This is a genomic window from Blattabacterium cuenoti, assembly GCF_014252015.1.
Classification (GTDB): Bacteria; Bacteroidota; Bacteroidia; order Flavobacteriales; family Blattabacteriaceae; genus Blattabacterium; species Blattabacterium cuenoti_U.
In genome coordinates this window covers 288,358-403,700 of record NZ_CP059206.1, presented here as the reverse complement: position 1 = coordinate 403,700, position 115,343 = coordinate 288,358, and the positions used below count along the sequence as shown (strand labels likewise).

108 protein-coding genes, 8 tRNA genes, 3 rRNA genes and 1 pseudogene (2 of these 120 only partly in view) are annotated in these 115,343 nt (G+C 27.1%); 80 read left to right on the top strand and 40 right to left on the bottom strand.

The features are described 5' to 3' along the window. The 25 genes from rpsS to H0H50_RS01835 form a co-directional block, all read left to right on the top strand. Positions 1-105, top strand: partial view of a 30S ribosomal protein S19 gene (gene rpsS / locus H0H50_RS01955; RefSeq protein ID WP_185866957.1) — the end only. It extends 180 nt beyond the left edge of the window; 105 of the gene's 285 nt are visible here — the last part of the coding sequence; the start codon falls outside the window, past its left edge; its stop codon occupies positions 103-105. A gap of 6 nt (positions 106-111) precedes the next feature. Next, complete coding sequence (locus tag H0H50_RS01950; protein ID WP_185866956.1) at positions 112-492, top strand: large ribosomal subunit protein uL22; 381 nt, start codon at positions 112-114, stop codon at positions 490-492. 6 nt (positions 493-498) lie between these two features. Continuing rightward, positions 499-1,203 carry a 30S ribosomal protein S3 gene (gene rpsC / locus H0H50_RS01945; RefSeq protein WP_185866955.1) on the top strand — a complete coding sequence of 235 codons (705 nt, stop codon included), beginning with the start codon at positions 499-501 and terminating at the stop codon, positions 1,201-1,203. 27 nt (positions 1,204-1,230) lie between these two features. Then, the gene (gene rplP / locus H0H50_RS01940; protein ID WP_185866954.1) at positions 1,231-1,650 is read left to right on the top strand and encodes a 50S ribosomal protein L16; all 420 of its coding nucleotides are present in this window, start codon (positions 1,231-1,233) and stop codon (positions 1,648-1,650) included. Beyond that, entirely contained in the window at positions 1,647-1,847 is a 201-nt protein-coding gene (rpmC, locus tag H0H50_RS01935) for a 50S ribosomal protein L29 (protein WP_185866953.1), read from the top strand. Before rplP ends, rpmC begins: the two co-directional genes overlap by 4 nt. After that, the gene (gene rpsQ / locus H0H50_RS01930) at positions 1,831-2,115 is read left to right on the top strand and encodes a 30S ribosomal protein S17 (RefSeq protein ID WP_185866952.1); all 285 of its coding nucleotides are present in this window, start codon (positions 1,831-1,833) and stop codon (positions 2,113-2,115) included. The genes rpmC and rpsQ overlap by 17 nt, the downstream gene beginning before the upstream one ends. Beyond that, a complete protein-coding gene (gene rplN, locus H0H50_RS01925; protein WP_185866951.1) occupies positions 2,115-2,486 on the top strand; it encodes a 50S ribosomal protein L14 in 372 nt (123 codons plus the stop codon). The genes rpsQ and rplN overlap by 1 nt, the downstream gene beginning before the upstream one ends. Positions 2,487-2,501: 15 nt before the next feature. Beyond that, positions 2,502-2,723, top strand: a complete 222-nt coding sequence (gene rplX / locus H0H50_RS01920; protein ID WP_185866950.1) for a 50S ribosomal protein L24 — start codon at positions 2,502-2,504, stop codon at positions 2,721-2,723. A gap of 8 nt (positions 2,724-2,731) precedes the next feature. After that, positions 2,732-3,292, top strand: coding sequence for a 50S ribosomal protein L5 (gene rplE, locus H0H50_RS01915; protein ID WP_185866949.1), 561 nt, complete (start codon positions 2,732-2,734; stop codon positions 3,290-3,292). Beyond that, positions 3,285-3,554 (top strand): 30S ribosomal protein S14, encoded by a 270-nt coding sequence (rpsN, locus tag H0H50_RS01910; RefSeq protein ID WP_185866948.1) that lies wholly within the window; start codon positions 3,285-3,287, stop codon positions 3,552-3,554. Before rplE ends, rpsN begins: the two co-directional genes overlap by 8 nt. Before the next feature lie 11 nt (positions 3,555-3,565). Continuing rightward, positions 3,566-3,949, top strand: coding sequence for a 30S ribosomal protein S8 (gene rpsH, locus H0H50_RS01905; RefSeq protein WP_317168417.1), 384 nt, complete (start codon positions 3,566-3,568; stop codon positions 3,947-3,949). Between the two features lie 15 nt (positions 3,950-3,964). Further along, positions 3,965-4,510, top strand: coding sequence for a 50S ribosomal protein L6 (gene rplF / locus H0H50_RS01900; protein ID WP_185866946.1), 546 nt, complete (start codon positions 3,965-3,967; stop codon positions 4,508-4,510). 12 nt (positions 4,511-4,522) lie between these two features. Next, positions 4,523-4,846 (top strand): 50S ribosomal protein L18, encoded by a 324-nt coding sequence (rplR, locus tag H0H50_RS01895; RefSeq protein WP_185866945.1) that lies wholly within the window; start codon positions 4,523-4,525, stop codon positions 4,844-4,846. A gap of 7 nt (positions 4,847-4,853) precedes the next feature. After that, the gene (rpsE, locus tag H0H50_RS01890) at positions 4,854-5,363 is read left to right on the top strand and encodes a 30S ribosomal protein S5 (RefSeq protein ID WP_185866944.1); all 510 of its coding nucleotides are present in this window, start codon (positions 4,854-4,856) and stop codon (positions 5,361-5,363) included. Next, positions 5,356-5,844, top strand: a complete 489-nt coding sequence (gene rplO / locus H0H50_RS01885; RefSeq protein ID WP_185866943.1) for a 50S ribosomal protein L15 — start codon at positions 5,356-5,358, stop codon at positions 5,842-5,844. The genes rpsE and rplO overlap by 8 nt, the downstream gene beginning before the upstream one ends. Before the next feature lie 13 nt (positions 5,845-5,857). Further along, positions 5,858-7,240 carry a preprotein translocase subunit SecY gene (secY, locus tag H0H50_RS01880; protein WP_185866942.1) on the top strand — a complete coding sequence of 461 codons (1,383 nt, stop codon included), beginning with the start codon at positions 5,858-5,860 and terminating at the stop codon, positions 7,238-7,240. 65 nt (positions 7,241-7,305) lie between these two features. Next, positions 7,306-7,521 (top strand): translation initiation factor IF-1, encoded by a 216-nt coding sequence (gene infA, locus H0H50_RS01875; RefSeq protein ID WP_185866941.1) that lies wholly within the window; start codon positions 7,306-7,308, stop codon positions 7,519-7,521. 12 nt (positions 7,522-7,533) lie between these two features. After that, a complete protein-coding gene (gene rpmJ, locus H0H50_RS01870; RefSeq protein WP_185866940.1) occupies positions 7,534-7,650 on the top strand; it encodes a 50S ribosomal protein L36 in 117 nt (38 codons plus the stop codon). Positions 7,651-7,659: 9 nt separating this feature from the next. Beyond that, on the top strand, positions 7,660-8,040 hold the full coding sequence (rpsM, locus tag H0H50_RS01865) for a 30S ribosomal protein S13 (RefSeq protein WP_185866939.1): 381 nt from the start codon (positions 7,660-7,662) through the stop codon (positions 8,038-8,040). A 3-nt stretch (positions 8,041-8,043) separates the two neighbouring features. Further along, on the top strand, positions 8,044-8,430 hold the full coding sequence (gene rpsK, locus H0H50_RS01860) for a 30S ribosomal protein S11 (RefSeq protein WP_185866938.1): 387 nt from the start codon (positions 8,044-8,046) through the stop codon (positions 8,428-8,430). A 27-nt stretch (positions 8,431-8,457) separates the two neighbouring features. Continuing rightward, a complete protein-coding gene (rpsD, locus tag H0H50_RS01855) occupies positions 8,458-9,066 on the top strand; it encodes a 30S ribosomal protein S4 (RefSeq protein ID WP_185866937.1) in 609 nt (202 codons plus the stop codon). Positions 9,067-9,086: 20 nt separating this feature from the next. Beyond that, positions 9,087-10,088 (top strand): DNA-directed RNA polymerase subunit alpha, encoded by a 1,002-nt coding sequence (locus H0H50_RS01850; protein WP_185866936.1) that lies wholly within the window; start codon positions 9,087-9,089, stop codon positions 10,086-10,088. A 17-nt stretch (positions 10,089-10,105) separates the two neighbouring features. Further along, positions 10,106-10,552, top strand: coding sequence for a 50S ribosomal protein L17 (gene rplQ, locus H0H50_RS01845; RefSeq protein WP_185866935.1), 447 nt, complete (start codon positions 10,106-10,108; stop codon positions 10,550-10,552). Next, positions 10,539-11,828, top strand: coding sequence for a phosphopyruvate hydratase (gene eno / locus H0H50_RS01840; protein ID WP_185866934.1), 1,290 nt, complete (start codon positions 10,539-10,541; stop codon positions 11,826-11,828). Before rplQ ends, eno begins: the two co-directional genes overlap by 14 nt. A gap of 41 nt (positions 11,829-11,869) precedes the next feature. After that, positions 11,870-13,135: an SLC13 family permease gene (locus H0H50_RS01835; protein ID WP_185866933.1), complete on the top strand. Its 1,266-nt coding sequence runs from the start codon at positions 11,870-11,872 to the stop codon at positions 13,133-13,135. On the opposite strand, the gene H0H50_RS01830 is transcribed toward H0H50_RS01835, so the two are convergent. Beyond that, a complete protein-coding gene (locus tag H0H50_RS01830; RefSeq protein ID WP_185866932.1) occupies positions 13,109-13,519 on the bottom strand; it encodes a hypothetical protein in 411 nt (136 codons plus the stop codon). The genes H0H50_RS01835 and H0H50_RS01830 overlap by 27 nt on opposite strands. Before the next feature lie 54 nt (positions 13,520-13,573). Here H0H50_RS01830 and menB point away from each other — a divergent pair, with 54 nt between their 5' ends. The 5 genes from menB to H0H50_RS01805 are packed head-to-tail and all read left to right on the top strand — an operon-like array spanning position 13,574 to position 18,140. Then, positions 13,574-14,398 carry a 1,4-dihydroxy-2-naphthoyl-CoA synthase gene (gene menB / locus H0H50_RS01825; protein ID WP_185866931.1) on the top strand — a complete coding sequence of 275 codons (825 nt, stop codon included), beginning with the start codon at positions 13,574-13,576 and terminating at the stop codon, positions 14,396-14,398. Beyond that, positions 14,395-15,294 (top strand): 1,4-dihydroxy-2-naphthoate octaprenyltransferase, encoded by a 900-nt coding sequence (menA, locus tag H0H50_RS01820; RefSeq protein ID WP_185866930.1) that lies wholly within the window; start codon positions 14,395-14,397, stop codon positions 15,292-15,294. Before menB ends, menA begins: the two co-directional genes overlap by 4 nt. A gap of 9 nt (positions 15,295-15,303) precedes the next feature. Further along, the gene (locus H0H50_RS01815) at positions 15,304-15,990 is read left to right on the top strand and encodes a metal-dependent hydrolase (RefSeq protein ID WP_185866929.1); all 687 of its coding nucleotides are present in this window, start codon (positions 15,304-15,306) and stop codon (positions 15,988-15,990) included. 3 nt (positions 15,991-15,993) lie between these two features. Beyond that, a complete protein-coding gene (locus H0H50_RS01810; RefSeq protein WP_185866928.1) occupies positions 15,994-17,100 on the top strand; it encodes an enolase C-terminal domain-like protein in 1,107 nt (368 codons plus the stop codon). Further along, the gene (locus H0H50_RS01805; RefSeq protein WP_238784189.1) at positions 17,055-18,140 is read left to right on the top strand and encodes an AMP-binding protein; all 1,086 of its coding nucleotides are present in this window, start codon (positions 17,055-17,057) and stop codon (positions 18,138-18,140) included. Before H0H50_RS01810 ends, H0H50_RS01805 begins: the two co-directional genes overlap by 46 nt. A gap of 7 nt (positions 18,141-18,147) precedes the next feature. Here H0H50_RS01805 and H0H50_RS01800 read toward each other — a convergent pair whose 3' ends face one another. Next, entirely contained in the window at positions 18,148-19,377 is a 1,230-nt protein-coding gene (locus H0H50_RS01800) for an NADP-dependent isocitrate dehydrogenase (RefSeq protein WP_185866927.1), read from the bottom strand. 449 nt (positions 19,378-19,826) lie between these two features. Between H0H50_RS01800 and H0H50_RS01795 the strand changes: the two genes are divergently transcribed. The 4 genes from H0H50_RS01795 (at position 19,827) to H0H50_RS01785 (ending at position 23,300) form a co-directional block, all read left to right on the top strand. Beyond that, entirely contained in the window at positions 19,827-20,651 is an 825-nt protein-coding gene (locus H0H50_RS01795) for a serine O-acetyltransferase (RefSeq protein ID WP_185866926.1), read from the top strand. Positions 20,652-20,661: 10 nt separating this feature from the next. Continuing rightward, on the top strand, positions 20,662-21,573 hold the full coding sequence (cysK, locus tag H0H50_RS01790) for a cysteine synthase A (protein WP_185866925.1): 912 nt from the start codon (positions 20,662-20,664) through the stop codon (positions 21,571-21,573). A gap of 63 nt (positions 21,574-21,636) precedes the next feature. Next, positions 21,637-22,260, top strand: coding sequence for a flavodoxin domain-containing protein (locus H0H50_RS03085; RefSeq protein WP_238784188.1), 624 nt, complete (start codon positions 21,637-21,639; stop codon positions 22,258-22,260). Further along, positions 22,182-23,300, top strand: a complete 1,119-nt coding sequence (locus H0H50_RS01785; protein WP_238784187.1) for a flavodoxin domain-containing protein — start codon at positions 22,182-22,184, stop codon at positions 23,298-23,300. The genes H0H50_RS03085 and H0H50_RS01785 overlap by 79 nt, the downstream gene beginning before the upstream one ends. A 35-nt stretch (positions 23,301-23,335) precedes the next feature. Here H0H50_RS01785 and H0H50_RS01780 read toward each other — a convergent pair whose 3' ends face one another. The 3 genes from H0H50_RS01780 to H0H50_RS01770 are packed head-to-tail and all read right to left on the bottom strand — an operon-like array spanning position 23,336 to position 27,696. Continuing rightward, on the bottom strand, positions 23,336-24,292 hold the full coding sequence (locus H0H50_RS01780) for an NAD(P)-dependent oxidoreductase (RefSeq protein ID WP_185867432.1): 957 nt from the start codon (positions 24,290-24,292) through the stop codon (positions 23,336-23,338). Position 24,293: 1 nt separating this feature from the next. Beyond that, positions 24,294-26,615, bottom strand: coding sequence for a transglycosylase domain-containing protein (locus tag H0H50_RS01775; RefSeq protein ID WP_185866924.1), 2,322 nt, complete (start codon positions 26,613-26,615; stop codon positions 24,294-24,296). Positions 26,616-26,652: 37 nt separating this feature from the next. Then, positions 26,653-27,696 (bottom strand): PSP1 domain-containing protein, encoded by a 1,044-nt coding sequence (locus tag H0H50_RS01770; RefSeq protein WP_185866923.1) that lies wholly within the window; start codon positions 27,694-27,696, stop codon positions 26,653-26,655. Between the two features lie 79 nt (positions 27,697-27,775). Here H0H50_RS01770 and coaD point away from each other — a divergent pair, with 79 nt between their 5' ends. Then, entirely contained in the window at positions 27,776-28,246 is a 471-nt protein-coding gene (gene coaD / locus H0H50_RS01765) for a pantetheine-phosphate adenylyltransferase (protein WP_185866922.1), read from the top strand. Between the two features lie 56 nt (positions 28,247-28,302). Here coaD and rnr read toward each other — a convergent pair whose 3' ends face one another. Then, positions 28,303-30,261 carry a ribonuclease R gene (gene rnr, locus H0H50_RS01760; protein ID WP_185866921.1) on the bottom strand — a complete coding sequence of 653 codons (1,959 nt, stop codon included), beginning with the start codon at positions 30,259-30,261 and terminating at the stop codon, positions 28,303-28,305. Between the two features lie 151 nt (positions 30,262-30,412). On the opposite strand from rnr, the gene H0H50_RS01755 reads away from it, so the two are divergent. Together H0H50_RS01755 and glmS are read left to right on the top strand one after the other, a co-directional pair. Next, entirely contained in the window at positions 30,413-31,231 is an 819-nt protein-coding gene (locus H0H50_RS01755) for a glycogen/starch synthase (RefSeq protein WP_185866920.1), read from the top strand. 34 nt (positions 31,232-31,265) lie between these two features. Beyond that, the gene (gene glmS, locus H0H50_RS01750; protein WP_185866919.1) at positions 31,266-33,116 is read left to right on the top strand and encodes a glutamine--fructose-6-phosphate transaminase (isomerizing); all 1,851 of its coding nucleotides are present in this window, start codon (positions 31,266-31,268) and stop codon (positions 33,114-33,116) included. A 52-nt stretch (positions 33,117-33,168) separates the two neighbouring features. Here glmS and H0H50_RS01745 read toward each other — a convergent pair whose 3' ends face one another. The 5 genes from H0H50_RS01745 to H0H50_RS01725 form a co-directional block, all read right to left on the bottom strand. After that, positions 33,169-33,921, bottom strand: coding sequence for a uroporphyrinogen-III synthase (locus H0H50_RS01745; protein ID WP_185866918.1), 753 nt, complete (start codon positions 33,919-33,921; stop codon positions 33,169-33,171). Between the two features lie 69 nt (positions 33,922-33,990). After that, positions 33,991-34,061: transfer RNA gene (locus H0H50_RS01740), tRNA-Cys, on the bottom strand. A 4-nt stretch (positions 34,062-34,065) separates the two neighbouring features. Continuing rightward, positions 34,066-34,419, bottom strand: a complete 354-nt coding sequence (gene folB / locus H0H50_RS01735; RefSeq protein WP_185866917.1) for a dihydroneopterin aldolase — start codon at positions 34,417-34,419, stop codon at positions 34,066-34,068. Between the two features lie 10 nt (positions 34,420-34,429). Beyond that, positions 34,430-35,044 (bottom strand): superoxide dismutase, encoded by a 615-nt coding sequence (locus tag H0H50_RS01730; protein ID WP_185866916.1) that lies wholly within the window; start codon positions 35,042-35,044, stop codon positions 34,430-34,432. 71 nt (positions 35,045-35,115) lie between these two features. Beyond that, positions 35,116-36,333 (bottom strand): phosphoglycerate kinase, encoded by a 1,218-nt coding sequence (locus H0H50_RS01725; protein WP_185867431.1) that lies wholly within the window; start codon positions 36,331-36,333, stop codon positions 35,116-35,118. A 110-nt stretch (positions 36,334-36,443) separates the two neighbouring features. Between H0H50_RS01725 and H0H50_RS01720 the strand changes: the two genes are divergently transcribed. Together H0H50_RS01720 and H0H50_RS01715 are read left to right on the top strand one after the other, a co-directional pair. Next, positions 36,444-36,884, top strand: coding sequence for an RpiB/LacA/LacB family sugar-phosphate isomerase (locus H0H50_RS01720; protein WP_185866915.1), 441 nt, complete (start codon positions 36,444-36,446; stop codon positions 36,882-36,884). Next, positions 36,875-36,948: transfer RNA gene (locus H0H50_RS01715), tRNA-Asn, on the top strand. The genes H0H50_RS01720 and H0H50_RS01715 overlap by 10 nt, the downstream gene beginning before the upstream one ends. Positions 36,949-37,002: 54 nt before the next feature. Here H0H50_RS01715 and gmk read toward each other — a convergent pair. Then, complete coding sequence (gene gmk, locus H0H50_RS01710) at positions 37,003-37,587, bottom strand: guanylate kinase (RefSeq protein WP_185866914.1); 585 nt, start codon at positions 37,585-37,587, stop codon at positions 37,003-37,005. A gap of 66 nt (positions 37,588-37,653) precedes the next feature. Here gmk and H0H50_RS01705 point away from each other — a divergent pair, with 66 nt between their 5' ends. Further along, positions 37,654-38,643 (top strand): aspartate-semialdehyde dehydrogenase, encoded by a 990-nt coding sequence (locus H0H50_RS01705; protein WP_185866913.1) that lies wholly within the window; start codon positions 37,654-37,656, stop codon positions 38,641-38,643. Here the strand turns inward: H0H50_RS01705 and rsmI are convergent, their stop codons facing one another. Next, the gene (gene rsmI, locus H0H50_RS01700; protein ID WP_185866912.1) at positions 38,644-39,315 is read right to left on the bottom strand and encodes a 16S rRNA (cytidine(1402)-2'-O)-methyltransferase; all 672 of its coding nucleotides are present in this window, start codon (positions 39,313-39,315) and stop codon (positions 38,644-38,646) included. It lies immediately after the preceding gene. Positions 39,316-39,600: 285 nt separating this feature from the next. Here rsmI and H0H50_RS01695 point away from each other — a divergent pair, with 285 nt between their 5' ends. Then, positions 39,601-40,023: a hypothetical protein gene (locus H0H50_RS01695; RefSeq protein ID WP_185867430.1), complete on the top strand. Its 423-nt coding sequence runs from the start codon at positions 39,601-39,603 to the stop codon at positions 40,021-40,023. Here H0H50_RS01695 and H0H50_RS03130 read toward each other — a convergent pair whose 3' ends face one another. From H0H50_RS03130 to queA, 4 genes are read right to left on the bottom strand one after another with little or no spacing between them, the layout of a single operon-like run. Further along, positions 40,024-41,913 (bottom strand): type IA DNA topoisomerase, encoded by a 1,890-nt coding sequence (locus H0H50_RS03130; RefSeq protein WP_394798968.1) that lies wholly within the window; start codon positions 41,911-41,913, stop codon positions 40,024-40,026. It lies immediately after the preceding gene. A gap of 17 nt (positions 41,914-41,930) precedes the next feature. Continuing rightward, positions 41,931-42,140, bottom strand: coding sequence for a toprim domain-containing protein (locus H0H50_RS03125; protein ID WP_394798956.1), 210 nt, complete (start codon positions 42,138-42,140; stop codon positions 41,931-41,933). 12 nt (positions 42,141-42,152) lie between these two features. Next, complete coding sequence (locus H0H50_RS01685; protein WP_185866911.1) at positions 42,153-43,130, bottom strand: polyprenyl synthetase family protein; 978 nt, start codon at positions 43,128-43,130, stop codon at positions 42,153-42,155. Positions 43,131-43,159: 29 nt separating this feature from the next. Beyond that, entirely contained in the window at positions 43,160-44,203 is a 1,044-nt protein-coding gene (queA, locus tag H0H50_RS01680; protein WP_185867429.1) for a tRNA preQ1(34) S-adenosylmethionine ribosyltransferase-isomerase QueA, read from the bottom strand. 250 nt (positions 44,204-44,453) lie between these two features. Here queA and H0H50_RS01675 point away from each other — a divergent pair. The 5 genes from H0H50_RS01675 to rrf all read left to right on the top strand — a co-directional run bounded on the left by H0H50_RS01675 (position 44,454) and on the right by rrf (position 49,377). Further along, positions 44,454-45,986: ribosomal RNA gene (locus H0H50_RS01675) — 16S ribosomal RNA — on the top strand. A 136-nt stretch (positions 45,987-46,122) separates the two neighbouring features. Beyond that, a tRNA-Ile gene (locus H0H50_RS01670) sits at positions 46,123-46,196 on the top strand. 4 nt (positions 46,197-46,200) lie between these two features. Continuing rightward, a tRNA-Ala gene (locus tag H0H50_RS01665) sits at positions 46,201-46,275 on the top strand. A 49-nt stretch (positions 46,276-46,324) separates the two neighbouring features. Next, a 23S ribosomal RNA gene (locus H0H50_RS01660) occupies positions 46,325-49,221 on the top strand. Between the two features lie 45 nt (positions 49,222-49,266). Further along, positions 49,267-49,377 (top strand): 5S ribosomal RNA (gene rrf / locus H0H50_RS01655). The 16S, 23S and 5S rRNA genes sit together here with 2 tRNA genes alongside, the layout of an rRNA operon. A 9-nt stretch (positions 49,378-49,386) precedes the next feature. Here rrf and H0H50_RS01650 read toward each other — a convergent pair. Both H0H50_RS01650 and rpsA read right to left on the bottom strand, forming a co-directional pair. After that, positions 49,387-51,105 carry a ribonucleoside-diphosphate reductase subunit alpha gene (locus tag H0H50_RS01650; RefSeq protein ID WP_185866910.1) on the bottom strand — a complete coding sequence of 573 codons (1,719 nt, stop codon included), beginning with the start codon at positions 51,103-51,105 and terminating at the stop codon, positions 49,387-49,389. A 10-nt stretch (positions 51,106-51,115) separates the two neighbouring features. Further along, on the bottom strand, positions 51,116-52,927 hold the full coding sequence (gene rpsA, locus H0H50_RS01645; protein WP_185866909.1) for a 30S ribosomal protein S1: 1,812 nt from the start codon (positions 52,925-52,927) through the stop codon (positions 51,116-51,118). A gap of 172 nt (positions 52,928-53,099) precedes the next feature. On the opposite strand from rpsA, the gene dnaE reads away from it, so the two are divergent. The 11 genes from dnaE to H0H50_RS01590 all read left to right on the top strand — a co-directional run bounded on the left by dnaE (position 53,100) and on the right by H0H50_RS01590 (position 69,123). Continuing rightward, the gene (dnaE, locus tag H0H50_RS01640) at positions 53,100-57,404 is read left to right on the top strand and encodes a DNA polymerase III subunit alpha (protein WP_185866908.1); all 4,305 of its coding nucleotides are present in this window, start codon (positions 53,100-53,102) and stop codon (positions 57,402-57,404) included. A 188-nt stretch (positions 57,405-57,592) separates the two neighbouring features. Then, positions 57,593-59,377, top strand: a complete 1,785-nt coding sequence (locus H0H50_RS01635; protein WP_185866907.1) for an argininosuccinate synthase domain-containing protein — start codon at positions 57,593-57,595, stop codon at positions 59,375-59,377. Then, the gene (argC, locus tag H0H50_RS01630; RefSeq protein ID WP_185866906.1) at positions 59,370-60,350 is read left to right on the top strand and encodes an N-acetyl-gamma-glutamyl-phosphate reductase; all 981 of its coding nucleotides are present in this window, start codon (positions 59,370-59,372) and stop codon (positions 60,348-60,350) included. The genes H0H50_RS01635 and argC overlap by 8 nt, the downstream gene beginning before the upstream one ends. Positions 60,351-60,353: 3 nt before the next feature. Beyond that, positions 60,354-61,505, top strand: a complete 1,152-nt coding sequence (locus H0H50_RS01625; protein WP_185866905.1) for an aspartate aminotransferase family protein — start codon at positions 60,354-60,356, stop codon at positions 61,503-61,505. Further along, positions 61,495-62,592 carry a glutamine-hydrolyzing carbamoyl-phosphate synthase small subunit gene (carA, locus tag H0H50_RS01620; protein WP_185866904.1) on the top strand — a complete coding sequence of 366 codons (1,098 nt, stop codon included), beginning with the start codon at positions 61,495-61,497 and terminating at the stop codon, positions 62,590-62,592. The genes H0H50_RS01625 and carA overlap by 11 nt, the downstream gene beginning before the upstream one ends. 19 nt (positions 62,593-62,611) lie before the next feature. Further along, a complete protein-coding gene (gene carB, locus H0H50_RS01615; RefSeq protein WP_185866903.1) occupies positions 62,612-65,845 on the top strand; it encodes a carbamoyl-phosphate synthase (glutamine-hydrolyzing) large subunit in 3,234 nt (1,077 codons plus the stop codon). Between the two features lie 8 nt (positions 65,846-65,853). Continuing rightward, the gene (locus tag H0H50_RS01610) at positions 65,854-66,810 is read left to right on the top strand and encodes a Rossmann-fold NAD(P)-binding domain-containing protein (protein ID WP_185866902.1); all 957 of its coding nucleotides are present in this window, start codon (positions 65,854-65,856) and stop codon (positions 66,808-66,810) included. Then, entirely contained in the window at positions 66,807-67,589 is a 783-nt protein-coding gene (gene argB / locus H0H50_RS01605; RefSeq protein ID WP_185866901.1) for an acetylglutamate kinase, read from the top strand. Before H0H50_RS01610 ends, argB begins: the two co-directional genes overlap by 4 nt. Beyond that, entirely contained in the window at positions 67,580-68,659 is a 1,080-nt protein-coding gene (locus H0H50_RS01600) for a M20 family metallo-hydrolase (protein WP_185866900.1), read from the top strand. Before argB ends, H0H50_RS01600 begins: the two co-directional genes overlap by 10 nt. Positions 68,660-68,716: 57 nt before the next feature. Then, on the top strand, positions 68,717-69,040 hold the full coding sequence (gene trxA / locus H0H50_RS01595; protein ID WP_185866899.1) for a thioredoxin: 324 nt from the start codon (positions 68,717-68,719) through the stop codon (positions 69,038-69,040). A gap of 9 nt (positions 69,041-69,049) precedes the next feature. Beyond that, positions 69,050-69,123: transfer RNA gene (locus tag H0H50_RS01590), tRNA-Asp, on the top strand. Positions 69,124-69,125: 2 nt separating this feature from the next. On the opposite strand, the gene ribB is transcribed toward H0H50_RS01590, so the two are convergent. The 3 genes from ribB to H0H50_RS01575 are packed head-to-tail and all read right to left on the bottom strand — an operon-like array spanning position 69,126 to position 72,833. Beyond that, positions 69,126-69,758, bottom strand: a complete 633-nt coding sequence (ribB, locus tag H0H50_RS01585) for a 3,4-dihydroxy-2-butanone-4-phosphate synthase (RefSeq protein ID WP_185866898.1) — start codon at positions 69,756-69,758, stop codon at positions 69,126-69,128. A gap of 19 nt (positions 69,759-69,777) precedes the next feature. Continuing rightward, complete coding sequence (locus H0H50_RS01580) at positions 69,778-70,938, bottom strand: LptF/LptG family permease (protein WP_185866897.1); 1,161 nt, start codon at positions 70,936-70,938, stop codon at positions 69,778-69,780. A gap of 8 nt (positions 70,939-70,946) precedes the next feature. Continuing rightward, complete coding sequence (locus tag H0H50_RS01575; RefSeq protein WP_185866896.1) at positions 70,947-72,833, bottom strand: FtsK/SpoIIIE family DNA translocase; 1,887 nt, start codon at positions 72,831-72,833, stop codon at positions 70,947-70,949. 106 nt (positions 72,834-72,939) lie between these two features. On the opposite strand from H0H50_RS01575, the gene H0H50_RS01570 reads away from it, so the two are divergent. Continuing rightward, positions 72,940-74,058, top strand: coding sequence for a porin (locus tag H0H50_RS01570; protein WP_185866895.1), 1,119 nt, complete (start codon positions 72,940-72,942; stop codon positions 74,056-74,058). 76 nt (positions 74,059-74,134) lie between these two features. Next, positions 74,135-74,709, top strand: a pseudogene (gene nadD, locus H0H50_RS01565) (nicotinate (nicotinamide) nucleotide adenylyltransferase). Positions 74,710-74,724: 15 nt separating this feature from the next. Here the strand turns inward: nadD and H0H50_RS01560 are convergent. Further along, entirely contained in the window at positions 74,725-75,627 is a 903-nt protein-coding gene (locus H0H50_RS01560; protein ID WP_185866894.1) for a 5'-3' exonuclease, read from the bottom strand. A 29-nt stretch (positions 75,628-75,656) separates the two neighbouring features. Here H0H50_RS01560 and metG point away from each other — a divergent pair, with 29 nt between their 5' ends. Beyond that, the gene (metG, locus tag H0H50_RS01555) at positions 75,657-77,333 is read left to right on the top strand and encodes a methionine--tRNA ligase (RefSeq protein WP_185866893.1); all 1,677 of its coding nucleotides are present in this window, start codon (positions 75,657-75,659) and stop codon (positions 77,331-77,333) included. Between the two features lie 15 nt (positions 77,334-77,348). Here the strand turns inward: metG and H0H50_RS01550 are convergent. The 5 genes from H0H50_RS01550 to H0H50_RS01530 form a co-directional block, all read right to left on the bottom strand. Then, positions 77,349-77,433: transfer RNA gene (locus tag H0H50_RS01550), tRNA-Ser, on the bottom strand. 10 nt (positions 77,434-77,443) lie between these two features. Beyond that, entirely contained in the window at positions 77,444-78,688 is a 1,245-nt protein-coding gene (lysA, locus tag H0H50_RS01545) for a diaminopimelate decarboxylase (protein WP_394798955.1), read from the bottom strand. A gap of 3 nt (positions 78,689-78,691) precedes the next feature. Continuing rightward, positions 78,692-81,094, bottom strand: coding sequence for an endopeptidase La (gene lon, locus H0H50_RS01540; RefSeq protein WP_185866892.1), 2,403 nt, complete (start codon positions 81,092-81,094; stop codon positions 78,692-78,694). A gap of 142 nt (positions 81,095-81,236) precedes the next feature. Beyond that, positions 81,237-83,246 carry an NAD-dependent DNA ligase LigA gene (ligA, locus tag H0H50_RS01535; protein ID WP_185866891.1) on the bottom strand — a complete coding sequence of 670 codons (2,010 nt, stop codon included), beginning with the start codon at positions 83,244-83,246 and terminating at the stop codon, positions 81,237-81,239. A 14-nt stretch (positions 83,247-83,260) separates the two neighbouring features. Then, a complete protein-coding gene (locus tag H0H50_RS01530) occupies positions 83,261-84,163 on the bottom strand; it encodes a N5-glutamine methyltransferase family protein (protein WP_185866890.1) in 903 nt (300 codons plus the stop codon). Positions 84,164-84,241: 78 nt separating this feature from the next. Between H0H50_RS01530 and mnmE the strand changes: the two genes are divergently transcribed. The 5 genes from mnmE to rplI are packed head-to-tail and all read left to right on the top strand — an operon-like array spanning position 84,242 to position 88,313. Continuing rightward, positions 84,242-85,633 carry a tRNA uridine-5-carboxymethylaminomethyl(34) synthesis GTPase MnmE gene (gene mnmE, locus H0H50_RS01525; protein WP_185866889.1) on the top strand — a complete coding sequence of 464 codons (1,392 nt, stop codon included), beginning with the start codon at positions 84,242-84,244 and terminating at the stop codon, positions 85,631-85,633. A gap of 12 nt (positions 85,634-85,645) precedes the next feature. Further along, on the top strand, positions 85,646-87,148 hold the full coding sequence (gene gltX, locus H0H50_RS01520) for a glutamate--tRNA ligase (RefSeq protein ID WP_185866888.1): 1,503 nt from the start codon (positions 85,646-85,648) through the stop codon (positions 87,146-87,148). 57 nt (positions 87,149-87,205) lie between these two features. Next, positions 87,206-87,556 carry a 30S ribosomal protein S6 gene (gene rpsF, locus H0H50_RS01515; protein WP_185866887.1) on the top strand — a complete coding sequence of 117 codons (351 nt, stop codon included), beginning with the start codon at positions 87,206-87,208 and terminating at the stop codon, positions 87,554-87,556. Beyond that, a complete protein-coding gene (gene rpsR / locus H0H50_RS01510) occupies positions 87,553-87,855 on the top strand; it encodes a 30S ribosomal protein S18 (RefSeq protein ID WP_185866886.1) in 303 nt (100 codons plus the stop codon). The genes rpsF and rpsR overlap by 4 nt, the downstream gene beginning before the upstream one ends. Before the next feature lie 2 nt (positions 87,856-87,857). Beyond that, a complete protein-coding gene (rplI, locus tag H0H50_RS01505) occupies positions 87,858-88,313 on the top strand; it encodes a 50S ribosomal protein L9 (RefSeq protein WP_185866885.1) in 456 nt (151 codons plus the stop codon). On the opposite strand, the gene H0H50_RS01500 is transcribed toward rplI, so the two are convergent. Continuing rightward, positions 88,296-89,633: an Nramp family divalent metal transporter gene (locus tag H0H50_RS01500; RefSeq protein ID WP_185867404.1), complete on the bottom strand. Its 1,338-nt coding sequence runs from the start codon at positions 89,631-89,633 to the stop codon at positions 88,296-88,298. The two genes, rplI and H0H50_RS01500, sit on opposite strands and share 18 nt — an antisense overlap. Positions 89,634-89,792: 159 nt before the next feature. Here H0H50_RS01500 and H0H50_RS01495 point away from each other — a divergent pair, with 159 nt between their 5' ends. The 10 genes from H0H50_RS01495 (at position 89,793) to mtaB (ending at position 100,477) form a co-directional block, all read left to right on the top strand. Next, positions 89,793-90,629 carry a prephenate dehydratase gene (locus tag H0H50_RS01495; RefSeq protein ID WP_185867427.1) on the top strand — a complete coding sequence of 279 codons (837 nt, stop codon included), beginning with the start codon at positions 89,793-89,795 and terminating at the stop codon, positions 90,627-90,629. After that, complete coding sequence (locus H0H50_RS01490) at positions 90,629-91,780, top strand: pyridoxal phosphate-dependent aminotransferase (RefSeq protein ID WP_185867403.1); 1,152 nt, start codon at positions 90,629-90,631, stop codon at positions 91,778-91,780. Before H0H50_RS01495 ends, H0H50_RS01490 begins: the two co-directional genes overlap by 1 nt. Then, entirely contained in the window at positions 91,777-92,619 is an 843-nt protein-coding gene (locus H0H50_RS01485) for a prephenate dehydrogenase (protein ID WP_185867402.1), read from the top strand. The genes H0H50_RS01490 and H0H50_RS01485 overlap by 4 nt, the downstream gene beginning before the upstream one ends. A gap of 28 nt (positions 92,620-92,647) precedes the next feature. Further along, positions 92,648-93,718 carry a bifunctional 3-deoxy-7-phosphoheptulonate synthase/chorismate mutase type II gene (locus tag H0H50_RS01480; protein WP_185867401.1) on the top strand — a complete coding sequence of 357 codons (1,071 nt, stop codon included), beginning with the start codon at positions 92,648-92,650 and terminating at the stop codon, positions 93,716-93,718. A 46-nt stretch (positions 93,719-93,764) separates the two neighbouring features. After that, positions 93,765-95,033, top strand: coding sequence for a methionine adenosyltransferase (gene metK, locus H0H50_RS01475; protein WP_185867400.1), 1,269 nt, complete (start codon positions 93,765-93,767; stop codon positions 95,031-95,033). A gap of 15 nt (positions 95,034-95,048) precedes the next feature. Then, entirely contained in the window at positions 95,049-95,849 is an 801-nt protein-coding gene (locus H0H50_RS01470; RefSeq protein WP_185867399.1) for an enoyl-ACP reductase FabI, read from the top strand. Positions 95,850-95,905: 56 nt separating this feature from the next. Next, positions 95,906-96,559, top strand: coding sequence for a ribulose-phosphate 3-epimerase (gene rpe, locus H0H50_RS01465; protein ID WP_185867398.1), 654 nt, complete (start codon positions 95,906-95,908; stop codon positions 96,557-96,559). A gap of 8 nt (positions 96,560-96,567) precedes the next feature. After that, positions 96,568-98,400, top strand: coding sequence for a DNA primase (dnaG, locus tag H0H50_RS01460; protein WP_185867397.1), 1,833 nt, complete (start codon positions 96,568-96,570; stop codon positions 98,398-98,400). Between the two features lie 85 nt (positions 98,401-98,485). Further along, positions 98,486-99,112, top strand: coding sequence for a peroxiredoxin (locus H0H50_RS01455; protein WP_185867396.1), 627 nt, complete (start codon positions 98,486-98,488; stop codon positions 99,110-99,112). Positions 99,113-99,166: 54 nt separating this feature from the next. After that, complete coding sequence (mtaB, locus tag H0H50_RS01450) at positions 99,167-100,477, top strand: tRNA (N(6)-L-threonylcarbamoyladenosine(37)-C(2))-methylthiotransferase MtaB (protein ID WP_185867395.1); 1,311 nt, start codon at positions 99,167-99,169, stop codon at positions 100,475-100,477. Here mtaB and lipB read toward each other — a convergent pair. Continuing rightward, a complete protein-coding gene (gene lipB, locus H0H50_RS01445; RefSeq protein ID WP_185867394.1) occupies positions 100,474-101,196 on the bottom strand; it encodes a lipoyl(octanoyl) transferase LipB in 723 nt (240 codons plus the stop codon). The genes mtaB and lipB overlap by 4 nt on opposite strands. Before the next feature lie 104 nt (positions 101,197-101,300). On the opposite strand from lipB, the gene lysS reads away from it, so the two are divergent. Continuing rightward, the gene (gene lysS / locus H0H50_RS01440) at positions 101,301-102,815 is read left to right on the top strand and encodes a lysine--tRNA ligase (RefSeq protein ID WP_185867393.1); all 1,515 of its coding nucleotides are present in this window, start codon (positions 101,301-101,303) and stop codon (positions 102,813-102,815) included. Between the two features lie 12 nt (positions 102,816-102,827). On the opposite strand, the gene H0H50_RS01435 is transcribed toward lysS, so the two are convergent. Together H0H50_RS01435 and rsmG are read right to left on the bottom strand one after the other, a co-directional pair. Continuing rightward, positions 102,828-103,787: an amidohydrolase family protein gene (locus H0H50_RS01435; RefSeq protein WP_185867392.1), complete on the bottom strand. Its 960-nt coding sequence runs from the start codon at positions 103,785-103,787 to the stop codon at positions 102,828-102,830. A gap of 20 nt (positions 103,788-103,807) precedes the next feature. Further along, on the bottom strand, positions 103,808-104,428 hold the full coding sequence (rsmG, locus tag H0H50_RS01430) for a 16S rRNA (guanine(527)-N(7))-methyltransferase RsmG (protein WP_185867391.1): 621 nt from the start codon (positions 104,426-104,428) through the stop codon (positions 103,808-103,810). A 74-nt stretch (positions 104,429-104,502) separates the two neighbouring features. On the opposite strand from rsmG, the gene H0H50_RS01425 reads away from it, so the two are divergent. Beyond that, a complete protein-coding gene (locus H0H50_RS01425; protein WP_185867426.1) occupies positions 104,503-105,693 on the top strand; it encodes a pyridoxal phosphate-dependent aminotransferase in 1,191 nt (396 codons plus the stop codon). Between the two features lie 15 nt (positions 105,694-105,708). Here the strand turns inward: H0H50_RS01425 and H0H50_RS01420 are convergent. From H0H50_RS01420 to H0H50_RS01405, 4 genes are all read right to left on the bottom strand, one after another. After that, positions 105,709-105,783 (bottom strand) — tRNA-His (locus H0H50_RS01420). A gap of 36 nt (positions 105,784-105,819) precedes the next feature. After that, a complete protein-coding gene (locus H0H50_RS01415; RefSeq protein WP_185867390.1) occupies positions 105,820-106,869 on the bottom strand; it encodes a diphosphomevalonate/mevalonate 3,5-bisphosphate decarboxylase family protein in 1,050 nt (349 codons plus the stop codon). A gap of 18 nt (positions 106,870-106,887) precedes the next feature. After that, positions 106,888-108,291 (bottom strand): dicarboxylate/amino acid:cation symporter, encoded by a 1,404-nt coding sequence (locus H0H50_RS01410; protein WP_185867389.1) that lies wholly within the window; start codon positions 108,289-108,291, stop codon positions 106,888-106,890. A 53-nt stretch (positions 108,292-108,344) separates the two neighbouring features. After that, positions 108,345-108,415, bottom strand: a tRNA-Gln gene (locus H0H50_RS01405). Positions 108,416-108,539: 124 nt separating this feature from the next. Here H0H50_RS01405 and rpsP point away from each other — a divergent pair. After that, complete coding sequence (rpsP, locus tag H0H50_RS01400) at positions 108,540-108,878, top strand: 30S ribosomal protein S16 (RefSeq protein ID WP_185867388.1); 339 nt, start codon at positions 108,540-108,542, stop codon at positions 108,876-108,878. Here the strand turns inward: rpsP and truB are convergent. The 3 genes from truB to gyrB are packed head-to-tail and all read right to left on the bottom strand — an operon-like array spanning position 108,875 to position 112,337. Then, positions 108,875-109,606: a tRNA pseudouridine(55) synthase TruB gene (truB, locus tag H0H50_RS01395; protein ID WP_185867387.1), complete on the bottom strand. Its 732-nt coding sequence runs from the start codon at positions 109,604-109,606 to the stop codon at positions 108,875-108,877. The two genes, rpsP and truB, sit on opposite strands and share 4 nt — an antisense overlap. Then, a complete protein-coding gene (locus H0H50_RS01390) occupies positions 109,593-110,384 on the bottom strand; it encodes an undecaprenyl-diphosphate phosphatase (RefSeq protein ID WP_185867386.1) in 792 nt (263 codons plus the stop codon). Before H0H50_RS01390 ends, truB begins: the two co-directional genes overlap by 14 nt. A gap of 27 nt (positions 110,385-110,411) precedes the next feature. After that, positions 110,412-112,337, bottom strand: a complete 1,926-nt coding sequence (gene gyrB, locus H0H50_RS01385) for a DNA topoisomerase (ATP-hydrolyzing) subunit B (RefSeq protein ID WP_185867385.1) — start codon at positions 112,335-112,337, stop codon at positions 110,412-110,414. A 97-nt stretch (positions 112,338-112,434) separates the two neighbouring features. On the opposite strand from gyrB, the gene argH reads away from it, so the two are divergent. After that, a complete protein-coding gene (argH, locus tag H0H50_RS01380; protein WP_185867384.1) occupies positions 112,435-113,823 on the top strand; it encodes an argininosuccinate lyase in 1,389 nt (462 codons plus the stop codon). On the opposite strand, the gene trmD is transcribed toward argH, so the two are convergent. Further along, positions 113,801-114,466: a tRNA (guanosine(37)-N1)-methyltransferase TrmD gene (gene trmD / locus H0H50_RS01375; RefSeq protein WP_185867425.1), complete on the bottom strand. Its 666-nt coding sequence runs from the start codon at positions 114,464-114,466 to the stop codon at positions 113,801-113,803. The genes argH and trmD overlap by 23 nt on opposite strands. A 92-nt stretch (positions 114,467-114,558) precedes the next feature. On the opposite strand from trmD, the gene der reads away from it, so the two are divergent. After that, positions 114,559-115,343: the 5' portion of a ribosome biogenesis GTPase Der gene (gene der / locus H0H50_RS01370; protein WP_185867383.1), read on the top strand. 544 nt of this gene lie beyond the right edge of the window; only the first 785 of its 1,329 coding nucleotides appear in the window; its start codon is at positions 114,559-114,561; its stop codon lies off the right edge, out of view.

The following is a 115,343-nucleotide window of genomic DNA, read 5'->3' as shown; positions in this document are numbered from 1 at the left end:
TATATAACAGAAAATATGATTGGCCATAAACTTGGAGAATTTGCTCCTACTCGTGTTTTTAGAGGACATGCTGGTTCTAAGAGCAAATTGAAAATAAAAAATTAGGAATATATGAAACAGGAAACTAATATGGTTTCAGCTTCTTTGAATGGAATAAGAAATTCTCCTAGAAAAATGAGATTGATAGCAAATTTAATTAGAAATAAGGAAATATATAGCGCTTTAGATATATTAACTTATAGTAGAAAAAAAAGAATTTCTTTTGTTTTCAAAAAGTTACTTCTTTCTTTATTATCTAACTGGAAAAATAAATATGATCAATTATATTCTGAAAAATCTGAAAAAAAAGAATTTTTATACATAAAAGAAGTTAGAGTGAATCAAGGGAAAACCTTAAAAAGATTACGTCCTGTTCCTCAAGGAAGAGGACATAGAATAAGAAAAAGATCAAGCAATATTATAATTTTTTTAGATAAAAAAAAAGAAATGTAATTTTTTATGGGACAAAAAACAAATCCGATTGTTAATCGTCTTGGTATTATAACAGGATGGCAATCTAGTTGGTGTAATAATTATAAAGATAGAATACAAGAAGATTTTAAAGTAAGAAGATATATAGAAGCTAGACTTCCGAAGGGAATAGTTTCTCGTATTTTTATAGAAAGAACATTAAAATTTATAACAATTACTATTAAAACGTCAAGACCGGCTCTGGTTATAGGAAAAAGAGGAGATGAAGTAGATACAATAAGAAAAGAGTTAAAAAAACTTACTAAAAAAGAAGTTCAGATTAATATTTTTGAAGTCAAACGTCCTGAATTAGATGCTCCATTAGTAGCTAAAGGATTAGTTAGACAATTAGAAAATCGTATTTCTTATAAAAAAGTAATTAAATTATCTATTCTTTCTGCTATCAGAATGAATGCTCAAGGTATAAGAATTCAAATTTCTGGTAGACTTAATGGATCAGAGATGGCAAGATGTGAAACATATAAAGAAGGAAGAATTTCTCTTGGAACTTTTCGCGCTGATGTAGATTATCATATGGCAGTAGCTCATACAGTTTATGGTAGTATAGGAATTAAAGTATGGATAATGAAAGGAGAGATATACGGAAAAAGAGAATTATCTCCATTATTGGGGATTCAAAGAAAACAAAGAAGTCATAAATCCCATTATTTTAATAGAAAAAAGAATAAATAAATTTATTAAGATTATTTTTTTTATTATATGTTACAACCGAAAAAAACAAAATATAAAAAAAAACAAAAAGGAAGAATTCGTGGAAAAGCCAAAAAAGGATTTCTTCTTTCTAGAGGATTATATGGTATTAAAGCTTTAGAAGGAGCTTGGATTACTTCTAGACAGTTAGAAGCTGCAAGAATCGCTGCTACAAGATACATGAAAAGAGAAGGAAAATTATGGATTAATATTTTTCCTGATAAACCTGCTACAAGAAAACCACAAGAAGTACGTATGGGAAAAGGAAAAGGTCCTGTTGAATTTTGGGTTTCTGTAGTAAAACCTGGTAGAATTTTATTTGAAATAGATGGAGTAGAGATGAATGTAGCTAAGGAAGCATTAAGGTTAGCAGCTCAAAAACTTCCTATAAAAATGAAATTTATTTCTTCTAATGAAATAAAATTATGAATAATTTAGATATAAAAAATTTATCAATTCATGATTTGATAAAACAAATTGATAAAGATCAAAAAGATTACCATAATATAAAATTTAATCATCATATTAAAATCATAAAAAATCCTATGAAAATTAGATTTCTTAGGAGAAGAATTGCTAGATTGAAAACTGAATATAATAAAAAGATAAATGATAAAAGAATATAAACCTGTAAAGAAAACTCGAAATATTCGTAAACAAAGACAAGGAGTAGTAGTAAGTGATAAAATGGACAAGACTATTATTGTATCTGAAATCAAGAAAGTGAAACATAAATATTATGGAAAAAGTATCAAGAAAAATAAAAAATATATGGTTCATGATGAAAAAAATATATCAAAAAATGGAGATAGAGTAAAGATTATGGAAATACGTCCTGTAAGTAAGAAAAAATGTTGGAGATTAGTTAGTGTATTAGAAAAATATAATGGATAATGTTACAGCAAGAATCTAGATGTAAAGTATCAGATAATACAGGAGCAAAAGAAGTTTTAATTATTAGAGTTTTAGGAGGTACTAAAAAGAGATATGCTTCATTGGGAGATACAATAGTAGTTACTGTAAAAATAGCTGTTCCTGGAGGAAGTACAGTTAAAAAGGGGCAAGTTTGTAAAGCTGTAGTGATTAGAACGAAAAATAGAACCAGAAGAAAAGATGGATCTTATATTAGTTTTGATGATAATGCTTGCGTATTAATTAATACTTCTGGAGAAATAATGGGAACAAGAGTTTTTGGACCAGTAGCAAGAGAATTAAGAGAAAAAGAATATATGAAAATTATTTCTTTAGCACAAGAAGTTTTATAAAAAATATTTTATGATATGACAAAAATAAAAAAAGAAGATAGAGTATTAATTTTATCAGGAAATCATAAAGGAATTGAAGGAATAATCATGAAAATTTTTCCTAAAAAAAATAAAGCTATTGTACGTGGAGTAAATATAATAAAAAGACATACTAAAGGAACTCCAAAAAATCCAAAAGGTGGAATTATAGAAAAAGAAGCCCCTATACATCTATCTAATATGATAAAAATTAAATAAAAATGTAAATGATTTATCAATCTAGATTACAAAAACTTTATAAAGAAAAAATAGTTCCTAATTTAATGGAAAAATTCGGATATAGTTCTATTATGAAAGTTCCAAAACTAAAAAAAATAGTAATTCATCAGGGAATAGGCTCTTCTATTTTAGATAAAAAAATAATAGATTATTCTATCAATGAAATAACAGATATTACAGGACAAAAAGCTATTTTATGTTATTCTAAACATGATGAATCAGGATTTAAACTGAGAAAAGGAATGCCTATAGGAGTTAAAGTTACTTTAAGGAGAATAAGAATGTACGAATTTTTGGAAAGACTTATTGTGATCTCTTTACCAAGAGTAAGAGATTTTAATGGAGTAAAAGAAAGTAGTTTTGATGGTCATGGAAATTATAATATGGGTATTATAGAGCAAGTGATTTATCCTGAAATAAATATTGATAAAATTAAGAAAAATATGGGTATGAATATTACATTTGTTACTTCTACAAAAAAAAATGAGGAGGCCAAAATTCTTTTATCTTTATTTGGATTACCTTTTAAAAAAAATAAAAATGGCTAAAGAATCTGTTAAAGCAAGGCAAAGAAAAAGAGAAAGAATGGTTTTAAAATATGCAAATAAAAGAAAAATTTTGAAAAAATCTGGAAATTATGAATTATTGCAAAAATTGCCTAGAGATGCATCTCCCGTTCGTTTAAGAAATAGATGTTCTATCACTGGTAGGTGCAGGGGATATATGCGGCAATTTGGAGTATCTCGTATTGTTTTTAGAAGTTTAGTTTCTCAAGGTCTTATTCCTGGAGTAAAAAAGGCTAGTTGGTAACTATACAAAAAATTTTTATGGATATAATAGCTGACTTCTTAACTAGAATTCGAAATGCTAGTTTAGCGAAACATAAAATTCTTGAAGTTTCATTTACTAAAATGAAAAAAGAAATTGTCCGTGTTTTATTAGAAAATGGATATATTTTAGATTATAAAATAGAAAAAAAAGTAATTAAAATAGCTTTGAAATATTATAAGAAAAAAACTTCTGTTATTCAAAAAATAATTAGAATTAGTAAACCGGGGTTAAGAAAATATTGTAAGCATAAGAATATTCCTAGAGTATTAAATGGATTAGGAATTGCTATAATTTCGACTTCTCATGGAATTATCACAGATAAACAAGCAAGAAATAGGAAAATAGGAGGGGAAATATTATGTTATGTTTTTTAATAAAATGATTAAAAAATGTCTAGAATTGCAAAAAAACCTATTTTCATTCCTAAAGATGTAAGTATAAAAATTATTAATAACGAAATTTTAGTCAAAGGACCTTTAGGAAATTTGATTCAAAAAATTTCAAAAGGATTTCAATTTAATTTAAATGAAAATCATTTATCAATTATTAGAAATCAAGAAGATAAAAAATCTAGGTCTTTACATGGATTATATTATATTTTAATTAAAAATATGATTACAGGTGTTACAAAAGGATTTGAAAAAAAATTAGAGTTAGTAGGAGTTGGATACAGAGCTTTTTATAATGAAAAAATTTTAGACTTGAATTTAGGTTTCTCTCATAATATTATGATACAACTTCCTGAAGAAATTAATATAGAGATACAATCTGAAAAAGGAAGAAATCCTATTATTATCTTAAAATCTTATGATAAACAACTATTAGGTCTAATAGCAGCTAAAATTAGGTCTTTTAGAGTTCCAGAACCTTATAAAGGAAAAGGAATAAGATATTTAGGAGAAGAAGTTAGAAAAAAAGCAGGAAAATCTGCTTAAATAATTTAAAAGATGAAAAATAAAAAATCAAAAAAAATTTTTGGAGATCCAAAGAAACCTAGAATTTCTGTTTTTAGAAGTAATAAAGAAATATATGCACAAATAATAGATGATTTATCTAGAAAAACTTTAGTTTCATCTTCTTCAAAAGATAAAGAATTACAAAAATATAAAAAAAATAAAACAGAATTGGCTAATGAAGTTGGTAAATTATTAGGAAACAGAGCAAAAAAATTGAAAATAAAAAAATTAGTATTTGATAAAGGAAAATATTTATATCATGGTAGAGTAAAATCTTTAGCTGAAGGAATTAGAGAAGTAGGATTAGAATTTTAAGTAAAGTATGTCTGAAAAAAAAATAAAATATACAGGATTAGAATTAAAAGAAAAATTGGTTGGTGTGACAAGAGTATGTAAAGTTACTAAAGGAAGAAGATATTTCAGTTTTAGTGCTATTGTTATTAAAGGAAATGAAAACGGAATAGTAGGTTATGGTTTTGGAAAATCTAAAGAAGCTCCTGATGCTATTCATAAAGCAGGAGAACAAGCGAAAAGAAATCTTTGTAAAGTATGTATTTTCAATGGGACTATTCCTCATGAACAAGAAGCTAAATATGGAGGAGCACATGTTCTTGTTAAACCAGCTTCTGATGGAACAGGAATAATTGCTGGTGGACCTATAAGAGCTGTTCTTGAAGCTGCAGGTCTGAGAAATGTTTTATCTAAATCTAAAGGTTCTTCTAATCATCATAATGTTATAAAAGCTACTATAAAAGCTTTAAGCAATATGAGAGATGTTTACATTATAGCAAAACAAAGAGGAATTACTATAAAAAAAGTATATAATGGATGAAAGTTATTCAAATATTAACATTAATTGTTTACGTCCAAATAATGGATCTAAAAAAGAAAAATTAAGATTAGGAAGAGGACAAGGTTCAGGAAAAGGAGGAACTTGTGGTAGAGGACATAAAGGAGCAAAATCTAGATCTGGTTTTTCTAAAAAAAAAGGATTTGAAGGAGGGCAAATGCCTCTTCAAAGAAGAATACCTAAATTTGGATTTAAAAGTAAAACTTTAAGAAAAAATATTATTATAATTAATTTAGATACGATTCAAAATCATTTCACTAAAATTAGTGAAAGACAAGAAAAAGAAAACTATGTTGTCGATAATAAATTTTTTTTGAAAAACAATTTAGCTAGAAAAAATGATTTTATAAAAATCTTAGGGAGAGGAGAACTTCATATTCCACTGAAGATATATGCATATAAATTTAGTAAAAAAGCATTATCTTCTATAAAAAAAATAGGTGGGGAAGCAATATTTATATGAATAAATAATTGTCATGAATAATTTTATAATAACTTTTTATAAAATTTGGAATGTAAAAGAATTGCGAAAAAAAATAACAATTACTTTATCTTTATTGTTAATATATCGTTTTGGTGCTTATATCCCTATTCCAGGTATTAATCCTTTAGGGATTCGAGATTTTATAGAGAAATTTAATTCAGGATCTAAAGGATTAATGCAAATTTTATCCTCTTTTACAGGAGGAGCTTTTAATCGTGCATCTGTTTTAGCTTTGGGTATAATGCCTTACATTTCCGCATCTATTATAATACAACTAATGTGTATAATTATTCCTTATTTGCAAAGATTACAAAGGGATGGAGAAAGCGGAAGAAGGCAAATTAGTTTTATAACCAGATGGTTAACTGTAGGAATATGTTTAATTCAAGCTCCTGTATATCTAATTTCTTTAACTCAACAGTTTATTCCTTTTTCTTCTTCTAAAGCTGCTTATTTAATTGATTTAAATAGTTTTCAGGGAAAAAGTATATTTTGGATTATAGGAATAATGATTTTAACTTCTGGAACTTTGTTTACTATGTGGTTAGGTGATAAAATAACAGACAAAGGAATAGGTAATGGAATTTCTTTAATCATTATGTCTGGAATCATAGCACGTTTTCCAGATGCTATAACTAAAGAAATTTTTAGCAAATTAGAAACAGGTAATGGTGGTTTGATTGTCTTATTTTTTGAATTTTTATTGTGGTTGTTAGTTATTTTATTCTCTGTAATAATTATTCAAGCTATTAGGAAAATCCCAGTACAATATGTTTCTCATTATAGATCCTTAGGATTAGATTCTCAATTAATTCATAAAAAACATCAATATATTCCATTAAAAATGACTGCAGCTGGTGTCATGCCTATTATATTTTCACAAGCTATAATGTTATTTCCACTGACTTTCTCTGATTATGTAAAAAACATAAAAATTAAAAATTTTTTTCATATATTTCAAAACATTTATGGATTTTGGTATAATTTTACTATTTTTATATTAGTTATAGTTTTTACTTTTTTTTATACAGCTATTGCTATTCCAGTAAATCAAATGGCTGATGATTTAAAAAGAAATGGAGGACATATTCCAAGAATTAAACCTGGAAAAGAAACTGCTGAATATATAGATCATATTTTATCAAGGATAACATTACCTGGAGCGGTTCTACTAGCAATAATAGCTATACTCCCTTCTATTGTTTATCGTATGGGTTTTACTCAGAATTTTGCGTTATTTTATGGAGGTACTTCATTATTAATTGTAGTAGGAGTAATTTTGGATATTTCACAACAAGTAAATATATATTTGTTAAATTATCACTACGATGGATTAATGATGATGAAGTATCGCAGTAGCAGATATACTAGATAATAATTTTTTATGTATATTATGTTATATGTGTTGTGTAAATGAATAATAAATTATATAATTAGTATATGGCTAAACAAAAGCATATTGAAGTTGATGGTACGATTATTGATTCATCACCAAATGCAATGTTTCGTGTTCAATTAGAAAATGGATGCATTGTTAAAGCTCATATATCAGGAAAAATGAGAATGCATTATATAAAAATATTACCAGGAGATAAAGTTAGATTAGAAATGTCCTCTTATGATTTAGAAAGAGGAAGAATAACTTATAGATATTAAATCAAATTTTTTATGAAAGTAAAAGCATCTTTGAAAAAAAGAACTGAAAATTGTAAAATTGTTAGTAGAAAAGGACGTCTTCGTATTATTAATAAAAAAAATCCTAGATTTAAACAAAAACAGGGTTAAATATATTTTATGTCTGCAAGAATTTCAGGTGTAGATCTTCCAAGATCTAAAAGAGGTGTTGTTGCACTTACTTATTTATATGGAATTGGTAAAAGTTTATCAAAAAAAATACTTTGTTACGTCGGAATAAATGAAAATAAAAAAGTAGAAAATTGGTCTGATGATGATATTAGTAAAATTAGAAAGTATATATCTGATTATGTTAAAATTGAAGGAGAATTAAGATCTGAAATACAATTCAATATTAAACGATTGATGGATATAGGTTGTTATATAGGAACCAGACATAGAAAAGGTTTACCATTGAGAGGACAAAAAACAAAAAATAATTGTAGAACCAGAAAAGGAAGAAAAAAAACTGTAGCGAACAAGAAAAAAGTTACAAAATAAAATATGGTAAAATCATCATTGGGTAAAAAAAAATCAGTAGTTGTAGATTCTGTTGGAGAAGCACATATTCAAGCTACTTTTAATAATATTATTATCACCTTAACAAATAAAAAAGGAGATGTTGTAGCATGGTCTTCCGCTGGAAAAATGAATTTTAAAGGATCTAAAAAAAATACACCGTATGCAGCTCAAATAGTAGCGGAAAATGTAGCAAAAGAAGGACTCAATGCTGGAATAAAAAAAGTGGAAGTAAAAGTAAAAGGACCTGGAGCAGGAAGAGATGCAGCTATACGAGCATTAAGTAATTCTGGAATAGTAGTAACGATGATAAAAGATATTACTCCATTACCACATAATGGTTGTCGTCCTCCTAAAAGAAGAAGAGTTTGATATTTATTTTTATCATATCAAAAAATTATGGCAAAATATATAGGACCTAAAACTAAAATTTCTAGAAGATTTGGAGAATGCATTTATGGAGAAGACAAATATTTTGAAAGAAGAAAATATCCATCTGGTCAGCATGGAAGCAATCGTCGTAGAGGAAAACGTTCGGAATATTTTATTCAGCTAATAGAAAAACAAAAAGCAAGATATACTTATGGAATATTAGAACGACAATTTGAGGGTTTATTTTTTGAAGCTGCAAGAAAAAAAGGAATAACTGGAGAGTTATTATTACAAGCATGTGAAAGTCGTTTGGATAACATAGTTTTTAGATTAAAATTTGCTCCATCTAGATCTTCTGCTCGTCAAATTGTTTCTCATAGACATATTATTGTTAATAATAAAATGGTAAACATTCCATCTTTTAGATTAAAACCGGGAGATAAAATAGAAGTAAAAGAAAAATCTAAAAAACATCCTGTAATATTAAATTCTATACATAAAAAAACAGGCCCATTGGTAGAATGGTTAATTTTGGATGAGAGAAATATGTTTGGTATATTTAGAATGATGCCAAAAAGAACACAAATACCTGAAAATATTAAAGAACAATTAATTGTTGAATTATATTCAAAATAAAATAGTAGTAAATTAATTATATGGCTATTCTGGATTTTGTAAAACCCGATAGAATTGCAATATCCGAATTTTCGGATAATAATGGTGTTTTTCATTTAAAACCTTTAGAACCTGGATATGGAATTACATTAGGAAATGCGTTAAGAAGAGTTTTATTAGGATCTTTAAAAGGATTCTCTGTTACTTCTATTAGAATAAAGGGAGTTAAATATGAATTTTCGACTATAAAAGGAGTAGTTGAGGATGTTACTGAAATCATTTTAAATTTTAAGAAAATTCGTTTTAAACAAAAAGTACCAGGAACTTGTCAAGAAACAGTAAATGCTTATATAAATCATGGGAAACTAGTCACAGGAAAAATTTTAAATAAATTTATTTCTGGATTTCAAATTTTAAACGATGATTTAATTATTTGTAATAAAGATGAATTAACACCTTTAGAAATAAGTTTTACGATTGAAGAGGGAAGAGGTTATGTTCCTGCAGAAGAAAACAAAAAAAATGGGAATGACTTAATTGGGACTATACCTATAGATTCTATTTATACTCCTATTAAAAATGTAAAATATACAATAGAAAATTGTCGTGTAGGACAGAAAACTGATTTTGAAAATCTTTCATTAGAAATTCAAACAGATGGATCTATTTGTCCAAAATTAGCTTTAATGGAAGCTTCAAAAATACTAATTCAATATTTTTCTATATTCTCTTATGAAAAAATAGGAGAAAAGAAACAAAAAGAAACTAATAAAAATAAGAAATATAATGAAGAATTTATTAGAATGCGAACATTATTAAAATCCAAATTGAGTGATATGGATCTATCTGTTCGTACAAAAAATTGCTTAAAATCAGCAGCTATAACTACTATAGCAGATTTAGTTAATTGTAATAGACATAATATGTTGAAAATGAGGAATTTTGGTAAAAAATCTTTAGATGAACTGGAGAGCAAGATGAAGGAAAAAGGATTGTATTTTGGAATGAATATAGAAGAATATAAATTGTTGAAAGAATCATAGATTAAGCTATTTTATTGATGAATCATAGAAATAAAAATAATCATTTAGGAAGGAAATATGGACATCGCAAATCTCTTCTTTCCAATATGGCATCTTCTCTTATAAAAAAGAAAAAAATTTTTACTACTTTAGCTAAAGCTAAAGCTTTGAGAAAATATATTGAACCTATCATTACAAAATCAAAAATCAATACAATCCACTCCAGGAGAAATATTTTTTCATATTTAAGAGATAAAACAGCGGTTTCAGAATTATTCAAGGATATTTTTGAAAAAATTCGTGAACGTCCTGGTGGATATACTAGAATAATAAAAACTGGATTTCGTTTTGGAGATCAAGCTCCTCTTTCTTTCATAGAGTTAGTAGATTTTAATGAAATTTATATTTCTAAAAGAATAAAAAAACCTGTAAAAGTAAGACGTAGCAGGAAAAAAATAAAAAAAGAGAGTAATGAGCAAAATTAAAATTATTCAAGCTAGACAAATATTGGATTCTAGAGGAAATCCTACTGTAGAAGTAGATGTAATAACAGAAAATAATATATTAGGACGTGCTTCTGTTCCATCTGGAGCATCAAAAGGAAAAAATGAAGCTTTTGAATTACGTGATAATAAAGAAAATATTTTTTTTGGAAAAAGTGTATTAAAAGCAGTTCAAAATGTTAATGATATTATTGCTCCTGAATTAATTGGAAAATCTGTTTTGGATCAAATTTGCATTGATCAACTCATGTTAGAGTTAGATGGAACTATAAATAAAAAAAGGTTAGGATCTAATGCTATTTTAGGTATATCTTTGGCTGTTGCAAAAGCAGCTTGTAATGAATTAAATATACCTCTATATAAATATATAGGAGGAATTTATACTTGTGGACTTCCTATTCCTTTAATAAATATTGTAAATGGAGGAAAACATTCAAATAATTCTATTGTTTTTCAAGAATTTATGATAGTTCCTATTAAAGCAAACACATTTAGAGAAGCTCTTCAAATGGGACATAAAGTATTTTATCAACTGAAAAATCTTTTAGATAAAAAAGGATTCTCTACAAGTGTAGGAGACGAGGGAGGTTTTTCGCCTAATTTTAATGGAGTTGAAGAAGTTTTAAATCATATATTAGAAGCTATATATATGGCAAATTATGAACCTTATGATCAAATAGCTCTAGCTATAGATTGTGCCGCATCTGAATTTTATCAAAATAATGAATATAATTATTCTAAATTTGAAAAATCGGAAAAAAAGATAAAAAATTTAACAAAATCAAGAGAAGAACATGTTCATTATTTGTCCTATTTAGTTAAAAAATATCCAATTATATCTATTGAAGATGGAATGGATGAAAATGATTGGGAAGGATGGAAATTATTAACTCATGAAATAGGAGATAAAATACAATTAGTTGGAGATGATCTTTTTGTTACACAAGTAGATAAATTAAATGAAGGAATCGAAAAAAAAGTAGCTAATTCTATTTTAATTAAAATCAATCAAGTAGGAACACTAACAGAAACAATTGAGACAATTAATTTAGCTAAAAAAAATAAATATCAAAATATTATTTCTCATCGTTCTGGAGATACTGAAGATTCTTTTATAGCGGATCTTTCTGTAGCATTTAATATAGAACAAATAAAAACAGGTTCTTTATGTCGCTCTGAACGAACTTCAAAATATAATCAATTATTACGTATTGAAAATGCACTTGGAAAATATTCTTTTTATTCAAAATGGAATTAAAAATTCAATAATATAGATAAAACAGAGCAACATAAAAATCAATGGTAATTTTTATTTTTATCTTGGGATATTTATTAATTACTCTTGAAAATTTTATTTCTGTAAATAAAGTCATTCCATCTATTTTAATGGCTATTATTTGTTGGTCATTAATTATATTTTTCAATCTTCCTGTCTATGAATTAGATCAACATTTAATTCCGAAAAAAGATCCTAAATATTTATTATTATTCCATCTAGGAAAAGCTTCTGAAATTATTTTTTTTCTTATTGGAGCTATGTCTATTATTGCTATTATTGAAAAATACTCAGGTTTTGAAGCTTTAAAAGAATTATTTTATACAAATACAAAACGTAGATTTTTATGGATTATAAGTATAGTTTCTTTTTTATTATCTGCCATAATAGATAATCTTACTGCTACTATGGTTTTAATTTCTCTTTTAAGAAAAACAGTTTATAATTATAAGGATCGTTTATATTATTTAGGATTAGTAATTATATCTGCTAATGCGGGAGGAGTCTGGTCTCCAATAGGTGATATTACTACAACTATGTTATGGATTTCCAATAAAGTAACTACAATTCATCTTATAAAAAAAATATTCATTCCATCTATATTATGTATGGTTATTTCTACTTTAATAGCTTCTTACATACCTATTTTTAATGGATATATTCAAATAAAAAAAAGTGGTCTCTCAAAAGATCATATAAACAGAGGTTTTTTTATGTTAAAAATAGGTTTATTTTTAATGTTACTTGTTCCAGTTTTAAAAACTATTATAGGAATACCACCGTATATGGCTATGATGTTTTCTTTGGCTGTTATACTTTTTATAGTATCCCAAAAATATAAGTCTCAATTTATTTTATATGATATTTTTAAAAAAGTAGATTTATCTAGTATTTTATTCTTCTTAGGAATTTTACTTTCAGTTTCTTCTTTAGAATCTCTGGGAAAGTTATATAATTTATCTCACTGGATAAATGAAAATGTTTATACATGGAAGATTACAACTTTCTTATTTGGATTAATTTCTTCTATTATGGATAACGTTCCTTTAGTAGCAGCTACTATAGCTATGTTTTCTTATCCAATAAATCATGATTTATGGCATTTTATAGCTTATGCTTCTGGAACAGGTGGGAGTATTTTTCTTATAGGATCGGCTGCAGGCGTAGCAGCTATGAGCATGGAAAAAATAGATTTTTTTTGGTATTTCAAAAAAATTAGTTGGATTGCTTTAATAGGATATATATCTGGATTTCTTTATTTATTAATTTATCCACTTTTTTCTTTGTAAGAATTCTATAAAATTTCCTCCTATATATGAAAAAGGAAAAAAAATAGGAAGTATTATTATCTTGAACCATAATGGAAATGGATAAAAAAACATGTGAAATAATGTTATAAGAAATAAAATAAAACCCGTTAATATAGCATAAGCTTTTTTTGCATTTTTTGCAAAAAAAGCAGTTACAATTCCTCCTAATAAACCGCTAAAAGCATAAAAAAAAATTAGAATTATAAAAAATTCAGTAGGAGCTTCAATCAAAATGTACTTAAATTTTTTTAATGGAATAAATTGTATTTTTGTAAACCATTTTTTCAAAAATTTAATAGAAAAAAATATTTCTACAATACTTATCACAATTCCAGTTGATACTGATAACATATTACGATACATAACATGATGAAATCTATTTTGTAAAAATAAACATCAATTTTTAATTTTTTTATTATGAATTATACTATAAATTGGACCCCGATTAAGAAATATGAAGATATATTATTTCTTTTTGGAGAAGGCATTTCTAAAATAGAGATTAATAGACCATGGTGTCATAATGCATTTCGTGTAGAAACAGTTAATGAAATGATAGATGCTATAAACATATGTAGTAATAGAGTTGATATTGATGTCTTAATCATAACTGGATCAGGAAATAAATCTTTTTGTTCTGGAGGAGACCAGACTACAAGAGGTTTAGGTGGATATTTAGGAAAAGATGGAATCCCAAGATTAAATATTTTAGATTTTTATAAAAGAATAAGAGAATTACCTAAACCAGTTATAGCTATGGTTAATGGTTATGCAGTAGGAGGAGGCCATGTTTTACATGTCGTTTGTGATTTAACAATAGCTTCTGATAATGCTATTTTCAGTCAAGTAGGACCAAAAGTAGGTTCTTTTGATGGTGGATTTGGATGTTCATATTTGGCTCGTCATATTGGACAAAAAAAAACACGAGAAATGTGGTTTTTATGTAAAGAATATACGGCTAAAGAAGCTTTGTCTATGGGATTGATTAATAAAGTTGTAGAAAAAAATGAATTGGAAAAAAAAACCATAGAATGGTGTAAGATTATACAAAAAAGAAGTCCTATGTCTTTAAGAATGATAAAACGTAGTTTAAATGCTGAATTAGATGGACAACATGGATTAATGCAATTAGCAGGAGATGCTACTTTAATGTATTATTTAATGGAAGAATCTAAAGAAGGGAAAAGAGCTTTTTTGGAAAAAAGATCTCCAAATTTTAAAAAATTTCCTAAATTTTTATGAAATTAAAATATTGGATTTATGCAGCTCGTATTCATACTTTACCTTTATCTTTTTCTGGTATAAGTTCAAGTTTTCTTATATCTAAATCAAGAACAAATGTTAGTTTTACTTCTTATGTTTTATGTATTATCACTGCATTATTATTACAAATATTGGCTAATTTTTCAAATGATTATGGAGATAGTATAACAGGAGTAGATAATTTTAAACGAATAGGTCCTAAAAGAACAATTCAATGTGGTTTTATTTCTTTATCAGAAATGAAAAAAGCGATCTATATATTTTCTGTATTATCTTTTTTTTCAGGATTTCTATTACTTTGTAATACTATTTTATGGGAAAATGTTTTTATTTTTTTTATATATTTTATAGGAATTTTTATATGTATATACTGTTCAATAAAATATTCTATCGGACGTTATCCTTATGGATATATAGCAGGAATAGGTGATTTATGTGTTATAATTTTTTTTGGAATTCTCTCGGTAGAAGGAAGTTATTTCTTGTATACACATACTTTATGTACAGATATGTTTTTTCTTTCTTTATCTATAGGATTTTTAAACGTAGGAGTTTTGAATATTAATAATATGAGAGATATAGATAACGATTATGAAAATGGAAAATATACCATGGCTGTATGGTTAGGTATTAAATATGCAAAATTATATCATATATTTATTGTATTGAATTCAATATTTTTAGGTGGATATTTTATTTTTTTAAACCAAAAAACCGTTTATCAATGGTTTTTTTTTATATTTTTTGTTATATTCTTAATATTACATATAAAAAATATAATTAATATAAAAGAAAAAGAATTGTTCAATTATGAATTGAAAAAATTAGTTATACTTACTTTTTTATATGGATTTAGTATAGGAATTAGTTTTTAAATTAATCTTATGAAAGTTACTTTTTTTTCACATAGTACATGCATGTTAAAAGTACATGAAAAATATTTATTAATAGATCCTTTTTTATCTGAAAATCCTATTTTTAGGAATGAAAATGTTTTCAAATTATTTAAAAAAATAGATTATATTTTATTGACTCATGCGCATTATGATCATGTATGTGATGTAGAATTACTTACACGTAAGTATAATAATATTTTAGTAATTTCTAATTATGAAATATCTAATTATTTTAATAAAAAAGGGATAAAAACATGTGGAATTAACTATGGCTCTTTTATATCTTTTCCTTTCGGAAAATTAAAATATATTTGGGCTGCCCATTCTAGTGTTTTTAACGATGGAACTTATGGAGGAAATCCAGGAGGTTTTCTCTTACATACAGATGAAGGAAATATATATATATCAGGAGATACTTCTGTAATATATGAAATGAATCTTATCCCCACTTTTGGAAAGTTGAAACTTTCTATTTTACCAATAGGTGGAAAATATACAATGGACGTAGAAGAGGCTATAATAGCTTCGGATTTTTTAAAATCCGAAAAAATATTAGGGGTTCATTATGATACTTTTGAAGATATCAGAATTGATAAAGAACAAGCACAAAAAAGATTTTTTAAAAAAGGAAAAGAATTAATTTTATTAGAAAAGGGAAAAACTATTTGTATTTAATAAATGAAAGAAATTAATTGTTTTTTGAAAAAACGAACATTTTTTTTTAAAAAAGAAATATTTAACTCCAATAAAACATTTATAAAAAATACTATATGGTTTATTATCCTGATAAAAAGAAACAAAATAGGAATAGGAGAATGCAATCCAATATTGGATCAATTAGCATTGAAAAATTTAAAAAAATTTGAAATAGAACTAAAAAATCTTCTTAATAAAATTTATATTTTCAAAAAAACAGAAATTTCTTATTATTACAAATACATTTCATATTCATCTATTCTATTTGGATTAGAACAAGCTTTTTTAAGTTTAAATAATCAATTTCCTATATTGTACGATTCTGAATTCACTTATGGAAAAAAAGGCATTTCTATAAATAGTTTAATGTGGTTGAATTCATTTAATAATATAAAATATGCAATGAAAGAAATGAAAAACCAAATAAACAAAGGTTTTTTATATATAAAAATGAAGATCAACACAAGATTGATTGATCTTCAATTTATTATTATGAGTAAAATAAAAAAGATATATCCATTTATTAAAATACGTATAGATGCAAATGGCTGTTTTAAAGATGTTCAAGAAACTTTATATTATTTAAATAAATTTTATGATTTAAATATAATTGATCTAATAGAACAACCTATATCATCTGGAAATTGGAAAGATATGTCAAAGATATGTGAAAAATCAAAATTACCTATAGCATTAGACGAAGAATTAGCAAATGTTAACGTATTAGAGGAAAAAAAAAAATTATTAGATATTATTAAACCTAAATATATTATATTGAAACCTAGTGTAAATGGGGGATTTTATAGATCTGAAGAATGGATATTAGAAGCTAATAAAAGAAAAATAAAATGGTATATTAGTTCTTCTTTAGAAAGTAATATTGGTATCAATGCAATAGCTCAATGGACTTTCCAAATGCAAAAAAAATATAATAATAAAAATTTTAATACACATGGATTAAATACAGGAATTTTATATGCAAATAATTGGATTTCTCCTTTAGAAATTAAAAAGGGTTTTATTTGGTATAACCCATTCATAAAATGGAAAATAAAAACATTATTAATAAATCAAAAAAAATGTGGATAGATTTTTCTTCTAAAAAAACATTCCCCTCTTTTTATTCTAATTTTCTTCAAAAGAAAGATTTTTATTGGAAAAAAGCTATTTTGTCATTTTTAGAAAATTGGTATGATAATAAACCTATTTTATCTTTTACTTCTGGAACTACAGGAAGACCTAAAAATATTTTTTTATGTAAAAAACATATGTATAAAAGAGCTATAAAAACTGTAGAATTTTTAAAACTTAAAAAAAAAGGAATTAGAGGTTTATTATGTTTATCTCCAGATTTTATAGCTGCTAAAATGTTTTTAGTACGTGCTATCATTTTTAAATGGAAAATATACTGTATTCCTCCATCATCTAATCCTTTAAAAAATATTAAAGAATATTTTGATATTACATCAATGGTTCCATTACAAGTTTTTTTCAGTTTAAAATATTTAAAATATATTAAAATTGTTTTAATAGGAGGATATTCTATTTCAAATTTTTTGGAAAAAAAATTGCAAAATATTTCAACAATTTGTTATTCTACTTATGGAATGACAGAAACTTTAGGTCATATAGCTATAAAAAAAATTAATGGATCAAATAAATCAACCTTTTATAAATCATTTCAAGATGTCACTTTGAGTGTAGATAATAGGAATTGCTTGAGAATTTTTTTTTCATGTACGTGTACATGTTGTAGGAATTCATTTGTACAAACAAATGATATTGTTGATATGATATCTAAAAATACATTTATTTGGATAGGTAGATATGATAATGTCATTAATAGTGGAGGAATTAAAATTATTCCTGAGTTAATAGAAAAAGAAATTAGTTCTTTTATTCCTTGTGAAAAACGATTTTTTATATCTTCAATTCCAGATAATATTTTAGGAGAAAAAATAATATTGATTATTGAAGGAAATCCTTTTTCATTACATTTTCCTGATAACATTTTTAGTAAAAAAAAGAAATTTTATAAACCAAAAAATATTTTTTTTATTCCTTTTTTTACAAAAAGTTTATTTGAAAAATTCAATAGAAAAGAAATTATAAAAAAACTAAAAATCTAAATATATTTTATATTTTTTTATTCATTTTTTTATCAAAAAATATTTTGAGTTCTTTAAGAAAAGTTTTAGTACTTAGGTACTTATTTTTTTCATTGGACTGTTGAACTAAGTCTTTAGTCATTTTTCCAGATTCTATAAAATCTATACATGCTTTTTCCATTTTTTCCGAAAAAAACTTTAAATCTATATTTTTATCTAGAATAGCTCTATGTTTCAGCCCACGAGTCCAAGAAAAAATAGAAGCGATAGGATTGGTTGATGTTTCTTTCCCTTTTTGATATAATCTATAATGTCTTGTTATCGTTCCATGAGCGGCTTCAGATTCCAAAGTCTTTCCGTCTGGAGTAAGCAAAACAGATGTCATCATTCCTAGTGAACCAAATCCTTGCGCTATACAATCTGATAGGACATCTCCATCATAATTTTTACAGGCCCATATAAATTTTCCATTTGATTTAATAGCTTTTGCTATCATATCATCAATTAAACGATGTTCATAAGTAATTTGTAAATTTTCGAATTTTGATTTGAATTCATTATTATATATTTCTTGAAATATATTTTTGAATCTTCCATCATATGCTTTTAAAATAGTATTTTTGGTAGATAAGAAAAGAGGCCATTTTTTATATATAGAATAATTAAAACAAGAACGAGCAAATCCATAGATCGACTTATCAGTATTATACATTCCCATAGCAATACCAGGGTCCATAAAATGATAAATTTCAAATTTTATTGGTTTATTTTTTTTATTGTCATCTGGTATAAAAGAGATGTATAATTTTCCTTTTCCTTTGACAATAAAATCTGTAGCTTGGTATTGGTCAGCATAAGCATGTCGAGCTATACATATGGGGTTTTTCCAATTTTTAATCGAACGATAAATATTTTTTACTATAATAGGTTCTCTGAAAACAGTTCCGTTAATAATATTTCGAATAGTTCCATTTGGAGATTTCCACATTTTTTTGAGATAAAATTCTTTCACTCTATTTTCATCTGGTGTGATTGTCGCGCATTTAATTCCTACATTATATTTTTTTATAGCATAAGCAGCTTCTACAGTTATTTTATCATTTGTTATATTTCTATTTTCTATTCCTAAGTCAAAATAAATGATTTTTATATCTAAATAAGGTATAATAAAATATTTTTTAATATATTTCCATATAACTCTTGCCATTTCATCTCCATCTATTTCTACTATAGGATTGTTGACTTTAATTTTTTTCATAAAATCGAAAAATTTATTATAATATAACATGTTTTTTTAGAAAAAAGAAATTCTTATATTTGCGTAATTATTATATTAATATTAGTTGTATTAGGTATTAATCTTCCTTTGAGTTTGAATAATTCGAAGTATTTTTTTTCTTCTTAACATGGGAACGAAAAAAAATGTATGTCTGATTTTAAAAAAAAATTAAATTTACTTCTGTATCTGTGGTAGAAAAATTAAGAATTATTTTCTTTCTAGAAAAAAAAGTAGTGTATTCTACTATTTTTAAATCGTATATTTAATTTCATCATAAAAATATTTTATTTAGATGCGGGATATTTTCCATATTTGAATCATTAGGTTCTGTATTCTATATAAATATTTATAAAATGATATTTAAAGTTTATAAGATGAAATAAAACTACTCTAATATCTTGTTAATAAAATCAAAAAAAAAAAAATACATGTTAGATTTTTTAATAACCATATTTGAAAATAATAGAAATAAAAATATTTTTCCTGATAAAAAAAAATCTGAAGATTTTGTTAAAAAATTATTTCATACTTTATTTACTCCCGATCAAAATATTTTAGATGATGCAATTCTTTTTAAAAAAAATTATGAAAATTTACAAAAACTTTTATACGAAATTTTCATTGAATTGAATATAAATGAAAAAGATTCTGATAATTTTACTCGAATTTTTTTCAAAGAAGTACCTAATATTTATAAAACTTTGATAATAGATGCTAATGCAATACTTAAATCGGATCCCGCAGCAACAGTTATAGAAGAAATTTTCCTTTCTTATCCTGGGTTCTTTGCCACTGCATTATATAGAATAGCACATCAATTATGGATTCAAAAAATTCCGATTATTCCAAGATTGATTACAGAATATGCACATAGTAAAACTGGAGTGGATATTCATGCATCTGCAGAAATAGGAAAAGCTTTTGCTATCGATCATGGAACAGGAATAGTTATAGGATCTAGTACCAAAATAGGAGATAAAGTTAAAATATATCAAGGAGTTACTTTAGGGGCTATTTATGTAGATAAAAAATTAGCAAATATAAAACGTCATCCTACAATAGAAAATCAAGTTACAATTTATGCTGGAGCTACTGTTCTAGGAGGAGAAACTATAATAGGTCATGATAGTGTGCTAGGAGGTAATGTTTGGGTTACAAAAAGTGTACCTCCTTTTTCTATAGTCTATCAAAAAAGTGAAATAAAAATGAGAAATAATAGTCCTTTTCCTGATCCCATTAATTTTATGATATAAAAAAATAAAAATGAAAGTTGATAGTATTTTAAAAACTATAGGAAATACACCTCATGTTCATCTTAAAAGATTATTTCCTAATCATCAAGTATGGATAAAACTGGAAAGAAATAACCCTGGAGGAAGCATAAAAGATAGAATAGCTTTATCTATGATAGAAGATGCAGAAAAAAAAGAAATTATTCACAAAGGTGATATTATCATAGAACCTACTTCGGGAAATACAGGAATAGGATTGGCAATAGTTTGCTCTGTAAAAGGTTATCGTCTTATTTTAGTTATGCCAGAGTCTATGAGTATTGAAAGAAGAAAATTATTTTCTATTTTTGGAGCAAAATTTGTTCTTACTCCAAGAGAAGATGGAATGAAAGGAGCAATTAAAAAAGCAGAAGAATTAATAGATACTATTCCAAATTCCTGGATGCCTAAACAATTTGATAATATTTCAAATCCCAATATACATAAAAATACAACTGCAAAAGAAATTATAGATGCTTTTCCTAAGGGGATAGATTATTTCATTACAGGAGTAGGAACGGGGGGTCATATTACTGGAATAGGAGAAGTATTAAAAGATAAGTTTCCAAATATAAAAATATTTTCTGTGGAACCTATAGAATCTCCAGTTATATTTGGAGGAACACCAAATTCTCATGCTTTACAAGGATTAGGTGCAGGTTTTATCCCATCTATTTTAAATGTAAAAATATTAGATGGCTCTTTTTTGGTATCTAAAGAAGAAGCTTTTTCTTATGTTAAAAAAACGGCAAAAAAAGAAGGAATTCTTGTTGGAATATCTACTGGGGCTTCATTATCTGCTATAGAAAAACAATTATCTAAATTTTCAAAAAAATCTATAATATTAACGTTTAATTATGATACTGGAGAAAGATATTTATCTGTTGATAATCTTTTTATGTGATAATAAAAAAAGTTATTTTTAATATTTTATTTTTATAGTAGTGTTTTTATAAAAAAAATTAAGATGTTATCTGAATCAAATAACAAGACATTTTTTAAGTTAATACAAGAATCTACTCAAGAAGAAATTATATGGATGTGTGGTTATATGTCTGGATTATTGCTTTCTAAAAAAAATTTAAAAGAATTTATAAAAAAGGAAGAAAAAAAAATTACGTTAGTTTATGGTACAGAAACAGGAAATGCTAAAAATTTAGCTTTTAATATTTATCAAAAAGCTGAAAAAGAAAAATTTAAAATTAAATTAATTAGTTTAGATCAATATTCTATGCAAAATTTAGAAAAAGAAGATTATTTTTTCATTATAATGAGTACTCATGGAGAAGGTGAACCTCCATCTTCTGCAAAGTCTTTTTTTGATTTTATTCATTATAATAAAAACCTTTTTCTAAAAAATATGAAATACAGCGTTTTAGCATTGGGAGATAGATCATATACTTATTTTTGTAAAGCAGGTAAAGATGTGGATAAACGTTTACATGATATAGGAGCGACTAGAATAGTTCCATTACATAAATGTGACGTTGATTATGAAACCCAAGCAAAAAAATGGTTTTCGGAAATTATGAATTTTTTAAAAAAAAAAAAAATCAAATTAAAAACCAAAGAATATATGGAAAAATTTTAAATAATATAATTTTAAATGATCAAGAAAAAGGGTCTAACAAAGAAATTCATCATATAGAAATTTTTGTTCCAAATAAAATAGAGTATCTTCCTGGAGACTCTATAGGTATTTTTCCTGAAAATTCTTGTAATGAAGTAGATCATCTTATAGAGTATATAAAAGAAAATAAGAAAGAAGAATTGAAAAAATATAAATATGAAGAAAAAAATAAGATATTTAATCTTTTTAAGAAAAATCTAAATATTTTTTATTTATCCGAAAATTTTTTGAATAAATACTCTTTTTTATCAGAAAAAAAAAATATTGATTTAAATCATAAATGGAAACTTATCGATCTTTTAAAAAAATTTCCTATAAAAAATAAATATTCTCTAAAAGATCTAATAAAAATAATGGATCCCATAAAACCTAGACTATATTCTATATCTTCATCTCCTATAGCTCATGGTAATATAATCCATATTACAGTATCTCGTCATCGTTTTAAATTAAATAAAGAAACCATATACGGTCATTGTTCTGATTTTTTATCTAAACTTAAAATGGGAGATGAATTATCTTTTTTTATTTATAAAAATCCGTTTTTTAAATTACCCAAATTAAATAAAGATATAATTCTTATTGGTCCTGGAACTGGAATAGCTCCTTTTCGTTCTTTTTTATATGAAAGAGAAGCAAGAAAAGCTACGGGTAAAAATTGGTTATTTTTTGGAGATCAATACTCCAATACAGATTTTTTATATCAAACAGAAATCAAAAATTGGAAAAAAAAAGGAATTCTTCATTATGTCAGTTTATCTTTTTCGAGAGATCAAGAAAAAAAAATTTATGTACAAAATAAAATATGGGAAAATAGAATAGAATTTTTTGATTGGATAAAAAATGGAGCCTATGTTTATATTTGTGGAAATAGAATTCCTATGAGTTTAGATGTAGAAAAAATGATTTGTCGTGTTATAGAAAAAGTAGGAAAATGTGATTCAAAATTTTTCATAAAAAAAATGAAAAAAGAAGGAAGATACTTGAAAGATGTATATTGATTCATATGATAAAATATCCAATTAGTTAATCTTTACTAATTAATTTTAATTATTTTTTTAGTAAAAAAAATAATTTTTTCTACAATTTTTTTATCCATTTTGTATTTAGATTCTTTGGTCCATCCTGCAATATGTGGGGTAAATATTACTTTATTAGAATGAATAAGATAAAGAAAACTTTTAGAAAAGTTATGATGATGAAAAATATTATTAAAGGAAACATTTTCATATTCTAATACATCTAAACATGCTCCACATACTTTTCCATTTTTCAATGCTTCTGCTAAATGACTTGTAATTACACATCCACCACGGGAAGTATTTATCAAATAAATAGGTTTAAAAAATTTTTTTATAAAATTATAGTTTATTATTCCTTTAGTTTTTTTAGTATAAGGAACATGTAAACTGATTATATCTGATTTTTCAAAAATCGTATTCATCTTCACTTGTTTTGCGTAAATATCTCCTACTTTAGGTAAAATATCATAACATAATATTTTAGCATCAAAACCTGAAAGTTTTTTTGCAAAAGCTTTTCCTGTATTTCCATATCCAATGATTCCTATTGTTTTTCCCATAATTTCTATTCCCCTATTAGTTTCTCTATTCCATTTTCCCTTTGTTATTTCTTGATGTGAATGAATGATATAATTCATTATACATAGAAGCATTCCTACTGCATGTTCTGCAACTGCATCTTTATTTCCTTCTGGAGAAGAAATCAAAGTGATTCCTTTTTTTATAGCATAATCCTTATCTATATTTTCTGTTCCAGATCCAATACGAGCTATAAATTTTAAATTTATAGCTCTTTCAAGAAACTTTTTATCTATTTTTAATCTACTTCTTAAAATAATTCCATCATATGTAGATATATTAATTTTATCTGTTGAATCATTATAATTTTCATCACAAATAAATCCTTCTTTTTTTAGTTTGTATATAATAAAAGGATGATTTTTATCCAATATTAGTATTTTTTTTATCATTTCATTTATCATAATCATTACTATTTTCTGAGTTTAAGTATCCATCAAAATCTATAATTTCTTTTTCTTTTTTTTCTTCATTTATCATGTTTTCTTCATTTATTATGTTTTCTTCGTTTATTATGTTTTCTTCTTTAATCCGGTTTTCATTGCAATGATCCCAATGAGATTGATAATTTTTAGGTTTGTGAAAAAATAATTTATCATGATAAATTAAATTTATATTTTTGTATAAACTTTTCATATAATAAGCCCATATAGGTAAAGCCATATTTGCACCTTGTCCTAGTTTTATATTCTCAAAATGAGAAAATCTATCTTCCCAACCTACCCATATTCCAGTAGTCAAATTAGGAATCATACCTATAAACCATCCATCTGAGTTTTCATTAGTTGTTCCTGTTTTTCCAGCGATATCTCCTATAAAATTGTAATTTTGTAATCTTTTCGCCGTTCCATATTTAATTACTCCTTGCATTAATTTTAACATAATATACCCTATTTCTTCACTAAAAACTTGTCTCCTACTAAAATCTATATGTTCTTTAATTAAATTTCCATTCTCATCCTCTATTTTTACTAAAATAGAGGGTCTAACATAAATTCCATAATTAGTAAATGTATTGAATGCACCTGTCATTTCATATAAAGTGAGATCAGCAGAACCAAGCGCTATAGATGGATGTTCAGGAATTATAGATTCTATTCCCATTTTTTTTGCTAAATTAATAACTGGACCTGGAGTAATTTGCGATATTAAACGAGCAGAAATAGTATTAACTGAAAAAGCTAATCCATCTTTTAAAGTAAGAAAACCTCCGTATTTTCCATTTGAATTTCTAGGACTCCATTTTCCTAAATGAAATTTTTCATTTGAAATTTTTGTACAAGGATTATAATGTAATTCATTAATAGCAGCAGCATATAAAATAGGTTTAAAAACAGATCCAACTTGACGTTGTGTTTTTGCTACATGATCATATTGAAAATAATTAAAATCTATCCCTCCTACCCATGCTTTAATAAATCCAGTAGAAGATTCTACAGACAACATACCACCTTGAATAATACTTTTTTGATAACGAATAAAATCCCATGGAGACATTAATACTTTTTTGGCACCATTCCAAGTGAATAATCTGATTAATTGTGGTTTTTTAAATTCTTCTGTAATTTTTTTTTCTGTTAACCCCTTTTGTTTTAAATCTTGGTAAAGAGTAGTTCTATGCATTGCAGATATAAGAATTCGTTTTGTTTTTTCTGGAGAAATATTTAAAAATGGGGCATTTTTATTTTTTTTTTGAAAATGATTAAACAAAATTTGTAATTGACTGAGATGTTTTTTTACAGCTTTTTCTGCATAATCCTGCATTTTAGCATCAATAGATGTATATATTTTTAATCCGCTAGAATAAAGATTAAGTTTTTGTCCAGTTTTATCTTCATGTTCATCTAAAGCTTCTTGAATTTCTTTTTTTAAAAACTCACCATAATAAGTAAGCAATTCAAAATCTTTCTTTTGTATTTTAAAATTTATTTTTATAGGTTTTTCTACTTCTTTTTTATATCTACATATGTTTAATAAATTATATTTCATCATTTGATGTAAAACTAAATTTCTTTGTTTTTTTGCTCTTTCAGGATAATTTTTGGGATTATATAAAGAAGGATTTTCTAGCATTCCAACCAATATTGCAGATTCACCTAAATTTAACTCAGAAACCTTTTTATTAAAATAAGTATGAGCAGCTGTTTCTATCCCTTTTGCATTATACAAAAAATCAAATTTATTATAATACATAGTAATAATTTCTTCTTTTGTATAACGTTTTTCAAGTTCAATAGCCATTACCCATTCTAAAAGTTTTTGATGGATTCTTTGTAATTTATTTTTTGCAGATGTTCCTGTAAAAAGAAGTTTTGCTAATTGTTGTGAGATAGTACTTCCTCCACCTTTTTTTCCTAAAGAAAGAATTGCTCTAAGAAAAGATTTAGCATCAATTCCAGAATGAAATTTGAAACGAATATCTTCTTTTGCAAGAAGTGCGTTTACAAGATCCCTTGGAAGTTCTTGATAAGTAATTAAAGTTCTATTTTCAGAAAAAAATTTTCCTAATAATATTCCATTATAATCATATACCTCTGAACCTACTTTCATGGCAGGATTTTCTATATTATCAGTATTAGGTAAAGTTCCTAAATAACCTTTAGAAGCCGCATAAAAAATAATAGTAACACTACTTATTCCTATAATAAATAAAAACCAAAAATAAAAAATAAGTCTACGGAAATAAAAATTTATTTTTATACTTTTTTTATCCACGCAAAAAAAATTATTTTATTATCATATAATTTGTTAATTATATAGATAAATCTTTAAATGTTAATTCTGTTTTTTGAATAGTATTTACAGTTGATAATTCCTCCAAAGGGGGAGCTATTTTGTTTTTTTCTAAAATTTCTTTAATTTTTTTTACTTTTATTCTGAACCATGTATTGGGATTCTTTATATAAGAAAACCACATTTCTTGTTTAAAAACATCAATTTTCATGCATTGAGCAATTCCTTTTTTAGTGTAAATTTTGCTGTTAAAATCAGGAAAATCTTTTACAGCATCTAAATAGGCATCTAATTCATAGTTAAGACAGCATTTTAATTTACTACATTGTCCAGTTAATTTTTGAATATTTATGGAAAGTTGTTGATATCTTGCTGAATTAGTTGTCACACTTTTGAAATTTTTTAACCAAGTGGAACAACAAAGCTCTCGGCCACAAGAACCTATTCCACCAATTTTCGCAGCTTCTTGTCTATATCCTATTTGACGCATTTCTATACGTATGTGAAAATGTAAAGCTAATTCTTTAATCAATTTTCTAAAATCAACCCTATTTTCAGCTGTATAATAAAAAGTAGCTTTTTCTCCATCACCTTGATATTCAATATCACAAATTTTCATAGAAAGATTTAAATTTTTAGCTATTTTTTTAGCTTCTAAAAGAGTAGTTAATTCTTTATTTCTAAAAGATTTCCAAATATTTATTTCTTTATATGTTGATTTTCTATATATTTTTTTAAAAGTTTTTGAATTCACAGTTTGATTTCTTATTTGTAACTTAACCAATTCTCCAGTTAAGGAAACCATGCCTACATCATACCCTTTCCCATATTTAGGTTCTACTGTTACAATATCTCCTTGATCAAGAGATATTTTTTCTTGATTCAAAAAAAATTCTTTTCTATTTTTTTTAAATTGTATTTCTACAATATCATATTTTTGATATTCAAAAGGAGATTGAATATTGGATAACCAATCTAATGCAAATTTGCAACATGATTTTTTTTTTAAAATATTTTCTTTTTTTGCACATTTATTTAAACAATCAGAGCATGATTTGTTCATTAATAATATAATAAGTTTTAGAAACAAAAATAAATTATGTTTCTTATTTTGATAAAAATATAAATATATATTCTAAAATATGAATAAAAAAATAGCAGTATTTCCTGGATCTTTTGATCCTATTACTTTAGGACATTATGATATTATTATTAGAGCTTTAAATTTATTTGATAAAATTATTATAGCTATTGGAAAAAATATTGAAAAAAAAAATATGTTTTCTATTAAAAAGAGAAAACAATGGATAAAAAAAACTTTTTTAAGTTTATCACAAAAAATAGAAATTGATTCATTTAATGGATTAACTATTTCTTTTTGTATAAAAAAAAAAGCTAGATTTTTATTAAGAGGAATTAGAAATCAATTGGATTTTGAATTTGAAAAAAATATATTTTTCATTAATAAAGAGTTAGATAAAAAACATATTATTGAAACAATTTATCTTTTTTCTTCTTTCGAAAAATCCCATATTAGTTCTTATATTGTAAGAGATATTATAAAAAATGGTGGAGATTACACCATGTTTGTTCCTTCTTCTGTTAGATTATAAAATATATGGGATTTTTCGAAAGAAGAAAAAAGATAAATTGTTTCAATAAAGGCTCATCAGATATTAGCTATCCAATCAAGAATAATTTGTTTTTTTTCCATATTAATATCCACAAGTTTTACTTTCACTTTATCTCCTATTTGATAAATTTTTCTTTTTTTTTTACCAATTATACTGTAATTATTAGAATTTAAAATATAAGAGTCTTCTTCTATATCACGTAATCGTACCATACCCTCTGTTTGAAATAATAATAAATCAATAAATACACTCCAATCAGTAAATCCTGTAATAATACCATCAAATTCTTTTCCTATGAATTTTTTCATATATTTAACCTGCATATATTTTAAAAATTCTCTTTCTACATCTATAGCTAAACGTTCTTTATAACTACAATATTGAGATTGTCTTTCATAAAACTCTATTGGATTAAGTTTATTTTTATTTTTTCCTTTTGTATTTTCAGTTAAATAATAATATAACAAACGATGAGCTATTATATCTGAATATCTTCTTATAGGAGAAGTAAAATGACTATAATGAATGAAAGATAATCCATAATGTCCTATATTTTTTATAGAATATTTAGCTTTGCTCATAGCACGAAGAATTAAGTTTTCAATCATATTTTGTTCTGGTTTTCCTCTAGTTTGTTTTAATAAATGATTAATAGAAGTTTTTAAATTTTTTAAATCTAAAAAATAACCTAAAGGTTCTATTATTTTTTTTATCAAAAAAATTTTTTGATAATCAGGTTCATCATGTACTCTGTAAATATAGAGTTTATTAGAAAGCCTTCCATCCAAATTTAAGCTAACAAATTCTGAAATTTTTCGATTGGTTAATAACATAAATTCTTCAATTAAATGATGAGCATCATTATTTTTTTCCAAATACAAAGAAATTGGATTATTTTTTTCATCTAAATGAAATCTTACTTCCACTTTTTCTATATAAATAGATCCATTTTTTAATCGATTCTGAGTTAATATTTTAGAAAATGAAAATAATGTGTAAATATCTTCATAATAGTCTCCTTTTTTTTGATCTATAATAGATTGAACTTCATCATATGTAAATTTTCTATCAGATCGTATTATTGTTTTTCCAAACCAATTTTTCAATATTTTTCCTTTACTATCTATATTAAAAATATAAGAAAAACTTAATTTATCTTTTTTTGGTTGTAAAGAGCAAAGATCATTAGATAATATTTTTGGAAGCATAGGTATAACTTTTCCTACAAAATAAATAGATGTGGCACGTGAATATGCTTCTTTATCTAATAAACTTCCTTCTTTTATATAATGAGAAACATCAGATATATGTACTCCTATTTCCCAAGTGTCATTACTTAATTTTCTAATAGATAAGGCATCATCAAAATCTTTAGCATCCAAAGGATCTATGGTAAAAGTATTAACATTTCTCATATCTCTTCTAAAGTTTATATCTAAAATTTCTTTATAAAAAATTTGCTTAGCTTCATTTTCCATTTTTGGGGAAAATTTATAGGATATTCCATATTCTTCTAATAAAGAAAAAACTTCTGTTTTATATTCCCCAGAAGCTCCAAATACTTTTACGATTTTCCCCAAAGGATTTTTAAACTTTTTAGGCCATGATATAATTTGAACTAAAACTTTATTATTATGATAACATTTTTCCAATTTTTGTATTGGAACTAATATATCCACATGAAGATTATTACTATGCACTCTTCCAAATTTATCATAATGTGGAACGTTTAATTTTAATATTCCAATAAATTGTTTAGTTTTTCTTTTAATTATTTTTAGTACTTCCCCTTCCATTTTTATTCCTTTACTATTATAAAATCTAATCTTTACTAAATCCCCTTCTAAAGCTTTATTTGTTTTATTTTTAGGAATAAAAATATCTTTTTTAAATTCCTTGATATAAACAAATGCATATCCATGATTAGTAATATTAATAAATCCTGTGGCTGAATTATTACAATGCTTCTTTTTTGTTTTTCTTTCTTTTTTCATGATAAAAACATATCTATAAAGAGTTAAAAAATCTACAATCTAAAGATTATAGATAAAAAATCATTTTTTTTTTATTAAACTTAGGATATTATTTATTATATTTGCAATGATCCATTTTTTTACTATTATATAAAAATAAAATAACTCTAAGATGACAGATAAACGTATATTATATGTTTCTTCGGATTTATTTCCTTTTTCTTCAGAAAATCCGGTTTCTCTATCTGTATTGAAAGCTACTAAATTTATGCAATCAATAGGAAACGATGTACGTATATTTATGCCTCGTTTTGGAGTCATCAATGAAAGAAGACATCAATTACATGAAGTTATTCGTTTATCAGGCATGAATTTAGTAATTAACGATATAGATCAACCTTTATTAATAAAAGTGGCATCGATTCCTGATGCTAGATTGCAAGTTTATTTTATAGATAATGATGAATATTTTAAGAGGAAAGCTATAGATAAAGATGAAAATGGTATTTTTTTTCAAGATAATGATGAAAGAGCTTTATTTTTTACAAAAGGAGTTTTAGAAACTGTAAAAAAATTAAATTGGAAACCTGATATTATCCATATATATGGATGGATCAGTTCTTTTATCCCTTTATATATTAAAAATTTTTATAAAAATGATCCCGTATATCAAAATGTAAAAATTGTTGTATCTATTTATAATAATCCTTTCAAAGGATCTTTAAATAAAGATATTATTAAAAAAATAAAACTAGATGGTATAAAATCTAGAAAATTAAAATTGTTAGAAAATCCAAATTATTTTAATATAATAAAATTATGTATGTATTTCTCGGATGCTATTATAAAAGGAGATCTTTTTTTCCCCGAGGAAATAGAAAATTATATAAAAATAACTAAGTTATTAGTATTAAAATATTATCCTGTAGAAGAAATAGAAACCGTTTATCAACAATTTTATAAAGAAACTGTTTTAGAACAGATAAATTAAATAAAATAGATAAAAACTTCTAATTTTATCTAGAATGTGTGGTATAATTGGTTATTTAGGTTATAGAGAAGCTTATCCTATTATTATTAGTGGATTAAAAAAATTAGAGTATAGAGGATACGATAGTTCTGGTATTGCTATTTTTTATGAGAATGGATATAATTTATATAAAACTAAAGGTAGGGTTTATGAATTAGAAAAAAAAATTTCTTTTTGTAAAAAACAAATGATAGGGACTACTGGAATAGGTCATACAAGATGGGCCACTCATGGAATTCCAGATAATATTAATGCTCATCCTCATGTTTCTAATTCCAATGAACTCATTATAATTCATAATGGAATTATAGAAAATTATTATGCTATTAAAATTATTTTGTTAAAGAACGGATTTACTTTTAAAAGTAAAACAGACACAGAAGTTCTTGTTAACTTAATTGAATATCTTAAAAAAGAAAATAAATTATCTTTGGAAGAGGCAGTAAGAATTTCTTTAAATGAAATTGTAGGAGCTTATTCTATTGCTGTAGTAGAAAAATCTCGTCCTGAAACAGTCATTATTGCAAAGTTAGGAAGTCCTTTATCTTTGGGAATAAATGAAAAAGAATTTTTCATTGCATCTGATCCAATTTCTTTCATAGATTATACCAAGAATGTCATTTATTTAAAAGATGGAGAGATGGCTATTCTTAAAAAAGGTAAAGAACTAGATCTTAGAAAGATTATAGATAATCATAGATTGAATCCAATTATTAAAAAACTTCAAATCAATTTAAAAGAAATTGAAAAAGGAAAATATAAATATTTCATGCTAAAAGAAATATATGAACAACCTAAAACGATTTTTAATACTTTACGAGGTAGATTATTAATACCGGAAAAGATTATTTGTATTGATGGAGTTGAATCTAATAAAGACATTTTTGTTAATGCTAAATGTATAACTATAGTAGCATGTGGAACCTCATGGCATGCTAGTCTAATTGGAGAATATTTACTAGAGGAATTAGCGCGTGTTCCAGTAGAGGTAGAATATGCATCTGAATTCCGGTATAGAAATCCTATTATAGGAAAAAAAGATGTAATTATTGTAATATCTCAATCAGGAGAAACCGCAGACACTTTAGCTGCTTTGAAATTAGCAAAAAATAAAGGAGCTTTTGTATTTGGAATTTGTAATGTAGTTGGATCATCTATTGCACGAAATGTAGATGCAGGTGCTTATACACATGCGGGTCCTGAAATAGGAGTTGCTTCAACAAAAGCTTTCACTGCACAAATCACAGTTCTTATTTTGTTAGCCTTAATCATAGGAAAACATCGATCTACAATCGATGATTGTCGTTATAAATTATTATGTAAAGAACTTGGTTCTATTCCTGAAAAAGTTGATCAAACATTAAAAATAGATAATATTATAAAAAAAATATCTCAAGTATACTACGATGTAAATAATTTTCTTTATTTAGGTAGAGGAATTAATTTTCCGGTGGCTTTAGAAGGTGCTTTAAAACTAAAAGAAATATCCTATATTCATGCAGAAGGTTATCCTGCTGCAGAAATGAAACATGGTCCCATAGCTTTAATTGATGAGAATATGCCTGTAGTTATTATTGCTACAAAAAAAGGATGTTACGATAAAATTATTGGTAATATTCAAGAAGTAAAAGCTAGAAAAGGAAAGATTATAGCTATAATTAATGAAGGTGATGTTCAAGTTAATATGTTAGCAGATCATGTGATAAAAATACCAGATACTTCTGAAGTATTTAGTCCGTTGTTGACAGTAATACCACTTCAACTATTAGCTTATCAAATTGCTTATATACGTGGAGAAAATGTAGACCAACCAAGAAACTTAGCTAAATCAGTCACAGTAGAATAACTATATTTTCTTTTTATAAGAATATTTAATGAATAATTAAAAATAAATATTTTCAATATCTGATTCTATTTGATTTTTTAATATATTTTTCTAAAGCCATAGCCATAGAAGGGAATTCTGGTGTTGGTACTTTTATATCAATTTTTAATCCGGCCTTACAAGCCGCATCTAAAGTATTTTTTCCGAAAGTAGCAATTTTTGTATTATTTTGATCAAAATTAGGAAAATTATCAAATAAAGATTTGACTTCTGCTGGGTTGAAAAAAACTAAAATATCATAACATGCATGTTTTAAATCAGATAAATCACTAGAAGTTGTTTTATATAAAATAGCTCTTTTCCAAAAAATATTCAGTTTATTTAACATATCAGGAATTTCTGACTTTAATATATCTGAAGAAGGTAAAAGAAATTTTTCTTTGTAATGTTTTTTAATATAAGGAAGTATATCTTTAAATGACATATTTCCAATATGAATTTTTCTTTTTCTATAAATAATATATTTTTGTAAATAATAAGCTATGGTATTTGTTTGACATACATATTTCATGGAAATGGGAACTTTGAAACGCATCGATTTTGCTAATCGAAAATAATGATCTACAGATTTTTTACTAATAAAAAGAACGACGGTAAAATCTGAAAAATTGATTTTCTGTTTTCTTACATCACTGGATGATGCCCCTTTTACTTCTATGAAAGATCGAAAATCAATATTCACATTTTTATTTTTGCTAAGTTCTATGTATGGAGCATTAGAACCACCACTAAGAGGTTGTGAAATCAGAATATTATTTATTTTCATCCTTTTTTTTGTATAACAGAATTTTAAAGTTTAAAATGTATACATAAAATTAATATAAAAATAAAAAAAAGGCACAGAGCGGAATCGAACCGCTATAAAAGGTTTTGCAGACCTCTGCCTTTCCATTCGGCCACAGTGCCATCTTCAATCATCTAAAATAACACATACTCTATCTACATTTCCTTGTAATGGAGGATTTTCCTTACAAATTTTTACTTTTGTATATTTTACTAGAGGTTTTTTATATTTTTTTATTCTCTTAATTATTCTTTGTGCTAAATGTTCAATCAATTTAGAATTAATATTCATTTCTTCTTTTACAATATGATACAAATCTACATAGTTAATAGTCTTAGATAAATCATCATTAACAGATGCTTGATGAAAATCAATTTCAATTTCTAGATTAATTGTATAATGAGATCCAACATATTTTTCCTCTGGCATGCATCCATGAAATCCAAATAATTTAATATTTTCTAACACTATTTTTCCCATGAAAAAAATATTATTTTTTCATAGCTTCTTTATAATTTTCTTCTACTTTTATCCAATTTACTATATTCCAAAAAGAAGAAATATAATCTAAACGACGATTTTGATATTGTAAGTAATAAGCATGTTCCCAAACATCTAGTCCAAGTATTGGAATCCCTTCACAACCCATTCCGAACATAATAGGATTATCCTGATTGGCTGTGGAACAAATTGTTAATTTTTCTTCTTTTACGCATAACCAAGTCCATCCGGATCCAAAATGATTAGCTGCAACTTTAGAAAAGTTATCTTTAAAAGATTCAAAAGAATTAAAATTTTTTTGAATAATTTCAAGAAAATCTGGACTTGGATGAGTATATTTGATATGAGGAATCAATATTTCCCAAAATAAATTATGATTGTAAAAACCTCCACTATTATTACGTATTATTGAAGATTCAACATGAACTCTTTCTAAAATTTCTTTTATAGAAAAATTCAACATATTTGTATTTGAAATAGAATTATTTAGATTATTAGTATAAGTTGCATGATGTTTATTGTAATGAATATCCATAGTCTTTCTATCTATGTAAGGTTCGAGATCCTCATATAAATAGGGAAGTTTCGGTAATTTAAATGACATAGTTTTTTTTTTAGAATATAATATGTTTGAGAAAACAAATATAATTAAAAACCTTGGTATTAAAATTTAATTTAAAATATTATTGCATTTATTCCGGGAAGTATTTTCTTTTTCAAACTATATAACATAGCACCACCTCCTGTGGATAAGTAACTCATCTTTTTCTCACTTTTCTCCATTTTTAATGAAGCTATAGAATCTCCACCTCCTACTAAAGAAAATGCACCCTTATCAGTTGCATTTGCAATTGCTTTTATTACAGATCTAGTTCCTAAAGAAAAATTAGGAAATTCAAAAACACCTACAGGTCCATTCCATAAAATCGTTTTAGATTTTTCTATAATTTTACAAAAATTTTTTATAGAAACAGGACCTATATCTAATCCCATCCATCCATTTGGAATGGAATAAATAGGGCTAATTTTAGTGTTGGCTCCATTTTTAAATGAGTCGGCTATCAATACATCTTCCGGTAGATGTATAATATTTGTTTTTTTTTTATATTTATGAAAAATTTTTTTTAATGTTTTTTCTATAGTTTGATCTTTATCTTCTTCAATCATAGATTTTCCTATTTTTCCACCTTTCATTTTTATAAAAGGATAAGACATTCCTCCTCCTATTAAAATGTAATCTGCGAAATTTATAATATTTTCAATAATCTCTATTTTAGAAGAAATTTTTGCTCCTCCTAATAAAACTGTAATAGGTTTTTCTCCTTTTCCATATAAAAATTGGTTTAAAAATTCTATTTCTTTTTTCATAAGAAAACCAATACATTTTTTTTCTCCAAAAAATTTGGGAAGAATGGTAATAGAAGAATGTAAGCGATGTGCTACTCCAAAAGCGTCATTAACATAAATATTTCCTAATTTTGATAATTCATGAGCAAAATTTTCATCTTCATTTTCTTCTTCTTTGTAAAAACGTAAATTTTCTAATAATAAAATTTCACCATTTTTCAATTCATTAACTTTTTTTATCACAGAATCTCCAATACAATCTCCAAAAAAATTTACAAAAACATTTAATTTTCTGGATAAATAATGAGCTAAAAATTCTAAAGAATATGTTTTGGATGGAATTCCTTTTGGTCTTCCAAAATGAGATATGAGAACAATTTTTCCTTTTTCAGAAATAATTTTTCTAATGGTAGGAATACTATATTGAATACGTGTATCATCTATAATTTTATAAGATTTGTTTATAGGAACGTTAAAATCAACTCTTATTAAAGCAATTTGATTTTCAAAATTAAAATTGTTAATAGTTTTTATTTCCTTTATCATATTCATATTATGCAAAATTACCGAATTAAATTTATAATATTTAAAACATAAATGGATTGTAAAATTTTAATGTATATTTATTGTTTGTTTCTTTTTTTTGCAAAAATATAATGCTAATAGCAATAGGTTCTGATCATACAGGGGTATATTATAAATATGCGATAAACAATTTTTTAATTAAAAAAGGATACAAAATCAAAGATTTTGGATTTTCAGAACAAGGAAAAAAAGTTGATTATCCAGATTTTATTCATCCTACAGCAAATTTTGTAAATGAAGGAAAAGCTGATTTTGGAATTATCATATGTGGAAGTGGAAATGGCGCAGCTATGACAGCTAATAAATATGAAAAAATTCGTGCAGCTTTAGTATGGAAAAAAGAAATCGCAATTTTAGCAAGAAAACATAATAATGCTAATATCATTAGTTTACCAGCACGTTTCATAAAAAAAAATGAAATAATAGAAATTGTAGAAATATTTTTAGAAACAAATTTTGAAGGAGGAAGACACAAAATAAGAATAAAAAAAATACCTACAAATCCTCAGTAGCTCAGTTGGTTAGAGCATCTGACTGTTAATCAGGGGGTCGCTGGTTCGAATCCAGCCTGAGGAGCTTATTCCGATAAAACTACATGTGAATTAGTTTTAAATACAGTTATTTCAATTGTTATTTTCCATAAATAAAATTAGAAACTATCTGAATTACTTTTTTTTTTGTTTGAAATAAATCAATATTTAATAAAACAAAATCAAATAATTTAGCATAATTATTTTCTTTTTTTGCTTTTTTTAAACGAATATTTATGTTTGTTTCATCATTTTCATAGTTTTTATGATATCTTGTAATAAGTCTTTCTTTTAAAACTTTTATAGAATTTACCATTATAAATATGGATAAAGAATTATTGGGATATTGTTTTTTTAGATTTAATCCTCCTTTTACATCTATATCAAATAAAATATGTTGATTTGATTTCCAAATTTTATAAATTTCATTTTTTAAAGTTCCATAAAATAATTTTGGATAAACCTCCTCCCATTCTGCAAATTGATACTTTTTTATTTTAGAAAAAAAAGAGTTTATAGACAAGAAATAGTAATCTTTTCCATGTATTTCATTATTTCGAATTGATCGTGTAGTACATGAAACCGAAAATTTTAGTTCTGGAAATTTTGAAAGTAAACAATGTGAAATCGTAGTTTTTCCAGATCCAGAAGGACCTGATAAAATAATCATTTTTCCTTTTTTCATTATTTTATCTAACTTTGTTTTATTTAATATCATGGAAAATAAAGTTTTTATAAAAATTTATGTGATATGAAATTAGGAATAGTAGGTGTAACAGGAATGGTCGGACGTGTGATGATTGATCTCCTAGAAAAAAGAAATTTTCCATTAAAAGAGTTATATATTTCCGCTTCTGATAAATCTATTGGTAAAGAATTTTTTTTTAAAAAAAAAGTATATCAAATTATTAGTATATATGATCTATTTTTAAACAAACCTGATATTGTTTTATTTTCAGCGGGATCTAATATATCAAAAGAATGGGCTCCAAAATTTTCAAAAGAAGGATCTACAGTTATTGATAATTCTTCAGCATGGAGGATGGATCCCAGCAAAAAATTAATTGTTCCTGAAATCAATGCGACTTCTTTATGTAAAGAAGATAAAATTATTGCTAATCCAAATTGCTCTACAATACAATTAGTTATGATTTTATTTCCATTGCATATAGAATATGGACTTAGTAGAGTTATTATTTCCACTTATCAATCAGTAACAGGAACTGGAAAAAAAGCTTTGGATCAGCTATATAAAGAAAAGGATGGAAATTTTTCTTTAAAAGTATATCCACATCCTATTTATCAAAATGTATTACCTCATTGTGATCATTTTACAAATAATGGATATACAATAGAAGAGATGAAATTAATAAATGAAACAAAAAAAATAATAAATGATTATAACATATCAATAACAGCAACAGCTGTCCGTGTTCCTGTTACAGGGGGGCATTCAGAAAGTGTTAATATAACATTTAAGAAGAAACCTAATATAAATCATATATATGAAATACTATCGAAAACAAAAGGAATAATAGTTGAAGATAATCCAAAAAAAAATGGATATCCAATGCCATTATATGCAAATGGAAAAGATGAAGTTTTTGTTGGTAGAATACGAGAAGATTTTTCATTTCCAAATTCTATAAATATTTGGATCGTGTCAGATAATCTTCGTAAAGGTGCAGCTACTAATGCTATTCAAATTGCTGAACATTTAATAAGAAAAAAATATGTTTAACTATTTTTCAAAATTTTTTTCAATTATAAGAGTATATTCTCCTAATATTTTTTTTGAATTTTGATAATATAAAATCATTTTTTCTATATTTCCCCTTGATATATTTTGGAAATATTTAGATATTTCTTTGCATACGACAATATTTCTTTCTGAACCAAAGAAATATTTCATTTCATTTAATGTTTGTAATAATCTATGAGGAGATTCGTATAATATAATAGTTTTATTTTCTTTAGATAGATTTTCTAATTTAATTTTTCTTTTTTTTTTGGGTAAAAAACCTATAAAAATAAATTCATTAGTAGACATTCCTGAACAAACTAATGCTGGAACAAATGCAGTAGGACCAGGCAAACATTCTATAGTAATAGAAGCTTGAATACAAGATTTTATTAACAAAAAACCTGGATCCGATATACTTGGAGTACCTGCATTAGATATTAACGCTAATTTTTTTCCTTTTTTAATTTTTTTTATAATATAGGGAATTATTTTATGTTCATTATAAATATGATATTTATTTACATTAGTTTTTATATTATAAAAATTCAATAATTTTTTGGAAGTTTTATAATTCTCTACTAAAATTAAATCTACCTCTTTTAATATTCGTAATCCTCTGAAAGTAAAATCCTCAAGATTTCCTATAGGAGTAGGTACAATATATAACATATTATAATTTACAATGTTAAAAAATGTTAAAAATCATATAAAAAAAAGATATAATAAATCTATTATTATAAAAATAAAAATCCATAACTTCTATCATAAAATTTTAGGAAAATATTTGTAAAAAATTTTTAATCATTCAAATTAAAATAATTAGACTATGTGAAATACTTTTTTTTAAATTAATATTTCATCATCAAATAAAATAATTATTTATAATTAATAATATAATATAATAGTTGAGTTAATGCATTAAAAAATTAATTAATGCTGATGAAATCAATAATAATGAGAGGAAAACAATATATATTTAGAAGTCATTTAGTATCTGGAGATATTATATTTAAGTATGATTTGAATGGTTTTTTGAGAGAGGTTATTTTTCCTGAAAGACTTTCTTTTTCGCATTATGTATGGATAGGTAAATATTTACCTTACAATGAATCTATTATAAATAAAATGAAAAATGCTAGATCAGCTTTTTCTATAGAAGAAATTCCTGCTGATTTATCTTTTAGTCGTTTTTGGACAGATTATAGATATAAAGTTGGAAAAAAAAGAATGGCTGAAAATATTTGGAATCGTATGTCTTTATCTGATAGAGTTAAAGCTTTATCTTATATTCCTAAATATTTAGATCACGTAAAACGTACAGGACATGATCAAGCTTATCCAACTACTTATTTAAATCAAAGATACTTTGATAGTTAATTAATTATTCCTATTATTAATTATAATGTTAACAGCTTCTTCTAAATTGAGTGAATTATTCAAAAATATTTTTTCATCAATTGGAATCGATTTGCTATTATGTTTAATATAAATATTGTATTTATTTATTTTTAGTAAAATATCTTTTTTTTCAAATACACCTAATAACTTTGGAAGTTCAAGTATTTTTAAAGCTTCTGTAAGAGAAATTTTTTCTATTTTTTGTTTGTTTAATAAGGGAACAAATTTTGGCTTTTCTTTATTATTAAATTCTCCCATTTGAATAATGGGACCATATTTTGCTATTTTTACAAAAATTTTTTTACCAGATTTTGGATCTTCTCCAAGAAAACGTTTTTTATCAATTTTATTGACATTATTTTTAACATATTGTATTTTATTATAAAATTTACTGTAAAAATTTTCAATAATTTCAATCCAAGATTGTTTTCCTTTAGCTATATTATCAAATTTTTCTTCTAAGTTTGCAGTAAAATCATAATTTATTATTTCATAAAAATTTTCTTTTAAAAAATTAGTGGTTAAAATACCCATTTCTGTTGGAAAAAATTTATTTTTTTCCGTTTCAGAAATTTGATCATTCTTTTTAATAATTGAATCTCCTTTCAATATAAAAATTTCACGTGTTTCTATTTTTTTTGAAATTTTTTGTATGTTAACATAATTTCTTTTTTGAATAGTGGAAATTATAGGTACATAAGTAGAAGGTCTACCTATTCCTAATTCTTCCAATTTTTTTACTAAACTGGCTTCATTGTATCTTCGTATATGATTTTTAATAGTTTGTTTAGCTATAATTTCTTTTTTTTCTAGAAAAGAATCTTTCTTTATTTTTATTTCTAAAATATCTATGTTATATTTTTCTTTTTTTTCAATATTGAATATCTTCATAAAACCATCAAACAAAACAGTTTTTTTAGTACAAATAAAAAAATTTTTAAAATGAGAAGGTTGAATATAAATATCTTTTTTTTCAAAAATAGCATCTTTCATTTGTCCTGCAATTGTTCGTTTCCATATAAGTTTATAAAGACGTTTATGAAATATATCTAAAGAATCTAAATAATTTTTATTAAAATTAATAACTGTAGGATGAATAGCTTCGTGAGCTTCCTGAGATAATTTATTTTCTTTTTTATAAAATTTTTTTATATATAGATATTTTTTTCCATATGAAGAAAGAACGAAATTTTTAATTTCTACTAATATTTTTTTTGATAAATTTGTACTATCTGTTCTAATATATGTAATAAATCCTTTTTCATATAATTTTTGAGCTAAAAACATTGTTTTGGATATAGAATAATTTAACTTATTACAAGCTTCTTGTTGTAAAGATGATGTAGTAAATGGAGGAGGTGGACATTTTTTCTCTTGTTTTACAACAATTTTTTTTACTACAAAAGTACTATTTGAACATAATGTTAAAATATTCTTCATTTTTTTTTTATCTTCTATTTTTTTTTCCAACTTAGCACTAAAAGTAGTTTTATCTTCAGAATTAGTAAAAATTCCATATAATTGATAAACTGGTGAAGGAATCAAGTTTTGAATTTTTTTTTCTTGCTCTACTATAAGTCTTACTGCTACAGATTGAACTCTTCCTGCAGAAAGACCAGAGTTGATTTTTTTCCATAAAATAGGAGATAATTGAAATCCTACTAATCGATCTATAATTCGTCTAGCCTGTTGAGCATAAACTAAATTATAATCAATAGATCTTGGATTTTTTATAGCATAAAAAATTGCTTCTTTCGTAATTTCGTGAAATACTATTCTTCTATATTTTTCATTAGGAATATTGAATGTTTTATAAATTTGATAAGCTATAGCTTCTCCTTCACGATCTTCATCAGAAGCTAACCAAATGATTTCGTAATTTTTTATTAATATTTTAAGATTTTGAACAATTTTTTTTTTTTAGATAGTATTACATAATTTGGTTTAAAATTATCTTTAATTTTAATACCTATTTCTTTTTCTGGTAGATCTATGAAATGTCCATAGCTAGATACTACATAGTAATTTTTTCCAAGAAATTTTTGTATTGTACAAGCTTTAGTGGGAGATTCCACAATTACTAAGTTTTTTTTCATTTTATTTCGAATTTATTGATTTCTTTCTACAATAAAATTTACCATTATTTTTAACGTTTCTTTAATTGTACCTTCCGGATAAAACTCTAATATTTTTAATGCGTTATTGCGAAATTTTATCATTTTTTTAGTGGCATATTCTAACCCTCCATATTTTTTTACATAATTAATTATTTGGCATCTTTTTTTTTCGTCATAATTTTTTATATAATTTAATATATATTTTTGATCTTTTTCAGAAGCATTTTGAATAGTATAAATAAGTGGAAGTGTTATTTTTTTTTCTCTTAGATCTATTCCTATAGGTTTTCCAGTAAAATTATTTTTTTTTTCATCATAATCAAATAAATCATCTTTTATTTGAAAAGCTATACCTGTAAAAATTCCAAATTTTCTCATTTTTAAAGCTGTTTTTTCGTCTACATTGACCGATCGTGCTCCTGCTTCACAAGAAGCAGCAATTAAACTTGCTGTTTTATGATAAATAATTTGATTATAAATTTTTTCAGTGATATTTAATTTTTTAGATTTTTCCATTTGCAATAATTCTCCTTCACTCATATTTTTTATGGTTTTACACACAATTTTGAGTAAATCATAATAATTATTATTTGTTGCAATTAAAAGACTTTTAGAAAGTAAGTAATCTCCTATTAAAACAGCTATTTTATTTTTCCATATAGCATTAATAGAAAAAGAACCACGACGAAGAAAACTATTATCTATCACATCATCGTGTATAAGTGTAGCTGTATGGATTAGTTCTATTAAACAAGCGGTATGATATGTTTTTTTTTGTACATTTCCTAACATTTTAGCAATTAAAAAAATAAATATAGGACGAATTAATTTTCCTTTTCTATGAATAATATAATGAGTAATTTGATTAACTAAAGGAACATTGCTTTTAATTATATCTACAAATTGTTTTTCAAATTCATTTATTTCTTTTTTTATGATAGTTTTTACTTTATCTAGGATTATTTTCATAATATCTTATGGTTTTTTTTGATAGTGTTTTATAATATTAACATAGCATCACCATAAGAATAAAATCTATATTTTTTTTCTATTGCTACTCGATATGCTTTCATTATTAAATCAAAACCAGCAAAAGCAACTGTCATCATAAGTAATGTAGATTTTGGCATATGAAAGTTCGTAATCATAGAATTAGCTATACTAAAGTTATAAGGAGGAAAAATGAATTTATTAGTCCATCCACAAAATGGATTTAAATTTTTGTTAGAAGAAACTGAGCTTTCAATAGCTCTCATAGAAGAAGTTCCAACAGCACAAATTCGTTTTTTTTTTTGTTTGGTATAATTGATTATTTTACATGTATTTTCATCTATAAAGCATTTTTCGGAATCCATTTTATGTTTTGATATATCTTCTACTTCTACAGGTAAAAAACTTCCTAATCCTAAATGTAAAGTTACTTCCACTAAATTGATCCCTTTTATTTCTAGTTTTTTTAATAAGTGTTTTGAAAAATGTAATCCTGCTGTAGGTGCAGCTACAGATCCTTCTTTTTTTGCATATACTGTTTGATAACGTTTTTCGTCATTTTTTTCTGGTTGTCTATTCATGTATTTGGGTAAAGGGGTTTTTCCTAACTCTTTTATTTTTTTTATAATTTTTTCATGATTTCCATTAAAATTAAGCTGTAAAATTCTTCCTCTAGAAGTAGTGTTATCTATAACTTCACCTGTTAATCCAGATCCAAAATTTAATTTATTTCCTACTCTTACTTTTCTAGCAGGATCAACTAATACATCCCATGTTCTATCTTTTGAATCTAATTCTCTAAGTAAAAAAACTTCTATTTTAGCTTCTGTTTTTTCTTTATTTCCAAATAATCTTGCTGGAAAAACTTTGGTATTATTGAGAATTATAGAATCTCCTTCTTCAAAATATTCATGTAAGTCTTTAAATAATTTATGTTCTATTTTTTGATTTTTCCTATGAATGATCATTAATTTAGATTCATCTCTTTCTTGATTTGGATATTTAGCAAGAAGATTTAAAGGAGATATAAAATCAAAATCTGAAGTTCTCATGTTCATGTCTGATGAATTAGTAAATTAATATTTTAATTGTATAAAATTAGATTATTTATTTTTCTAGAAAAATATATATATAATTTATTTTTTTTTCAATTTTTGATTGAAAACTTTTTTATTTTAAAAAAAAAGACGTATACTTGCATTTTCGAGAATGGTTGTTTTATTGTTCTTTGCATAAAGAAGCTTCTAAGCCTGATACATCGGGATTTTAATAAAGTTTTACGTATTTGATATTAATTTTTTCACAACGGAGAGTTTGATCCTGGCTCAGGATGAACGCTAGCGGCGGGCTTAACACATGCAAGTCGAGGGGCAGCATGAAATCTATTCATAGATTTTGATGGCGACCGGCGTACGGGTGCGTAGCACGTACGTAACCTACCTTTTGCTAGAAAATAGCCTGAGGAAACTTAGATTAATGTTCTATAGTATAATAAAATCGCATGATTTTATTATTAAAGCAGAAATGCGGCAAAAGATGGACGTGCGCCCGATTAGTTTGTTGGTAAGGTAAAGGCTTACCAAGACGATGATCGGTAGGGGGCCTGAGAGGGTGATCCCCCACACTGGTACTGAGACACGGACCAGACTCCTACGGGAGGCAGCAGTGAGGAATATTGGTCAATGGAGGAAACTCTGAACCAGCCACGCCGCGTGCAGGAAGAATGCCTTACGGGTTGTAAACTGCTTTTGTTTAGGAATAAAAATTCTTACGTGATAAGAATTGTGAATGTACTATACGAATAAGTGTCGGCAAACTCCGTGCCAGCAGCCGCGGTAATACGGAGGACACAAGCGTTATCCGGATTTATTGGGTTTAAAGGGTGCGTAGGCGGTTTATTAAGTCAGTAGTGAAATGTTGCAGCTTAACTGTTAAAATTGCTATTGATACTGATAGACTTGAGTGAGACTGGAGTAACTGGAATGTGTGGTGTAGCGGTGAAATGCATAGATATCACACAGAACACCAATCGCGAAAGCAGGTTACTAAGTCTATACTGACGCTGAGGCACGAAAGCGTGGGGAGCAAACAGGATTAGATACCCTGGTAGTCCACGCCGTAAACGATGATCACTAGTTGTTGGATTTATTTCAGTGACTAAGCGAAAGTGATAAGTGATCCACCTGGGGAGTACGGTCGCAAGGCTGAAACTCAAAGGAATTGACGGGGGCCCGCACAAGCGGTGGAGCATGTGGTTTAATTCGATGATACGCGAGGAACCTTACCAAGGTTTAAATGTACTACGAATAAGCTAGAAATAGTTTAGTCTTCGGACGGAGTACAAGATGCTGCATGGTTGTCGTCAGCTCGTGCCGTGAGGTGTTGGGTTAAGTCCCTCAACGAGCGCAACCCTTGTTGTTAGTTGCCAACGAATAATGTCGGGGACTCTAGCAAGACTGCCGACGTAAGTCGAGAGGAAGGTGGGGATGACGTCAAATCATCACGGCTCTTATACCTTGGGCTACACACGTGCTACAATGGTCGGTACAAAGGGTTGCTACTGGGTAATCAGAAGCTAATCTCTAAAAGCCGATCTCAGTTCGGATTGGAGTCTGCAACTCGACTCTATGAAGTTGGAATCGCTAGTAATCGCATATCAGCCATGATGCGGTGAATACGTTCCCGGGCCTTGTACACACCGCCCGTCAAGCCATGGAAGTCGGGGATACCTGAAATTGGTGCCCGTAAAAGGAGCTGATTAAGGTAAAATCGATAACTGGGGCTAAGTCGTAACAAGGTAGCCGTATCGGAAGGTGCGGCTGGAACATCTCTTTTTTTAGAGTTTTTTCTTATTTATAAATCAATTGAAAAACTTATTAAAAAAAACCTAGTTATTAGGCTGGAAGCTTTCTATATGAAAAATGGTAAGAGAGTAGAGAAATTGATGATAAGGATAAGAATGATAAGAATCAGTCTCGTAGCTCAGATGGTTAGAGCGCTACACTGATAATGTAGAGGTCCGCGGTTCAATTCCGCGCGAGACTATTTAGGGGAATTAGCTCAGCCGGTTTAGAGCGCCTGCTTTGCACGCAGGAGGTCATCGGTTCGATCCCGATATTCTCCATTTTTATAGTATTTATAGTTCTTTGACATACATAATATACAATTCATGAAAAAAGCTAATAAAGGGCGTATGGTGGATGCCTTGGCTCTGAGAGGCGAAGAAGGACGTGATAAGCTGCGATAAGCTGCGGGGATTGGCACATACAAATTAATCCGCAGATTTCCGAATGGGGAAACCTATTATACAACAGTATAATATTACTTTTATGTAAAGCTAACCTAGAGAACTGAAACATCTAAGTATCTAGAGGAAAAGAAAACAATAGTGATTCTGTTAGTAGTGGCGAGCGAAAACGGAAGAGCCCAAACCATTATGGTCTAGGCTATAGTGGGGTTATAGGTCTACAATAAATGACTATTTTTTTATAGTAGAATGATTTGGAAAAATCAATCATAGAAGGTGATAATCCTGTATACAAAATAAAAAAATTACATGTGTAGTAACCTGATTAGGACGGGACACGAGAAATCTTGTCTGAATTTGCCGGGACCATCCGGTAAGGCTAAATACTACTCAGAGACCGATAGTGAACTAGTACCGTGAGGGAAAGGTGAAAAGTACTTCGAATAGAAGGGTGAAATAGATCCTGAAACCATACGCTTACAAACTGTCGGAGCTTTTTCGTGAAGTGACGACGTGCCTTTTGCATAATGAACCTATGAGTTAATTTTTTCGGCAAGGTTAAATAGTTCAGCTATGAAGCCGTAGCGAAAGCGAGTCTGAATAGGGCGTATATAGTCGTAAGAATTAGACGCGAAACCGAGTGATCTATCCATGAGCAGGTTGAAGCTGTGGTAACACATAGTGGAGGACCGAACCGGTTGACGTTGAAAAGTCTTCGGATGACTTGTGGATAGGGGTGAAAGGCCAATCAAACTCGGAGATAGCTCGTACTCCCCGAAATGCATTTAGGTGCAGCATCGTGTTAAATAATACAGAGGTAGAGCTACTGATTGGATGAAGGGGTTTCACCACCTACTAATTCCTGACAAACTCCGAATGCTGTTATTATGTTTCACGGTAGTGAGGGCATGGGTGCTAAGGTCCATGTCCAAGAGGGGAACAACCCAGACCATCAGTTAAGGCCCCCAAGTATATATTAAGTTGAATAAACGAAGTTCAGTTACTGAGACAGCTAGGATGTTAGCTTGGAAGCAGCTATTCATTTAAAGAGTGCGTAACAGCTCACTAGTCGAGTGACTGAGCATGGATAATAATCGGGCATAAATATATCGCCGAAACTATGGGATTGATTTATCAATCGGTAGGGGAGCATTGTAATAGCATAGAAGCTATATTGTAAGATATAGTGGAGCTTTTACAAAAGAAAATGTAGGTATAAGTAACGATAATGCGGGTGAAAAACCCGCACACCGAAAAACTAAGGTTTCCTCAGCCATGTTAATCAGCTGAGGGTTAGTCGGATCCTAAGGTGAAATCGAAAGGTGTAATCGATGGAAGACCGGTTAATATTCCGGTACTTGCTTTTATTGCGATAGGGGGGACGGAGCAATGAAACTGTCGCGTACGGACGGATGTGTACGTTAAAGTAGTTAGGTATAAAATATATTGGAAAATCCGTATATTTTGCTGATCTACGATAGTACCACGAACCTACGGGGGAGTGGATAGTGCAGGTAAGAGCTTCCAAGAAAAGCCTCTAAGCTTCAGATAAAAGTAAACCGTACCAAAACCGACACAGGTAGTTGAGGAGAGAATCCTAAGGTGCTCGAGTGATTCACGGCTAAGGAACTAGGCAAAATGAACCTGTAACTTAGGAAGAAAGGTAGCCTTTTTTAATTTTTTTTAAAAAAGGCCGCAGCGAAGAGATCCAGGCGACTGTTTATCAAAAACATAGGACTCTGCTAAATTGAAAGATGATGTATAGGGTCTGACACCTGCCCAGTACTGGAAGGTTAAAGAAAAAAGTTAGCTTTGGCAAAGCTTTTGACTGAAGCCCCAGTAAACGGCGGCCGTAACTATAACGGTCCTAAGGTAGCGAAATTCCTTGTCGGGTAAGTTCCGACCTGCACGAATGGTGTAACGATCTGGAAACTGTCTCAGCCGTGAGCTCGGTGAAATTGTAATATCGGTGAAGATGCCGATTACTCGCAATGGGACGAAAAGACCCTGTGAACCTTTACTATAGCTTCGTATTGATTTCGATTAAAAAATGTGTAGGATAGGTGGGAAACTTTGAAACATTGTCGCTAGATAATGTGGAGTTGTCCTTGAAATACCACCCTTTTTTTAATTGAAATCTAACTCAATCAAAAAAAATTGAGAACATTGCGTGGTGGGTAGTTTGACTGGGGTGGTCGCCTCCAAAAAAGTAACGGAGGCTCCCAAAGGTACCCTCAACACGTTTGGTAATCGTGTGTAGAGTGTAATGGCATAAGGGTGCTTGACTGTGAGACCAACAAGTCGACCAGGTACGAAAGTAGGGCATAGTGATCCGGTGGTTCCGCATGGAAGGGCCATCGCTCAAAGGATAAAAGGTACTCCGGGGATAACAGGCTAGTCTCCCCCAAGAGCTCACATCGACGGGGAGGTTCGGCACCTCGATGTCGGCTCGTCACATCCTGGGGCTGAAGAAGGTCCCAAGGGTTGGGCTGTTCGCCCATTAAAGTGGCACGCGAGCTGGGTTCAGAACGTCGTGAGACAGTTCGGTCTCTATCTATTGCGAGCGTTAGAAGCTTGAGTGGACCTGATTCTAGTACGAGAGGACCGAATTGGACGAACCTCTGGTGTATCAGTTGTATCGCCAGGTGCATCGCTGAGTAGCTATGTTCGGAAGAGATAAGCACTGAAAGCATATAAGTGCGAAACTCTCCACAAGATTAGGCTTCTTTTAAGGGTCGTTGAAGATGACAACGTTGATAGGCTACAAGTGTAAAGATAGTAATATCATAGCTGAGTAGTACTAATTACCCGTAAGCTTTTAATCTATCATGATGTATATTATGTTATGTCTTTTTATTTAAATTTTTAATGGGTGGTTATAGCAATGTGGACCCACCTCTTTCCATTCCGAACAGAGAAGTGAAACACATTAGCGCTGATGGTACTGGTTTATTCCGGGAGAGTAAGTCGCCGCCCTTATTTATATATTTATAACAGACTTTCCGAATATAAATCTCGATTTCCGGTATCTGCACGAAGAATACTTTCACTTCTATAATAGTAAAGACTTTTTAAGCCTATTTTCCAAGCCTCAATATGTACTTTATTTACATATTTTGCTGGAGCATTTTGATGAAAAGAAAGATTTATGCTTTGTCCTTGATCAATATATTTTTGTCGAATACTCGCTTGTTTAATTAATTCTAATTGATTAATTTCTTTAAAACATCTAAAAACATTTTTTTGCTCCTCACTAAGAGCAAGAGCAGTTAATCCAAGACAGGATCCTTTTTCATTAGCTATTTGTTCCCAAACTTCCGGAATATTATATCCATTTTTTGTGAGTATTCTTTCCAAATAAGGATTTTTACGAATATGCATTCCTTTTGAATCATCATCTACATATATATTTGCAGCTAAAGGTTCTACCCCTTGAGAAAGACCCCCCGCTAATTTTGCAGAACTCCTATTAGGAGCTATCGCCATTAAAGTTAAATTTCTTCTTCCTGTTCCTACATTCCATTCCGATTCTCCATATTCTTTAGCCAAATATTTAGTAGCTTTTTGAGATTCTAATTGTATATTCCTAAATATATTATGTATTAGCATTTCAGATTTAACAGATACAAAAGGAATCATATTATATTGTAAATATGAGTGCCATCCTAAAGCTCCCAAACCTAAAGCTCTACTTTTTTCTGCGAAACGAACTGCATCCTCTATTCCCTGTATATGTTTTCCTTTATCAATAAATTCTTGCATAACCGCATCAAGAAATAGAATAGCATAAAAGACAGTATTTGTATTTTTCCACTCTACGTATTTATATAAATTTAAAGAAGATAAACAACATACAAGAGTATGATTTTCATCTGTTGGCAACATTATTTCTGAACAAAGATTACTATGATGTATTTTTAACCCGTGTTTTTTCCAATTTTCTGGAATGTTTTTATTAGCATTTTCTTTAAAAAAAAGATATGGTTCTCCAGTTTGAACACGTTCTTTAAGAGTATCAATCCATAAAATTCGTTCTTTTCCATTTTTTTTTAATACTTTTTCCATAAAAGAATTAGAAATTATCACTCCTTGATGAACATTGTGACATTGACGATTAATATCACCTTTAGGTTCTCTAATCTTTAAAAATTCCGGATATTCTTTATGTTCTATATTTAAATAAATAGCGACAGCTCCTCTACGTGTTCTTCCTTGTTTACTTGCTACTATAGCACTATCATATGATTTAATAAAAGGAATAATTCCATCAGAAGTTCCTAATGTTCCATTTTTTATGGAGCTCCCTATAGGTCTAACTAAACTAAAATCATAAGAAGTACCTCCTCCATGTTTGCTGAGTATTGCCATTTCTAAATTTTTTCTATATATTTCATACATGCTATCCCCAATTCTTCCTGAAAAACAACTAATAGGTAAACCTTTTTCTGTTCCAAGATTTACCATGACTGGAGTAGAAGGGATAAGCCATCCTTTCCAAAAAATATTAAAAAACTCTCCTTCTATTTTCGGTTTTTTTAAAATTTTTGCTGCATTTTTTGCCAATCTTTTGTACGCTTCAAAAGGAGTTTCTCCATCTAATAAATATCCACCTTTAATTGTAGTTAAATATAATTCATTATTAGCCCAAATAGGAAAATCTTTTCCTACTTGCCATCCTTCTTTTTCTGCAATAGGGTGTGTTTCCATTATCGTAGAACTATTTGTTTTTTTCTTTTTCTATTTGCTCTTTGAGTTTAGCTAATCCTGCTATATCTCCGAGAGTAGATCTCTCAAATTTTCTGTTTCTCATACGTTGCTCTTTTTTTTGATCTTTATCGCGATAAATAGATGTATGAGAAACAACAATTTTTTTAGTTTCTTTATTAAATTCAATAACCTTAAAATGGGTTTTTTCTCCTTTTTTTAAAGTAGCCCCATCTTTTTTCTCCAAAAAACGTAATGGAGCAAAAGCTTCTATTTCCTGATCTTCTGTAAATTTGACAAAAGCTCCTTTATCAAATAAATTTGATATTATTCCATTATGAATACTTCCCACATAATAAATATTTTCATATTTCTTCCATGGATTTTCTTTTAATTGTTTATGTCCTAAATTTAATCTTCTTGCTTGAGTATCTATAGCAAGGATAATTACTTCTAATTTATCATTTATACTACAAAATTCAGAAGGATGTTTAATTTTTTTTACCCATGAAAGATCATTCGTGTAAATAATTCCATAGATTCCTTGTTCCAATTCTAAAAAAACTCCAAAATTTTTAAATTTTCTTACAAATCCAATATATTTTGATCCTATAGGATATTTTTCTTGGATATTAATCCAAGGATCTGTAGTCAATTGTTTCACACTTAAAGACATTTTTCTTTCTTGACGATCTATGGTTAATATAACAGCTTCTAACTCATCTCCTATTTGTACAAAATCTTGAGTAGAAGATAAATCTGTAGACCAAGACATCTCACTAATATGTAATAACGCTTCTACACCTGGAATAATTTCAATAAATGCTCCGTAATCGGCTAAAACACTTACTTTTCCTTTTACTTTACTCCCTACCTTTAAATCTTTATCTAAAGAATTCCAAGGGTGAGGTTGTAATTGTTTTAATCCCAATTGTACGCGATTTTTATCTTTATCTACACCTAATACAACAAATTTTAATTCCTGTTCTAACTGAACTATTTCTGTAGGATGGTTAATATGCGGCCAACTCATATCGGTAATATGAAGCAATGCATCTACACCTCCCAAATCTACAAAAGCACCATAAGGAAGAATGTTTTTAATTTTACCTTCTAATACCTGACCTTTATCTAATTTTGAGATCATTTCTTTTCTCTGTTCTTCAATATCTCTTTCTATTAATACTTTATGAGAAACAACAACGTTTTTTGTTTTTTGATTAATCTTAACTACTTTTACTTCCATAGTTTTTCCTACATAAGTATCATAATCTCGAACAGGTTTTACATTAATATGTGATCCAGGTAAAAAACATTCTATATCAAATATTTCAATAATTAGTCCTCCTTTTGTTCTAGCTGCAACAAAACCTAATATTACTTCTGATTTTTCATATGCTTCATTAATACGTTGCCAGTTTCTTAGCATTTTTGCTTTTTCATATGAAAGAATACATTGTCCTTTATAATCCATTTTGACAACCATTACTTCTATTTTACTGCCAACTTGAATATTAAAATTTTCTCTAAATTCATTTATAGGAATGGCCCCTTCTGCTTTAAATCCAATATCTACAATAATAGTCTTATCCGAAAGATGTGTTACAATTCCTTGATATATTTCTAATTCTTGAACTTTTGGTAAAGTTTTTGTATATATTTCTTCAAATTTTTTTCTTTCTTCTTGTATCTCATTATTTAAATGAGTTTCATATTTCGTCCAATCGAAACTTGTTTTTAGATTTACCTGATCCTTCAGTTTCTTATTTTGTATTTCATATAAAGAGGATGATTTTTTTTTTATTTCTTCGGTTTGATTAGACATAATTTTTATTATTTTTTCACTATTTTCTATCTATCCATTAAAAAACATACATGGGCAGATAAACTAGAACATAGCAGTTTTAGTGTTCTCGTTTGTTTATTTTATTAATAAAAAAAACAGGTAATACAAAACTAATAATTTTTCAGTAACTTTTTCTACTAATTCAAATAAAATGTACCTCATTGTTGATACCGAAACAACAGGATTGCCTATTTCCTATAATTTACCAATTACTCATGTAGATAATTGGCCAAGAATAGTGCAAATTTCATGGCAAAGTCATGATGTAATAGGTGATTTAATAGAATTCAAAAATTTCATTGTAAAACCGGATCATTATGATATTCCTTTTAATGCTTTTAAAATTCATGGAATAACTAATGAAAAAGCTGAAAAATATGGAGTTGATTTAAATTTTGTTCTTCATGAGTTTAAAAAAACTCTTGATAAATCTCAATGCTTAATTGGACATAATTTAGAATTTGATATTAAAGTTATTGAATGTGAATTTTTTAGAAAAAAAAAAGAAATTTCCTTTAAAAATAAAAAAATATTGGATACTAAAGAGATTTCTGTTTCTTATTGCAAATTATCAGGAAGTGGAAAAAGATTTAAATGGCCTACGTTATCTGAATTGTATAAAAAACTTTTTGAAGAAGAAATTAAAAATTTGCATAATGCAGCAAATGATGTAAAAGCTACCGCACGTTCTTTTTTAGAACTATTACGTATCGGAATAATATCACATGAAGATATAGGGGTAAAAAAAGACATTATATTAGAATTCAGAAGTAAATATTGTACAAAAATTCCTTATTCTATAGTTTTATTTAAGGATGATCATTCTTTTTTAGATTTAAAAATAGATTTAGAAAAAGGGAGTGAAAATGAAGAAAAAAAAGAAAAAATTTATTTCGAAAATAAGGAAAAATTAAAAAAAAAAAAGTATTCTCATATTCATAATCATACCTATTTTTCTATTCTTTATTCAACTATAAACATTCAATCTTTAGTAGAAAGAGCTATACATTTAAATATGCCAGCTGTTGGTATCACCGATTATGGAAACATGATGGGTTCTTTTCATTTTTTAGATGCTATTCATTCTATAAATAAAAAATATTATCCAAAAAAATCAATCAAAGGAATTATAGGTTGTGAAGTTTTTATTTCAGATAATTATTTGCAAAATAAATTTACTAAAGAAGAACCGGATAAACGATATCAACAAGTTTTTTTATCCAAGAATAAAAAAGGTTATCATAATTTAGCAAAACTTTGTTCATTAGGTTTTACAGAAGGTTTCTATGCTGGAATTCCTAGAATCGGAAAAAAGTTAATAGAAAAACATAAGGAAAATCTGATTGCTCTTACTGGAGATTTAAATGCAGAAATTCCATATACTATTTTAAATTATGGAGAAAGAAAAGCGGAGAGAGTTTTTTTATGGTGGAAAGATCTTTTTGGAGATGATTTTTATATAGAATTATTGCGTCATGGTCTAGAAGCAGAAGATTATGTAAATAATATATTACTTAAATTTTCTAAAAAATATCATGTAAAATATATTATACAAAACAATACTTTCTATTTAGATAAAAAAGAAGCAAATGCTCATGATATTTTACTTTGTATAAAAAATGGAGTGAAACAGTTAACCCCTATAGGAAAAGGAAGAGGTTATAGGTTTGGTTTTCCTAATCATGAATTTTATTTTAAAAGTACAGAAGAAATGAAAGATATTTTCTTTGATCTTCCAGAATCTTTTGATTTTTTAGAAGAATTGGTTAATAAAATTGAATCTTATCATATTTCGCATAAAATATTGCTTCCAAAATTTCAAATTCCAAAATCATTTGAAGATCCTATAGACAAAATAGATGGAGGAAATAGAGGAGAAAATCGTTTTTTAAAAAAAATAACTTTTGATGGAGCCAAAAAACGTTATCAAAATATTACCCAAGAAATTCAAGAAAGAATTCTTTTTGAATTAAAAACAATAGAAAAAATTGGCTATCCTGGTTATTTTCTCATCGTTCATAATTTCATTTCTCAAGCTAGAAAAATGAATATTTCAGTGGGACCTGGAAGAGGATCAGCTGCTGGATCTATTGTGGCTTATTGTATAGAAATAACCAATATAGATCCAATGAAATATCGTTTGCTTTTTGAACGATTCTTAAATCCTGATAGGATCTCTTTACCAGATATTGATATTGATTTTGATGATAGAGGACGTGAAAAAATTATTGAATGGGTCGTTAAAAAATATGGAAAACATCAAGTAGCTCAAATTATAACCTATGCAACCATGGGAGCTAAATCATCCATTAGAGATATTGGACGTGTATTAAATTTATCTCTAAAAGAAACAGATAGAATTGCCAAAATGGTACCTAATATGCTTTCATTAAAAACAATTTTATCTAAAAAAAATGTGATAGAAAAGATCAATCAAGAAGAAAAGAATAACATTCAAAAATTGATAAAAATTGCGGAAAATAAAAATACATTGGAGGGCAAAGTTTTACAACAAGCAGAAATTTTAGAAGGAACTATAAGAAGTACTGGGGTACACGCTTGTGGAATCATCATCTGTCCATATGATATTCAAGAATATATTCCTGTATCTGTATCAAAAGAATCAAATTTATTGCTTACGCAATTTGATAATCATGTGGTAGAATGTGCTGGATTATTAAAAATGGATTTTCTGGGATTAAAAACACTTACTATTATTAAAGAAGCAATGAACCTTATAAAAAAAAGACATCAAAATATTAGTCTTACGGAAGAGACATTTCCTTTAGAAGATAAGGAAACTTATCATCTTTTTCAAAAAGGAGAAACTATAGCCGTTTTTCAATATGAATCTACAGGGATGCAAAAATATTTGCGTCAACTAAAACCTGATAAATTTGATGATTTAATAGCAATGACAGCATTGTATAGACCTGGTCCTTTGCAATATATTCCTAATTTTATATCCAGAAAACATGGAAAAGAAGCCATTACTTATGATTTACCAGAGATGGAAGAATTTTTAAAAGAAACTTATGGGATAACAATATATCAAGAACAAGTCATGCTAATAGCTCAAAAAATAGCTGGTTTTAGTAAAGGATATGCTGATATTCTTAGAATAGCTATGGGTAAAAAACAAAAAGAAAGACTCAATAAAATGAGATATTTTTTTATTAATCAAGCTATCAATAAAGGTTATTCTAAAAACATTTTAGAGAAAATATGGAAAGATTGGGAATATTTTTCTTGTTATGCTTTTAATAAATCTCATGCTACATGTTATGCTTATATAGCTTTTCAAACTGCTTATTTAAAAACACATTTTCCATGTGAATATATGGCTTCTGTATTAAGTAATAATATGCATAATATTAAACAGCTTACTTTTTTCATAGAAGAATGTAAAAAAATGAATATATCTGTAATTAGTCCGGATATAAATGAAAGTGATTCTTTTTTTAAAGTAACTGATTACAATCGTATTCAGTTTGGTTTAGCCGGAATAAAAGGAGTTGGAAAAAATGCTGTTAAAATTATTCTTCAAGAAAGAGAAAAAAATGGACCATATACTTCTATTTTTAATTTGGTTAAAAGAATAGATTTACGTATAGTGAATAAAAAAACTTTAGAAAGTTTAATTTTATCCGGATCTTTAGACAGTTTCCATATTTCTAGAGAACAATATTTTCATATTGAATCTGATGATAAATTAAGCACTTTAGAAAAAATTATTAGATTTGGATCTAAGTTACAAAAAACAAAAAATAAAGTAGAAAAACCTATCATTATAAGATGTGATTTATGGAATAATATATATAAATTATCCAGAGAAAAAGAGGTGTTAGGTATTTATACTTCTGCACATCCTTTAGATGATTTTTATTATGAAATGAAATATTTTACGAATATATCTTTAGAACAATTAAACAAGAAGGAATCTCTACTTATAGGAAAGAAAATATATGTATGTGGAATTTTATCCAAAATAGAAAAAAAAACATATATAAAAAATGGAATAAAATATGGAGTTTTTTTATTAGAAGATTATAATTCATCTAAGGAATTCAGAATTTATGGACAACAATATTTGAAATATGAGCCTCTTTTAATTCACAATAATCCGTTATATCTATGTATTTCTATTGATAAATCAAAATATCAAAAATATAAAATAAATATTTTATATATAGAATATTTACAAAATGTTCTAAAAAAATTGGTACATAAATTGACAATAAAAATAAACATAAATAATTTGAATAACATATTTATTAGAAATATAGAAAAACTTTTTTCTCAACAAATAGGAAATAAAAAATTAAATATAGTTCTTTATGATAAAGTAGATAAAATTTTTTTAAATTTTGAATCTATAAAATATGAAATTAATATTAATTCAAATTTTTTAAAAAAACTGGAAGAAATAAAAGGATTAGATTTTTGTTTAAACTAGAACTTCTTAAGATTAAAAACTATAAATACTGAAATTAAATTAATTAAAAAGACTTTATTAAATTTGTATTTGAGCACAGAAAAGCAAAATATATGAAGCATTATTCATACTACTTACTACTTTCCTACCAATACAATCGGTACAATGCATTTATTTTTTATCTTAGTTTTTAGTGGTTTCTTATAAAAATGAAAATAAAAGTTAGAGTATCTCATGAAAAGGATACAAGATATGCTTTCTTAATTTGTAAAAAAATTCAGGAATCAGCAAAAATAAGGGGAACTGGAATAGCCAAAAAAGATCCAGAATATATTAAATTAAAAATGATTCATGGAGATGCGGTAATTGCTTTTTGTGATGAAGAATTAGCGGGGTTTAGTTATCTTGAAACTTTTCAGAATGAAAAATATGTTGTTAATTCCGGTTTAATTGTTTTTCCAGAATTTAGAAAACAAGGATTAGCTAAAATTATTAAAATTGAAATTTTCAAACTTTCTAGAAAAAAATTTCCAAATTCTAAAATTTTTAGTATTACAACAAGTAATCCAGTTATTAAAATTAATACAGAGTTGGGTTTTAAGCCTGTTGCTTTTAGTGAATTAACTCAATCCGAGGAATTTTGGAAAGGATGCCAAAGTTGTGCAAATTTTGATATTTTAACCAGAAACCAAAGAAAAATGTGTTTATGTACAGGTCTTTTATATAATCCGAATACAGGTAATAATAATAATCATAGCTATAAATACAAAAAAGATAAAAATTATCTATCTATTGGAGATAAAATTGTTTTAGCTTATAGTGGGGGTTTAGACACTTCTTATTGTTTAAAATATTTAATACAGAAAAACTATGAAGTTCATACAGTTATTATTAATACAGGAGGTTTTAATAAAAATGAATTAGACCAAATTGAAGAAAGAGCTTTAAGTATTGGATCTAATTCGCACAAAACTATTGATGCTATAGAAGAATACTATCAAAATTGTATAAAATATCTTATATTTGGAAATGTTCTTAAGAATAATACTTATCCACTTTCAGTAAGTTCCGAAAGAATTTTTCAGGCTATTAAAATAGCACAATATGCCACATATATTCAAGCAAAAGCAATTGCACATGGAAGTACGGGAGCTGGAAATGATCAAATTAGATTTGATATAGCTTTTCAAATTATTTGTCCAGAAAAAATAACTTTATCTCCTATAAGAGATATGAAAGTATCTAGAAAAGAAGAAATTGAATATTTGAAAAATAAAGGGGTTTCTATTTGTTGGAATCAAGCTAAATATTCTATCAATAAAGGAATTTGGGGAACTAGTATAGGAGGAAAAGAAACCCTTACTTCTTATCATGATTTTCCGGAAAAGGCTTATCCAACAAAATTAAGTAGAAAAAAAAGTGAGAATTTAGAGTTAGAGTTTGAAAAGGGTGAATTAGTAAGTGTTAATAAAGAAAAAGGAAAAGCTGTAAAAAATATAATCAAAATTGAAAAGATAGCTTCAGAATTTGCTATAGGAAGAGGAATTCATATAGGAGACACTATTTTGGGGATTAAAGGAAGAGTAGCATTCGAAGCTTCAGCTGCTATTATTATTATAAAAGCTCATCATTTATTAGAAAAACATATTCTTACAAAATGGCAACTGTATTGGAAAGAACAATTGTCCAATTGGTATGGCATGTTACTTCATGAAGCTCAATATTTAGATCCTGTCATGCGTGACATAGAAAAGTTTTTAAAAAGTACACAAGAAAGATTAACCGGAACTGTATATATCATTCTTTATCCTTACAGATTTCATTTAGTAGGGATCAAATCTAAATTTGATTTAATGACATCTTCTAATTCTAGTATGGCTCAATATGGAGAAATGAATTATGCTTGGACAGCAGAAGATGTTAAGGGTTTTACAAAAATTTTAAGCAATCAAATGAAAATGTATCACAATTTAAACAAAAAGAATAATGATTGAAATAGGGATTATAGGAGGAACTGGATATACTGCTGGAGAATTGATTAGATTAATCATTCATCATCCAAAAACAATAATTAAAAATATAGTTAGTAAAAGTCATCCAGGAGAATTCATTCATTTGATTCATCAAGATTTATTAGGAGAAGGTGAAATAGAAAATATAAAGTTTACTCGTGATTTAAGTAAAGAAATAGATATTGCATTTCTTTGTTCTGGACATGGACAATCTAGAAAAGAATTGAATAATATATCAGAAAATATAAAAGTGATTGATTTAAGTCAAGATTTCAGAATCAAGAATCAATCCGTTTTTAATAATAGAAATTTTGTATATGGATTACCAGAATTGCAAAAAGAAAGAATAAATAAATCGGATAATATAGCTAATCCTGGATGCTTTGCCACAGCTATTCTTTTGGCAATTCTCCCATTGGCTAAAAATAAATTATTAAAAAAAGATATTCATATTAGTGCTATAACAGGTTCTACAGGATCTGGAAGAAGACTGAGTGACACTAATCATTTTAGTTGGAGAAATAATAATATTTCTGCTTATAAAATTTTTCAACATCAACATTTGCAGGAAATTGAACAAATCATTCATCAAGTACAAAACAATTTTTATTCTAAAATTTATTTCGTACCTTACAGAGGTAATTTTTCTAGAGGAATTATAACTACTTCATATACTCATTCTATTCTTTCTTTGGAAAGAAATAAAGAAATGTATGAAGAATTTTATAAAGATCATCCATTTGTAAAGATTTCCGATCTTAATATTGATATTAAACAAGTTGTTAATACTAATAAATGTATTTTATATCTTATTAAAGAGAAAAATCAACTGATTGTTATAAGCATCATAGATAATCTCATAAAAGGAGCTTCTGGTCAAGCTATACAAAACATGAATCTTATGTTTGATTTGGATGAAACTTGTGGTTTAAAATTAAAATCCGTTCGTTTCTAAAAAATGAAATTATTTGACGTTTATCCTATTCTAGATATAGAATTAAGTAAGAGTAAAGAATCTTATGTTTTTGATGTACAAGGAAATATGTATTTAGATTTTTATGGAGGACATGCCGTGATTTCTATTGGACATACGCATCCATATTATGTTCAAGCTCTGAAAGAACAAATTGATAAAATATCCTATTATTCTAATAGCGTTTATATTTATCAAAAAAATAAATTAGCTCATTTACTTGGAAATATTTCTGGATATGAAGATTATTCATTGTTTATATGTAATTCAGGTTCAGAATCTAATGAAAATGCATTGAAAATAGCATCTTTTCATACAGGAAAGAGTAAAGTAATTGCTTTTAAAGGTTCTTTTCATGGAAGAACAAGTGGAAGTCTATCGGTAACGGATAACTATAAATTGATATCTCCTTTTAATGTGAATACTCAACATGAAACTATATTCATAGATTATCAAGATTTTGATTCTCTAGAAGAGAAATTAAAAAATAAAGATATTTGTGCTATAATTACTGAAGGAATACAAGGTGTATCTGGAATTATAGATCCCGGTTTAGATTTTTTTTATAAAGTTGAAAGTTTTTGCAAAAAATATGATACAGTATTAATTGTAGATGAGGTACAAAGTGGATATGGAAGAACAGGATCTTTTTTTTCTCACCAATTGTATTCTGTAAAACCAGATTTAATTACTGTAGCTAAAGGTATGGGGAATGGATTTCCTATAGGAGGAGTACTTATACATCCTAAATTTAAACCATATTATGGTATGTTGGGGACAACTTTCGGGGGGAATCATTTAGCTTGCACTGCTGGTATTGCTGTATTAGAAATTATTCAAAAAGAAAATTTAATTGAAAATGCAAAAAAAATGGGAAAAATATTGTTACAAAAATTACGTATTTTTCCTGAAATTAAAAAAATCAGGGGAAGAGGACTTATGCTAGGATTAGAATTTGATTTTCCTATTCAGGATTTAAAAAACATTTTAATTTATAAAGAGAAAGTATTTGTTGGTACATCTAATAATCCATATGTTTTACGATTACTTCCTCCATTAAATATTAATGAAAATCATATAAAATTATTCCTGAAAAAATTAAAGAAAGCTTTAATGTATCTAAAAAATGGAAAATAATAAAAAAGGGAAAAAAGCGATACTTGTATTGGAAGACGGAACTAGATATGAAGCTTATCATTTTGGTGCTCCAAAATCCTCATCCGGAGAAGTTGTATTTAATACAGCTATGACCGGTTATACAGAAAGTATAACAGATCCCTCTTATAAAGGTCAAATACTAACTTATACATATCCCATAATAGGAAATTATGGAATTCCATCTTCTTCTTTCAGTGAAGAATCTATTTATGAATTCTATGAATCAGATAGAATTCAAGTATCCGGTCTTATTATTTCTTATTATTCTAATCGTCCGTATCATTGGAATATGAATCAAACCTTATCGAATTGGTTGTATCAAAATGAAATTCCAGGATTATATGGTTTAGATACTAGATTTATTGCAAAAAAACTTAGACAAAATGGAGGATCCATGTTAGGTAAAATTTTAATGGAAAGTGAAGATTTGCCTTTTTATGATCCGAATCAGGATAATCTTTCTGAAAAAGTATCGATACAAAAAAAAATTATATATGGAAATGGAAAACACAAAATATTACTTGTAGATTTTGGGTTAAAAAATAATATATTACGTTGTTTATTACGAAGAGATTGTTCTATTATAAGAGTACCATGGAATTACGATTTTACGAAAGAAGAATATGATGGATTGGTTCTTTCTAATGGCCCTGGAAATCCTAAAATTTATGAAAAGCCTATACATTATCTTCGTATAGCTATGAAAAAAAAACAACCTATATTTGGCATATGTTTGGGAAATCAACTTTTGGGTATAGCGGCAGGAGGAGATACTTATAAATTGAAATATGCACATAGGAGTCATAATCAACCAGTCTTGTCATTAAAAACAGGAAAAAGTTTTATTACATCACAAAATCATGGATACGTTTTAGATGCAAAAAATATTTCCAGAGAATGGAAAATATTTTTTAAAAATTTAAATGATGATACTTGTGAAGGGATCATACATAATTATAAACCTTTTTTCTCGGTGCAGTTTCATCCAGAAGCTTCAAGTGGACCTAAAGATACCGAATTTTTGTTCGATCTTTTTATAGATTCAATTAAAAAAATAAATAATTAAAGAATCTTACAAAATTAGTATGAAAATAGATAAAGTACTCATCCTGGGATCAGGTGCATTAAAAATAGGAGAAGCTGGTGAATTTGATTATTCTGGAACACAAGCATTAAAAGCTCTTAAAGAGGAGGGAATTTATACTATATTGATCAATCCGAATATTGCCACAGTTCAGACTTCTAAAGAAATTGCTGATAAAGTTTATTTTCTTCCTTTGACTTTATTTTTTATTAAACGTGTTATAGATAAGGAAAAACCAAAAGGAATTTTATTGTCTTTTGGAGGACAGACTGCATTAAATTGCGGAATTCAGCTTTTTCAAGAAGGGATTATAGAAAAATATAAAATTCAAGTTTTAGGAACACCTATAGAATCTATTATTCACAGTGAAGATAGAAACTTATTTAAAAATAGATTAACTCATATTAACATAAAAACGGCAAAAAGTTTTGTAGTCCATTCTATGGATGATGCAATTTCCTATTCTTTAGAAATAGGGTTTCCTATTATTATTAGATCAGCTTATACCCTTGGAGGTTTAGGAAGTGGTTTGGCTAAAAATGTTAATGATTTGAAGAAAATAGTAAATAAAGCTTTTTCTTACTCATCTCAAATTGTTGTAGAAGAATATTTAGAAGGATGGAAAGAAATTGAATATGAAATAGTTAGAGATCAATATGATAATTGCATTGCTGTATGTAATATGGAAAACTTTGATCCTATAGGAATTCACACAGGAGAAAGTATTGTTGTAGCTCCATCGCAAACCTTAACAAATTCTGAATATTATAATTTAAGAAAATTAGCAATACATATAGCTAGAGATTTTCTTATAGTAGGAGAATGTAACGTTCAATTTGCGTTAGATACTAGTTCAGAAGATTATCGTGTTATTGAAGTAAATGCACGTCTTTCTCGTTCTAGTGCTCTTGCTTCTAAAGCTACAGGTTATCCTTTAGCTTTTGTTGCTGCAAAATTATCTTTAGGATATGGATTGCACGAATTGAAAAATTCTGTAACTAAAAATACTTCTGCCTTTTTTGAACCTGCATTAGATTATGTAGTATGTAAAATTCCTAGATGGGATCTAAAGAAATTCTATGGTGTTTCTAATAGAATTGGAAGTAGTATGAAAAGTGTAGGAGAAGTTATGGCTATTGGAGGTTCTTTTGAAGAAGCCTTGCAAAAAGGAATTCGTATGTTAGATATAGGAAAGCAAGGATTTATTAATATTATTGATAATAAAAAATCCAAATCTGCTCGATTGCTGAAAGAATATCTAAAGAAACCTACAGATCAAAGAATTTTCTTTTTAGAAGAGGCTTTAGAAGAAGGTTTTTCTATAAAAGAAATACATCATTTAACAAAAATTGATCCATGGTTTTTATATCAACTTGATAATATTTTTCAAACAAAAAAAAAGATAGATCAATTTGATAATTGGAAAAATGTACCGGAAGAATTGTTACGAAAAGCTAAAAAAGAAGGTTTTTCTGATATACAAATAGCTAGTATTTTTTTTAAAAAAAATAGAAATCACAATATTTCTAATTTAGAACAAGAAATCAGAGAATATAGAAAAGTAAAAAATATCCTTCCATATGTGAGACAAATTGATACTTTAGCTTCTGAATATCCAGCATATACAAATTATTTGTATTTAACTTATCACGCAATTCAACATGATATTATTTACGAAAAAGATGAAAAATCTGTCATAACATTAGGATCTGGTGTTTATAGGATTGGTAGTAGTGTCGAATTTGATTGGTGTTGTGTTAATGCATTAAATACGATTCATAAAGAATCTTATAGATCTATAATGATAAATTATAATCCGGAAACTGTCAGCACTGATTTTGATGTATGTGATAGATTGTATTTTGAAGAGCTTACTTTAGAACGTGTATTAGATATTATTGAATTAGAAAAACCTAAAGGAACAATTGTATCTATGGGAGGACAAATACCCAATAACTTAGTTTTAAAACTTTATGAAAAAAAGGTAAAAATTTTAGGGACTTCTCCTGTTTCCATAGATAAAGTAGAGAATAGATATAAATTTTCTAATGCTATGGATTATTTAAAAATTAGACAACCTAAATGGAAAGAATTGTCCGATTTTGATGCTATTTATCAATTTATAAAAGAAGTGGATTTTCCCATATTGGTTAGACCTTCTTATGTTCTTTCTGGTGCAGATATGAATGTTATTTCTAATCAAGAAGAGCTACAACATTATCTACGTGAAAAAGGATCTATATCTTCTGAATATCCATTAATTATTACAGAATTTATTAGAAATGCAAAAGAAATTGAATTGGATGCTGTTTCTCAAAATGGAGAAATTTTGTATTATGCTATATCAGAACACGTAGAATTTGCAGGAGTACATTCAGGAGATGCAACATTGGTGTATCCTCCCCATAATTTATATTTATCTACATTAAAAGAAATTATTCGTATATCTGAAAAAATATCCAAATATTTTAATATATCTGGACCTTTCAATATTCAGTTTTTATCTAAAAATAATGAAGTAAAAGTAATTGAATGCAATTTGAGAGCTTCCAGAAGTTTTCCTTTTGTATCAAAAGTATCTCATTTTAATATGATTGAATTAGCGACTCAAGTTATTCTCGGAAAGAATAAAAATAAAATAGAACCTAATTTTTTTATTACAAATTTTTTGGGGATAAAAGCTTCTCAATTTTCATTTTCCCGTTTACAAGATGCAGATCCTATTTTGGGCGTAGATATGGCTTCCACAGGAGAAGTGGGATGTTTAGGGAATACTTTTGATGAAGCACTTTTAAAATCTATGCTTTCTGTAGGTTACACCGTTCCAAAAAAAAATATATTGATATCTGGAGGTCCTATTGAATCTAAATTAGATCTTTTAGAAGTTGTAAGGCTTTTGCATAAAAAAGGGTATATATTGTTTGCTACAGAAGGAACCAATAGTTTTTTATCCCATAATGGAATCCCCTCAATAAAAGTTTATTGGCCTAATGTTAAAAAATATTCAAATGTTCTTGAGTTAATCAAAAATAGAAAATTGGATCTTATTATTAATATTCCAAAGAATTTAAGTAAATCAGAATTGGATAATGATTATGCTATCAGACGTTATGCCGTAGATTTTAATATCCCTCTACTGACTAATACGCGCTTAGCAAAAGCTTTTATACAAGCATTTTGTAATTTATCTATAGATCAATTATTTATAAAAGCTTGGGATGAATATGAATTATAAATAAGTTTATGAAAAAATTTTTTAGCGTAGAAGATGTTATCGATGTACATGATCTCATTAAAGATGCTCTTCTTTTGAAAAAGAATCCATATGATTTTCAACATATTGGAAAAAATAAAACAATAGGATTAGTTTTTTTTAATCCTAGTTTACGTACAAGAATTAGTTGTCAAAAAGCAGCTTTTAACTTAGGATGTAATACTTGGGTATTAGATATCCATAAGGATTCTTGGACAATAGAAATGAATGATGGAAGTGTCATGAATTTCACACAAGAACATCTTAAAGAAGCTATTTCTGTAATGAATATGTACTGTGATATTCTTGCAGTAAGAACTTTTCCGAATCTTTCAGATAAAGATTATGATTATCAAGAAATTGTTTTTAATAAAATATTAAATTATTCCATAGTTCCAGTAGTTAATATGGAAAGTGCTACTTTGCATCCTTTACAATCTTTAGCAGATGTTATGACCATTGCAGAATTTACATCTTTTTTTAAAAAAAGATGTAAAGTGGTATTAAGTTGGGCTCCTCATGTAAAATCATTACCTCATTCCGTAGCGAATTCTTTTTCTCAGTGGATATCAAAAATAGAACAAATAGATTTCACTATTACGTGTCCAGAAAGATACAATATACATAAAAAATTTGCTAATGAAGCTTATATTACACATAATCAAAATAAAGCATTTATCAATGCAGATTTTATTTATGCTAAAAATTGGAGTAGTTATTTAGATTATGGAAAAATACTTTGTAAAAGTTCAGATTGGATGATAACTGAAAGTAAAATGAAATTAACCAATCAAGCTAAATTTATGCACTGTTTGCCTGTAAGAAGAAATGTAGTAGTGGAAGATGCGGTTTTAGATAGTAAATATTCTATTGTATTGCAACAAGCAATAAATAGAGTTTACGCTTCGCAAATAATTTTTCTAAAATTATTACAATCTTTATCATGAAAATCCATATAGTAAAAATTGGAGGTCATTTAATTAATGATCGTAAGACTCTTTATGATTCTTTAGAAGCTTTTTGTAAACTACAAGGATATAAAGTATTAATTCATGGGGGAGGAAAAAATGCAGATTTTATTTCAAGAAAAATGGGTATTTCACCAAAAATGATACAAGGAAGAAGAATAACAGATAAAGAAACTTTGGATATAGTTGTGATGACTTATGCAGGAATTATCAATAAAAATATTGTGGCTATATTACAATCTTATCATTGTAATGCTTTAGGCTTGTGTGGAGCAGATGGAAATTGTATTAAATCATATTTACGTGAAACAACAAATATTAATTATGGATATGTGGGTGATATTAATGTAAAAAGCGTGAATACACATTTAATAAAATTTTTTTTAAAAAATAATATCATTCCTGTATTATGTTCTATTACACACAATGGAACAGGAAATTTACTAAACACGAATGCAGATACAATAGCTGCTTATATAGCTATGTCCTTAGCTAAGGAAAAAGATTGTAAAGTAGAGTTACATTTTTGTTTTGAAAAAAAAGGAGTTTTACAAAATTTGCAGGATTCTGAATCTTATTTTAAAGAAATAAATTTTCATTTATTTCAAAAAATAAAACAAAATCATACCATAACAAAAGGGATGATTCCTAAATTAGAGAATGCTTTTTTTGCATTACAAAATGGAGTCCATAAGGTTAGTATAGGCCTACCTAACTATTTAAATGATGTTAATAATAAGACGATACTATGTCTCTAGTCAATTTACAAGTTTTAAAGGAAGAAGCTATACAACTTCTGATACAGATCATCAATACGCCTTCTATATCAAAACAAGAAAGTCAGGTCTCTTTTATGATAGAAAATTATCTCCATCAATATGGATTTGATGTAAAAAGAAAATTTAATAATATATGGACTCAAAATAATAATTATTCTGAAAAAGAAGATATACAAACCATATTATTAAATTCTCATCATGATACGGTAAAACCAGGAAAAAATTGGATTACAGACCCTTTTACTGCTATAAAACAAAAAGATAAACTAATCGGATTAGGCAGTAATGATGCTGGAGCATCTGTAGTTTCATTGATATCTACTTTTATATATTTAAGTAGTTTATCGGAATTATCTTATAGATTAATACTTTCTATTACTGCAGAAGAAGAAATATCTGGTTCTTTAGGTGTAAGATCAATTTTATCTGAATTAGGATCTATAGATTTAGGAATTGTGGGAGAACCAACACAAATGCAAGTAGCTATTGCTGAAAAAGGATTAATAGTATTAGATTGTATAGCTGAAGGAGAAACAGGACACTCTGCAAGAAACACAGGAATAAATGCTATTTATATAGCCATAAGAGATATAGAATTTTTAAGAAATTTTTCTTTTGATAGAAAATCTGATTTATTAGGTTTTACTACTTTAAATGTAACTCAAATACAAGGAGGAATACAACATAATGTTATACCTGATATTTGTTCTTTTGTTATAGATGTTAGAACCAATGAATTATATAAGAATGAGGAACTGATTGATATGATACAAAGAAAAATTTATTCTAAAATGGAACCGCGTTCTTCACATTTAAATTCATCTTTCATAAATTCTATGCATCCTATTGTTTTAAAGGCTAAATTGATAGGAAGAAACACTTATGGATCTCCTACTCTTTCAGATCAAAGTATTATGCCTTTTTCTACTATTAAAATGGGAGTAGGAGATAGCGTTCGTTCTCATACGCCTAATGAATACGTTTTGATTTCAGAAATCATGGAGGGAATAGATATTTATATCTGTTTATTGAAAGATTTTCACTTTTGAATTTGAAACAAAAAAGGTAAATTTGTTATGTTTTTTTTTATTTAAAATAAAAAAAGTATGTTACAAGAAATAAACGATGAAACTTTTGAAAAGTTGATTTCTGAATCGGAAAAACCTATTATGGTAGATTTTTGGGCACCATGGTGTGCTCCATGTAGAGCTTTATCTGTTCTATTAGAAGAAATATTTTCTGAATATCATACCAAAGTGTCAGTTTTTAAATTAAATGTAGACAATAATCCGAAAACTTCTTCTAAATATGGCATACGTAGTATTCCTACTATGATTTTTTTTAAAAATGGAGAAAAAAAAGATATCCATATTGGAATTCTTTCTAAAGAAGATATAAGAAAAAAATTAAATGCTTTAATTATTTCATAATTTTTTTTGGGTCTGGTAGTTCAGTTGGTTAGAATACATGCCTGTCACGCATGGGGTCGCGGGTTCAAATCCCGTCCAGACCGCATTATTTTTTGTATTTCTTTTTATATTTAATAAGATCTTCTATGGATATAATTTTCATATGAAATTTTTGGGCTATCTGAATCAATTGTGGTAGACGTGCCATAGATCCATTTTTATTCAGTATTTCTACCAAAACTCCACCAGGAATGCATCCTGCCATTCTGGTGATGTCAATAGCAGCCTCTGTATGTCCAGGTCTTGCTAAAACTCCTCCTTTTTTTGCGCGAAGAGGAAATATATGTCCTGGTTTATTGAACGCTTCTGGTTTTACTTCATGAACTAGGGAAACAATAGTTTTAGCTCTATCTGAAACAGAAATACCAGTGCTAACCCCATAACCTCGTAAATCTACGGAAACGGTGAATGCAGTTTTTCTAGGATCTGTGTTATTTTTTACCATCATTTGAAGTTCTAATTGATCACATTTTTCTTCTGTTAAGGAAACGCAAACTAATCCTCTACCATGAGTAATGAGAAAATTTACAATTTTAGGAGTTATTTTTTCAGCAGATACTATAAAATCTCCTTCATTTTCACGATTTTTGTCATCAACCACAATAATAATTTTTCCATTTTGGATATCCTGTATAGCTTCTTCAATTTCATTAAAATTTTGATTAGAATCAAAAACCATATCTATTTTATTTATTAAATTATATGTAAAAATCATCCATGACAGTTTTATAAGTCATCCATATACTTACTGGAAAAAAAATAAAATTTGGGATCCAAGCTCCTATCCATGGACATATTTCAGCTTTTTCTACTTTATTTTGAGTTATGGTTATTAAAGTATAATAAACGATGAATATAATTAGTGCTATCATGGTTGGATAACCTATTCCTCCTTTTCTAATAATAGCACCTAATGGTGCTCCAGTAAGAAACATTATAATACATGTTACTGGAAATGTAAATTTTTTTTGCAATTCTAATTGCAACTTGGCTAAGTATATTTTATTTTCGTATACATTGATTGTTTTATAATTTTTTTTCTTGAAAAAATTAATTTTTTTTATGATATTTTTTGTATTTAAGGTTTGATAAAAATCATAATCATCTAAATTTTTTATTTTTGATCCTGAAGGAATTTTAAAATTTTTAATTAAAGTATCAAACTCTACAATATGATAAGAGTATTGTTCTTTTTTAGTTTCATTAGAACTTTCACTATATAAAATTCCATTCATTAATTTCAATTGAATAGATTCATCCTTTTTATTGGGAATTAAAACTCCTCTTTGAGAAAGAATCGTATTCACAAATGAATTTTGATCATAAAAAAAAATAAATATATTATATAAGTAATTACTCGATTTTCTATCTATTTTTATGAAAAAATTTGGGAAGATATTTACAAAAATTCCTTCCTTTAATTTTAAAGATGGATAAGTATACGATATTTGATATCCTAATTTTTTAACTTTTATTTTTGCTTTCGGAATAGCAAAATCTGAAAATAAATACAATCCAATGGATAAAAAAAAGGTTATCCATAAAATAGGAATCATCACACGGAAAAGAGATATTCCAGAAGATTTTATAGCGATCAATTCTTGATTTTCTGAAAGATCACCAAATATTATAATAGAAGTTAATAATAGGACAATGGGAGTTACTAATGGAATAATAGATACACCAAAATAAAATATAAATTTTAATATTATGAAAACACTAATGTTTTTACCTGTTAGTTCATCTATTTGACTCCAAAAAAATTGAATCATAAAAATGATAAAGATTGTAAAATAAATAATTAAAAAAGGAGCTATAAATAAACGAATCATGTATAAATCAAGTTTTTTTATTATCATGATTAATTTTATTCATTTATCTTTATCGTATCCGGTTCTGGCAAAAAAAAGTATTCATTTTTTTTATTTTGATTTTTATAAAAATCAACTATCTTTTTCAGATCTGATAATTCTATGAATGGACATTGTAATCGGATCAACTCATTTTTATTAGAAAATAACAGATCTCCTTTTCCTATTAATTGTTCAGCACCTGTGCAATCTAATATAGTTCTAGAATCTATTTTAGAACTGACTCTAAATGCAATTCTTGCAGTAAAATTGGATTTTATTAATCCTGTAATTACATCTACTGATGGACGTTGTGTTGCTATAATCAAATGAATCCCTACAGCACGAGCAAGCTGTGCTAACCGAGTTACATATATTTCTATTTCTTTTTTTTGATTATCAATATTTAAATCAGCAAATTCATCAATAATTAATATAATATAAGGTAAATGACATTTATTATATTTTACATTATTATATTCTTTAATATTTCTAACCTTATATTTTTCTAAAAGAGCATATCTTTGATCCATCTCTTTACATAAAGAATTTAATATATTTTTTACTTTATGTAAATCTGTAATGATAGGTTCTATAGAATTCGGAAGTGTAGCAAAATAAGATTTGGAAATATTTTTATATATTGATAATTCTACTTTTTTTGGGTCAATTAAAATAAACTTAATATCTTTTGGATTTTTTTGAAACAATAGAAAAATAATCATAACATTTAATCCTACGGATTTTCCTTGTCCTGTTGATCCTGCTATAAGTAAATGGGGCATTTTTGCTAAATCTATAATAAAAATCTCATTGAACACGGTTTTTCCTAAAGAAATAGGAAGCTCCATTTTATGACTTTTTTTATTACTTTCTTCTGAAAAAAGAATATCATTCATATAAACGGGATAACGCTGATGATTGGGGATTTCTATTCCAATAGATCCTTTTCCAGGTATGGGAGCTATAATTCTTATGGATGTAGCGGATAAATTTAAGGCAATCTCATTTTTTAAGTTCTTGATTTTTGAAATACGTGTTCCCACTTTAGGATATATTTCATACAAAGTAATAGTAGGTCCTATCCTCGCTTTTATTTCACATATTTCTATCTTATAATAGTTCAGTATTTGAACTATTTTTTTCTTATTAGATTCCAAATCTATTTTCAAGTCAACGGATAAAAAATTTTCCTTCTTTAGAATAGAATGAAGGATATTTTTCTTTTCACTAAAAGAAGAATCTATCTTTATCTTGGGGATATGTACAATTGGTGTGTTTAAAAAATTACAAAATTGTAATCTTGTATCTATTTTTTTGTTAATATTTTGTATTTTTTTTTTCATGTCATTTTCTATAGTTGGAGCACTAATATGAAAAATGATGATAAAGTAAAAAATGATACTCGTAAAAATAAGCATATACAATCCTACCTTTCCAAATAAATGAATCAAAAAATTCCCTATTTCAAATCCAAAAATCCCACTTAATATACCTTTATCAGGAACAATAGTATAAAGAGAAATAGGAAACCATACACTAAAGAATAGCAATTTATATATTATGGATTTGTAAAAGTTATTTAATAATTTTTTCCTAGTAAAAAGAATTTTTAATCCAGTGAAAAATAGGATCATAGGAATAAAAAAAGCACTAATTCCTATTCCCTGATGAATAAAATGGTGAGATACGATAGCTCCCATTTTTCCAAGTAAATTTTCTGCTATGATTTCTTTATCAAAAAGTTTTTCGAGTTGACTTTGATCATTTTTCCAATGAAAAAGGAAAGAAAAAAAACTTAAAAATAAAAAAAGACTATTTCCTAATAAAAAAAATCCAAAAATGGTTTGAATAGTTTTCTTTTTATTTCTTCTTCCTTTTTTTTTTATTTTTTCTTTGTCCATTTTTTTTATATTTATGGAAAATAAACTATTTGTTTTGATTTAAAAAAAATTTTTATACTGAAAAATTTTATTATATTATATCATATTATATAATAAAATTAAAAAAATGAAAAAAACAAAAATTATTTTTCTTATTCTCTTTTTAGGTTTTTTTTATCCTTTTTATAGCTTTGCAGAAATAGCAGAAATTATAAAACAAAAAAAGATAACAGATAAAAATCCTCATATATTTTTAGATCTTTCTAGTAGTTTTAATTCTACAGTCAATAAAGAATTTTATGAAGGCACTCGTTTTTCTGAAGATAATTTAAATTTAGAAGTAATAGGAAAAGCAAATGATAAAATCAGTTATCGTTTTGTAAAACAGTTTAAAAAAACAGAAAATTCTGAAATAATTGATTTAGCTTATTTAAAATATAAGTGGAACAATAAACTTTATTTTTTGGTTGGAAAACAACCTTTCTCTTTTGGAAGTATGGAATATGCTAATAGTTTCTATGAACATGTATACCGTTATCCGGATGTATACAAATATAAGGAAAATCCTGTTGGATTCAGTTTTATTTATATTCCTATAAAAGATCATGAGTTACAATTTCAAGTAGTCAATGGCATAAAAAAAAAGGAAGAAAATATATTGATCCCTGAAGAAATAAAGCATCCTATAGGATATTCTGTGAATTGGAATTGGAATTGGAATAAAATTATACAAAATAGATGGTCTTATTCTTTTTTTCAAGAAAATGAGAAGAAAAAATTTTGGAAATTCCTAGCTTTAGGAAGCAAACTAAATTTGAAACCTTTTTCCATAGAAGCAGACTATATATTAAGCGATGAAGATAAAGAAAAAAATAGAAATATAACAGAAATTTTACGATCATGGAGTCCTGATTATCATTATTATGTTGCTTCTATAAAATATGGAACTTATTTAGTCAAATTAAAATATAACTTTTTTCCAAAATGGAATTTCATTGCTAAAGGAGTATATGAAATAGGAACCTCTAAAAATAATGATTTTTTTGGAGTAAATCAATCGCTTAAAAAAGTATATACTTATTATGGAGGAGTAGAATTTCTTCCTATCATAAAAAATGATGATATTAGTTTTTATTTTTCGTATAAAAACCAAATAATAAACTACAGTTTAGATAAAATTCAAAAAGAAAATAATAATAATCATTTTATAGTTTTAGGATTTAACTATCGTATTAAAATGATTTAAAAAATCATAAAATATCGAGATATAGGCTAGGCTCGATATTTTTTTTTATATTGGTTTTTTGATTTTATTGATCAGTATGAAAATCGGACTTTATTTTGGATCATTTAATCCTATTCATTTAGGACATACAATTATTGCTAATCATATAACAGAATTCTTATATATAGATTCTGTTTGGTTTGTGGTATCTCCACAAAATCCATTAAAAAAAAAAAGAATCTTTTAGATTATAGACATAGAATAGAAATGGTTCGAAGGGCTGTTTATGATTATGAAAAAATGAGTGTTTTGGATATTGAATCTGGATATTTTCCTTCTTATACAATTCATACACTTTACAAGATAGAAAAAAAATATCCTATATATCAATTTTCTATTATTTTGGGAAAAGATTCATTTTCTTCTTTAAGAAAATGGAAAAATTATAAATTTATTTTAAATAAGTATGATATTTTGGTTTACCCTAGAATTGGATCTTTTTCTCATCCTATTTTTAAACAAAAACAGGATAACATAATTTTTTTAAAAGCTCCAATTATTGAAATATCTTCTTCTTTTATTAGAAAATCGATTCAAGAAGGAAAAAACATGAAACCGATGCTTCATGCAGAAGTTTGGAATTATCTTAATAAATATAAATTTTATATCTAACTTAAAAAAGTCAAATTATTCTTTCGTTTTAAATTTAAAATATTCATGAGCTTTTTTTAATAATCTTATAAATTCAAGTTCTCCGAATATTTTTTTTATGGAATGCCAATCTGGTTTTTTTACATAAAATTTTTCTTCATGAAAAGAAAAAAAAGGAATATTAGTAACAATAGTAATTAATTTTTTTGATAAAAGACCTAAATTTTTATTTTTTTCTATATTTTTTTTAATCTTACCATTAAGATCATGAGTTGAATTTAATAATTTTTCAATACTTCCATATTTTTTAATAAATTTTGTGGCGTTTTTTTTTCCAATTCCTGGTAATCCTGGAATATTATCAGAAGGATCTCCCATCATACTCCATAAATCTATAACTTGTTTTGGATGATTTACCCCAAATTTTTTTTTTATTTCTTCTATTCCCAAAATCCTTTTTGCCTTTCCTTTGAAAGGGGGTATATAAACTTTAATATTTTCTGTTATCAATTGAAAAAAATCTTTATCTAAAGTGATGATATAAATAATATATCCTTTATTTTCTGCTTCTTTAGCTATTGTTCCGATAAAATCATCGGCCTCATATCCGTTGGGAGCATAAAAAAAAGAAATTTGAAAGGTTTTTAAAATTTTTATAATATAAGGAATAGCCATGTAAATAGCTTCCGGTGTTTTTTTTCTATGTGCTTTATACTTGTCATATTCTTTTTTTCTAAAAGAAGATCCTTTATTGTCATCAAAAACAGTAGCCATATAAGATGGTTTTTCATCATTTAATGTCTTCATTAAAAAATATGTAAAATTTATGATAGGCGAAGTATTAAGTCCTTTAGAAGTGAAAAGGGGTTTATATCTATAAGCATAATAACTCTGATAAATCAATGGATATGCGTCAATTAAAAATAATTTTTTATTCATATATCAATTTTTATTTATTTTAATATATTATGAAAAAATCAAATAAATACACAGTAACGGCTGCTTTACCTTATGCAAATGGACCAATTCATATAGGACATTTGGCAGGGGTTTATTTGCCTGCAGATGTTTTTGTTCGTTATCTTAGACGAAAAAAAACAGATGTTATTTTTATATGTGGTTCGGATGAACATGGAGTGCCTATTGCTATGCAGGCTAAAAAAGAAAAAAAAACTCCTAAAGAAATAGTCAATAAGTATCATTACATGATTAAAGATTGTTTTAATAATTTTGGGATACAGTTTGATCATTATTCCAGAACCTCTACAAAAATTCATCACGAAATTTCTACTTCTTTTTTTAAAAAACTTCATGAAAAAAAAAAAATTTTTGAAAAAGTATCTGAACAATATTATGATCAAGAAGCTAAACAATTTTTAGCGGATAGGTATATATCTGGTACATGTCCCTATTGCAAAAATAAAGAAGCTTATGGAGATCAATGTGAAAATTGTGGGACGACGTTAGTTCCTGAAGATTTAATATGTCCAAAGTCTACTATAAGTGGAAGCTTTCCAGTTTGGAAAAAAACTAAACATTGGTACTTTCCTTTAAATCAATATCAAAAATTCTTGAAAAAATGGATTTTAATTAATCATAAAAAAGATTGGAAAGTGAACGTGTACGGACAAGCAAAATCTTGGTTAGATCAAGGATTAAAACCTCGTGCTATAACAAGAGATTTGAATTGGGGAGTCCCCGTTCCAAACGATAAAGGTAAAGTTATGTATGTATGGTTTGAAGCTCCTATAGGATATATTTCTGCTACCATAGAGTGGGCTAGACAAAGAAAAATAGATTGGGAACCTTATTGGAAAGGTAAAAAAACGAAATTAATTCAGTTTATAGGAAAAGATAATATTGTTTTTCATTGCATTATTTTTCCAGTTATACTTAAAGCATGTAATAATGGATATATCCTTCCAGATAAAATATTGGCTAATGAATTTCTTCATTTAGAAAATAAAAAAATATCTACTTCTAAAAATTGGGGGGTATGGGTTCATGAATATTTAAAAGATTTTCCAAATCAACAGGATACACTTCGTTATATTCTCATAGCTAATATGCCTGAAAAAAAAGATAATAATTTTAATTGGAAAGATTTTCAAAGAAAAAATAACACGGAATTGGTTGCTATATTAGGAAATTTTGTAAATAGAAGTCTTACTTTAATTCAAAAGTACAATAAAGGTATTATTCCTGATCCTGGAATGTTATCTGTAAAGGAAAAAAACATTTTAACAAAAATTAAAAATTATCCAGAATATATAGGAAATTTAATTGAATCTTATCAATTTAGAGAATCCTTAGCATGTTTTATGGATTTAGCTAGACTAGGAAACAAATATTTAACAGAAGAAGAACCTTGGAATAAAAAAAAAGAAAAAAGAGTCAACACCATACTTTATGTATCGATGCAAATTGTTGGAATGCTAGCTCAATTATCGGAACCTTTTTTACCACATACGGCAAAAAAATTGTTAGAAATGCTTCGTTTGAAAACTTTTTTTTGGAATCAGATAAAAAATGTAGAAGAAATTTTATGTCCTGGACATATTTTAGGTAAAACTACATTTTTATTTAAAAAAATAACTAACGAAAGTATTGAAAAACAGATGAAAAAATTAGAAAAAATACAATGATGATTATAATCTTTGCGGAGAGAGAGGGATTCGAACCCCCGGAGGTATCACCCTCAACGGTTTTCAAGACCGCCGCAATTAACCACTCTGCCATCTCTCCAGGTTACATGTTACATGTGTATTTCTATTATATTTTTCATAAGATCTTGCATAGTTTCTCTTTTTCTGATAAGAAAATCTTTTCCCTTAAAAATCATAACTTCAGAAGGTCTATAACGAGAATTATAATTAGAAGACATAGAAAAACAATAAGCTCCCGCATTTTTAATGCATAAAATGTCTCCTTCACGGATTTCTTTAACTTTTCTATTAAAGCCGAAGGTATCCGATTCACAAATATATCCTACTATTGTATAAAAACGAAAACGACCATTGGGATTAGAAATATTTTCAATACAATGATAAGCATTGTAAAACATAGGACGAAGAAAGTGATTGAATCCTGAATCCACTCCAGCAAATACAGTAGAAGTAGTATGTTTTATTACATTTACACTAACTAAAAAATATCCCGATTCACTAACTAAAAATTTACCTGGTTCAAAGATTAAAGTAATTTTACTTCCATAATTTTTACAAAAAGTTTCAAATTTTTCTGTCATAGAGGAGCTAAAAGAATTCAGATCCGTTTTTATATCATTTTTTGTGTATGGAACTTTAAAACCACTTCCAAAATCAATATAATCAAGATTTGGAAAATCTATAGCTGTTTGAAACAATACTTTTGCTCCTGATAAAAAAGCTTTTATATCTGATATATCAGATCCTGTATGCATATGAAATCCTTCTATTTTGAGTCCGGTATTTTTTAATATTCTTTTCATGTGAGGAATTTGATAGTAAGAAATACCAAATTTAGAATCAATATGACCTACTGAAATTTTTGAATTTCCTCCTGCCATAATATGCGGATTAATTCTGATTCCTATAGCATAATCTGGATAATATTCCCCAAATTGTTCTAAAATGGACAGATTATCTAGATTTATTCTAACTCCAAAACCCACAGCTTTCTTTATTTCTTGAATAGAAACACAATTCGGTGTGAATATAATTTTTTTAGGATGGAAACCTGCTTTTAATCCTAGTTCTACTTCCTGAATAGATACGGTATCTAATCCACTTCCCAATTTTTGCAAAAATTTTAATATATTCAGATTGGTATTCGCTTTACAGGCATAATTAATGATTAAATTCTTTATCCCACTAAAAGCATTTTTCATCTTTATATATTGTTTCTTTATTTTGCAAGAATCGTACACGTAAAGTGGAGTTCCATATTTTTTGGCCAGTTTAATTAAGTATTCTTTATGATTATGAGCTGGATAGCTCTTATTTTCTAATTCACGCATCATAATTTACAATAAAGCTAAATGAATCACATCATTCATATTTTTAACATAATCAAAGGTTAATCCTTTTAAGTGTTCGGGTTTAATTTCTTCTACATCTTTTTTATTATCCTGAGAAAGGATAATTTCTTTTATATTAGCACGTTTAGCTGCTAGAATTTTCTCTTTAATTCCACCAACAGAAAGAACCTTACCTCTTAGAGTAATTTCTCCTGTCATAGCTAAATGAGGTCTTAGTTTTCTTTTAGTAAAACTTGATACTAAAGATGTTAACATTGTTATTCCTGCAGATGGACCATCTTTAGGAACTGCTCCTTCAGGAACATGAACATGTACATTTTTTTCTTCCAACATTATAGGATCTATGTTAAATTCTTTATAATGAGCTTTAATATATTGTAAGGCAATTGTAGCAGATTCTTTCATCACTTCTCCTAAATTACCAGTAATACTTAAATGACCTTTTCCTTTAGATAAACTGGATTCAATATATAAAATATCTCCCCCAAAATGAGTCCAAGCTAAACCTGTAACCACACCTGGAACATTATTCCCTTCATAACGATCTGGATCATTTGGGATTCCAAGAATGCTTTCTATTTTTTCTACATTCAAATGCTTAACATATTTTTTTTTCATAGCAATATGTTTAGCTACATAACGTGCTAATTTAGCAATATGTTTTTCCAAAGTTCTCAATCCAGATTCTCTTGTATAACTTTCAATGACTTTTTCTATTTGTTTTGTGCCAAGTATCAAATCTGATTTTTTTAATCCATTCTCTTTCAGTTGTTTAGGTAAAATATGTTTTTTTACAATTTGCGTTTTTTCTTCTACAGTATATCCATTCATTTCTATAACCTCCATTCTATCTATTAGAGCAGGTTGAATATGGGAAAGGGAATTTGCTGTAGCAATAAATAATACTTTTGATAAATCGTAACCCATTTCTAAAAAATTATCGTAAAATGAGGTATTTTGTTCCGGATCTAAAACTTCTAACATGGCAGAAGAAGGATCTCCATTTGTTCCTATACCCATTTTATCTATTTCGTCTATAACAAAAACAGGATTTGAAGTTCCTACTTTTCGAATAGATTGCAATAGCCTACCAGGCATGGCTCCTATATAAGTCCTTCTGTGTCCACGTATTTCTGATTCATCATGTAATCCTCCCAAAGAAATACGAACGTATTTTCTTTTCAATGCAGTAGCTATAGATCTTCCTAAAGAAGTTTTTCCTACTCCAGGGGGACCGTAAAAGCATAGAATAGGAGAACGCATATCTCCCCTTAATTTTAATACAGCTAAATATTCTATAATACGCTCTTTTACTTTTTCCAGTCCATAGTGATCTCTGTCTAATATTTTTTGTGCATATTCTAAATCAAAATTATCTTTTGAATATTTTCCCCAAGGAAGATCAATCATCAATTCAAGATAATTTCTCTGTACCGTATATTCTGGCATTTGAGGATTAGTTCTTTGCATTTTTAGCAATTCTCTATCAAACTGTTTTTTTGCTTCCTTTGGCCATTTTTTTCTGGAAGCTTTAGCACGCATTTCATCTATCTCTTTTTCATAAGAAATATCTCCTAGTTCTTCTTGTATAGCTTTAATTTGCTGATGTAAAAAATATTCTCTCTGTTGCTGATCCATATCACTGCGAACACGAGATTGAATATCGTTTTTTAATTTAATTTGTTGATGTTCTACATTTAGAAAACGCAATGTTTCCATTGCTCTTTTTTTCAAATCATCGTATTCTAACAATTTTTGTTTATCTCTAGTAGCTAAATTCATATTAGCTGCTACAAAGTTTATTAAAAAAGAAGGACTTTCTATATTACGAATAGCAATGCTAGCTTCTGATGGAATATTGGGGTTATCTTGAATAATTTTTATAGCTATTTCCTTGATAGATTCTACTAGAGCTAGATATTCTTTATCCTTGCAGGAAGGTTTATTTTCTTCTAACGCTATGATTTCTGCTTTAAAATATGGATCATTTTGAATAAAACGATTGACTTTAAATCTTCTTTTTCCCTGTAAAATAACGGTTGTATTTCCATCAGGCATTTTCAATAATTTCAATATTTTAGCAACCGTACCAATAGAATACAAATCTTTTTCACTAAGATTTTCTATTCCAGAATTTTTTTGTGTTAAGACTCCAACTGTTTTATCTAATCCATAAGCATCTTGTAACAATTGTATGGATCCACTTTTTCCTGCTATAATTGGAAAAACAATTCCAGAATATAAAACCATATTTCTTACTGTTAAGATACATAATTGTTCAGGAATATCGTCTTTAAGTAACTGATCTTCTTCATCTTGACTCATTAAGGGTATAAACTCAGCTTCAGACTCAAATCCAGATTCTGTAAATATATTTTTTAATAACATAAAAAAATAGATTTCTTACTTAAATGATGGATTAACTCATAATCAATCATCACTTATAAATTAAATATACTGTTTTCTATATGAAAAACAAAACCATCTATACGTACTTAAATTAATTACTGATAATCGTTAAAAGATTGATTTATTTTTCTTTTTTTTCTTTTTGAAGCATATCCAAAAAAATATGTTCTGTCAAAATTTTGACATGATTTTTTTTCATACTTTTTTTTAATTTGGAACCAAAATTTTTTCCTACTACTATGAAGTTAATTTTATTATTGACAGTATTATATACTCTTCCACCTAAAAATTCTACCATATTTTTAGCTTCATTACGGGTCATACAAGATAATTTACCTGTAAATACAAAAGATTTTCCTTCAATAAAAGAATATTTTTTCATAATAAAATCTTTTGAAAGATGTAATCCATATTGAACAAGCATTTTCACTATGTGTTTATGCTCCGTAATTGAAAAATAAGTCATGATGCTCTTTGCGATTTTTTTTCCTATGCCAGAAATAGAAATTAAATGATTATAATTTGCATGTATCAAAGAATTGATATCCAAGAAATTTTCTGTCAATTTTTTTGAAATATATTCTCCTACATAACGGATTCCTAAGGAAAATAGGACTCTACAATAGGGATTGTTTTTAGATTTATTTATATTATTCAATATGGCATATGCCAATTTTTCCTTGACTCCATCTATTTGAAGTAATTCTTCTTTTTTTAATTCATATAAATTATACAAACTATATAAAAAACCTTTTTTGTATAGTTTATTTATCATTTTACTTCCAATTTTTTTTATATTCATAACATTTACAAAATGTATTATTTTTTCTATTTTTTGAGAATAACAGTTTTGATTAGTACAGTAAAATAATTTATTTTTTTTCGTTAAAATGTTATTACATGATGGGCATTTTTTAAAAAAAAATACAGGAAAGGTTTGATTAGATCTTTTTTTTACGTTTATTTCTGTTACTTTTGGAATGATATTTCCTCCTTTTTCTAATAAAAGTGTATCTCCATAATGAATTCCCATTTTTTGTATAAAACTATCATTATAAAGTGTAACTCTTTTGATTGTAGTTCCAGCAATTAAAACAGGATCTACATTGGCTACAGGAGTAATGATTCCTGTACGTCCTACTTGAAAGGTAATACTTAATAATTTAGTTTCAGATAATTTTTGTCTGAACTTATAGGCTATAGCCCAACGTGGGTATTTATTGGTAAATCCTAAAATGGATTGTTTTTGATATTCATTTACTTTAATAACTATTCCATCTGTTTGATAAGGAAGTTTATTTTGCCATATCTTCCAAAAATCTATAAAATGGAATACCTCTTTCATATTTCTGCAAAAACGTGCTTTTTCCGGTGCTTGAAAGCCCCAATATTTTATGTATTTCATCGCTTCATCTTGTGTATCGAAAGGTAAATTATTGCCTAAAACATGAAATGCTATACAAAATAAATCTCTTTTACGTACTTCTTGATGATCATGAATTTTAAGCGTTCCACTAGCCGTATTTCTTGGATTGGCATAAGGAATTTTTCCATTTTTTATACGTTCTTTATTGATTTTTATAAAATTTTTTATGGGAATGAAAATTTCTCCACGTATCTCAAGATACGTAGGATAGTTATTTCCTCTTAATTTGAAAGGAATATATTTTATTGTTTTTATGTTTTCTGTTACATCTTCTCCTTTTTCTCCATTTCCACGAGTTACCGCATTGGTTAAAGATCCGTTTTGATAAATTAAATTAATAGATACTCCATCATATTTAGGTTCGCATACAAAAGATAAAGAATGAATTGATTTACTTATTTTTTTTTTCCAAATCATTAATTCTTTTTTAGAATAGGTATTTTGAATAGAGTACATTTTGTATTTATGATGAACAGGAGGTATTGAATCTCTTTCTATTTCATGAACTGTTGCTCCTACTTTCATTGTAGGCGAAGTAGGATCATGTAATTCAGGATATTTCTTTTCTAAAAAAAATAATTTTTTTAATTTTTTATCAAAATGATAGTCTGATATTTCTGAAATATCAGAATTATAATATTGATCATTATATTTTAACAACTCTTTTCTAAGTTTAGAGATTTTTTTTTGTATTTTTTTATACATATTGTTTTTATGATTTATTCTCCGTTTGCATAATAAACTGCACGAACCATTCTAAAAAAGCCTTGAAAATCTTTTTTTATTTCTATATTGAAAAATCCTGTTTTTTTCAAAAAATCAATAATATCTAAATAAATAAATTGGTTTATTTCGAAATAAACATAAACGAATCCAGTCAATTTTTTTTTTATCCAAAAAGATATTTTTTTATAAAAAATCAATGGGTCATCGTCAGGAACAAATAAAGCTTGAAAAGGTTCGTATTGAACAATATTTGGATGTAGGAATTTTTTTTCAGATAGTCTGACGTAAGGAGGATTACTTACAATAATGTTAACATAATTTTTATTCATTTTTTTTGGAATAGATATTCCATTTTTCAAGATATCCACATTATTTAATGAAATTTTTACATTATGTAACTTCGCATTTTTACGAGCTATGTCAAGTGCATTTTGATCAGAATCAATAGCATGAATGTGTACAATTTCAGGTTTCTTCTTTTTTAAAGTAATGCTAATGCATCCACTTCCTGTTCCAATATCGAATACTTGAACGAGATTATTATGATTGTAATCTTTATAATCCTGTAGTATCCAGTATACAAGTTCTTCTGTTTCTGGTCTTGGTATGAATACTTTTTCATTAACCACGAATTCCATTCCAAAAAAATAGGCATGACCAATTACATATTGTATGGGTCTATTTTGTTTTAATTCCCATAATTTTTTGATTAATTTATCATAAGTTAAAAAATTTATTTTTTCTTTTTTACTTAATCGCAATAATATAGTTGTTTTATCACATTGAAAAACATGGGTAGTAAGTAAAAAAAAGAGACTTTCTAACTCTTTAGGTTCCGGATATAAATCTTTAAGAGTGTTTTGAAAAATACGGTAAAATTTTTGAAAAGATCCCATATGTATTACAAAATTAAGATGATACGAAGTTCAAAAAAAATACTTATTTTATGAAACATAATTTTATTGCGTTTTTTTATGTTAGATTTAGATGATGATACCATTGTTGCATTAGCAACACCTATTGGATCTAGTGCTATTTCTGTTATTCGTATTTCTGGAAAAAATTCCATATCTATTGTTGAAAATATTTTTATTTCTATTAAACCTGGAAAAAAACTGGAAAACCAATCTACACATACTATTCATTTAGGATATATTGTATCGGAAAATCATGATTTTCTGGATCAAGTTTTAGTTTCTATTTTTAAATATCCTTTTTCTTATACAGGAGAAAATATGATAGAAATTTCTTGTCATGGATCTTATTATATACAACAACAGATTTTACAATTGCTCATTAGAAAAGGAATTCGTTTGGCTCGTCCTGGAGAATTTACATTTCGTGCTTTTATAAATAAAAAAGTGGATTTATCACAAGCTGAAGCAATCGCTGATTTAATTGTATCTGAAAATAAAATCTGTCATGAAATATCTTTACAACAGATAAAAGGAACATTGGCTAACACGATTAATAATTTAAGAAAGAAATTATTGGATTTTGCATCTTTACTAGAATTGGAATTGGATTTTTCTGAAGAGGATGTGATTTTTGCTAAAAGATCAGAACTTTTTTCTTTTTTACAAGAATTAAAAGGTGCCTTAAAAGATTTAATTGAATCTTTTTCATTAGGAAATGCTATAAAAAAGGGAATTTCTGTTATCATTATTGGAGAACCCAATGTGGGAAAATCTACTTTTTTTAATCAGGTGATTCAGGAAGACCGATCCATTATATCCCATATAGAAGGAACAACTAGAGATTGTGTAGAAGGAGAAATCATTTTAAATGGAATTCTTTTTCATTTCTTGGATACAGCAGGAATTAGGAAAACCAAAGATCCTATAGAAACTATAGGAGTGGAAAAAACTATGAAAAAAATAGAAGAGGCTCAAGTTATATTATATATTTTTGATTCTTCAAATGATAAAAAACAAAAAATTATTAGTGATATTCAAAGAATTCACAAAAAATATCCATTAAAAAATATTTTTACCATAGCAAATAAATCAGATATATCCTATTTTCATGATTTTGAATATTTTAAATCGAATGTTCCTTATTTTTTTAAAATTTCTGCAAAAAATCATCATGAAGTTAAAAAAGTTCTGGATGCTTTGAGTTCTTTATTTTTAAATAAATTAAAAGAAAAAAAAATGGTGGTGACTCAATACAGACATTATGAAGCTTTTAAACTCTCATTAAAAGAACTTTCATTAGCACATAATGTTTTAAATCAAGGATTTTCAGTTGATTTAGTATCAATCCATATTAAAGAGGCATTACGGTATTTAGGAGAAGTTACGGGAGAAATAACAAGCGAAGATCTACTCAAAAATATTTTTTCAAAATTTTGCATTGGAAAATAAGATTTATAAATTATGTCACAACATTCTGTAAGAGTTCGTTTCGCTCCTAGTCCTACAGGTCCACTTCATTTAGGTGGAATGAGAACGGCTTTATATAATTATCTTTTTGCTAAGAAACATGGAGGAACATTCATCCTTAGAATAGAAGATACTGATCGAAAAAGATTTGTTGAAAATTCTGAATCATATATTTTGGAAACATTAAAGTGGTGCCATATAGAACCTGATGAAGGAGTAGGATATGGAGGGCCTTATTCTCCATATTCTCAATCTAAAAGATATCATATTTATCGTATGTATATCAATAAATTGTTAAAAAAAGGGTATGCTTATTATGCTTTTGATACAGATCAAGATCTTGATAAAAAAAGAAAAGAATATAATAATTATGGATTGACTTTTTCTTATAATTCTAGAATTAGAATGAATCTGAATAATTCTTTAACTATGACGGAAAAAGAATTACATGATAAATTACGATCTTGTTCTTATGTAATTAGATTTAAAATAGAACCTGGAAAAAAATTGAAGATGCATGATATCATACGTGGGAATATAATAATTGATACAGATCACTTAGACGATAAAATTTTGTTAAAATCGGATGGAGTTGCTACTTATCATTTGGCTCATACAATAGACGATCATCTAATGAAAATAACTCATGTGATCCGAGGAGAAGAATGGCTACCATCTACGTCTTTACATATATTGTTATATAGAGCTTTGGGTTGGACTCCTCCTCATTTTGCACATTTACCTTTGATTTTAAACAAGAATGGAAAAGGAAAAATTAGCAAAAGAAATACAAATAGTTTAAATTATCCTATATATCCTATACAATGGAAAATTCCAAAAACCCAAATTATTATACCAGGATATAGGGAATTAGGTTATTTACCAGAAGCATTCGTGAATATGTTAGCTTTATTAGGATGGAATCCAGGAGTAGAAAGGGAAATTTTATCTTTACAAGAATTAATCAATTTATTTTCTTTAGAAAAAATAAAAAAATCTGGTGTTTATTTCGATATCCAAAAAGCGAATTGGTTCAATAAAAAACATTTAAATAAGGAAAAAATATTTTCATTTCTTTTCGAAGAAATAAAAAAACGTTCTATTTCATGCAAAAAAGATTATTTATGTAAAGTCATCCATTTAACAATAGATAGGATTCATTTTATTCATGAAATATGGGAACATTCTTTTTATTTTTTTATTTATCCTAGTTCTTATGAAGCTAATTTTTTCAATAAAATATGTCATGAAAATACTATTTCTCAATTAGAGAATGCCAAAATATTATTATATAATATGAATCAATTTACGTCTGTTCATCTGAGATTATTGTTTCAAAAAACAAAAAATAAACATAAAATTATGCAATTATTTCGTTTAGCTTTAGTGGGAGTTCTAAAAGGAATTGACATTTTCATAATTTTAGAAATGCTAGGAAAAGAAGAAAGTATACAACGCATAGAAAAACTTATCTATAAAATCAAAGAAAAAATATAGAATCTTTTTGAAAAAAGAACATAAAAATATAGATTTACATTTTTTAAAAAAAATTCAATGCTTAAACATTATGAAAATATTATAATAATAACTCCTATATTATCTGATGATCAAGCAAAAGAGACAGCAAAAGAATATGAAAATTATATCATACAAAAAAAAGGGAGTATCGTTCATCAGGAACATTGGGGATTAAAAAAACTAGCTTATCTTATTCAAAAAAAACAAAGTGGTTGTTATCACTTATTTGAATTTTTGTTAAATTCTGATTTAGTTTATGATTTTGAATTAAAATTAAGGCAAGACGAGCGTATTCTACGTTTTTTAACTGTAAAATTAAGTAAATATGGAATAGAATATGCTGAAAAGAGAAGAAAGAAATTATTAAAAAAAGATGAATCATTATGATATTAGAGGAAACCCATCAACATGAAAAACAAGTAGTAGATAATGAATTAAGATATTTATCTCCTATTAAAATAGAAACTAAAGTAGAAAAAAAATATTGTTTTTTTGAACAAAGAAATATAAAATATATAGATTATAAAGATCCTATATTTTTAATAAAATTTCTTAATGCACAAGGCAAAATTTTACCACGTCGTATCACAGGTACTTTACAAAAAAATCAAAATAAATTAAATGCAGCTATCAAGAGATGTAGGCAGATTGGACTTTTACCTTTTGTTACAGATGATTTAAGATAAAAATGAAAATTATTCTTAAAAAAGATATAGAAAATTTAGGGTTTCAATACGATGAATTAGATGTAAAACCTGGTTATGCTAGAAACTATCTAATTCCTAAAGGATATGCTGTTTTAGCATTACCTGGAACTATAAAAAATATTCGTGAAGTGTTGAAACAACGTTCTAAAAAAGAAAGTTTTTTAATTGAAAAATCTAAAGAAATAGAAGAAAAATTAAGCAAATTAACTATTAAAATCCCAGTTAAGGTAGGTAAAGGAGGAAAATTGTTCGGCTCTATTAATAATCAATACCTGATGAAAGTTTTGAATAAAGAGGGTATTTCTATAGATAAAAAATTTATTAGAATTCCTGGAAATAAAGTAATTAAAACAATAGGAAAACATCAGGCAAGTATCCGCTTACATAGGAAACGCGAGTTTACGTTAAATTTTGAAATATTATCTTCTTCCAAATAAAGAATCATATAATAAAAACAAATTTAGCAGTACAATGATGATGGTAATAAACCAAGCTGATATTTTTAAAATAGGCCCATTGACAAATGGTCCCATTTTTTCAGAATTTCCTGTAAAATTAACTAATGGAATAATAGCGAAACTTAGTTGTGCTGATAAAATGATTTGACTAATTATTAATAATTTAGTTGCTCCTTTTTCTCCATAAATCATAGAAGCAATCATAGCTGGAACAATAGCTATAAGTCTTGTGATTAATCTTCGAATCCAAGGTTTTAATTTTATATTAAGAAACCCTTCCATGACTATTTGTCCGGCTAGAGTTCCAGTTAATGTGGAATTTTGTCCTGACGCTAGTAAAGCTAATGCAAAAAAAACTCCAGAAAGACTAGAACCTAGTATAGGAGTTAAAAGTTTATGTGCATCCATAATATCTGCAACTTCTGTATGTCCAGTTTTATGAAAAGTGGCTGCAGATATAATTAATATAGCTGCATTAATAAAAAAGGCTAAAGATAAAGATAAGGTACTGTCTATGGTCGCATATTTTATCGCCATTTTTTTTCCTTCAATAGTACGTGGATAATCTCTGGTTTGTATGATGCTTGAATGAAGGTAAAGATTGTGAGGCATTACCGTAGCTCCTAATATTCCTATAGATATATAAAAAGAATGTGAATTTTTCATAATTTCAGGATTAGGAACAATTCCTTTTAATATGGGAAAAATTTCAGGTTTGGAATTGATAATTTCAAAACTAAAACAAACTAAAATTGTAAAAATCAAAGCTGCAACTACACTTTCAATATATCTAAAACCTTTATATTGAAAAAACAAAATAATTAAAACATCTATAGCTGTAATTAATACACCCCATGTAATAGGAATGTCAAAAAGTAATTTTAGAGCTAGTACAGAACCAATGATTTCAGCTAAATCACAAGCTGCAATAGCAATTTCACATAATATCCATAGAATAAAACTAATAAAAGGAGGATAATGATCTCTACAAGCTTGTGCTAAATCTCTCTCACAAACAATTCCTAATTTCAAAGCCAAATGTTGCAAAATAATGGCAAATAAATTGGATATAAAAATTACGGATAAAAGCATATAACCAAATTTAGCCCCTCCAGCAATATCTGTTGCCCAATTTCCTGGATCCATATATCCTACAGCAATTAATAATCCTGGACCAGTAAAAGCAAAAAGTTTTTTCCATATTCCTTTCTGTTTAGAAACAGAAACGGAAGAAAAAACTTCCGAAAGAGAAGGATGCTTGTTTTCATTCCTCCATCCTGAAAATTTTTTCTTTTGCATAATGAAAATGAAATAGTAGAATACGAAAACATAAAGTTAACCGTTTTAATCTTTTAACTCATATTTGATCATTTCAATTGTGAAAAATTAAAAAAATTGTCTAAATTTGCTTTATATTTTTTCGCTGGATTGATAGTGATTCAATCTTTCTTTGGTTTCATGAAAAAAATAGCGATACAAGGGGTTAAGGGATGTTTTCATCATGCCGCTGTTTCCAGATATTTTGAAGGATGTCATTATAAGTTGATGGAATGTTCTTCTTTTAGGGAATTGGCTATTTCCGTTGCCAAATCTAATGTAGATATTGGAGTTATGGCTATAGAAAATACCATAGCAGGTACGATATTGACCAATTACAGTCTTTTATCTGAATATAATCTAAAAATAGTGGGAGAAATATATATGCCTATACAGCATCATCTCATGGCTAATCCTGGACAAAATATAGAAGATATCAAAGAGATATATTCTCATCCTATGGCTATTTTACAATGTGAATTATTTATAGATGCACATCCTTATATAAAAATATCTGAATATTCAGATACAGCTGCTGCTGCTAAATATATTTCTATATGCAAAAAAAAAGGTTTAGCTGCAATAGCATCTGAAAATGCGGCTAAAGAATATGGTCTGGAAATCATTTCCAAAAATATACAAACTATTACAAGTAATTTTACTAGATTTTTCATTATTAAAAATTGTTATAAACAAGAAAATGATTATTTTAATAAAGCTTCATTAATATTCAAAATATTGCATACTACTGGTAGTTTATCTAAGATATTGAGTATTATATCTAGTCTTGGAATTAACATGACGAAAATACAATCCATTCCTATTATACAAAGACCTTGGGAATATTCATTTTATGTGGATATTATATTCAATAATATAAAAGATTATGAAAAAATGAAAAAAAAAATACATCAAATTCCCTGTCTTCACCAATTGTCTATTATGGGAGAATATAAAAATGGCAGAATAAAATCCTAATGATTGTAGCAGCAAAAAGAACGTATCAAATATCGGAATATTTTTTTTCCGAAAAAATGAAGGAAATTCATAATCTTGAAAAAAGTGGAATTAAAATCATTAATTTAGGAATTGGAAACCCTGATCTTATTCCTCCATATGGGGTTATACGTAAAATGAAAAAAGCGTCAGAATTAAAACACGCTAATACTTATCAAAGTTATATTGGAATAGAAACACTACGTAATGCTATTTCTAATTGGTATAAAAAAGTATATCAAGTGGATGTTGATCCTAAAAATGAAATTTTACCATTAATGGGTTCTAAAGAAGGTATAATGCATATAAGCATGTCTTATTTAGATAAAGGGGATGAGGTATTAATTCCAGATCCTGGATATCCTACTTATTCCTCTGTATCAAAACTTTTGGAAGCAAAAATTATTTATTATGATCTTGATGAGTATGGAAATTGGATTCCAATATTGGAAAATCTATCTAGAACAAAAGCAAAGATCATGTGGATTAATTATCCTCACATGCCTACGGGAGCAACAATTTCTTTTAAAGAATTAGAAAAAATCGTTCTTTTTGCGAAAAAAAATTGTGTTTTACTCGTTCATGACAATCCTTATAGTTTTATCTTGAATAAGGAACGGCCTTTAAGTATTTTTAACGTAAAAGGGGCTAAAGATATAGCTTTAGAATTAAATTCTTTAAGTAAAAGTTACAATATGCCTGGATGGCGTGTTGGAATGATAATAGGAAAAAAGGAATTTATTAAGAATATCTTGAGAATAAAAAGTCAAATGGATTCTGGTATGTATTATCCCATACAAATTGGAGCCATAGAAGCTTTGAATCATGATCATGATTCAAAATGGTTTGAAAAACTTAATACAGAATATATTAAAAGAAGAAAAATTATATGGGAAATATGTGATTATTTAAATTTAAAATATGCAAAAAAAAGTTCTGGAATATTTGTTTGGGCAAAAATAACTGATGCAGATAAAAATGATAGTATGTGGTCCGAAAAGTTCCTCAAAACTTATCACATATTTGTAACTCCTGGTAGAGTATTTGGAAATAATGGAAAAGGATATGTAAGGTTTTCTATGTGTTGTCCCGTAAAAATTTTGGAACAGGCGAAAAATAGAATTTTTTCATGAATATTGGAATAATCGGATTAGGATTGATTGGTGGATCTATTAGTTTAGGATTGAGAAAATCCAATTTTGGAGATAAATTTATAGGAACAGATTCAAATCAAGAAAATGCTTTACATGCTGTAAAACTTGGAATTGTAGATGAAATAATTCCTTTACAGGATCTTATTATGCAATCTTCAGTAATTGTTTTATCTATTCCCGTAGATGGAATAGATAAAATACTTCAAAATATTTTGGATAAAATCAGTAATAATACAGTTATTTTAGATACGGGATCGACTAAATATGATATTTGTAATAGAATTTTATCTCATCCTAAAAGGAGTCGCTTTGTAGCTACACATCCGATTGCGGGAATTGAAAATTCTGGACCTATTTCAGCTCATTCTGATTTGTTTTATCAAAAAAAATGCATCATTTGTGATTCTGAACTTAGTGCTCCAGATGCAATGTCTGTCGTTACAAAAATTTATTCTATTATGAAAATGCGTATGATTTATATGACCTCTAAAGAACATGATTTATATATTGCTTATATATCTCATTTACCTCATGTAGTTTCCTTTGCTTTAGCTAGTACAGTTTTAACAAAATTTAAAAATGAAGAAAAAATTTTTAATAATATGATGGGAAGTGGATTAGATTCAACTACACGTTTAGCGAAAAGTAAACCTGAAACATGGTTGCCCATTTTTATTGCGAATAGAAAAAATATGATTCAAGCTATCAATTCTTATATTGATCATCTAAATAAATTTCGTAATCATTTAATAAACAAAGAATTTATAAAAATAGATCGATATATGAAAAAGGCAAATGATATAAAATATAAAAGATAAAAAATATGTGTAAATTAAATGTATTGTGATGGAAAAATTAAATAATAGTATAGATAGATCTTGGATTGATAAATGGAATCAACCTTTTATTATATCTGGACCTTGTAGCGCAGAAAGTGAACTACAAATATTAGAAACTGCCAATAGGTTGAATCCTTCTCATGTACAAGTATTTAGAGCTGGAATCTGGAAACCTAGAACTAAACCTAATACTTTTGAAGGAGTTGGACAAATAGGACTTGAATGGCTTCATAAGGTAAAAAAAAATACGGGATTAATGGTTGCTACAGAAATAGCTAATGCAGAACATGTTAAATTAGCCATTTCTTTTGAAATAGATGTTCTTTGGATAGGAGCTAGAAGCACGGCTAGTCCTTTTACAATTCAAGAAATAGCAGATGCTTTGGAAGGTGAAAATAATAAAATCATTTTGGTAAAAAACCCTATTCATCCTGATATAGAATTATGGATAGGAGCTTTAGAACGTTTGTCGGATAAAGGAGTTAGAAAATTAGGAGTCATACACCGTGGATTCTATACCTACAAAAACTCAAAATATCGTAATCAACCTAATTGGAATCTTTTGTTAAATTTTAGGAGCCTTCTACCTAGAATTCCTATTATATGTGATCCTTCACATATTTGTGGAAATAAAGAAGGTATTTTGGATATAACAAAAAAAGCTTATCATTTTCAATGTGAAGGATTAATGATAGAAAGTCATTGTGATCCTGATCATGCTTGGAGCGATGCTCAACAACAAATTACTCCAGAAAATCTTTTGGAAATGTTAGAAGAATTAACATGTATCAAGAAATGTGATCAAAAAAGTAAAAGAGATTTAGATTCTTTTAGGATTTTAATTGATGAACTAGATGAAAATATTATTACGCTTTTAGCAGAAAGAATGAATATTTCCAAAAAATTAGGCGTTTTGAAAAAATATTCAGATATTGCGATTTTGCAGCCCAGTAGATGGGAAGATCTTTTGAAAAAATCTATTAACTTTGGAAAAAGTTTAGGAATTTCTGAAGAATTGCTTGAAGGAATTTTTAAAATGTTACATAAAGAATCTATTAAAATTCAGAATAAAAATTAGGTAATTTACATTATTTATATAAAAAAAATACTTCTTAGTCCTAAAAATGGCTTATTTATTTACCAGCGAATCTGTTTCAGAAGGTCATCCTGATAAAATTTCAGATCAAATATCTGACTCTATATTAGATCATTTTTTAGCGTGTGATCCAGATGCAAAAGTAGCTATAGAAACTTTAGTCACCACGGGACAAATTATATTAGCTGGAGAAGTTAATTCTAAGACCTGGGTTAATGTTCAAAAAATAGCTCGTGACATTCTTAGAAAAATAGGGTACACTAAAAATGAATATAGATTCAATGCAGATTCTTGTGGAGTTCTTTCCTCTATTCAAGAACAATCTTTAGATCTATTAGAGGGGATTCAAAGATCAAAAAAGGAAGAACAAGGTTCTGGAGATCAAGGTATAATTTTTGGTTATGCGGTGAAAGAAACTGAAAATTATATGCCTTTATCATTAGAAATATCACATCATATATTAAGGGAACTTTCCCAGATTCGAAATGAAGGAGAAAAAATGACTTACTTACGTCCAGATGCAAAATCTCAAGTAACTTTAGAATATTCTGATGCTAATGATCCGGTACATATTCACGCTATTGTCATTTCAACTCAGCATGATGAATTTGATACGAAAAAAAAAATGCATCAACGTATAGTTCATGATGTTAAAAATATTCTTATTCCGAGAGTTATAAATAATATAAAAATAAAAAACGTAAAAAAATTATTTACGGATAGAACAAAATATTACATCAATTCAACAGGAAAATTTGTCACGGGAGGACCTCATGGGGATACTGGTTTGACCGGAAGAAAAATTATAATGGATACTTATGGAGGAAGAGGATCTCATGGAGGAGGAGCTTTTTCTGGAAAAGATCCATCTAAAATGGACAGATCTGGAGCTTATGCCGCTAGACATATAGCTAAAAATTTGGTGGCAGCAGGAATTTCAAATGAATTGCTTATACAAATATCTTACGCTGCAGGGATCGCAGAACCCATAGGGATTTTTGTAAACACCTATGGTAAATCAAAGATAGATCATGAAAACATTGCATTGAATATAAAAAAAATTTTTGATTTACGTCCTTATGCTATAGAAAAAAGATTAAAATTACGTCAACCGATGTATGAGGAAACATCTGTATATGGACATATGGGAAAAACTCCAAAAAAAGTGTATAAGTCTTTTTTGGATATAGAAGGGAATCAAAAAGAACAAGAAGTAGAACTTTTTACATGGGAAAAGTTGGACTATTTGTCCGTTATAAAGGATATATTTAATATTTCAAAAAATAGGTATTTTTAGTTAAACATTTTAACTATGTCTTACAATTTATTGAAAGGAAAAAAAGGAATTATATTTGGTGCCTTGGATGAAGATTCTATTGCTTGGAAGGTAGCAGAACGTGCTTATGAAGAAAAAGCATCTTTCGTATTAACCAATACTCCAGCTTCTTTAAGAATAGGAAAAATTCACGAATTATCTCATAAAACAAAATCTATGGTGATTACAGCAGATGCCACTTCTATATCAGATCTTAATATTTTATTTGAAAAAACATTAGATCATTTTGGAGGAAAAATAGATTTTTTATTGCATTCCATAGCTATGTCTATGAATATACGAAAGGGTTTAACTTATCCCTCTTTGAATTATGAATTTTTAAGAAAAGGATGGGAAATATCTGCTGTATCTTATCATAAAATTATGCAAACAGCTTGGAATAAAAAAGCGATGAATAAATGGGGTTCTATTGTAGCTATAACATATATTGCTTCTCAACGAAGTTTTCCACATTATGGAGATATGTCAGATTATAAATCTTATTTAGAAAGTATTACACGTAATTTTGGCTATCATTGGGGAATCAAAGAAAAAGTAAGGGTCAATACCGTATCACAGTCTCCTAGTATAACACGATCAGCAAAAGCCATTAAAGGTTTTAATCAACTTTTAATATTATCTGAAAAAATGTCTCCGTTAGGAAACGCTTCTGCACAAGATTGCGCTAACTATATAATTACACTTTTTTCAGATTTAACAAGAAAAGTAACCATGCAAAATTTATATCATGATGGAGGTTTTTCTCATACTGGAATTAGTGAAGCTATGATTTCATAAAAATATACCTCTCAAATTCTTATATATCTTAACAAACTCTTAATTATTAATAAAATATGAAAAAAATTATAGCTCCATCTTTACTTTCAGCAAATTTAGCTTTTTTATACCGTGATATAGAAATGTTAAATAAAAGTAAAGCAGATTGGTTTCATATTGATATAATGGATTCTTCTTTTGTTTCTAATATTTCTTTTGGATTTTTGTTTACTAAATATGTAAAAAAATATGCCCATAAGCCTATGGATGTTCATTTAATGATTTTACAACCAGAACTTTATATAAAACAATTAAAAGCTTGTGGAGCCGATCATTTACATATTCATTATGAAGTTTGTATTCATTTAAACAGAACAATTTCTTCTATTAAAGAAAATGGAATGAAGGTAGGTGTAGCTGTGAATCCACATACTCCAGTTTTTCTTTTAAAAGACATTATTAAAGATATAGATTTTGTTTTATTAATGAGTGTAAATCCTGGTTATAGTGGACAAAAATTCATTCATCAAACATATCAAAAATTAGAAGATACTAAAGATTTAATCTTAAAAAAAGATTCTTCTGCTCTCATAGAAGTAGATGGAGGAATTAATTTAGAAAATGCTTCTTCATTATTCAAAAATGGAGCAGATATATTGGTAGCAGGAACTGCTATTTTTTCTGATTCTAACCCAAAAGAAATTATTCATAGAATGAAATTAGGAAATTAAATATTATTATGATTTCTAAAGAAACTATAAAAAAAATACTTTCTGTTTCTTGCATAGAAGATGTGATTGGAGATTTTGTAGAATTAAAAAAAAGTGGTCTTAATTATAGAGGACTAAGTCCTTTTTCTAATGAAAAGATACCTTCTCTTATAGTTTCTCCTACAAAAAAAATATGGAAAGATTTTAGTTCTGGAAAAGGAGGGAATATTATCACTTTTATTATGGAACATGAACATTTGACATATGTGGAGTCATTACATTTTCTTGCCAAAAAATATGATATTAAGATTGATCATATAAATATAAAAGAGAAAGAAGAATATGAAAAATTATACTTGATACAAGATTATGCAAAACGTTTTTTTATTAATCAATTGCATTCTACCAAAGAAGGACAGGAGAATGGATTGAATTATTTGATTCATAAAAGAGGCTTTCATATAAAAATAATTCAAAAATTTGAATTAGGCTATGCCCCTATTTCTTGGAATATATTTACGGAAACAGCATTAAAAAAAGGATTTAAAATACGGTATATAAAAAAATCTGGATTTACTGTTTTCAGTAAATTCAATCATTTTTTTGATTGTTTTCGTCAACGTATAATGTTTCCCATACACAATTTATCAGGAAGGGTTATAGGTTTTGGAGGTAGGAATATTGATTCTAGATATTACACTAAATATATCAATTCATCAGAAAGTAATATATTTCAAAAAAGTAAAATTTTATATGGCTTGTTTCAAGCTAAGAAAAACATTCTAAAAGAGAATTTTTGTTATTTAGTGGAAGGATATACAGATGTTATTTCTTTACATCAATCTGGTATAAAAAATGTAGTTTCTTCTTCTGGCATTTCACTATCCGTGGATCAAATCCTATTAATAAAAAAATTTACAAAAAATATTATTCTTTTTTATGATGGAGATCGTTCTGGAATTAAAGCTTCTTTAAGAGGAATTAATATGATGCTAGAACAAGAAATGAATTTACGCATTTTATTTATTTATAACGGAGAAGATCCAGATTTTATCTCCAAAAAATATTCTTTTTCTCAACTTAAAAATTTTGTAGCAAAAAATAGTTACAATTTTGTTTCCTTTAAACAAAAAATATATGAAAAATTCCATAAAGATGATCCCATAAAAAAATCATTTTTGGTCAAAAATATTTTGAATAGTATTTCAAAAATATCCAATGTTATTCAAAAGGAATTATATCTGCAAGAAGCTTCTAAAGTACTAAATATTCGTCAAAAAGTTTTGATTTCTGAATTGGAAAGAATAAACGAAAAAAATGAAAAAAAACTTAGTACAATTAAGGTCGAGGGAGATCCAACGTTTTTTTCAAAAAAAAAAAATATTCTTCTTGTTATTGAAGAAGAATTAATTCAATTGATTTTAAATCATGGAAATAAAATTATAAAAAAAAAAGAACACAACACAACGGTTTTAGAAGAAATATCGCACGTTTTTAAATGCTGGAATTTACATTTTTCTTTGAAGAAGAATCAAGAAATATTTGATCAAATTTGTTTACAAAATAAAAAAAAAGATCTATCGAAATTCTTTTATAAAAAAAAAACAAAATTCTATTCATTATCCAAATGGGATAGGAAAGGAATACAAGTTTCCTATCAAGAAGATCACATGAATCAATATATTAGTGATATTTTATTGATATATAAATCTTTATATATTTCTAAATTGATTCAAAAAGAAATCATACATTATCAGAATTATCTTGCAAAAGATGAGGATAGAAAAGCTTTCCTAAAAAAAATTATGCATTTAACAAACATAAAAAATGAACTTTATAAAAAATTACACAGATATGTGTGATTCTTTTTTTTACTAGTTTTACTAGAAAAATTATTTTTTTATTTTTTTAAGTTTTGGTAAATTCGTGTATATAAACACGCAAAAAATGAATACATTAATTTCAAAAAAAGCGCCTAATTTTACGGCTAGTGCGGTATTAAATGGGAAAGATATTGTCCAAAATTTTACTTTAGAACAATTTAAAGGAAGTAAATATGTTTTACTTTTCTTTTATCCTAAAGATTTTACTTTTGTTTGTCCCACAGAAATATATGCATTTCAAGAAAAAATTAAGGATTTTGAAATGAGAAATGTACAAATTATTGCTGTTTCTACGGACACAGAACAGTCTCATTGGGCTTGGTTGCAGATGCCAAAAGAAAAAGGAGGAATACATGGAATAACTTACCCAATTGTTTCTGATATTAATAAGACTATATCTCATAACTATGGAGTGTTGTCTGGAGATTGGATTTGCAATAATGAAGGATTGAAAGCTACGGGAGAACTTATTGCTTATAGAGGATTATTTTTGATAAATAAAGAAGGAATAATAAAACATCTTTTAATTAATGATTTTCCTTTAGGAAGAAATGTACATGAAGCTATTCGGATGATAGATGCTCTTCAATATTATGAAAAAAGTGGAGAAGTATGTCCAGCAAATTGGACAAAAGGAAAAAAAGCTATAAAAGCTAGTCATAGTGGGATTGAAGATTATTTTTCATCTTAGTTTAGTAGAGAATAAGATAATTGTACAATGAAAATGAAAGATAGACAAGAATAAATGGGGAAAAAAAAAGTAGCATTTTATACCATGGGGTGTAAACTTAATTACGCAGAAACCTCTACCATAGCAAGAAAGTTTTCTAACTTATATTATCAACATGTTCCTTTCAAAAGTTATGCAGATATTTATGTGATCAACAGTTGTTCTGTAACAAGAAATGCAGAAATTGAATTTAAGCATATTGTACGTTCTGCTAGGAATAAAAATTCAAAAGCTTTTCTTGTAGCCATAGGATGTTATGCTCAACTGAATCCTAAAGAAGTGTCTTCTATTATTGGAGTAGATCTCGTTTTAGGCTATGAAGAAAAATTTAAAATTATAGATTATATTAATAGAAAATGGTTCTTAAAAAAAAAAGATTATACAAAAATTATTTCTAAAAAAACTTATTTACCATCGTTTTCTGTTGGAGATAGAACTCGTTCCTTTTTAAAAATACAAGATGGATGTGATTATAAATGCAGTTATTGTGTTATTCCTATGTCAAGAGGCCCCTCTCGTTCTGAGAGTATAGAAAATATATTGAAAAATATTAGATTTCTTTTTAATAAAGGAGTAAAAGAGATCGTGTTAACAGGTGTCAATATAGGAGATTATGGAAAAAATACACGGTTATATACATTTTTTGATTTAATACAAGCTGTAGATCAAATACAAGAAAAAGGAAGAATACGTTTATCCTCTATAGAGCCTAATTTGCTTCAAGATGAATGTATTGAATTTTTGTCTAAAAGCAAACATTTTGTCCCTCATTTTCATATCCCTTTACAATCTGGGAGCAATTATATATTGGGAAAAATGCATAGACGTTACAGACGAGAATTTTATCAAGAAAAAGTAAACAAAATTAGATGTTTCATGCCAGATGCTTATATCGGTTCAGATCTTATTGTTGGTTTTCCTGGAGAAACATATAAACATTTTTTGGAAACTTATCATTTTTTGAAAAAATTAGAAATTTCATATTTACACATATTTACCTATTCTTCTAGACCCAATACAAAATCCAGTACAATACAGGAAAATGTATCTAAAAAAATACAAAGGAAGCGAAATCAAGTTTTGAGAGTCCTTTCAAATAAAAAATATCGTTTTTTTTGTAAAAGGCAAATTGATACTAAAAAAACCGTATTATTCGAAAAAAATTCCCATAATAAAGAATATTTATATGGATATACAGAAAATTATATTAGAACTAAAATGTTATTAAATTCATACAATTCTTCTACATATGAAAATACATTACAAGATGTATTCATTAAAAAAATAGATAAGGATGGAATTATGATTGCAGAACCTATAAATTAAAAATCCAATTCTTTTTTAGGCATGTTAATGAATTCTACATCGAAAATTTCTTGAAAAGATTTTTTTACCATACGTTTAACCTCTTGAAAAGAGATATCATTTTTTTTCAATTCTTTTTTTAAAGAAGTTACTTCTTGATTATAAATTCCACAAGGAATAATATGATTGAAATACTGTAAGTCTGTATTGATATTTAAAGCAAATCCATGCATAGTAACCCAACGACTCATTCTAATTCCTATTGCACATATTTTTCTGGATTTTCCGTTTTTTACATTCAACCAAACTCCTGTTTTTCCTTTTTTTCGTTCTCCCTTGATTTCATAATTTTTCCATAAGAAATGAATGATCACTTCTTCTAGGAGACGTAGATATTTATGAATATCCGTAAAAAAATAATCCATATTTAGAATGGGATATCCTATCAACTGTCCAGGTCCATGGTAAGTGATATCACCTCCTCTATCTGTTTGATAAAAAGAAACATTTATTTTTTTTAAAAAATCTGACGAAATCAACAAATGTTTATCTTTTTTACCATTTTTACCTATAGTATATACATGGGGGTGTTCTACAAATAGAAAATATCCAGCTTTTTTAGAATGGATCTTATTGACTTTTTTTTGTATGACATCATCAAATAATCTTTTCTGATATTTCCAAGTTTCTTGATATTCTTTTTTTCCTAAATCTTCGAAAAAAAGTATTTTTTTTTTCATAGTCTTTGAAAAATTTATATAATAAAAAAAACAAATGTACCTTTGTACCTTCGTTTTATTCAATTCGTTAGTTTTATATGGGGGACATCCACACAAATCAGTCTATGACCTATTTATCAGAACAACAAATTATACGAAGAAAAAAACTAGATCAACTGAAATTATTGGGAATCAATCCTTATCCATCAGAAGAATATATAGTAACCACTACTATTTGTAATATACAAAAAAATTTTACAGAAAAAGAAACGATAAGCATAGCTGGACGGTTAATGCGTTTGCGTATTTTAGGAAAAGCTTCCTTTGGAGAGATTAAAGATCATACGGGTTATATGCAAATATATTTTACTCAAGATCATTTATTTTTATCTTCTGATCAAATAAAAATAAAAAAAGAAGATATATACAATATTTTTTTAAAAAAACTTATAGATATAGGAGATATTATTGGAATAAAAGGCATTTTATTTAAGACAAAAATGAATGAAATGACTATACATGTTCATATGTTAACTTTATTATCCAAATCTATACGACCCTTACCACAAGTAAAAGTGGATAAAAATAAAAAAACATATGATGCTTTTTCCAATACAGAACAACGTTATCGTATGCGTTATGTAGATCTTATTGTTAATGATCATATAAAAGATATTTTTTTAAAACGTACTCGTATCATCCAAAAAATCAGAAATTTTTTGGATGATAAAGGATATCTCGAAGTAGAGACTCCTATTCTACAATCCATTCCTGGAGGGGCTATAGCTCGTCCTTTTGAAACATATCATAATACATTGGGTATTCCATTGTATTTACGGATCGCTAATGAACTTTATTTGAAAAGATTGATCATTGGTGGATTTCACGCTGTATATGAATTTTCTAGAAATTTTAGAAATGAGGGAATGGATCGGATCCATAATCCAGAATTTACTGTATTAGAACTTTATGTCGCTTATAAAGATTATTACTGGATGATGAATTTTACAGAAAAATTGATAAAATGGATCTATTATAAATTTCAAAAAAAAGAAAATAATCATATTAATTTTCAAACTCCTTTTCCTCGTATCCCCATATTGGATTCTATTAAAAAATATACTGGATTTGATATTCAAGGAATGGGGTTGGAAGAGTTAAGAAAAGTTTGTAAAAAATTGCATATAGAAGAAAATATAAAAATGAGTAAAGCTAAACTTATTGAGAATATTTTTGAGGAAAGATGCGAAAAAAATTACATTCATCCTACTTTTATTATTGATTACCCTTTAGAAATGTGTCCTTTAAGCAAAAAACATCGTTATAAAAAAAATTTATCAGAACGTTTTGAACTCATTATAAATGGACAAGAAATTGCTAATGCTTATTCAGAACTTAATGATCCTATCGATCAACTTGATCGTTTACGAGAACAAATGAAGTTATCCGAAAAAAACACAAAAGACGAATCCATATCTATTGATAAAGATTTTATACGTGCTTTAGAATTTGGGATGCCTCCCACTGCAGGGATTGGAGTAGGAATAGATCGTTTAGTGATGTTACTTACTAAAACAAAATCGATTCAAGAAGTTCTGTTTTTCCCACAAATGCGTCCAGAAAAAGGAGGTAAAAAATAAATTATTTCTATCCTAATCTAATCCTAATACTTTTAATCCATTGATTGTAGCAATTTTTACCAAATGATCTATATCATAATAATGACAAGCTTCCAACATAACTCGTAGTTCTATCCATAAATTTCCATCAGAAAAAGGTTTATATATGTCACAAATATTATCTGTACCAAAAGCCACTATAATTCCTTCAGGAACCATTTCATCCACTGGAGTGATAGAATTATGGCTAGGAGTTAAACGTTCACTTCTGGTATGATCAATCCAAGCAATGGGACAAGATATTACCATCAAATTAGCTTTTCTCATTAATTGGTATATTTTATAACGATAATTTCTATCATGTGCGGCTAAAGAAATACTGTGTATAGCTACTACTTTTCCTTGCAATCCATGCTCAATCGTTTTCTTTGCTAATTTTTCAGTTTCTTTTTCTTCGTTAGTATTAAATTGATCTACATGTACATGCACAATTTTTCCTTTTTTTTTAGCTGTTTGTAATAAAATATCTAGATGTTCATCTTCTTTTCCATAATCTGTAGCGGGTAATCCACCAATAATATCCACAAATTCTATTGATTGATCGAACCAATATTTTGATTTTTTATTCAATACACCTTTAAGAACTTGATTGGCAAAACAAATATGAATGGAATTTCCATAATTATTTTTCAATTTTTTAGCGGCTTTCAAGGCACGATCTTCAATCACTTCATCTACATCAATAAAAGAGCATAAAGCTTGTGTTCCTTGCATTAAAAAATATTCTAAAGCTTTTTCCATACGGATATAAATATCCTCTTCTGTAGCTAAACGTTTCATTTCATCAACCAAATACCATTTTTTTTGAATGGGATAATAAGAGTATTTGAAATTTTTTTTTGTAAGTGTATAAGCTCTATCCAAGTGAGCATGAGCATTGACCCAGCCACCTTTTTCTTTTACTTTTTCTACAAAAATTTTTTTAGGATTCATGTTTAATCGGTTTCTATAAATTAAATGTTGGAAATCCAAATAACTTTTTTAGTTATAAAAAATGGTTCTTCAAAATAATGATTTAAAGGATATTCTATTGCATGAGGAAATTCTTTTAATTCATCATGAAGATTTCCTCCTTTTAAATATAAAGCTCCATTTTTTATTTGAGAATTAGATTTGTATTTAAATTTATTTTTTATCCAATTATCGATAATATTTATTTTGTTTACAGCTCTAGTGACCACAAAATCAAATTTATTTTCTAGTTTCTCTGCACGTATACAAATAGGATGCACATTTTTTAAATGAAGATTATATATAATTTGTTCTATAATTTTAATTTTTTTTCTAACAGAATCTACTAATATAAATTTTGTATGAGGAAAAACTATGGATAAAGGAATTCCAGGGAATCCTCCTCCTGTACCTAAATCCATAACACATGATCCAGGATAAAAAGAAAATACTTTAGCTATTCCTAAACAAAAAAGGACGTGCTGTTGATAAAAATTGTGAAATGTTTTTCTAGAAACTAAATTGACATGTGTATTCCAATACGCATATAAATTTTTTAAAAAAGATAATCTATAGATTTGTTGATCCAATAGATTTGGAAAATATTTTTTAATTAATTCCATAAATGGATAAATAAACTTATAACCAAATTTATTTAGATTTGTAATTATTTAAAATAGTTTCATAAATATCTATGATGAAAAAAAATAGATTATCCCATCGTTTACAGAATATATCTTATTCACAAACCATAGCTATGTCAGCTAAAGCTAGAGAATTAAAAAATAAAGGTTATGACGTTATAAACTTGAGTTTAGGAGAACCCGACTTTTATCCTCCTAATTTTGTTTTATCCGCTGCAAAAAAAGCTATAGATGAAGGGTATCATTATTATACTCCCGTATCCGGATATTTAGAACTTAAAAAAGTAATATGTGAAAAATTATACCGTGATAATCGTTTGAAATACACACCTTCTCAAATTGTAGTTTCTACAGGAGCAAAACAAGCTATAATGAATGTTCTTTTATCTTTGCTTAATAAAGATGATGAAGTTATTATTCCCGCTCCTTATTGGGTTAGTTATTTACAAATGGTAAATATTTGTGAATCTTCTCCTGTTATAATTCCAACAACGATGAATAACGATTTTAAGATTAATCCAGAACAATTAGAAAAAGCTATTACATCTAAAACAAAATTATTTATTTTTAGTACTCCTTCTAATCCCACAGGAAGTGTTTATTCTTATAAAGAACTAAGAAATTTAGCGGATGTTTTTAAAAAACATCCAAAAATTATGATTATTGCTGATGAAATTTATGAACATATTTGTTACTCAGAAAAACATACTAGTATTGCTATATTTCCTGATATTCATCATCAAGTTATCACAGTGAATGGATTATCTAAGGCTTTTTCAATGACAGGTTGGAGGATTGGATATATTGGAGCTCCAGAGTGGATTGCTCAATCTTGTGATAAAATACAAGGTCAGATGACTTCTTGTGCCAATTCTATTGCACAGATAGCTGCTATTACTGCATTATCCGCTCATCCTGATAGAATAGAATATATGATCAAAGAGTTTGAAAAAAGAAGAAATTTAGTTTTGAATCTGATAAAAGAAATTGATGGATTTCAATTTTCTAAACCAAATGGTGCTTTTTATATTTTTCCAAAAGTTTCAGATTTTTTTGGAAAAAAATTATATGGAAAAACGATACAAAATTCAGATGAATTTTCTGAATTTTTACTTGAAAAAGCTCAAGTAGCTACCGTTAGTGGAAGTGCTTTTGGTGATAATGAATGTTTACGTATTTCTTACGCTTCATCAGAAAATAAAATCATAGAAGCCTTTACAAGAATTAAAAAGGCATTAAAATAATTATAAGGTGGGGTGGGTGGACGACCGGATTCGAACCGGCGACCCTCAGAACCACAATCTGATGCTCTAAACCAACTGAGCTACGTCCACCAAAACAAAGGACAAAGATAATTAATTCTATAAATTCTATAAACAAAAACTTTCTATAATTTTTTTACAATAAGAAAATAAATCACTATATATCCATTTTAGGATGGATGTTTTTTCTTGAACAGGATATAAAAGATGAACATTGGCACCTGCATCTAGTGTAAAATAGATATTTTTCTTGCTCTGTTTTCTAAAATCCCATACCGTATGAATTACTTTAAGAGTATTTGGTTTCATCCATAAAAAATAGGGACTAGAGGTCATGATCATGGCATGAAGAGTTAGAGCTTCATGTTCTATCAACTCTCCAAATTCTTGGAAATCTCCTATTTTTAATATAGATATAAGTTTATTCATATTTTTATTAGCACATTTAAATCTCTCTCTAGCATAAGGATGATGATGCATTAATTGATGCCCTTTTGAACTCAATATTTTTTTAGGTTCATCATCTATGATTAAAATAGTATCTTCTATTTTTGTAAAAATGGAGTGTACTTTATATGGATATGGTGTAGCATAAAAATTATTACTTCCTTTTATAGATTGATGATATCCCCAAACAACAAGTCCAGGATAAATAGATCTGCAAGCACTTCCAGAACCTAATCTAGCTAAAAAAGAAGCTTTTTTGAAAAAGAAATCTTCTTTTAAAGAAGATACTAATTTTTTTTCTATTTCCATGATACATAAAGCTAAAGCACTCATGGAAGAAGCAGAAGAAGCTATTCCACTACTATGTGGAAAAGTATTATAAGTTTCTATAATGAAATTATAATCTCGTAAATAGGAACAATAATATGAAATTCTATTAAAAAATTCTAAAATTTTTGGAAGAAAACTAGTTTTTTCTTTTCCTGAAAAAAAAACTCTTACAGATAAATTCCTTTTTTTTTTTTTTTGATAAATTAATCGTGTAACCGTATATACTTCTCCCAAAGAATAACTAATAGATGAATTCAATGGTATTTGTATTTTATTCTTATGTTTTCCCCAATATTTAATTAAAGCGATATTGGAATGACTCTTCCTTGTTACTACTCCATTTGAGTCTATAGAATATTTTTTTTTATAGAAAAAAAACAATGGGTTTTCAAAATTAAATTACAAATCATTTTCATTTTTGATATAATCCAACATTTTTTTATCGTCCAATTCTCCTTCAGAACGAGCTATTACACAACTAGCCAATCCATTACCTATAACATTTACGGTAGTCCTAGCCATATCCATTAATTCATCTATCCCTATAATAGCTAATATAGGCCAAGTCGGTAATCCAAAAGAAGCCACAGTAGCTAAAAGAATGACTAAAGACGCTCTAGGAACTCCAGCAACTCCTTTACTCGTTAAAATTAACGTCAGTCCTATAAATATTTGTTGACTAAAACTCAAAGGAATACCAGAAGCTTGTGCTACAAAAACAGTAGCTAAAGATAAATAAAGAGTAGTCCCATCTAAGTTAAAGCTATAACCTGTAGGAATCACAAAAGCTATAATTTTTCTGGGAACACCTAATTTTTCTAAATTTTCCATCAGTAAAGGTAAGGCGGATTCTGAACTTGTGGTCGCAAACGCAAGTGATACTGGTTCAGTTAATGCTTTGACAAAACCTTTTAAAGGAACTTTAATCCACAAAAGAATAGGAAGTAAAACAACTATCAAAAAAATCAGTAAAGCAATATAAAGAGTTAGTAATAATTGAAATAAATTATATAAAATATCCAAACCCATATGCCCCACTGTATAAGCAATGGCAGACCCAACTCCTATAGGAGCAAAATACATGATAATTTTAGTAAATTTAAACATGATTTCTGAAAGACTCTCTGCAAATTGCAATATAGGACTCCGTTTTTTATCTTCTAAGAAAACCATGGATATACCAAATATAACGGAAAATACTACTATTGGTAATACATCTCCATGATATATGGATTTTATAAAATTTTCCGGAAATACATGAAGAATTGTGTCTTGCCAAGTTCTACTTTCTACTTTGGGTAATTGTTGTTCCGTTATTCCTGAAGGCATAACAATGCCTACTCCAGCTTGAGATACATTAATAGCAATAAGACCAACAAACAAAGCTAAAGTTGTCACCACTTCAAAATATAGCAGGGATTTCCATCCCATACTACCTAATTGTTTAATATTAGAATGACTTGCTATTCCAACTACTAGAGTTGAAAATAATATTGGAGCAATGATAGTCTTGATCAATCTCAAAAATATTTGAGATAAAAATCTGAGTTCTATAGCAAATTTTGGGATATCCAATCCCATTTCTATTCCTATGATAATGGATAATAAAATCCAAGTAGTTAAATCTTTTTTCATAAAAGCATATAATATGAAAAGAGATATTACGGAACATCTTAATATGCAAAGAGCAGATTTATCTAATCCTAATAAGGATTTGGATAAATGAATAAAGATATATGCCAAAACACTTAAAAAAGCTATTAATAAAACTTTTTCTTTTTTTATTTTCATTCCAATACTCATTTTATTCTCAAAGAAAGAATCCAATCAAAAAACTATACCAATGTGGTAGGGAACAGACCCGTAGGGACTCGAACCCCAACTAACAGAACCAAAATCTGCTGTGCTACCGTTACACAACGGGTCTATCTATGAAAAATGTAAATATATACCATTTTTTTTCAAAAACATGATAATTATATCTAAATTTGGGCTACTTTACTCTAAAAAAACCTTTCAAGGTTTCATATATAATATAAATTTATAAAATTATGTCCGTAAGAATCCGTTTAAAAAGAATTGGAAAAAAACATAGACCTATTTATCATATAGTTGTAGCTGATTCTCGTGCTCCTAGAGATGGAAAGTTTATTGAAAAGCTAGGAACTTATAATCCTCATACGGACCCTCCTTCAACTGTATTAAAAATAAAAAATGCTGTGTCCTGGTTAATGAAAGGGGCACAACCTACCAATACGGTAAAATCCATTTTTTCTAAAACCGGAATATTATTGAAAAAACATTTATTAGAAGGAGTAAAAAAGGGTGCATTTACTCATGAAGAGTATCAAAAAAAGTTTCATATGTGGTACAAGAAATACAAAATTTAATCTAGTAAATAACATGTAAATTTTTTTGAAATATTTAATTCCATATTCATAGAAGAACTATTCATATAAAAATTTCCTATCCGTTCTCTTCTTAAAGAAAGGATATAAGCTCCGCTTTGAAGCGCTTTACCAAAATCTTGAGCTATAGATCGAATATAAGTCCCTTTTCCACATTCTATAAAAAATTTTATATAAGGAATTCCTATTTTTAGGATATGAAATTTATAAATTTTTACACGTCTAGATTTTAGAACTATTTTTTTACCTTTTCTAGCATATTCATAAAATCTTTTTCCTTTTGTTTTTAAGGCAGAAAAATATGGAGGATATTGATCTATTTCTCCCAAAAATTTTTTAGATATTTTTTTAATCAATTGAGGAGTAATATGCGAAATGGAAGAAAAATTATGTTCTTCTGTTTCTGAATCAAAAGATAAGGTTTCACAACCTAATTTTATAATGCCTGTATAAACTTTTTTATAATTTTGAATTTCATTTACTTTTTTAGTATATTTTCCTGTTAATACAATTAATAAACCTGTAGCAAAAGGATCTAAAGTACCTGCATGTCCGATTTTTAAATTTTCTTTTTTTATAGCATCAGTGAGAATATAGCTTTTTATTTTTTTAACAATATCAAAAGAAGTCCATCCCCATGGTTTATCTACTAACAATATTTTTCCATTTTTAAATTCTAATAAATTAAATTTTGATTCAAAATTTTCCAATCGGTTTTATTAAATAATGTACAACAAGAAAAAAAGTTCCTAAAAAAATTCTATAGTATCCAAATAATTTAAAATTATTTAAATATTTTATGAAACATTTAATAGCTATTATTCCAGTTAAAAAAGCTACGATATTTCCTAATAACAACAATTCTATATCTTTAAATGTAAAAGAATTTAATTGAAAATAATAGTCAAATAATTTTTTACATGTAGCAATTCCAATAACAGGAACAGATAAAAAGAAAGAAAATTCAATAGCTTTTATTCTATTGACATTTTGTAGCATACAAGCAACAATGGTGGTAGCACTTCTAGAAACTCCTGGAATTAAAGCTAAACATTGAAATAATCCAATAATAAAAGCTTTCAAATAAGTAATACTATTTTTTCTATTATAAAAATTTTTTTCATAAAAAATTTCTACTTTCAAAAGAACTAATCCTCCTATCAAAAGAGATAAAGCAACTATGAGTGGTTTATCTAAAAAAAAATTGGTTATTTTGTTCAATAAAAAACCCAAAATACCTATAGGAAAACTGGCTACAAAAATTTTTAGATAAAAATCCAATTTTTGAAAAAAAAACTTGTTTCTATACAAAAAAATTACAGATAAAACGGCTCCAAACTGAACAGAAATAAGAAATAAATTGGTTATTTTATTTTTTAGTATTCCCATTGTGTAAGCCGCAAAGATCATGTGTCCTGTAGAAGAAATAGGAAAAAATTCTGTAATCCCTTCAATAATCCCTAATAGGATTGATTGAATATAATTCATAACGATATAATCGATTTTACTTAAAAACTAAACATAAATTTTTGCATGTATAGCATTTTTTTCTATAAAATTTCTTCGTGGGGGAACTTCGTCTCCCATAAGAATGGAAAAAATTTTGTCTGCTTCCGAATCATCGTCTATATTCACTTGACGTAAAGTTCTTTTTTTGGGATTCATCGTCGTTTCCCAAAGTTGTTCTGCATTCATTTCTCCTAATCCTTTGTAACGTTGTATATTGATAAATTTTCTTCCTCCTAATTTATGGATAATGTTTTCTCTTTCTTGATCATTCCAAGCATATTGAGAATGATTTCCTTTTCTAATTAAATAAAGTGGAGGTGTAGCAATATAAATGTGACCTTTTTCTATTAAAGGTTTCATATAACGAAAAAACAATGTTAAAATTAGAGTAGAAATATGACTTCCATCTATATCTGCATCTGTCATAATGATAATTTTATTATATCTAAGTTTTTTTATGTTCAAAATGGTTTGATCTTCTTCTGTTCCAATAGAAACTCCTAAAGAAGTAAATATATTTTTTATTTCCTCATTTTCAAATATTTTATATTGTATCGCTTTTTCAACATTTAGTATTTTCCCTCGCAAAGGTAAAATGGCTTGAAAATTTCTATCTCTTCCTTGTTTAGCTGTACCTCCGGCAGAATCTCCTTCTACTAAATAAATTTCACAGTTTTCTGGATTATTGAAAGAACAATCCGCTAATTTTCCGGGTAAAATACTACTTATAGGAGTCTTTTTTTGTATTAATTCACGAGCTTTTTTAGCTGCTTGACGCGCTTTAGCTGCTAATAAAATTTTATCAATAATTTTTTTTCTATCACTAGGGTGTTCTTCTAAATAACTATACAATGTCTCTCCTACAATTTTTTCCACAATACCTCCTACTTCATGATTACTTAATTTGGTTTTAGTTTGTCCTTCAAATTGAGGTTCCATTACTCTAACAGATATAATAGCCGTAATTCCTTCTCTAAAATCATCTCCAGTTAATTCTATTTTTTTATTAGATAAAATACCATATCCATCCACATATTTTTTTAACGTTCTTGTTAGTGCTCTTCGAAAACCAGAAATATGTGTTCCTCCTTCAGAAGTATTGATATTATTAACATAAGAATAAATTTTTTCTTTAAAAGAAGTATTGTATTGCATTGCAATTTCTACAATAGTGTTATCTTTTTCCCCTTCAATAAAAAGGATCTCTTTAGTTAAAGATTCCTGATTTTTATTTAAAATTGCTAAATATTCTTTCAATCCGTTTTGAGAGAAAAAATGTTCTTTTATATTTTCTCTCTCGTCTTTTAAAAATAAGTACAAACCTTTATTTAAAAAAGATAATTCTTTTAATCTATTAGCTAAAATTTCATAATTGTATATAATCGAATTAAAAATAGAATGATCAGCAAGATAATAAATTTTTGTTCCTTGCATATTGGTTTTTCCTAAACACTTGACAGAGTCAAGGGGTTTTCCTTTTAAATACTCTTGTTGATAAATTTTTCCGTTACGATAAATTGTAACTATAAGTTTTTTAGACAGTGCATTAACACAAGAAATTCCTACACCGTGTAACCCTCCAGAAACTTTATATGAATTTTTATCAAATTTCCCCCCTGCACCAATTTTAGTCATAACGACTTCTAGAGCCGATTTTCCTTCTTTTTTATGAATGTCTATTGGAATTCCACGACCATTGTCAAAGACAGTTATAAATCCATTTTTATGAATAGTTACCCATATTTTATTGCAAAAACCTGCCAAAGCTTCATCTACAGAATTATCTATGACTTCATAAACTAAATGGTGTAATCCTCTAATTCCTACGTCTCCAATATACATAGAAGGTCTGAGTCTAATATGTTCTATTCCTTCAAGAGATTGAATACTATCTGCTGTATAATCTTTCATTGTATTATGTTTTTTATTCATAATCCATTAATTTTATTTTTATTGTAAATTTTTATTATTTACATAAAATTTATAGTTTTATCTCAGAATTGATCAAATATAGAAAAAATATTATTCCGTGAAAATTTGGGAAAAAAAAACGAATTTTAGTTTAAATAAAGAAATAGAAAATTTTACTTCAAGTAAGGACTCAAAAATAGATTTACTTTTAGCACCACATGATGTTATAGGGACCATAGCTCATATTATTATGTTGAAAAGTATAGGATTATTAAATCAAAAAGATTTAAAAATTTTAATTCAAGAATTGCGTAACATTTATGTTAACGAAATTTTAAATAAAAAATTTAAGATTGATGAAGGAATAGAAGATATTCATTCTCAGATAGAATTTTTGTTAACCAATCGTTTAGGAAATGTAGGAAAAAAAATACATAGTGGGAGATCCAGAAACGATCAAATTTTGGTAGATTTAAAACTTTTTGTTCGTACAGAAATCAAGGAAATCGTCTACATGACTTATTCTTTTTTTGATTTATTATTAAAATTAAGTGAACAGCACAAAAATATATTAATACCTGGTTATACTCATTATCAAATAGCTATGCCTTCTTCTTTTGGTCTTTGGTTTGCTGCATATGCAGAAAGTTTAATAGATGATTTATTATTAATGCGCACCGCATATCGTATCGTAAACAAAAATCCTTTAGGTTCTGCTGCAGGTTATGGATCTTCTTTACCTTTAAATAGAAAAATGACAACCTATTTATTGGGTTTTGAAAATTTAAATTATAATGTGGTGTATGCTCAAATGGGACGTGGAAAAATGGAAAGAATTGTTTCAGAATCCCTAGCTTCTATGGCAAGAACTTTAAGTAAAATGGCACAAGATATTTGCTTATATTTAAGTCAAAATTTTAATTTCATTAGTTTTCCTGATCATCTTACTACCGGATCTAGTATTATGCCTCATAAGAAAAATCCAGATGTTTTTGAAATTATACGAGCTAAATGTAATAGAATAACTTCGTTACCTAACGAAATTTCTTTGATTTCTTCTAATTTATGTTCCGGATATCATAGAGATTTTCAAATTATTAAAGAAAGATTTATTCCTATTTTTGAAGAAATGAAAAAATGTTTTTATATATTTAAATATATGTTGAATCATATTATAGTGAAAAAGGATATCCTTAAGGATGATAAATATAAATACTTGTTTAGTGTAGAAGTCGTGAACCAGCTGGTTATTGAAAAAGGATATTCTTTTAGGGAAGCTTATCAAAAAGTAGGTTTAGATATCCAAAATGGATGTTTCAAACCTTTTACTAAGAGTTGTTATTCTCATGAAGGAAGTATAGGAAATTTATGTAATACACAAATTAGAAATTTGATGCAAGATATAATAAAAGAGTTTGATTTTGATAAAATAAATGAAGTTATAAAACGTTTAATTTATAGTAAAATTCATTTTAAAGAATCCTCTAATAATCCGATTTTCGTTTGAATTGTATAGATTTTTTATACAACCAATCTTTTATTTTCTTATGATGTCCAGACAAAAGTATTTTTGGAACAGACCATCCTTTATAAACCACTGGACGAGTGTAAATAGGAGGAGCTATGAAGGATTCTTTTTGAAAAGAATCTGTAAGAATGGATTCTTGATTTTGTATGACTCCAGGTAATAATCTAACTACAGATTCTACAACAACAGCAGCAGCTAATTCTCCTCCAGATAAAATATAATTTCCAATAGATATTTCTTTGGATATTAAGTGATCTCTAATTCTTTGATCAATTCCTTTATAGCGTCCACAAAGAATAATAATATTTTTCTTATCAGTTAAATTTTGAGCATATTTTTGTGAAAATAACTTTCCATCAGGAGTCATAAAAATTTTTTCATCATAATCTCTTTCTGATAAAAGTTTGGAAAAACACTGATATACAGGTTCTATTTTAATTACCATTCCTGCTCCACCTCCATAAGGATAATCATCTATATTTTTTCGTTTTCCTAAACCATATTTACGTAAATCATGAATATGAATATCAATTAAACCTTTATTAATTGCCCTTTTAATAATAGAATTGGAAAAAGGACTATAAAGAATTTCAGGGACTACACTAACAATATCTATACGCAATGCATTATTTTTTTTCATTAATATACACTTTGACTAATAATCTAAGAATGAAACTAATAAAAAAATTCTACCTTTGTGAATAATTTTTATAAATGAATTATATCGTATCTATAATAGGATGTCCCAATGTCGGAAAATCAACTTTATTTAATCGGCTTGTAGGAAGAAGAAAGGCTATTGTTGATGTAACAAGTGGAGTGACAAGAGATCGTATTTATGGAAATTCAGAATGGAATGGAATCAAATTTTCTGTGGTGGATACTGGTGGTTTTTCTACTTCAAAAAATGATATCCTTGAAAAGGAAATCAAAAACCAAATTTTCGTAGCTATCAAAGAATCTGATGTTATTTTATTTTTGGTAGATATAAAAATAGGAATCTTAGATGAAGATATAGAAATTGCTAAAATATTAAGAAAATGTCAAAAAATAATTTTATTAGTTGTAAATAAAGTAGATGACGGAAAATATGTATATTTTGATACAGATTTTTTTCGTTTAGGATTTGAAAAATATTATTATATATCTGCTATAAATGGGAGTGGTACGGGAGAATTGTTAGATAAATTAATAGAAATATTCAAACATAAATTTTTGAAAAAAAAAGAAAAAATATTGAAAAACGAATTTATTCCTCGTTTTTCAATCGTAGGACGTCCTAATGTCGGAAAATCAACTTTGATTAACTCTTTTTTAAATAAAAACCATCATATTGTGACAAATATTTCGGGTACAACCAGAGATAGTCTAGATGTATTTTACAATAAATGGGAATATGAATGCATTTTAGTAGATACACCTGGAGTTAGAAAAAAATCCAAAATCAGAGATAACATAGAATTTTATTCTACTATGAGAACGTTTAAAACAATAGAACA

Bases quoted from the DNA above. Each gene is read 5' to 3' on its own strand.
- H0H50_RS01950 (WP_185866956.1), top strand. From the start codon at position 112: ATGAAACAGGAAACTAATATGGTTTCAGCTTCTTTGAATGGAATAAGA.
- rpsC (WP_185866955.1), top strand. From the start codon at position 499: ATGGGACAAAAAACAAATCCGATTGTTAATCGTCTTGGTATTATAACA.
- rplP (WP_185866954.1), top strand. From the start codon at position 1,231: ATGTTACAACCGAAAAAAACAAAATATAAAAAAAAACAAAAAGGAAGA.
- rpmC (WP_185866953.1), top strand. From the start codon at position 1,647: ATGAATAATTTAGATATAAAAAATTTATCAATTCATGATTTGATAAAA.
- rpsQ (WP_185866952.1), top strand. From the start codon at position 1,831: ATGATAAAAGAATATAAACCTGTAAAGAAAACTCGAAATATTCGTAAA.
- rplN (WP_185866951.1), top strand. From the start codon at position 2,115: ATGTTACAGCAAGAATCTAGATGTAAAGTATCAGATAATACAGGAGCA.
- rplX (WP_185866950.1), top strand. From the start codon at position 2,502: ATGACAAAAATAAAAAAAGAAGATAGAGTATTAATTTTATCAGGAAAT.
- rplE (WP_185866949.1), top strand. From the start codon at position 2,732: ATGATTTATCAATCTAGATTACAAAAACTTTATAAAGAAAAAATAGTT.
- rpsN (WP_185866948.1), top strand. From the start codon at position 3,285: ATGGCTAAAGAATCTGTTAAAGCAAGGCAAAGAAAAAGAGAAAGAATG.
- rplF (WP_185866946.1), top strand. From the start codon at position 3,965: ATGTCTAGAATTGCAAAAAAACCTATTTTCATTCCTAAAGATGTAAGT.
- rplR (WP_185866945.1), top strand. From the start codon at position 4,523: ATGAAAAATAAAAAATCAAAAAAAATTTTTGGAGATCCAAAGAAACCT.
- rpsE (WP_185866944.1), top strand. From the start codon at position 4,854: ATGTCTGAAAAAAAAATAAAATATACAGGATTAGAATTAAAAGAAAAA.
- rplO (WP_185866943.1), top strand. From the start codon at position 5,356: ATGGATGAAAGTTATTCAAATATTAACATTAATTGTTTACGTCCAAAT.
- secY (WP_185866942.1), top strand. From the start codon at position 5,858: ATGAATAATTTTATAATAACTTTTTATAAAATTTGGAATGTAAAAGAA.
- infA (WP_185866941.1), top strand. From the start codon at position 7,306: ATGGCTAAACAAAAGCATATTGAAGTTGATGGTACGATTATTGATTCA.
- rpmJ (WP_185866940.1), top strand. From the start codon at position 7,534: ATGAAAGTAAAAGCATCTTTGAAAAAAAGAACTGAAAATTGTAAAATT.
- rpsM (WP_185866939.1), top strand. From the start codon at position 7,660: ATGTCTGCAAGAATTTCAGGTGTAGATCTTCCAAGATCTAAAAGAGGT.
- rpsK (WP_185866938.1), top strand. From the start codon at position 8,044: ATGGTAAAATCATCATTGGGTAAAAAAAAATCAGTAGTTGTAGATTCT.
- rpsD (WP_185866937.1), top strand. From the start codon at position 8,458: ATGGCAAAATATATAGGACCTAAAACTAAAATTTCTAGAAGATTTGGA.
- H0H50_RS01850 (WP_185866936.1), top strand. From the start codon at position 9,087: ATGGCTATTCTGGATTTTGTAAAACCCGATAGAATTGCAATATCCGAA.
- rplQ (WP_185866935.1), top strand. From the start codon at position 10,106: ATGAATCATAGAAATAAAAATAATCATTTAGGAAGGAAATATGGACAT.
- eno (WP_185866934.1), top strand. From the start codon at position 10,539: ATGAGCAAAATTAAAATTATTCAAGCTAGACAAATATTGGATTCTAGA.
- H0H50_RS01835 (WP_185866933.1), top strand. From the start codon at position 11,870: ATGGTAATTTTTATTTTTATCTTGGGATATTTATTAATTACTCTTGAA.
- H0H50_RS01830 (WP_185866932.1), bottom strand. From the start codon at position 13,519: ATGTATCGTAATATGTTATCAGTATCAACTGGAATTGTGATAAGTATT.
- menB (WP_185866931.1), top strand. From the start codon at position 13,574: ATGAATTATACTATAAATTGGACCCCGATTAAGAAATATGAAGATATA.
- menA (WP_185866930.1), top strand. From the start codon at position 14,395: ATGAAATTAAAATATTGGATTTATGCAGCTCGTATTCATACTTTACCT.
- H0H50_RS01815 (WP_185866929.1), top strand. From the start codon at position 15,304: ATGAAAGTTACTTTTTTTTCACATAGTACATGCATGTTAAAAGTACAT.
- H0H50_RS01810 (WP_185866928.1), top strand. From the start codon at position 15,994: ATGAAAGAAATTAATTGTTTTTTGAAAAAACGAACATTTTTTTTTAAA.
- H0H50_RS01805 (WP_238784189.1), top strand. From the start codon at position 17,055: ATGGAAAATAAAAACATTATTAATAAATCAAAAAAAATGTGGATAGAT.
- H0H50_RS01800 (WP_185866927.1), bottom strand. From the start codon at position 19,377: ATGAAAAAAATTAAAGTCAACAATCCTATAGTAGAAATAGATGGAGAT.
- H0H50_RS01795 (WP_185866926.1), top strand. From the start codon at position 19,827: ATGTTAGATTTTTTAATAACCATATTTGAAAATAATAGAAATAAAAAT.
- cysK (WP_185866925.1), top strand. From the start codon at position 20,662: ATGAAAGTTGATAGTATTTTAAAAACTATAGGAAATACACCTCATGTT.
- H0H50_RS03085 (WP_238784188.1), top strand. From the start codon at position 21,637: ATGTTATCTGAATCAAATAACAAGACATTTTTTAAGTTAATACAAGAA.
- H0H50_RS01785 (WP_238784187.1), top strand. From the start codon at position 22,182: ATGGTTTTCGGAAATTATGAATTTTTTAAAAAAAAAAAAAATCAAATT.
- H0H50_RS01780 (WP_185867432.1), bottom strand. From the start codon at position 24,292: ATGATAAAAAAAATACTAATATTGGATAAAAATCATCCTTTTATTATA.
- H0H50_RS01770 (WP_185866923.1), bottom strand. From the start codon at position 27,696: ATGAACAAATCATGCTCTGATTGTTTAAATAAATGTGCAAAAAAAGAA.
- coaD (WP_185866922.1), top strand. From the start codon at position 27,776: ATGAATAAAAAAATAGCAGTATTTCCTGGATCTTTTGATCCTATTACT.
- rnr (WP_185866921.1), bottom strand. From the start codon at position 30,261: ATGAAAAAAGAAAGAAAAACAAAAAAGAAGCATTGTAATAATTCAGCC.
- H0H50_RS01755 (WP_185866920.1), top strand. From the start codon at position 30,413: ATGACAGATAAACGTATATTATATGTTTCTTCGGATTTATTTCCTTTT.
- glmS (WP_185866919.1), top strand. From the start codon at position 31,266: ATGTGTGGTATAATTGGTTATTTAGGTTATAGAGAAGCTTATCCTATT.
- H0H50_RS01745 (WP_185866918.1), bottom strand. From the start codon at position 33,921: ATGAAAATAAATAATATTCTGATTTCACAACCTCTTAGTGGTGGTTCT.
- folB (WP_185866917.1), bottom strand. From the start codon at position 34,419: ATGGGAAAAATAGTGTTAGAAAATATTAAATTATTTGGATTTCATGGA.
- H0H50_RS01730 (WP_185866916.1), bottom strand. From the start codon at position 35,044: ATGTCATTTAAATTACCGAAACTTCCCTATTTATATGAGGATCTCGAA.
- H0H50_RS01725 (WP_185867431.1), bottom strand. From the start codon at position 36,333: ATGATAAAGGAAATAAAAACTATTAACAATTTTAATTTTGAAAATCAA.
- H0H50_RS01720 (WP_185866915.1), top strand. From the start codon at position 36,444: ATGCTAATAGCAATAGGTTCTGATCATACAGGGGTATATTATAAATAT.
- gmk (WP_185866914.1), bottom strand. From the start codon at position 37,587: ATGAAAAAAGGAAAAATGATTATTTTATCAGGTCCTTCTGGATCTGGA.
- H0H50_RS01705 (WP_185866913.1), top strand. From the start codon at position 37,654: ATGAAATTAGGAATAGTAGGTGTAACAGGAATGGTCGGACGTGTGATG.
- rsmI (WP_185866912.1), bottom strand. From the start codon at position 39,315: ATGTTATATATTGTACCTACTCCTATAGGAAATCTTGAGGATTTTACT.
- H0H50_RS01695 (WP_185867430.1), top strand. From the start codon at position 39,601: ATGAGAGGAAAACAATATATATTTAGAAGTCATTTAGTATCTGGAGAT.
- H0H50_RS03125 (WP_394798956.1), bottom strand. From the start codon at position 42,140: ATGAAAAAAAACTTAGTAATTGTGGAATCTCCCACTAAAGCTTGTACA.
- H0H50_RS01685 (WP_185866911.1), bottom strand. From the start codon at position 43,130: ATGAAAATAATCCTAGATAAAGTAAAAACTATCATAAAAAAAGAAATA.
- queA (WP_185867429.1), bottom strand. From the start codon at position 44,203: ATGAGAACTTCAGATTTTGATTTTATATCTCCTTTAAATCTTCTTGCT.
- H0H50_RS01650 (WP_185866910.1), bottom strand. From the start codon at position 51,105: ATGGAAACACACCCTATTGCAGAAAAAGAAGGATGGCAAGTAGGAAAA.
- rpsA (WP_185866909.1), bottom strand. From the start codon at position 52,927: ATGTCTAATCAAACCGAAGAAATAAAAAAAAAATCATCCTCTTTATAT.
- dnaE (WP_185866908.1), top strand. From the start codon at position 53,100: ATGTACCTCATTGTTGATACCGAAACAACAGGATTGCCTATTTCCTAT.
- H0H50_RS01635 (WP_185866907.1), top strand. From the start codon at position 57,593: ATGAAAATAAAAGTTAGAGTATCTCATGAAAAGGATACAAGATATGCT.
- argC (WP_185866906.1), top strand. From the start codon at position 59,370: ATGATTGAAATAGGGATTATAGGAGGAACTGGATATACTGCTGGAGAA.
- H0H50_RS01625 (WP_185866905.1), top strand. From the start codon at position 60,354: ATGAAATTATTTGACGTTTATCCTATTCTAGATATAGAATTAAGTAAG.
- carA (WP_185866904.1), top strand. From the start codon at position 61,495: ATGGAAAATAATAAAAAAGGGAAAAAAGCGATACTTGTATTGGAAGAC.
- carB (WP_185866903.1), top strand. From the start codon at position 62,612: ATGAAAATAGATAAAGTACTCATCCTGGGATCAGGTGCATTAAAAATA.
- H0H50_RS01610 (WP_185866902.1), top strand. From the start codon at position 65,854: ATGAAAAAATTTTTTAGCGTAGAAGATGTTATCGATGTACATGATCTC.
- argB (WP_185866901.1), top strand. From the start codon at position 66,807: ATGAAAATCCATATAGTAAAAATTGGAGGTCATTTAATTAATGATCGT.
- H0H50_RS01600 (WP_185866900.1), top strand. From the start codon at position 67,580: ATGTCTCTAGTCAATTTACAAGTTTTAAAGGAAGAAGCTATACAACTT.
- trxA (WP_185866899.1), top strand. From the start codon at position 68,717: ATGTTACAAGAAATAAACGATGAAACTTTTGAAAAGTTGATTTCTGAA.
- ribB (WP_185866898.1), bottom strand. From the start codon at position 69,758: ATGGTTTTTGATTCTAATCAAAATTTTAATGAAATTGAAGAAGCTATA.
- H0H50_RS01580 (WP_185866897.1), bottom strand. From the start codon at position 70,938: ATGATAATAAAAAAACTTGATTTATACATGATTCGTTTATTTATAGCT.
- H0H50_RS01575 (WP_185866896.1), bottom strand. From the start codon at position 72,833: ATGGACAAAGAAAAAATAAAAAAAAAAGGAAGAAGAAATAAAAAGAAA.
- H0H50_RS01570 (WP_185866895.1), top strand. From the start codon at position 72,940: ATGAAAAAAACAAAAATTATTTTTCTTATTCTCTTTTTAGGTTTTTTT.
- H0H50_RS01560 (WP_185866894.1), bottom strand. From the start codon at position 75,627: ATGAATAAAAAATTATTTTTAATTGACGCATATCCATTGATTTATCAG.
- metG (WP_185866893.1), top strand. From the start codon at position 75,657: ATGAAAAAATCAAATAAATACACAGTAACGGCTGCTTTACCTTATGCA.
- lysA (WP_394798955.1), bottom strand. From the start codon at position 78,688: ATGATGCGTGAATTAGAAAATAAGAGCTATCCAGCTCATAATCATAAA.
- lon (WP_185866892.1), bottom strand. From the start codon at position 81,094: ATGTTATTAAAAAATATATTTACAGAATCTGGATTTGAGTCTGAAGCT.
- ligA (WP_185866891.1), bottom strand. From the start codon at position 83,246: ATGTATAAAAAAATACAAAAAAAAATCTCTAAACTTAGAAAAGAGTTG.
- H0H50_RS01530 (WP_185866890.1), bottom strand. From the start codon at position 84,163: ATGGGATCTTTTCAAAAATTTTACCGTATTTTTCAAAACACTCTTAAA.
- mnmE (WP_185866889.1), top strand. From the start codon at position 84,242: ATGTTAGATTTAGATGATGATACCATTGTTGCATTAGCAACACCTATT.
- gltX (WP_185866888.1), top strand. From the start codon at position 85,646: ATGTCACAACATTCTGTAAGAGTTCGTTTCGCTCCTAGTCCTACAGGT.
- rpsF (WP_185866887.1), top strand. From the start codon at position 87,206: ATGCTTAAACATTATGAAAATATTATAATAATAACTCCTATATTATCT.
- rpsR (WP_185866886.1), top strand. From the start codon at position 87,553: ATGATATTAGAGGAAACCCATCAACATGAAAAACAAGTAGTAGATAAT.
- rplI (WP_185866885.1), top strand. From the start codon at position 87,858: ATGAAAATTATTCTTAAAAAAGATATAGAAAATTTAGGGTTTCAATAC.
- H0H50_RS01500 (WP_185867404.1), bottom strand. From the start codon at position 89,633: ATGCAAAAGAAAAAATTTTCAGGATGGAGGAATGAAAACAAGCATCCT.
- H0H50_RS01495 (WP_185867427.1), top strand. From the start codon at position 89,793: ATGAAAAAAATAGCGATACAAGGGGTTAAGGGATGTTTTCATCATGCC.
- H0H50_RS01490 (WP_185867403.1), top strand. From the start codon at position 90,629: ATGATTGTAGCAGCAAAAAGAACGTATCAAATATCGGAATATTTTTTT.
- H0H50_RS01485 (WP_185867402.1), top strand. From the start codon at position 91,777: ATGAATATTGGAATAATCGGATTAGGATTGATTGGTGGATCTATTAGT.
- H0H50_RS01480 (WP_185867401.1), top strand. From the start codon at position 92,648: ATGGAAAAATTAAATAATAGTATAGATAGATCTTGGATTGATAAATGG.
- metK (WP_185867400.1), top strand. From the start codon at position 93,765: ATGGCTTATTTATTTACCAGCGAATCTGTTTCAGAAGGTCATCCTGAT.
- H0H50_RS01470 (WP_185867399.1), top strand. From the start codon at position 95,049: ATGTCTTACAATTTATTGAAAGGAAAAAAAGGAATTATATTTGGTGCC.
- rpe (WP_185867398.1), top strand. From the start codon at position 95,906: ATGAAAAAAATTATAGCTCCATCTTTACTTTCAGCAAATTTAGCTTTT.
- dnaG (WP_185867397.1), top strand. From the start codon at position 96,568: ATGATTTCTAAAGAAACTATAAAAAAAATACTTTCTGTTTCTTGCATA.
- H0H50_RS01455 (WP_185867396.1), top strand. From the start codon at position 98,486: ATGAATACATTAATTTCAAAAAAAGCGCCTAATTTTACGGCTAGTGCG.
- mtaB (WP_185867395.1), top strand. From the start codon at position 99,167: ATGGGGAAAAAAAAAGTAGCATTTTATACCATGGGGTGTAAACTTAAT.
- lipB (WP_185867394.1), bottom strand. From the start codon at position 101,196: ATGAAAAAAAAAATACTTTTTTTCGAAGATTTAGGAAAAAAAGAATAT.
- lysS (WP_185867393.1), top strand. From the start codon at position 101,301: ATGACCTATTTATCAGAACAACAAATTATACGAAGAAAAAAACTAGAT.
- H0H50_RS01435 (WP_185867392.1), bottom strand. From the start codon at position 103,787: ATGAATCCTAAAAAAATTTTTGTAGAAAAAGTAAAAGAAAAAGGTGGC.
- rsmG (WP_185867391.1), bottom strand. From the start codon at position 104,428: ATGGAATTAATTAAAAAATATTTTCCAAATCTATTGGATCAACAAATC.
- H0H50_RS01425 (WP_185867426.1), top strand. From the start codon at position 104,503: ATGAAAAAAAATAGATTATCCCATCGTTTACAGAATATATCTTATTCA.
- H0H50_RS01410 (WP_185867389.1), bottom strand. From the start codon at position 108,291: ATGAGTATTGGAATGAAAATAAAAAAAGAAAAAGTTTTATTAATAGCT.
- rpsP (WP_185867388.1), top strand. From the start codon at position 108,540: ATGTCCGTAAGAATCCGTTTAAAAAGAATTGGAAAAAAACATAGACCT.
- H0H50_RS01390 (WP_185867386.1), bottom strand. From the start codon at position 110,384: ATGAATTATATTCAATCAATCCTATTAGGGATTATTGAAGGGATTACA.
- gyrB (WP_185867385.1), bottom strand. From the start codon at position 112,337: ATGAATAAAAAACATAATACAATGAAAGATTATACAGCAGATAGTATT.